We start from the raw sequence: 115,343 nt of genomic DNA, 5'->3' as shown, positions 1-115,343 counted from the left end.
GGTTTGTTAATCAACTCAACCAGATATTACTGCCCGTGTCTCAAGGCTTAGGTTTTGCTGTGCTACCTGAGTTCGCAGTAAAGCACTCACCTTACTATGACAAGGTTACCATTGCTGATTTTAACCAGTTTAACTCAGTTAATGTTACCGAGCCTTTGTTGATGATTAGCAACAACCAAAGGCAGCTGCCGAGCCGTTATAAAGCTGTAATTGACATCATTCGTGCCAACATCTGAAGAAGATTGATTTAGCGGCAAATTTATCAGTGATTAAGAATTTGATTTAGCGCCTGATTAATATCTGAATATTCAAAATGATAACCACTCGCCAAAGCATGGTTTGGCACCACATATTGTCCCTGAGTGAGTAAATCTGACATTTCCCCCATAGCTAGACGCAGTGCAAGAGCTGGGGTTGGAATGAGGGCTGGACGATGCAGTGCTTTGCCAAGAGCTGTGGCAAAGTCTTTTTGACTAATCGGGTTTGGAGATACAGCATTAAATACCCCCTGAGTTTGACTGTTCTCAAGTAAAAACTTTAGCAGCCCAATAAGATCGTCAATATGAATCCAACTAAAGCCTTGTTTGCCATCTCCAATGGGGCCGCCAAGACCGAGCTTAAATGGCAACAACATTTTCTCTAGCGCGCCACCATCGGCGCCAAGTACCAGACCAATGCGGGTGATGCATACTCGTGTTTGCTCAGATTGTGCTTCAAGTGCTAGGCGCTCCCACTCTTTACACACATGGTGGCTAAATTCTTCATGAACTGGGCTATCTTCAGTGACTTGTGTCATACCTTGCCGGCCGTAAAAGCCTATCGCTGACGCGCTAATAAAGGTGTGGGGTGGTTGACTACTTTGATTGAGTAGCTGGGTCAGCGCTGAGGTGATGTTCCAACGGCTGTCGCAAATGACCTGTTTCTGTTTGTCGCTCCAGCGTTTGCCAACGATTGGCTCGCCAGCAAGATTGATAACTGCGTCAATATGGTTCAGATCGTTTAGCTCAATTAATGACGCGACATACTCGTGTTGAGTGCCAAGTGTGGTGGCTGCGCGTCTTGCATCACGAGTGAGGATGACAAGTTGATGGCCAATGAGTGCAGATACAAGTTCTTTGCCAACAAAACCGGTGGCACCAGTAATTAATATCTTCATCAAACTGATACCTCCGCGTTGATGTAAATGAAGTGCGCTATGTAAGTTATTTGTTTAGCTTAGTTCGTACGCAAAAATATACGAAGTCAGCTAACTGTGAGATCAGTCGTTGTGCTTATGGTAGCAGAGCTCCATTGACACCGAGTCGGCAAATCTCAGGGCATGTGGCTTATCAATTTCGACACTGGCGTACTCAACCCAATTGTGCTCACTGGCAATCGCAAGCACTTGACTGGTTAGGTTTTCTAGCAGTGAAAAGCGGTTATTTTCAATTAGCGCAATAACCTTTTTGGTAATGGTACGATAGTTAAGTGCTTCGTTAATATCTTCGCTTTGACGCGCTTGCTCAGCACAGTAATGGATCACGACATTGACTATCACATCTTGCTGGTTGTCGATTTCTTCTTGTTTGATGCCGATATAGGTACGTAGGCGAAGGTTTTTTATGCGGATAATTGCTGTATTTGGGTTGAGCATAGATATTGGTCCTAGTAACTTGTTTTAAAAATATTTATTGTCGGTATCATTAGCAAAGACTGACGCACAGAGCTTTAGTTAAGACAGTAAAGCATTTTCAGTTGCTTTGCACTTTTGCGTTAACTCAAATCAACTAACACCGAAAAGATTCAGGTGTTAGAACTTCAAGCAAATGAAAACAACCAGCACCAACAACTAAGGGTTTATATATGAAGGGACTACAGGATTCATCCATGGCAATAAGAAGCTTTATTGTGATGGCCTGTCTTATCGTGATTATGGCGGGGGTAAAGGCGGCAAGCCCGATTGTAGTACCGTTTGTACTTTCGGCATTTCTTGCGATGATTTGTAACCCAGCTATCGTCACCATGACCCGCTATAAAATCCCTAAAGGTGTGGCGGTGCTCATTTTGATGTTGTTCATCGTGCTTATAGGTTTATGGTTGGCAAGCCTAATTGGATCATCTATCAATGAATTTTCTAAGCAAGTGCCTGTTTATCGCACGCAATTAATCGATCAGTTTTCATGGATATTAGAAAAGCTTAAGAGCTTTAATATTCATATTTCAAAAGACAAGGTACTTGATTACTTTGACCCAAGTGTCGCCTTGAGTATGACTACCAATATGCTCTCAGGCGTAGGCAATGTGATGGCTAACTTGTTCTTAATCATACTGACAATTGTGTTCATGCTATTTGAAGCGCAAACCTTACCGAAGAAGTTTCATTTAGCGCTGGATGACCCTGATATGCGCTTAAAGCAAATCGACAAATTTCTGCAGTCGGTGAATCAATACATGATGATTAAAACCCTGGTTAGCTTAGCTACCGGTGCTGTGGTGGGTATAGGTTTAACTATCATTGGGGTTGATTATGCACTGCTATGGGCAGTGATTGCTTTCCTATTTAACTACATCCCCAATATTGGCTCTATTATCGCGGCGGTTCCTGCTGTGCTACTGGCGTTTATTCAAATGGGGCCGGGAGCAGCGGGTATTACCGCAGCCTTGTATCTAGGTACTAATACGGTGATGGGCAATGTGGTTGAACCTAAGTACATGGGTAAAGGCCTTGGTTTATCGACTCTTGTCGTGTTCCTGTCATTAATTTTCTGGGGCTGGATGTTGGGCTCTGTGGGTATGCTGCTGTCGGTGCCATTGACTATGATTGTTAAAATTGGCTTGGAGTCGAGTCAGTCTGGTAACTGGCTGTCAATTTTGCTTTCTGATGCCAGCGAGCTTGATGCGGAATCTGTCGAAAATACTGCCAGTGTTGACAGTGAGTCAGAGGCGCAGCCAAAGCTGATTGATAGTGCTAACCAGCACAAGCAAGAAAACAGTCAAGATAGCTAAATTCGAATCAAACAGCAGCGTTAAAAGCGTTACACCTTTAAAGCAAGGCAAGAACTTATAGGTTCTTGCCTTTTAATTACTAAGCCAAACTAATATTGAGTATTAGCAAAGCAAGAAGTTAAAGCTAGTAGTTTAAGCTAGTAGTTTAAGCTAGCAGTTTGAGTTACAAGAACTTGAAGCTAGCAGCTTAATTTAAAATTTATAATAAATCAGGCAAAGAGATATGAAAGGTTTGTTGGCTGCAATTAGCCAAGCAAAAATCACAGACAACGCCGAGCGCTTATTTCATGGGCGTGGTGGGTTGTTTTCAGGTGAAGAGCATTTGCTAGCGGATTGGTTTAAGCCAGTGTTGCTCATTACCAGTTTTAAAGAGCTCGATGAAGCAGCTAAGCAGCAACTGCTTGATGCGGTAGCAGAGCAGTGGAAGTTAAGTCATGATGACGTAGCGCTTAATTTGGTGTTTCAGTATCGCGCAGGAGGACAAACTATCACTGAAGTTATTTGCGGTGAAGTGCCCGAGCCTCATGTGATTACAGAGAATGGGGCTCAATTCGAAGTGCATTTACTTCGCGGGCAAAACCACGGTTTGTTTTTGGATATGGTCAATGGCCGAAAGTGGGTTAAGCAGCATAGCCAAGGTGCCAACGTACTTAATTTATTCTCCTATACCTGTGGTTTTAGCGTCATGGCGCTTCAAGGCGGGGCGAAGCAAGTGGTGAATATGGACATGAGTAAAGGTGCTTTATCGATTGGTAAACGTAACCATTTACTTAATGGGCTTGATGCCAACGCGCGCTTTTTTGGCCATGACATTTTTAAGTCATGGGGTAAGCTCACCAAGCTTGGTCCTTACGATTTGATTATTGCTGATCCACCAAGTAATCAAAAGGGTAGCTTTGTGGCAACCAAAGACTATCAAAGGTTGTTAAAGCGTTTACCTAGTTTGTTAGCGCCAAATGGCGAAGTGCTGCTGTGTCTTAACGCGCCAGAGTTAAGCTGTGATTTTTTGATGCAACAGGTAGAGCAAACTGCGCCTGAGTTAAGATTTATAGAGCGCTTAAGTAACGCTGAAATTTTTAAGGACATCGATGAGCAAAAGTCACTTAAAGTTCTGAGGTATAAGCTTTAATTGTTTTAGTCATCGGGGGAATGTTTCAATTGTATATGCTGGTTATAAGGATCATCTTGTAACCGGCAATGACAACCAATCTCCTTTCAAAATCAATATGATATACAGTAAATCTTTCTAAGCAGCCGCTTTTTAATTATTTTTGCTGAATTTCACATTTTTACAACAAAAGTCGTGTTTCCTACCTTATACTGAACATTAGCATGCGTTAATTTTTAAGGGTAAATAGTTCACTTTACCTTATCTTAATCGGTGTATGTGAATGATTTGATTGATATAGGCGGTAAAACAAACGATTGTATGATCTAGATCAAGTTAAGTCAGCTTTACCAATTTGTGAGTATTTAGATCACATTTTGATTGGCGATAAAATTTGCTCGATTCAAATGATAACAGTGAAAACAGCAATTTAATCATTAAAAAAATCGCTCTTGGAGGGTCCATGAGTACCGAAAAAGAAAATGAGAAAAAGCTCGAGTTTCGAATTTTTATCTTCTTAACCGTGTTTTTAGCTCCGATTTTATCAGCCTTACTTGTAAGCGCTTTGGGATTTAGCATTTGGTTTAGTCAAATTCTGACTGGCCCACCAGGTGCGGGATAATCCAACAACAATAACAACGAACAAAACTATTGGATGTAATTTGATGAGCAATGAACTTCACGTAACCAGCCTTATTGTACAAGTACAACCAGACATGATGGCTGAAGTTAGACAGCAAATTATGGCTATCGAGAATGCTGAGTTATCAGCAAATAACGAAGTCAAATTAGTCGTTGTTGTCGAGGGACCAAGCCAAAAATCGCTAATGGATGATATCTCAACAATTAATGCGATTCCTGGCGTGTTGTCGGCCACCATGGTTTATCACCAAAGTGAAGCACTTGAAGAGGGTGAGTTATGAAAATGAATAGACGCGACTTTATGAAAGCCAACGCAGCAATGGCGGCGGCGAGTGTTGCGGGACTGGCATTGCCAGCGCAAGCCAGCAATTTAATCACAAGCTCAGAGCAAACTAAGCTTGAATGGAACAAAGCGCCATGCCGTTTTTGTGGTACAGGCTGTTCAGTTATTGTCGCAACTCGTGACGGCAAGGTTGTCGCGACGCACGGCGACGCGAAGAGTGAAGTAAACAAAGGCCTTAACTGTATTAAAGGCTACTTCCTGTCAAAGATTATGTACGGCCGTGACCGTATCCAAACCCCAATGCTGCGTATGACAAATGGTAAGTACGACAAGCATGGTGAATTTACCCCAATCAGCTGGGATCAAGCGTTTGATACCATGGCTGAGAAGTGGAAAGCCACTATTAAGAAAAAAGGCCCAACAGCGATTGGTATGTTCGGTTCTGGTCAGTGGACTGTATGGGAAGGTTACGCTGCTTCTAAATTAATGAAAGCAGGTTTTGGTTCAAACAACATTGACCCTAATGCGCGTCACTGTATGGCATCAGCTGTGGGTGGCTTTATGCGTACCTTTGGTATTGATGAACCAATGGGCTGTTACGATGACATGGAAGCTGCCGATGCATTCGTGCTTTGGGGCTCAAACATGGCGGAGATGCATCCAATCTTATGGACACGCGTGACTGACCGTCGTTTGTCAGCGCCTCATGTTAAAGTTGCGGTACTGTCGACCTTTGAGCATCGTTCATTCGACCTTGCTGACATTCCAATGGTGTTCACACCGCAAACCGACCTCGCCATCCTTAACTTCATTGCCAATTACATTATTCAAAATGACAAAGTGAACAAAGACTTTGTTGGCAAGCACGTTAATTTCCGTAAAGGTCAAACTGACATTGGTTACGGGTTGCGCCCAACTCACCCACTAGAAAAGAAAGCCAAAAACGTGGCTACAGCGGGTAGTTCAACACCAATTGATTTTGAACAGTTTAAGAAGTTTGTTGCCGATTATGATGTTGAGTCAGTTAGCAAACTGTCAGGTGTTCCTGAAGATAAGCTAATTGCACTTGCAGAGCTTTATGCTGATCCAAATCGTAAGGTAACTTCATTTTGGACCATGGGTTTTAACCAGCACACCCGTGGTGTTTGGTGTAACAACCTGATTTATAACATTCACTTGTTAACCGGTAAGATTTCTACTCCTGGTAACAGTCCATTCTCGTTAACTGGTCAGCCGTCAGCTTGTGGTACTGCACGTGAAGTAGGTACTTTCTCGCATCGTCTACCGGCCGATATGGTGGTTGCTAATCCTAAGCACCGTGCGAAAGCAGAGAAAATCTGGAAAATTCCAGCCGGTATTATTCCACCAAAACCTGGTTATCATGCTGTTGAGCAAAACCGTCGCTTAAAAGACGGGGATTTGAACTGTTACTGGGTTCAAGTGAACAACAATATGCAAGCTGCGCCTAACATGAATGAAGAAGGTTTACCGGGCTACCGTAACCCTGAAAACTTCATTGTGGTATCCGATGCTTACCCAACGGTTACGACTCAGGCGGCTGATTTGATTTTACCTGCTGCAATGTGGGTTGAGAAAGAAGGTGCATATGGTAACGCTGAGCGCCGTACTCAATTCTGGCATCAGCTAGTTAAAGCGCCAGGTGAATCTCGCTCAGATCTTTGGCAGCTAATGGAGTTCTCTAAGCGTTTCACCACAGATGAAGTTTGGCCGAAAGAGGTGTTAGCCGCTAACCCTCAATATAAAGGCAAAACCTTATTTGAGGTCCTTTATGAGAATGGTCAGGTTAACCAATTCCCGCTTTCTGATGCAGATCCTAAGTATCTTAATGATGAAAGTAACGACTATGGTTTTTACGTGCAGAAAGGTTTGTTTGAAGAATATGCAACCTTTGGTCGTGGTAAGGCTCACGATTTAGCACCATTTGATGTTTACCATAAAGAGCACGGTCTACGTTGGCCAGTTGTTGACGGTCAAGAAACTCGTTGGCGCTTCCGTGAGGGGGCTGACCCTTATGTAGGTAAAGGTAAAGGCTTTGAGTTCTACGGTAAGCCTGATGGACGTGCAGTTATCTTTGCATTGCCATATGAGCCAGCGGCAGAAGAGCCAGACAATGAGTACGATTTATGGCTATCTACCGGACGTGTACTTGAGCATTGGCATTCAGGTTCAATGACTCAGCGAGTACCTGAGCTATATCGCGCCTTCCCTGATGCCGTGTGCTTTATGCATCCAGATGACGCTAAGAAGCGTGGCCTACGCAGAGGTGATGAAGTTCGCGTAGTATCTCGCCGCGGTGAAATCAACACCCGTATTGAAACCCGTGGTCGTAATAAGCCGCCTAAAGGTTTGGTATTTGTACCTTGGTTTGATGCGAGTCAGTTAATTAACAAGGTGACCTTGGATGCAACGGATCCATTGTCGAAAGAGACTGACTTCAAGAAGTGTGCGATTAAAGTGCTGAAAGCCTAAGGAGAGATATCATGAAACTAGCTAAATATTTATCTGTTATCGCTCTTGCAGGCTTGTCGCTAACGGTTGTGGCGCAAAGCGTACCGGACGAAAAAGTGGCGACACTGCGTCAAGTCGCGCTAGATAAAGAAGTCACACCGCCAGCGATGCAAAAGGTGATTAATACCGATGAGAAACAAGTGCGTAATTACCCGATGCAGCCACCAGTGATCCCGCACAAGATCGATGGTTACCAGATTGACCTAAAAGTGAATAAGTGTATGCAGTGTCATGCGCGCACCAGCACAGGTCACTCACAAGCGCCTATGGTCAGTGTGACTCACTATATGGATCGCGATAATAACTTCCTCGCGACGTTATCACCGCGCCGTTACTATTGTACCCAGTGTCACGTACCTCAGTTAGATGCTAAGTTGTTGGTTGAAAATGACTTTGTAGATGTACATGAGCTAATGAAGCAAAAGCAGTAGGGGTCACTATGATTTCGAATTTAATTGCTAAGATAAAGCTGATTTGGAGCGTACTAAACCGCCCAAGTGTGCACTACAGTTTAGGTTTTTTAACTTTAGGTGGTTTCGTGGCAGGTATTATCTTCTGGGGTGGTTTTAACACCGCCTTAGAAGTGACTAACGAGGAGCAATTCTGTATCGGCTGTCATGAAATGGAAAACAACGTTTATGAAGAACTCAAAACGACTATCCATTTTACTAACCGAAGCGGTGTGCGCGCGACATGTCCTGATTGTCACGTGCCACATAACTGGACAGATAAAATCGCTCGAAAAATGAAGGCTTCAAAAGAAGTTTGGGGCAAAATTTTCGGTACGATTAACACTCGTGAAAAGTTTGAAGCCAAACGCCGTGAGTTAGCCGAACATGAGTGGGAAAGGTTAAAAGCCAATGACTCGCTAGAGTGCCGTAACTGTCATAACTTCGATTACATGGACTTTACTCGCCAGTCTAAGCGCGCAGCTGCTATGCACTCAACTTCGCTAGCAAGCGGTGAGAAAACCTGTATTGATTGCCATAAAGGTATTGCTCATCAATTACCTGACATGGCAGGTGTAGAAGGTTTCTAACCAAACGCCAGTTACTACCGGTACCGGTACTTGTTAAATATACGATGAAGCCTGCTGATGCAGGCTTCTTTTTTGTTCGGGCGCATCACCCTTTAGCTTAACTATTCTAATTCCTGTATCGGTCTAAGGCTGCAACCTACGCCAAATTTACCTACCAAATGAACGTTATTTGCTAAAAATGATTTGTATTTTCTTGCGAAAATAACCCAAAAAAGGCTGCCATCTCATTGTTTTATCAACTAAGATAAATTTAATAATAAGTATCCAAGGACGTGAGTTTGCTGCTGAGTGCGCACAAAAAGAAAGTAGTTTTTGCTTTGTTGGAGTATATAACTAAAAAATACTCTCAAGGTGGCGTTTTTTGCTGTGCGTTGATGCTATGCCTATTGCAGTGTTTTGTTTCAATTGCCGCACAAGCAGCGAGTGAAAAAGCAGACTTCTGGATTGATAATGAATTTACCCCTTCTACGCTTACAAAAGCAGAGCAGCGCCAAGAGCTAGCTTGGTTTACCGAGCAGGCAAAGCCGTACCAGGGTATGACTATTCGCGTTGTGTCTGAGAAAATCAATACCCATCAATACGAATCGAAAGTGCTCGCTAAAGCCTTTTATGAATTGACAGGCATTCATGTTATTCACGAGCTAACGGGTGAAGATGATGTCATTAAGAAGTTGTCCGCGCAGATAATTACTAACGAGAATTTGTATGACGCCTACATTAATGACAGTGATTTAATTGGTACTCATTTTCGTAATCAGGCGGTAACTCCTATTTCGCAAATTATGAGCGAGCACGGTAAGCAAGCAACGCTGCCAACACTCGACCTTGATGATTTTATTGGTATTAAGTTTACGACAGGGCCAGATGGCGTACTTTATCAGCTGCCGGACCAACAATTTGCCAACCTATACTGGTATCGCAGTGATTGGTTTGAACGAGCAGATTTTCAATCGCGTTTTCAACAGTTGTATGGCTATCCTCTGGGTGTGCCGCAAAATTGGCAAGCGTATGAGGATATTGCCGAGTTTTTCAGTGACAAGGTACGCACTATAGATGGCCAGAGAGTATATGGCCATATGGATTACGGCAAAACAGATCCATCCCTTGGTTGGCGTATGTCAGATGCCTGGCTATCGATGGCTGGGGTAGGTGATAAAGGTTTACCAAACGGGTTGCCTGTCGATGAATGGGGGATACGCGTAGAAGATTGCAGGCCTGTGGGGGCATCGGTTGAGCGTGGCGGCGCAATTAACTCGCCAGCGGCCATTTACGCCATTGATAAGTATGTTGATTGGCTAACACGATTTGCACCGCCAGAAGCAAAACAACTGACATTTTCACAAGCTGGAGATTGGCCTGCAAAAGGAGTAATTGCTCAGCAAATCTTTTGGTACACCGCCTTTGTTGACGACCTACTGCAACCAGGGCTACCAATTGTTAATGCTGATGGCACACCGAAATGGCGGGTAGCACCTTCGCCACTTGGACGTTACTGGCAGAGGGGAATGAAGTCAGGTTATCAAGATGCCGGGGCATGGACATTTTTAAGTAGTACCCCAAAGCAGCGTCAGGTTGCCGCTTGGCTCTATGCCCAGTTTGTGGTTTCAAAAACCGTCTCACTTAAGAAAACCTTAGTGGGCTACACCCCAATTCGTTTGTCAGATATTGAGTCCGATGCTATGACACAGCGAGCACCATACCTTGGAGGGTTAGTTGAGTTTTATCGTAGCCAGGCGCGTAATGTGTGGACGCCAACCGGCACCAATGTGCCTGACTACCCTGGAATGGCGAGTATGTGGTGGCAAAACATCAGCAGCATAATTGAGGGTGAGTATTCTGTAAAACAGGGAATGGATAAGTTTGCTCAGCAATTGGACGCTCATTTATTGATGCTTGAGCAAAAAGCCAAGCAAGATAGCGGTGCCTTGTGTGCGCCGATACTAAACCCAAAACAAAATCCTTCACATTGGCTCGCTCAGCCTGGCTCACCGAAGGCTGAAATTAAATCAAAATCTAAAGGCAAAACCTTACCTTATGAGGAGGCGATTCGTGTTTGGCAATAAATCGCTTCATCAACTTGTTTTCATCGCTTTATTGACCTTAATTATGGGGAAATCAAGCATTGCAGACACCAGTAAACCTCTCACCGTGGTGACTTTTCAGCAAGCGCCTTTCGCCGTAGAGGGTGATATAAAAGACTCAGGACTCATTGTTGAAGTATTAGACGAGTTATTTCGCCGCGCTGGTATTGAATACCATATGGTGTTTTATCCGCTTAAGCGCGGCATGGCGATGAGTGAGAACCTAGACAATCACTGTGTGTTACCCATTGAACGCAGTCAGGATAGAGAAACCAATTACCGTTGGGTTGGCCCGGTGCTTATTTCTCGCTACGGACTGTTTAGTTCTGATAGTACATCGAAACCCTTGATCACCCTCGATGATGCCAGTAAATATTCTATTGGTAGCTTTTTAGGTAGTGGTGTGGGGGAGTACCTTGAAGGTATGGGGTATAACGTTGAATTCACCAGTAATGCATCATTAAACCTGAAAAAGGTGCAGCGCAATCGTATCGATTTATGGGCGTCTGAGCTTGTTAGTGCCAATTGGATCATGCAACAAAATAAAGTCGACTTAGGTGAGCCTGAGCTAGTCTTTTTTACTTCACTGCGAGCCATGGCATGTAACAAAAACCTTGATAACAGTCGGTATAACGCTATGCAGTCATCATTAGAAGATATGTATAAAGATGGCTTTATGCATAGAGTCGCCACCAAGTACGGTGCTCGTTTGCTTACGGCGCAATACGGAGTAGGTGCTTCCTTCTAATCGCCACACTAAATTAGCGGTTTAACACTTTGCTAACAAACGATATGATGCATGCACAATATTCAAGGTGTATGCATTATGGCAAACAAAATAATAACCATAACTAAATTTGCTCTCTCATCGGTAATTGGACTAGCCCTGCTTGTCATCGTTGCTTTACTCGCCGCGCTTTATCTAAGTTTGCCCAAACTGTCTGACTCCATTAGCGCTGAATCTGTCGCCAACAAGGTAACCATTAATCGAGACAATATCGGTACAGCCATTATTTCTGCTATATCGCGAGCAGATGCAGCGTATGGTTTGGGTTATGCCCACGGGCAAGACCGGTTCTTTCAAATGGATTTACTGCGCCGTAATGCTGCTGGTGAGCTGTCGCAGATCTTTGGTGATAAAGCACTAAAACTGGACAAGAAGCGCCGCTTTCATCAATTTCGCAAACGTGCCCTGGCCATTGTTGAATCCTTACCGGTAGAAGATAAGACGTTATTAGATAGTTATAGCAAGGGGGTTAATGCGGCGCTTGCTAAGCAAAGTGTACATTCATTCGAGTATTTGCTTACCAACACGCGTCCAGCGCCTTGGCAAGCGGAAGATAGCTTGTTGGTTATTTTTAGTATGTACCTTGATTTGCAATCAAACACCGTTACCCGTGATTTAACGCTGACCCAAATTCAGCAGCAGTTTGGCTACGAGATGGTTGAGTTTTTAATCCAGCCCAGTCCTTATCAGGCAGCTTTAGATGGTAGTGAGCTTGCATTAAAGGCACTGCCGATACCTAGTTTAAAACATAATGATATTACTTCGGCACAGGTATCTAAAATAGAATCTGTCGAACTTGTTGGTAGCAATAACTGGGCGGTATCTGGCGCTTTGACTGAATCCGGCCATGGCATGGTTTCAGATGATATGCATTTATCCTTCGCAGTGCCGATTATCTGGTATCGCGCTCAGCTTAACTATGTGGCTGACAGTGATATTTTTAGTGCTGATAAAGCGAACAAGCCGGTTCAAGTGACTGGCGTCAGTTTACCTGGTGCTCCAGCGATTGTTGTTGGCACCAATAACAGTGTCGCCTGGGGCTTTACCAATGCATACATTGATACTGCTGATTGGGTCAAACTTAATGGCGAGCCAACCTATACGGTAGAAGAAATCATCACCAGCAAAGATGGTGAGCATATCTATCAATTAGAAATGTCAGATTATGGGCCCGTAAAGACGATAGGTGATGATAAATACGCACTTAGCTGGGTTGCTCATCAAGCATATGCCGTTGATATGGGGTTGATAGCTTTGGAGCAGGTCAGTGATGTGACCGAGCTTAGTGAGGCCGTAGTTGATTTTGGCATGCCTGTGCAAAACATTGTTGCGGCTGATAAATATGGCTCGATTGCCTGGAAGTTATCTGGCGCGATACCAAGCAGAATGCAACCTGCTGATACTGCAATTAATGCTGACAAGTTTAATGCCGATGCATGGCTGACAGATGAAACCAATATACCAGAGCAAATTAATCCAGCGATTAACCGGATTTGGACGGCAAATTCTCGAGTGGTTAGCGCCACTGAGCATCAAAGAATGGGTGATGGCGGTTATGCGTTAGGGGCGAGAGCGAGCCAAATTCGAGATGGTATGTTTGCTAAAAAGCGTTTTGATGAGCAAGACTTCTATCAATTACAGCTTGATAACCAAGCGCAGTTTTTAACTCCATGGCATAGATATCTAGTCACTCACCTAGAGCAAGACTCACAAACCTTTATTAAAGATCTTAAACAGTTAAGAGAGTGGCAAGGCTGCGCCTGTAAAGAGTCGGTTGGTTACACCCTTGTGAAGTATTTCAGGCAAGAGATGATAGACAGAGTATTTGCTCCGGTGGAAACCAAGTTACAAAAACATGGCTTGAGCCTGTCAGTGGTTAAGCGTTATTTAGAGCCTGCAATTTGGCAACTTATTCGTCAGGAAAGTGATGATTGGTTACCTGCTGGTATGGCAAGTTGGGAGCAATTAACCGTAGAAGCCTATCAAGATGCGCGCAATAAACTACTGGCGAAATACAGTGATGGTCAGCAGCTGACTGACCTTGCCTGGGGTAAGGTTAACGCCCTTAAGGTGCAGCACCCATTTTCTAAGCAAGTACCAATATTGAGTAAGTGGCTTGATATGCCAACCCACGCTGGTTTTGGTGACACCTTTATGCCTTCAGTTCAAGGGGCGAGTTTTGGTGCGTCGCAGCGTTTTATTGTTCAGCCAGGATTTGAGGAAAATGGCATACTCACTGTACCAGGTGGGCAGTCAGGTCACCCTATGTCAGATTATTATCGCAGTGGTTTTAACGATTATGTTAATCAGCGTCACACGCCATTAATGCCGGGTGCGATTGTTCACAGCATTGATATTTCACCAAAACCTTAATTCAACTCTATCAAGCTAGGCGCAACATAGGCAGTTGTGCCTGAGTTGCGCTTGATTCGATAAAGTACCGTTCGATAAAGCCCCCTATGGTGTCATGTGCACCTGTTATCATTGTGTTATTTCAATTGTTCATACCACCTAATAAATGTTGAGTGGATTCCTGTAGGGTTACTTTTTAGCACCATATGTTTTTCTAGTTAATTGGTGGCTGCTTTTTGAGCAGTTATGTTTTCTTCGTTTGTAAATCCAATTTAGCGAAATCCTCTACTCGTCTAGGTTCTAGCTTTGCCTGTAACAATGCTGTTACAACTTTGGCGGTTAAAACTTTAATGGCAAATATTGGCAACCATCTTCTTGCTTGTATCTTGAAAACGTCCCTAATTGATTAGAGCTGTGCGTTATGGACGTTGCCAAAATAATAAAAAGCAAGGAGAACACATGGCGGATCACAAGCAAGCGTCACAATCGATACATTCGCAAGAGCAAACAGCAAAAGGGTTTAATCAGGGGCACGACTGGCATGATGCGACTCAGGCAATTCATGCAGGGCATCAAGCTAATCAGCATGGTGCACTTGTTAGCCCATTACATCAAAGCGCAACGTTTGTATTTGATAACGCCGAGCAGGGTGGCGCTCGCTTTGCAGGTGATGAGCAAGGTTATATTTATACTCGTCTTGGTAACCCGACAACAGCTGAGCTTGAACGTAAACTCGCCAACTTAGAAGGAGCCGATGATGCGGCGGCCACAGCATCAGGTATGGCGGCAGTATCGAGCGCACTGCTTACGCATCTAGGCGCAGGGGATCACCTTGTCGCATCTAACGCGGTTTATGGTTGTAGCTTTGCTTTGATGACTACTCAGCTTAAACGCTTAGGCATTGAATGCAGCGTGGTCGACTTTGATGATTTAGAGGCAATTGAGCGAGCAATTTTACCAAACACTAAGGTGATTTTTTGCGAAACGCCGGTCAATCCGCATCTTAATGTGTTCGATATTAGCGCCATAGTCGATATTGCTAAGCGTCATAATTTAGTGTCAATTGTTGATAACACCTTTATGACGCCGCTACTGCAAAAACCGTTAGTGTTAGGTGTTGATATGGTTATTCATAGTGCGACTAAATACCTTAACGGTCATGGCGATGTCATTGCTGGCATAGTGTGTGGTCAAGCAGAGCACATGCACCGACTAAAATATGAAGTGTTAAAAGACTTTGGTGGTGTGTTGTCGCCGCATGATGCCTGGCTTATTTTACGCGGGATGAAAACCCTTGATGTGCGCTTGCAGCGCCATTGCGATAATGCGCAGGTGTTGGCTGAACACTTACAAAACCATGCAAGAGTAAAGCAGGTTTATTACCCGGGGCTTGCAAGCCATCAAGGTCACAAATACCTAGGCAGTCAGATGCGCCGCGCAGGGGGAGTATTGGCGTTTGAGCTCTTAGGTTCAATGAGTGATGCCATTAAGTTTGTAAATAACTTAAAGCTCATCACCATCGCAGTTAGCCTCGGCGATGCAGAAACCCTTATTCAACACCCTGCCTCGATGACTCATTCGCCGTACACGCCAGAGCAACGTGCAGAGGCGGGCATTAGTGATACCTTGCTGCGGATCTCTGCAGGGCTTGAGGATGTAACTGATGTTATTGCTGATATCGAGCAAGCGCTTTCTACAATCTCGTCTTAATATCTGCATTTAAACCATTACGGACAAGAGTAACGGCGAAGCTGTTCTAGCAAATCTTAGTAACGCCTCGCCAACTAAATTTTACTTAATTAAGCGTTACAGTCGATAAGATGGGCAGTCTAAATGGCCGTAGATGAGCAGCAAATGATGGCATTTTTTATTTTGAAACCATTAATAATGACTCGGTGATTGGTATGAGGAACAATTACTTGCGTTTTTTAGCATGCTGTAAAACACTATTATAAACAGCCTGCATTATCAAAGAGCACAGTGACATTGAGACTTTTATCCCTTGGCCTAAAACGTTGTCTCGCATTTAGTTCGAGTCTGGGACAGTATTTGAGCATAACTAAATCAGGCTACCCTTCATCTCAACTTTACGGTCTGAAGTTATTGGTATTGTTGTCTGTTGCCATGGTGTTGTCAGGCTGCCAAATTCAAAAGCTTAAGTCTGATCTTGAGGTTGCCAAACAAGAGTACGGCGTACTCACCATCGAAACACTACCAACCACTATTCTTACAGATAACAAAAAGCGTGTTTATGTTGCTGTATACCGAGGTAACGGTGATAGCAGAGAGATGGTGAACTTTCGCACCACAGCTGCCGGGCAAAGGCAGTATATGATAATGCCAATGGGACAGTACGAGTTGCTGGCATTTGTCGATAGTAATGACGACTTAATTTATCAGCCGGGAGAACCAATATTTTGGCAAAAGACTATTGCTCCAATTGCGCTTTCCTCATTAGACGAACAAGACTCTAGCTTGCAAGAATTGGATGCGCTTAAGCTGCAACTTGAGCCAAACCTGACTTTTAAGCAAAACCTTGACGTCAGTATGTTTGGGCTTAAACGGCAACTTGCTCAAGCAAAGGATAAGTTCTTACATCAAGTTGATTGGCAGGATCCGAGGTTTTCACAGCAAGTTGCACAACTTGGCATGTGGCAACCGGTTGCGTTTAGTGAGCAATTCGGTTTTGGGCTTTATACGCTAGATAAATTTGAGCCAAATAAACCAAGCGTGGTATTTGTGCACGGTATTAGTGGCTCACCCGCCCAATTTGAGCAGATTGCAGAGCACTTGGCTAAAGATGTGCAAGTGCTACTGTTTCAGTATCCAAGTGCTTATCCGCTGGATTATAGCGCGTATATTTTGCAAGTTGCTTTGGAAGAGGTGGTGAACCTATATCAACCATCGTCACTAGCTGTTGTTGCTCATAGTATGGGCGGGCTAGTGGCTAGAGGTGCATTAGTGGCAAGTGATAACCTTAACAGCCATTCAATAAAGTTTATCACTATGGCGACGCCATGGAGCGGACATTTTGCCGCAAGCTACGGTGTCGCTTACTCACCTGTTGTCGCGCCAGTTTGGCGCAGCATGGTGCCGGAGAGTCAGTATCTTAAGCAGATTTTTGCGACTGAATTATCTACTTATCATCAGCACTATCTGTTATTCGCCTATGCCAAAAGTCGCGGCGGTGAGGGTAGTGCCAATGATGGCTCAGTGTCACTGAAGTCACAACTTAATGAGCAAGCACAGCGAGAGGCGCGAAAAGTGATAGGGGTTAGTGACGATCACACTGGCGTCCTTACCAACTCGCTGGTTTATCAATATATCAATCAGTGGTTATTTGACTAGGGCCTGTTGATCTTTGCTGATTAGAATTCGTTCGAATTAAAAGCACTTTAATCGAGGCGTGAGCGATGACGTCTAGTCACCTACACAAATTCGCTCACAACAAACTTAACTCTTTGCTAAGAGCGTAAGTGCTTTTAAACGAACCTTTCAGGCAGCGCTTGTTGTCATTTCTACTGCGTTAACGACTTATCATGTGGAACAACCACACATCAAAGTCGTTGTCTTGTATAAATTTCCAACAGGCAGCTGCAAAAATAATCTTGAAAGATCAACAGGCCCTATTAATCCAAATAACTAGGTAAAATGTACGCGTTTACGTGAATAATTTGCAGGAAAGTGCCAACAAAATAAGTATTTTCATCATCTTGTGCTAAGCTCCCAGAAACAGTTGATTTGCAAACGAATAAGGATAATCAATGAAAGTCGTCATCCCTGTCGCTGGACTCGGCACACGTATGCTGCCAGCAACCAAGGCTATTCCAAAAGAGATGTTGCCGTTAGTTGATAAGCCGCTAATTCAATATATTGTAGATGAGTGTGTGAGTGCAGGGTGTATGGAAATTGTACTGGTTACCCACGCCAGTAAAAATGCCATTGAAAACCACTTTGATAAATCCTATGAGTTAGAGTCAACCCTTGAACAGCGTGTAAAACGTCAGTTGTTACATGAGGTGCAGTCTATTTGCCCTCGTAATGTAACCATCATGCATGTGCGCCAAGGTGAGGCTAAAGGGTTAGGGCATGCAGTTTTGTGTGCTAAACCTTGTATTGGTAATGAGCCATTTGCGGTGGTGCTGCCTGATGTGATCCTTGATAGTTATAGTGCCGATCAGCGCACTGAAAACCTTGCTTCTATGATCAGTCGATATAAAGAATCGAATGCGAGCCAGATAATGGTATCGCCAGTGGATGACAACGAAGTCGACAAATATGGTATCGCAGATTGCTTCGGTGAGCAGTTGCTGCCAGGTCATTCAACCAAGATTGCTAAGATGGTAGAAAAGCCAGCTGTGGGCTCTGCGCCTTCAAATCTCGCAGTGGTTGGGCGTTACGTACTGTCTGAAAAAATATGGGACTTACTTGCTAAAACGCCACCGGGCGCGGGGAATGAAGTGCAGCTTACCGATGCCATTGATATGTTGATTGAGTCTGAAGAAGTTGAAGCATTCAATATGACGGGCAAATCCCATGATTGTGGTGACAAACTAGGTTACATGAAGGCTTTTGTTGAATACGGATTACATGACCCGAAAATGGGTGACGCATTCAAAAAAGAGCTTAAGAAACTATTAGCCCAAAACTAGAACTAGCGCAAAACTGGAACTAGCGCAAAACTGGAACTAGCGCAAAACTAGAACTCGTTAATCAGCACTCATATACAGATGAAAACCGCGAGAGTTAAGCTCACGCGGTTTTTCGTTTTTCGACGAGCTATTGATGTTAGATAGCTTTACCTTTTAATAGCTTGCGCATCCACATTCTATTAGGGTTTAGCAAAGTTTGTGTGGTTAGGTTTAAAGGAGCAGTTTCGCCAGTAAGGTTAGCGGCTAGGGTTTCTGCAACCAATGGCGCGGTGCTGATCCCACGAGAGCCAAAACCACCAAGAAGGTATAATCCATTTAACAATGGCGCTGGTGTGTTTCGCCAATATTCTGGTGTTTGTTGCCATTGCTTCAATTGCATTTGAGCTTGATAGCGCGATTTAATTTCCTCGAAATCCGCAGCGCAACCCATCACCGGGAAGTGATCTCGACTTACCATACGCACGCCAACGCGTGCTTGGTTATCACTGGTATCAATGTCTTTTGTCCAATTACAGCTCGGATAGCTCTGGCGCATCTTCTCCTGATTTTGCAGCTGCTCTGTTATGGAAAATTTACAGTTTTCGGGGTTTTTAATATAACTTGCACCGACACAATGTTTGCCATTGTTAGCTGGTGTGAGGTAACCATTGGCGCAGATAACGCTTGATAATTTGCTGAGTTCTCCTTTTGAAGCAACATGGCTAACTTGACCACGAAATGGCGTAAGCGCAACTTCGGATGATTGTGAAAACTGTGTCAGCTTCGCGCCAGTAGCGATGACTATGTGATCGTGCAAGTAGCTTTCACTCGTAGAAGCGGAAGTTAACAGCCAGCTTTCAGTAGCAGTGTTTGGCTTTTCAATAGTGCTAATTTCAGTATTTAAAACCAAATCTACTTCAGCGTGTTTCTGCGCTTCTCTAATCGCAGCTTCAGCTAACTCATAAGGACACACCCATCCGCCCAAAGGATAATAAAAGCCGCTTTTATCGAGTTCTACTCCTGCGATTTCACTTGCTTTTTCAGCGCTTACTGCTTGAGCAATTTGTTCAGGCCAAGCTTGTCCATCAATAATTTTCTGTAATCGACTAATTGATTTGTCGTCATAGCCTGTATGGATAACGCCGCAAAACTCGTGGCTAATATTATGCCCATTACTCACAAGGTGTTTGATTTGCTGACAGCTATACAGGTATGCCTGCTGAAAAAACTGGCTTAGTGGACCATTATCTGGGGTGAGCAGGGGGTAGATTGCGCCTTGCTTGTTGCCAGATGCGCCTTGTGCAATAGCCTCGTCTTTACAATAGATGGTGGAGCTAATGCCTCTTTTGGCCAGAGATAGCGCTAGAAAGGCACTGGCGAGCCCGCCACCTATAATTGCGATTGCTCTGCTTGTGTTTGCGCTATAGGTAATCGCTTTGGGCAAGGGGTTATAGGCAAACTGATTGCTTTGCTGGCTACGCAGTACTTGTCGCTGCTCGAGTTCGAACTGTCGATTGAGCCTCGATGCTGAAGTTGTTTGTGTGTCATCGGTTAAGGTGTTGACTAACTGGAAACCTGTCGAGCGACAAATGCTAGCAAGGTGCGCTATTTGAGTCGTGATGTCACTGTTACTTAATTCATTTGTACCGAATTTTTCCTTTCCTAGCCCACTCTTTCCTAGCCCACTCTTTCCTAGCCCACTCTTTCCTAGCTCATTCTTTCCTAGCTCATTCTTTTCTAGCTCATTATTTCCTAGCTCATTTTTTCCAAGCAGGGCTACTTGAGCTTCATCGCGGCTTAACCGCCCCAATTGCCAAAAATTTGCTGGGTTGAAATAGTGATCCCAATTGTCATTAAATAACGTATCAGCACAGGCAATCACCAAATCAAAGGCTTGCTCAGTGTTAGCTTGAAGTTTGAGGTAGTTAGTCAATTCGGGTTGAGGTTCAAGCTGTTGATGTACATCAATGGTTAATTTGTAATCGCTGGTTTCAATTCGTTGGCAGCCATTAATATTGGTTACATCTAACTGCTGTAAGCTCTCGCTTAGCTGCAAGTTATCGCTGGTGAGGCTATATATGCTGATATGCACGCGCTTGTTATGCTGTTGATTACTAAGCGGCTGGTTGTTGTGTGACTGTTTACCCATTGCTGTAGGTAACAGCTTGAGTAGCAGTGCTAAAGCATCGCCAGGGAAATGAGTGATAACAGCCAGATTAACTTGAGTTGAGCAATCGCTTACCAGCAGGCGCGAGATGCACTGCTGCACAGAATGATAAACACTTGAAATAGGTGGAACTTGGGGCAAAATATTTTACTCACTGCACATTAGTTGGCATTATTTTACCCGTGTTTATGGAAAGCTGACCACTTAATTGCATTAAAGCAGATATGATTGCCGCAATTAAGTACCAATACGTACCAAATGGATAGATAAAAATGAAAAGAGTCGTGATCACCGGTTTAGGTGTGGTTTCAAGCATCGGCAATAACAAAAATGAAGTGATTGAGTCACTCAAGGCCGGTAAAAGTGGTATTACCCGTTCTGAACAGTTTGAAGAAATGAAACTGCGCAGCCACGTTTGGGGTGATATTAAGATTGATCCAGCTGAGCACATTGACCGCAAAGCACTGCGCTTTATGGGTGATGCAGCAGCATACGCTCACATCGCAATGCAACAAGCGATTGAAGATGCCAACCTGACTGAAGAGCAATACTCACACCACCGTGTAGGTTTGATTGTTGGCTCAGGCGGTGCATCATCATCTAATCAGGTTCAAGCGGCTGACACATTACGCTCACGCGGTGTTAAGCGCGTAGGTCCATACATTGTCCCTCGCATCATGGCTTCAACCACAAGCGCATGTTTGGCGACACCATTTAAAATCAAAGGTATGAACTACTCAATTAGTTCTGCATGTGCAACGTCTGCGCATTGTATTGGTCATGCAGTTGAGCTTATTCAAATGGGTAAGCAAGACATGGTGTTTGCTGGTGGCGCAGAAGAGCTAGATTGGACCCTAACCATGGGCTTCGATGCGATGGGCGCACTATCAACCAAATACAATGACACGCCAGAAAAAGCCTCTCGTACTTATGATGCTGACCGTGACGGTTTCGTTATCTCTGGTGGTGGCGGTATTCTAGTGGTTGAAGAACTAGAACACGCACTAGCTCGTGGCGCGAAAATCTACGCTGAAATCGTAGGTTACGGTGCATCATCAGACGGTTACGACATGGTCGCACCATCAGGTGAAGGTGCTGTACGTTGTATGCAAATGGCACTTGAAGGTGTTGATACGCCAATTGACTATATCAATACCCATGGTACTTCAACGCCTGTAGGCGACGTACGTGAGCTAGAAGCATTAACTGAAGTGTTTAAAGACAAGGTTCCAGCAGTAGGTTCAACTAAGTCTATGACTGGTCACGCGCTAGGTGCTGCTGGCGTACATGAAGCGATTTACAGCTTACTTATGCTAGAAAACAGCTTTATTGCACCAAGCATTAACGTTGACACCCTTGATGAGAAAGCTGAAGGTATTCCAGTTGTAACTGAAATGCGTGAAGCTGAGCTAAATACCGTTATGAGTAACAGCTTTGGCTTTGGTGGCACTAACGCTACCCTAGTAATGCGCAAATACAAGTAACGCGTAAACACAAATAAAGCTCAAATAGCCTTATTGACTAATCGATATTTTAAACCGAGTGTTCGTTGTGGACACTCGGTTTTTTTATTACCTGAAATCTACAGGTCTATCACTACTGAATTTCCCCGCTGTTGTCGGTAGAATATGCCAATAATGTCAATCTAATCACTAAACCCAAACCTCGCCCTATGAAAATCATTGCTGATGAGAACATGCCCTATGTTGTTGAACTATTTAACGAGTTCGGTGACATCGAATTTGTTGACGGTCGCCATTTAACCCCAGAGCAAGCACAAGATGCTGATGTACTGCTGGTTCGCTCCATCACTAAGGTCAATGCTGCGCTGCTTGAGCAAAACCAGCAGCTCAAGTTTGTTGGCAGTGCCACTATCGGTACTGACCATGTCGATATTGATTATTTAGACTCAAGAAATATCCCGTTTTCGAATGCGCCAGGCTGTAATGCCACCGCCGTAGGCGAATATGCTTTTATCGCTATGTTAGAGCTAGCGACAAGATGTGGTGAAAGCTTAAAAGATAAAGTGGTTGGTATTGTTGGTGCAGGTAACACAGGTAGCGCTACAGCAAAGTGCCTTGAAGCTTATGGCGTCAAGGTCATGTTGTGCGACCCAATTAAACAACAAGAGGGTGATGAGCGCGCGTTTTACTCATTGGAGCAGGTGCTGGCTGAAGCTGATGTGATAAGCCTGCATGTGCCAATAACGAAAGATGGTGAGCATAAAACCTGGTTTTTATTTGATGAAGCAAGGCTGGCAGCATTAAAGCCTAACACCTGGCTGCTCAATTGCTGCCGCGGTGAGGTAATTGATAATAACGCATTGATTAAGGTTGGGCAGCAACGAAGCGATTTAAAATTAGTACTTGATGTCTGGCAAGGTGAGCCAAACCCTATCACTGAGCTGGTGCCTTTGGTGGATATTGCCACGCCGCACATTGCTGGTTATAGCCTGGAAGGTAAGGCAAAGGGCACCTTTATGTTGTATGAAAAGCTGTGCCAGTTAACCAATACCAAGGTGACAAAAACCGTTAGTGATTTATTGCCACCATTTCATATCAGTGAATTTAGTTTATCAGTCAACGCTGATTTGCTTGATGGTGCTAACCAAGCAAAACTTCTGGGGCTTGCGCGCATGGCTTATGATGTGCGCGATGATGACGTCAAATTCCGTCAACGGTTTGCGCAGCTAAATGGTTTCGATCAAATGCGTAAGCAGCATAAGCATCGCCGTGAATTTAGTGCATTGACGCTTAACTTTGTTCAAGCACAATTATCTAATGAGCCTATGCTGGCTGCTGAACAACTCGGGTTTAAGGTGACATAAGTGCTATTTTTAAGCGCTTGAGAAAAAATCACTTTCCAAATGGTGTTTTTAGCCGATTAACGCTAGCTAAGGCGCGCTATTCTGGGTTAGATTGGTTTACTAGTTTGCTGTAAGGAGTCGAAGTCGAAAATGTCGCAAGAATTTAATGTTGTTGTCCTAGGGGCAACAGGCGCTGTGGGCCAAACCATGATCGAAATATTGGAAGAGCGTGATTTTCCAATTGCCAACCTTTATCCGTTAGCAAGTAGCCGCAGTGCCGGTAAAACCGTTAACTTTAAGGGTACCGAAGTTGAAATTCTTGACGTAGAGACCTTTGACTGGACACAGGCGCAAATAGGCTTCTTCTCAGCTGGTGGCGATGTATCGGCTAAATGGGCGCCAATTGCCGGCGAGGCGGGCTGTGTGGTGATTGATAACACCTCACACTTCCGTTACGACATTGACGTGCCATTAGTGGTGCCAGAAGTGAACCCAGAAGCGATTGCTGATTTCCGTAACCGCAATATTATCGCCAATCCTAACTGCTCAACCATTCAAATGTTGGTTGCGTTAAAGCCAATTTACGATGCTTTTGGTATCGCACGTATTAACGTATCAACCTATCAATCGGTTTCTGGTTCTGGTCAACAAGCGATTGAAGAGCTGGCGACGCAAACCACCAAGCTGCTGCAAGGTTTGCCTGCTGAGCCATCTGTTTATCCTAAGCAAATTGCTTTTAACGTGTTGCCACAAATCGATAAGTTTATGGATAACGGCTACACCAAAGAAGAAATGAAAATGGTGTGGGAAACGCAAAAAATCTTTGCTGACGACAGCATCATGGTAAACCCAACAGCAGTGCGCGTTCCTGCATTTTATGGCCACTCAGAAGCAGTACACATTGAGATGCATCAACCGGCAGAAGCTGATGATGTAAAAGCGGTACTGAGTCAGGCTGAAGGTGTTGTGTTGTTTGAGTCTGATGAAGAATACCCAACCGTTGTGACTGATGCTGCAGGGCAAGATCCTGTGTATGTGGGTCGCGTGCGCAAAGATATTTCGCACCCACACGGTATAAATTTATGGGTAACGGCCGATAACATTCGTAAGGGTGCAGCTTTAAACAGTGTCCAAATCGCTGAAATCTTAATTAGAGACTATTACTAAACCGAACTCGATGCCTTATATCTCGTTGTTAGTAATGTGATTTTAGTGCGATTTAGTTTAAAAAGCCTGCAGACTGCAGGCTTTTTTGATTTTAGCTTTTGTCATTGCTAGCGAGCCATTGTAATCTGGTTTATAGTCGTAAAGTTAATGTTTTAGGCACATTAACGATAACTAATTATAAAAATGAAAACGCTAAGTTAAGACAGGCGTTACTTAGGGAAGAATTGGATGACTTTTCGTACTTCAAACGTTGCTAAGCTTTTAGCGATTGCGAGTTTAGGTTTATCGGCAACCACTATAGCCTTGCCCACGCATGCTGATTCACTCAAAATCACCGGCCCTAATGGTGAAGTGAAGCAAGCTGAGGTACGTCAATACGGCCCAACCACTTCATCAGATACCTTCTGGAGTATCGCGCAAAAAGTTCGTCCTAATCCAAATATCAGTGTTTATCAGGTTATGTCAGCCCTGTTTGACGCTAACCCGCACGCATTTAGTGGCAACAACTACAATACCCTCGAAAAAGACATGGTATTGATGATCCCGTCAGCCGATGTGATGGCGGCAATTCCAAAAGCTCAAGCTAAACGCCGAGCGGAATTAGAAGATCAACGCGCTGCGCAAATTCGTCAAACATCACAAGCTCAAACCACAGCAAACCAAGCGACGGCAAGCCAGACTAGTGTAAACCAAACTAATGTTAACCAACCTAGTGCTCAGCAAAATGCCTCCTCTCAAGCTAGCCAGTCCCAGCCAAATAAACCTAGATCGAGTGCCAAACCATTACAGATCGTCAATCAACCTGCAGAAGCCGCGCCAGTTGTTGAGTCTCAAGTTGCTGCGAATGACGAGCTAGCAAGAGTTAACAGCGAGCTAGATGCTGAGCACAGCAAGAACTTGATGCTGACTGATGAGTTAGCGCGAGCGCAAGACCAATTAATGGTGGCGCAAAACGATAATCTGGCATTAAAGAACCGCATTGACGAAATGTCGTCATCAATTGGCGCTCTAGAAGAGCAGCTACAAATTCTGCGTGAGAAGCATCAAGCGCTAACCGTTGAGCATGATGCGTTACTTGAGTCCACAAAAGAGCCTGAAGTAGTACAAGAGCCGCCTAGTACCTGGCGCAAACTAATGGACAATATGTGGCTGCTTGTTTTACTCGCTGCACTGCCACTTGTACTTATCTTTGGTCTGGTTTTCTGGTTGCTTAACCGTAAGAAAAAACAGCAAGAACAAGCTGAGCAAGCTCAAGAAACTGAGCATGTCGACACAGTAGCTGACGAAACAACTTTGGCTGAAGTTTCACCAGAAGAAGATGATTTATCTGAGCTAGCGATTCACCTTGATGACGATGAAGAAGAAAGCATCGATGATTTGCTTGATCTAGACAATGTTGAAATGCAGCCCGAGGCTGACCTTGGTGCAGAAGCAGACATTGTTTTAGAAGAGCAATCCGAGGTAGAGCAAGTAGACGAAGATGATACCACCTCGCTTGATGATCTGTGGGCGGAAGCCATGGAAGAGCAAGATCAAGAGTTAGGCCCACTAGAAGATGATGAAGCATCAGCAGATGATGTCGACAATCTCGATAATCTGCTCGATGGTTTAGAAGATACTCAAGAAAGTGAGTTGCCTCCAGAGTCTGAAGAAGACATGGAAGATTTACTCGCTGAATTTGACCTACCCGAACAAGAGTTAGAAGCAGAACCAGTAAAGGGCGATGACAGTGCTAATGTTGACAACGAAACAGCGCAAGATGACATCGACAGCCTGTTAGCTGATCTCGACGTTCCTGAAACCGACGAAGCTCCTGAACAAACAAGTGCTGAAGCAACAAGCGCTGAAGCTGAAGAGCCAGAAGATTTAAACGTTGAAGACGTTGATGCTTTGCTTGCTGAATTAGATATGCCTGCAGAGCCAGAGCCAGAGCCAGAGCCAGAGCCAGAGCCAGAGCCAGAGCCAGAGCCAGAGCCAGTAGATGATATTGATCAATTGTTGGAGTCGGTTGAACAAGAAGCTGAACAACAAGACGTGCAACAAGATGAAGCACCTGTAGCCGATGATGACGTCGACTCGTTACTTGCAAGCTTGCAAGATGATGTTCAAGAGCCTTTAGCTGATCAAGAGCCTGCTGCGGGAGAGGAGCCTTCAGCCGAGCAACAGCCTTCAGCTGAACAAGACCTTGAAGAAGAGTTGCCATCAACTGAAGAAATTGACACTGATGAGTTGCTCGAATCCAATGAGGCTGACCTAGGCGAGGAGCTTGAGCAAGAGCTAGAACAAGCAGCAGAGTTAGAGACTGAACTTGACAGCATTGGTGCAGATCAAGAGCAAATTGAAGATGTCGATGCGCTATTAGCTGAGCTTGAAGCTCCTGTAGCACCTGAAACCAGCGACACGCCAGTGTTAGATGAAGCCATTGCCAAAGAGCTAGACGCTGAGCTTGAAGAGCTGAATGAGCAAGAAAATGTTGCCGATGATGATATCGATGCACTGCTCGCCAACCTTGATGCTGACTCTACTGAGAGCACAAATTCAGCAAGTGATGCAGATGAGTTAGCCGCAGAACTTGGACTCGATGAAGAGCTGCATGACGATAGCGAACATCAAGAAGCCACCGACGAAGAGCTTGATGCCATGCTTGCCGATCTTGCTGGTACGGGAGCTGATGCAGCTATTGACCAGGCCGATGCAGTAAGTGGAGAGCCAAGCCAACTTGCATCTAATGATGACCTGTTAGCACCACAGTCGGCAGAAAACGAGCAAGAGCTTGACCATACTAGTGACGAGCTAGATGAGATGCTGGCTTCACTTGCCGAGCAAGAAGCTCAAACTGACGAAGTACAAGATGAAGCGCAGCAAGATTTAGATTCATTACTGGGCAGCTTATCAAACGAAGCCGATGCGGCTGAGCAAACCAGTGCATTGAATGATCAAGATGATGCCCGAGCGCAGGAGCTTGATAATCTGCTAGCTGGCTTTGACACTGACCAGTTAGATAGCGAACAGCCTGATTCTGATGCTGTTGAGGCTGATGCTGTTGAGACTAAAAGTGATGAACTGTCACTCACCTTAGGTGAGTCAACTCAAAACCTGCCAGAAATTGAATCTGAGCCAGAAGCGAGCGCAGATCTACCTGTTAATGATGATGCCGCCGCGCAAGAGTTAGAAGCGCTGCTTGCCAATATGGGCAATGATGAAGTTGAAGATGTTGCAGATGCTGCTGCCGAAAGGCCAGTACAGAAAGACTCTGGCTTCTTCGATGACCTAAAAGCTGGCGATAAAGCTGATGCTAATGCCATTGATTGGGAAACCGATTTGTTCAATCAGGCGCAAATGGACTCATTAACGAGTGAGGCTGCTGACAAAGCGCCATTAGATGAGAAACCGTTAGATAAAAAGCCAGATCCTGCTGATGAGCAAAGCCTTGATTACACAGACGATGACTTGCTAGCAGCATTTTCTGAGTCATTGTCTGATGACGAGCGAGACACATTAAGCTCAGAAGATGAGTTCTTTATTCAAGACGACAAGCTAACTGTTGATGAAGCGTTGGCAGCATTGGATGAACCTAAAGCATCTGACGCTATCGCAAACGACGACCTGACTAGTTTTGAGCGCGAAAATGACTTTATCGATATTGATAAATTATTAAGTGATGCGGATGAAGAAACAGAGCAAGTTGACCAATACAAAGACGTTGATGTGGATGTGGGTGAGGTTGATTCACTCATTGGCAATGCCGAAATGGTCGATGTCGATGATGAAGAAAACTCGGTAAACGCCAAGTTAGATCTCGCTAGAGCCTACATTGAGATTGAAGATAAAGACAGTGCTATTGCGCTGCTTAAAGAAGTGCAAATTGATGGCAATCAACGTCAGCAAGATGAAGCGACTAACTTAATCTCAACGATTGAATAAAAGTTACCCAGCTAAAGATACGATAAACGGCGCAATACAAAGCGCCGTTTTTTTTGTGTTAAACTAGCGCCCATTCTCGGCTTTAAGGTAATTCATTAATGCGCATTGCATTAGGCGTCGAATATGACGGCAGTAAATATTTTGGCTGGCAACGCCAGGCAGACGTAGATTCAGTTCAAGCACAATTAGAAAAAGCACTCAGCTATGTAGCTAACGAGCCTATTGAGATATTTTGTGCGGGCCGCACCGATTCTGGCGTTCATGGTACTGGTCAGGTGGTACATTTCGACACCACAGCAGTGCGCCCGATAAAAGGTTGGACTCGCGGTATTAACACTCAGTTGCCCGATGATATTGCGGTGCGCTGGGCGAAAGAAGTACCAGATGATTTTCATGCTCGCTTTAGTGCAACGGCTAGACGCTATCGTTACATCATCTACAACCACAGCTTACGCCCTGGCATTATGCGCCAAGGGGTGAGTCATTATCATGGCGATATTGATGAGAGCTTAATGCACCAAGCTGCTCAATACTTACTAGGTGAGCAGGACTTTACGAGTTTCCGCGCGATTGGTTGTCAGTCAAACACGCCATTTCGTAATGTTCATCATGTCAAAGTCACCCGTCAGGGCATGTATATCATGGTCGATATTCAGGCGAATGCCTTTTTGCATCACATGGTGCGCAACATTGTTGGGTCATTGCTCGAGGTAGGTCTTAAAAACCAAAAGCCTGAGTGGATAGCACACTTGCTTGCGGTTAAAGATCGTAATCTTGCCGCCGCAACAGCCAAACCTAATGGTTTGTATTTGGTTGATGTGACTTATCCGCAAGAGTTTGACTTACCCAAGCTGGCATTAGGTCCGCTATTCATGCTCGACTAATATCCTGTCATGCTTGTGATCATTTATGAGCCAAAAAGCCTATAACCGCTAGTAACAATAACAACCATATTCGGGATCGCACACTTGAGTACATCAGCTAAGCAAACTATAGACTTAACAAGCGCTAGCTTAAACGATTGGCTTGAGCACTTGCTTGCCATACACCCAGCAGAAATTGATATGGGGTTAGGGCGCGTGTCGCAAGTCGCTAGCAAGCTTGGCATCGACAAACTGCCAAATTCACAAGTGATTACCGTGGCAGGCACTAATGGTAAGGGGACAACCTGCGCCATGCTTGAGTCGATTTTACGTCAAGCGGGTAAAAGTGTTGGCGTATATAGCTCGCCACATATTAACCACTTTAACGAGCGTATTCGCGTTAATCAGCAAGATGTGAGTGATGAACTTATCATTGAGGCGTTTCAAGCGATTGAGCAAGCACGCGGCGATATCACTATCACCTACTTTGAGTTTGCAACCTTGGCTGGACTTTATGTCTTTGGCAAAACTCAGCCAAATGTCGTGTTACTTGAAGTCGGCCTCGGCGGTCGCCTCGATGCCACTAACCTGATTGATTCTGATGCGACCATCATTACTGCGATTGACCTTGACCATCAAGAATACCTAGGTGACACCCGAGAAGATGTTGGCCGTGAAAAAGCCGGTGTAATGCGCGCTAATTGCTTGAGCATTATTGGTGAGCCAGATTTGCCAGAGTCAGTTATGGCTGTTGCTAAAGATATTGGCAGCCTTGTACGCCGAGTAGGGCATGATTTTAGCTACCAGTTAAATGAAGTTAACCCTGGTGAAACACTCCCTTATGATGAACGCCGGCTCAATGATGGACACAGCTGGCGTTTTAGCTCGGCAAGCGCCGAGTATCACCAGTTGCCTGTACCAAGTCTACCGCTGCCTAATGCTGCCAGTGCACTAGCGTTAATTAGTGAGTTTTGGCCTGAAATTACATTTGAACAAATCACCCAAGGTTTTGCGAAAGCAACGCTTTCAGGGCGAATAGAGCAGGTGAGTGAGCAGCCAGTTATTCTGTTAGATGTTGCTCACAATCCTCATGCGGCAAGGTATTTAGCTGCGCAATTACAAAGATATCAAGCGCAAGGCATGAATATTCGCGCTATTTGCGGCATGTTAAAAGACAAAGACATTGCCAGCGTTCTAGCTTGTTTTGATGGCGTGATATCTCACTGGGACATGGTGAGCCTAGACAACCCTCGCGGTGCAACGGCAAATGAACTCACAGCTGCACTGCAATCATGTGATTTGAAACAACAAGTTTCACTAAATCAATTTGATAGCATGGAACTTGCGTGGCAAAGTATGGTGACTTCGGTATCATCATCCGATAGCCAAGCAAATGAACTTATTATTGTATTTGGCTCATTTTTTACGGTTGCCGCGTTCCAAGCTTGTTTTCAATCAATGCCTTAAGCTGCCAACGACAACGAATTAATAGGATTTTATTGTGGATCGTCAATTTCAAAACCGCCTTGTCGGCACCATAGTATTGGTGGCGCTTGGGGTGATTTTCTTACCTGATTTATTAGATGGCAAAAAAGCCCAAGTTGTTGAAGAGTTTACTGAAATTCCGCTGCGCCCAATGAATCAAGGTAATGTTAACGAGCCGCATTATAGCGATGATGACTTTCAGGTTATCGACATTCCACAAGGGCAAGACTTAGGTGAGCTTGATGCGCAGTCAGCAGACCAAAGCGCTGACCAACCCATAGCGGCGACAACACCTGAAGCTAACACTTCAAAAGCTGCTGGCTCTAGCAATGAGTCAAAAAGTAAGCCGAGTACAGAGTCCAAACAACAATCAAGCTCTCAAGAAAAAGCCCAGCCAAAAGCTGAAAAACAAGTTGCTGCAAAACCTAAACCTGTCGCAGGGCAAATTAAGCCTGTTGCTGGTGAGATAAAACCTGTGAGTGCGGGTTACACCTTACAACTTGGCGGCTTTAATAATGCCAAGAATGTGTCAGCATTGATTGCGCAGCTTAGGCTGTCTGGCTACACCGCATATACGGTTCCTGCTAAACCAGTAGATGGCAAGTTAACCCGTGTATTTGTTGGGCCTGAAACCAATAAAGCCAAGCTTGAAAAGGCGCGCGATCCTATTCGCAAGCTCACGGGATTAGAAGGCAAAATTGTGCCGTTTAGCCCAACAAACTAAACAACCAAGTCGCCCAATATCAGTCGATATTGGGCGTAACTTTAACCGCGCGCTTGTACAGGTTTTTATTTGAGTTGAACTCAAAATCATTGTTCTCATTTTCGCATGAATAATTCGTACAACTAAAGGTGAGAAACTTGGTTTACTTTGCTAGAATCGCGCCCGTCTTAACCCTGATACCGGATCCTTATCTCCATGGTGTGGATTGATTACGCAATTCTAATTGTTATTGGCATGTCGACCTTGATCAGCTTGGTCCGTGGTTTTGCCAAAGAAGCGATGTCGCTTGTTGTCTGGTTTGCCGCCTTTTTTATCGCAAGCCAATTTTATCCCCAGCTAGCTGGCCACCTTACTCAAATTAGTGATGAATACATCAAAAACGGTGTGGCAATTGCCATTTTGTTTGTGGCGACCTTAATCCTAGGTGCACTCGTTAATTACTTATTAGGTCAGCTTGTTTCTAAAACCGGTTTATCAGGAACCGACCGCGTATTAGGCCTGTGTTTTGGTGCTATTCGCGGCGCGCTTATTGTCAGCGCAATCCTATTTTTCATGGACGCATTTACTCAGCTCAACCAACAAGATTGGTGGGCTGACTCAGTACTTGTGCCCGAATTTGGTGTGGTGATTCAGTGGTTCTTTGACTATATGGAAAACACATCAAGCTTTGTACCCAAGCAATAATTTTAAAAAACACTTCTAATGAGGAACCTTACCCATGTGTGGTATCGTCGGAATAGTAGGCAAATCGTCAGTTAATCAAACCATTTATGATGCGCTGACTGTGCTCCAACATCGCGGCCAAGACGCCGCGGGTATTGTCACCATTGATGGCAATGCATTTCGCCTACGTAAAGCTAATGGCTTAGTGAAAGATGTATTTGAAGCTAAGCACATGCAACGCTTACAAGGTCATTCAGGTATTGGCCATGTTCGCTACCCAACTGCGGGTAGTTCAAGTGCATCGGAAGCGCAGCCGTTTTACGTTAACTCACCGTTTGGTATCTCATTAGCTCACAACGGTAACCTAACTAACACAGTTGAGCTAACTCAAAGTCTGGTTGAAAAACGTCGTCACGTTAACACCACATCAGACTCTGAAATTCTGCTTAACCTACTAGCAGATGAGTTGCAGAAAACCACAAGCTTAACGCTTGAGGCAGACGAAGTATTTGATGCTGTTGCAGCTGTGCATAAGCAAACGAGTGGTGCATACGCCGTTGCGTCAATGATCATCGGTCAAGGTCTGGTTGCTTTCCGTGACCCTTACGGTATTCGTCCACTGGTTTTAGGTAAACATGAAACCGAAACTGGCACTGAGTACATGGTTGCATCAGAAAGTGTGGCACTTGATGCGGTTGGCTTTGAAGTAATGCGTGATGTTGCCCCTGGTGAAGCGGTTTACATTACTTTAGATGGTCAGCTATTCACGCGCCAATGTGCTGAGAATCCAAGCTACGCGCCATGTATCTTTGAATTCGTATACTTCGCGCGCCCTGACTCAACTATCGACAAAGCTTCTGTTTACGGCAGCCGCGTGAACATGGGTACTAAGCTTGGCGAGAAAATCAAAGCTGAGTGGGACGATTTAGATATCGACGTGGTTATCCCAATTCCAGAAACTTCATGTGATATCGCATTAGAAATTGCTCGTCACATGGACTTACCTTACCGCCAAGGTTTTGTGAAGAACCGTTACATCGGTCGTACCTTCATCATGCCTGGTCAGCAAGAGCGTAAGAAGTCAGTGCGCCGCAAGCTAAATGCGATTAACGCTGAATTTAAAGGCAAGAACGTACTGCTAGTAGATGACTCAATCGTACGTGGTACCACGTCAGAGCAGATCATTGAGATGGCTCGTGAAGCCGGAGCTAAGAAAGTGTACTTTGCCTCTGCTGCGCCAGAAATTCGCTTCCCGAACGTGTATGGTATCGATATGCCAACATCGAACGAGCTAATTGCTCACGGCCGCGATGCTGACGAAATTGCGAACATCATTGGTGCAGACGGTATCATCTTCCAAAACATCTCAGATTTAGTTGATGCAGTAGCGATGGAAAACCCTGAAATCAAGCGCTTTGAAACTTCAGTGTTTGACGGCAACTACATCACAGGTGACGTTGACCAAGCTTATCTTGATCACATCAACCAACTACGTAATGACGATGCTAAAGCAAACCGCATGAAAGACATAGGGACTAACCTAGAGCTGCATAACGTTTGCCATCCATAAGCATTGATGCTTGTTAATCGATAAAAAACCAGCGCACGCTGGTTTTTTTGTATCTGGCCTAAAGCATTTGCTTCAATGGATGGTTATCATTCAATCAGCTTACGTTGTGATGACATTTAAAGCACGCCGTGAACACATCCGTGTGGGCTCTGTGAAAACATCCATGTTTTCAAAGGCTTTAAATGCCATCGCAACTATATGCTTTAACTTTAGTTGGTTAAGCTATGCTGCCTTCTAGGCAGCTAACATATAGCCACCTTCTTCAGAAGGTGGATTCTTTACATCTGGCTATAGTGTCCGTTTTAATACAAAGTCAAAGTCCACTAATAAGCGGCTAATAAATAAGGATGTGTTTATGAATCTAAATCAGGTGACGATTCCAGTGACGGATATGGCGGCTGCTTGTGTGTTTTATCGCAAACTAGGTATGACGCAAATTGTTGATACCGCCCACTATGCTCGCTTTCGCTGCCCACAAGGTGAATCAACGTTTTCATTAGCACTCACCTCAGAGCGTATTGAAAACCCAAGTGTCATTTATTTTGAGCACGAGCAGCTGGATGATTGGGTAGCGAGCTTAATTTCCAAGGGAATTGAAATCGCGCAGATGCCAACCGAGCAAAGCTACTTGTGGAAAGAGGCGGTGGTTATCGACCCAAGCGGTAACAAGGTTAAGCTGTACTGGGCGGGAGATAATCGACTAAGCCCACCATGGCAAGTTGAACTTGGCCCGTTATAAAATGCCCGCTGATAAAGTGGTTTATAGAGCACTTGTTTCTAGCGCTCTTGTATACAGGGAACTAGTTTATAGCTCATTGATTGATGAATCGGTGTTTAGCGAAAATGACTGCCGCACGCTACTGACAAAAGCTACTTACAAAAAAGAGCCCGCTATTTTCATAAAAATAGCGGGCTCTGACGTTAATTCTAATTAGGCTCAAGTACTAACTAATCTATTTCTTACCTAATCTACTTCTTACCTAATCTACTTCTTACCTAATCTACTTCTTACCTAGTCGATTGTGCAATGCCGCTTTATAGGCCTCAATTGCTGGGAAAATTGCGGTAACACAGCTTGCTACTAATACCATGATCATTAAGCTAACAAGGCTTGGGCTGAGTAGGTTACTGGTAATAAACAGCCCATACTCGGTAGCAAAGAAGTCTTTCAGGGCAGTCAATGCAAAGGTCAATAAGGCGTAGCTAGTGGCAATCGCGCTTAAAGTGAGTAGCATTGCCTCTAAGAATATCAGTAGCATGATTTTCCATGGGCCTGCGCCTAATACCCTAAATACCGCAATTTCTGCCTGACGCTCATTCATTGATGCCAGCAGCATGCTAGATAAACCAAATAGGGTGGTTAACATCACCAAACCCGCGATTACTCGTAGTAGGTTTTCAACTGAGCCAACCAATTGCCAAAGCTCAGTCATTGCCACGCCCGGCAGAATTGCCATTAAGCGATCGCTTTTGTCATTGTTAAGCTCGCGCTGCATGGTAAAGGTGGCAAATTTGCTGTTTAACCCCACAAGCACCGCAGTAATACTCTCTGTAGGCAGTTTGGCATCCTGTGGGTTGGCAATCACTTGCGCGAGCCTTGATGGTGGCAAGTGAATCGCTTCAATTGCTGGCAGGCTAACATGCACGGTTTTATCCACTGGTGTGCCAGTTTTATCGAGCACGCCGCTAATTACAAATGGCGATTGGTCATGCTTGGTAAAGCTGGTGCTACCAATACCATGGGCGACTACAATTCTGTCACCCACCTTGTAGTTAAGCTTTTCTGCGACATCAGCGCCTACAACAGTTTCAAATAAACCATTAAAGCGCTCACCTTGAGAGAAAGTTAACTTACGTTTATCGCCATAGGCGAAGTGCTCAAAGTAGCTATCGTTGGTGCCAAGAACTCGAAAGCCCTTGTGCGAGTCGCCTAATGAGATAGGAATGGCCCATTTCACTTGCTCGTTATCAACGAGTTTTTGATAGCTGTCATATTTAATATTGTTGGTGGGACTGCCAAGCCTAAACACCGAATACAGCAACAGGTTTAACTGCCCACTTGGTGCGCCCACAATTAAGTCTGTGCCTGAAATGGTGCGGGTAAAGCTGGTTTTAGCCTGAGTACGCAAGTGTTCAACGCTGAGGAGTACCATTAAGCTGATGGTCAGAGACAGGAAGGTCAGCAATACGGTTTTCTTTCTGCTAAGCAGACTTTTTCTCGCTAAGGTAAGTAACATTAGGCATTTACCTCCTTGCTGATCAACGACTTAATATCCGTCTTTACATCAAAGTAGTCTTGCAGCGCACTGTCGTGGCTGACAAATATCAAGCAGGTATTGCTGCTTTTAGTCATCTCAACCAGCAAGGTTAAAAATGCATCTCTTGCAGAAGCATCAAGCGCTGACGTTGGCTCATCCACAAGCAGCACATCAGGTGAATTAATCAGAGCTCGCACAATGGCAACACGTTGCTGCTGACCAATACTTAACTGACTTACGGGCGTAGTTAATACGCCTGCAGGCAGTTTTAGCGCTTCGACCAGCTCGCTTGCTTTAGCGCTAATGTCGCCTTTGTTATCAGCAAAATAGTGGGCGAGTTTAATGTTTTCTAACACGGTAAGGTAAGGAATGAGGTTAAAGGTTTGGAATACCACACCAATATGGTTAGCTCTAAACTTATCGCGCTGGCTCGCTTTCATCGTGGTGAGCGCTTGGCCCATGATTTCAATACTGCCGCTCTGCGGGGTTAACACGCCTGAAAGTAAATTAAGCAGGGTTGATTTTCCTGTGCCAGAGTCACCATGTAAAAACACGCTTTGGCCCTGGGGAACTTGCCACTGAGGAATATGAAATTGGGGGCTGTTAGCTTGTTTGTAACGATAACTAAGGTCTTGAATATTAATGGCTAGGGAAGACAAAAAATCAGCCTCGTCAAATTGTAATGAGAGTTTGCAGCATCATACCATTTAATAGGAGTTATGTTATATTGTCCGCCCTAATTGGTTAAAGTTTGTGGCGAACAATGAAGAATATAATAATCGCTTTAGTCGTATTAGCGGCAGCTGCTGCAGGGGGCTATTTTTACTACGATAAGCCTGCTGAGAAGCCGGTCGTCGTTGACAAAAACTATCAAGAGTTGGTGTGGGATGCGTTAATGCCTGCAGATGAGCTAGAAATCATCTTAAACCCGCCCGAAGAAATCTATAACATTGAAGATGGCGCAAGCAATGATAATATTGATTCATTACAAGAGCTTGCTAAAAATGGTGGTGAGATAGGTCGCTATTACCAAGCCCTGACATCTGCCCGTGTAGTTGATTCTTTCAATAATGCAGATATCAAAATTCCCGGCTTTATTGTACCTTTAGTGTACAACGAGCAAGATAAGCTAACCGAGTTCTTTATCGTGCCATATTATGGCGCTTGTCTGCACATGCCGCCGCCACCGCCAAACCAAATGCTTTACTCGAAAGTAGAAGAGGGCATCGACATTATGGCGTCAACTTACTCGCCATATTGGTTTGAAGGCACAATGGCTATCGCCATGACGGAAAGAGACATAGGAAGTGCAGCATATCAACTTGATGTTGATACTATCGTTCCTTATGTGGAACCGGAGGTCCAACAATGAAAACTGTAAAATCACTGCTGGCTGTAGGCGTTGCCCTTGGGCTTTTTAGTGCGCAAGGAGTGCAGCAAGCTCAAGCTTGCCAGTATCATTCAGGCCCAATGTTTGGTGCAATTGGTGCGCAGCATGGTCCAGGCCCTGGCAACTTTAGACCTGTACCAAGGTTCAAGCTAAAGCACGAAGATGTTGTCACTGTGTCTGCCGGTGAGCATGGCGAAATCCCAATTCAATACCGTGTGCCGCGTTTTTATAAAGACATGGCGTTAGAGATTAAATCAGGTGCTCAATTGGTGATTGAGTCAGAGCCTACAGTGTCGCTTGAAGGCGCTGAGGGCGAATTGATTTTATCATTTCTCGCTGAGGCTAAAGGTGCGCACAATATTGAAATGCTGGCTACAGGGATGCGCGATGGTCGTCCCTATAGCCTGATCAAGGTTATCCGCGTTAACGCTATTTAAAGCTAATCGAACTTGCCTGAGGAGTTAATGGTTTCGCTCCTTGGGCACTTCCCACAATCCACTGCGCTTCTAGCAGAGTTAATGTTGGCAATGACTTAAACAAGTTAAATTCTGCTGACGTAACTGACTTATCACACTCAAATACATAGCTAAACTCTGCATCGGCATGATTATGTTCGTCATGCTTATCGTGGTCATGATGCTCGTGTTTGTCATGATCATGCTTATCGTGGTCATGATGCTCGTGCTTGTCATGATCATGCTTATCGTGGTCATGGTGCTCGTGTTTGTCATGGTCATGCTTATCGTGATCATGCTTATCGTGATCATGGTGCTCGTGTTTGTCATGGTCATGCTTATCGTGGTCATGATGCTCGTGCTTGTCATCATGTTTATCGTGAGCATGTGCAGCTAAAGCAAATTGTTTTTCCACATTATCTGTCGCTGACACGAGCTTGCAGCTAGCATTTAGGCTGACCACATCATTTGCGGTTTGAACCAGTTTGGCAAACTTAGTCACAGCTGCTTGTTGCTGTTTATCTTCAGCGCGGTGCTCGAAACCAAATGCGTTAATGGCAGGAATATTAAACTGCACATTCCACTGCTTGCCTTCATTGATGATAAAAACTTCACCTTGGTCGTGTACGTGCTTATCAGCAGCAAATGCAGTAGGTGCGCAAATCATTGCAGCAACAAGTGTAGGGACTTTAAAATTCATAAGCACTCTCTTTAAGGTCAATCTTTATTATTCGGCGATATCGTTGTTATTGCTAATACACGACAGTAATGTTTGTGCCCAAATGATGTCAATCGACACCGTGAGTCACGAACGATTAGTGTGAACTGTCAGTATTTATATACGCTTAATTTATCTCAATTATTTTCAGCTTAGCGGTTTATGCATCCTGATCCGCTTGAGGTTAAAATGATATGTTGTATCATATCTATATTAATCTGTAATAAACCGCTATTCACTAGTCGGTAATCGTTATTGTGAACCTAGTGCGGCAAATACTCAATAAGATCTACTCGAGTTTGCAATTAGGTTTACAACACACCTCATCAATAAAGAGTGCAAACCATGACAGCCACATTGATCACCTCCACACTGATTAAAAGTGCCAGTATCGTTAACGAAGGCAGCATTACTCAGCAAGATGTATATATAAAAGCAGGTAAAATCGCCGAAATTGCACCAAATATTGACGCAAAGCCTGGCGATACACTCATTGATGCGTCTGGCAAATATTTATTGCCGGGTATGATTGATGATCAAGTGCATTTTCGTGAGCCAGGCCTAACTCATAAAGGCAGTATTGCCACAGAGTCTCGTGCAGCGGTGGCTGGCGGAATTACTAGCTATATGGAAATGCCAAATGTTAGCCCATCAACCACCACCATCGATGCGCTTGAAAGCAAGTTTGACATCGCTGCTGCAAACTCTGCTGCCAACTACTCGTTTTATCTTGGTGCTACCGAAGACAACCTTGAGCAAATTAAACAACTTAACCCTAAGCGTCACTGCGGCGTAAAGGTATTTATGGGGGCATCAACTGGCGATTTACTGGTTGAGCATCCACAAGCGCTTGAGGCGATTTTTGAGCATTCACCTGTATTGATTGTGACCCACTGTGAAAATGGCGCTGTTATTGCCGAAAACCAGCAAAAGCTTAAGCAAGACCAGTCACCGCTGACGATAGAAGATCACCCAAAACTGCGTGACGATGAATCTTGTTATGCATCGTCTAGCTATGCGGTAAACCTAGCTAAAAAACACAACAGTCAATTGCATGTGCTGCACATCACCACAGCCAAAGAACTAGACCTATTTGAAGCAGGCCCTGTTTCGGGTAAGTCAATTACTGCCGAAGCTTGTGTGCACCATTTATGGTTTAGCGCTGACGATTACGCCCAGCTAGGAAACCGCATTAAATGTAACCCTGCAATTAAATACCAAAGCGACCGTGACGCGCTGCGTAAAGCATTGCACACAGGGCAAATTGATGTTGTCGCCACCGATCATGCGCCGCATACACTTGAAGAAAAGAACGTGCCTTATGAGCAAGCGCCAGCCGGATTACCCTTGGTTCAGCACGCACTGCTTACCATGCTTGATCATGTTCAGCATCAGCGTTTAACCCTAGAGCAAGTCGTTGAAAAAACGGCGCACAATGTCGCGATTCGTTATGCCATTGACGGTCGTGGCTATATCCGCGAAGGCTACTATGCCGACTTAGTGTTAGTTGATTTAGCGCAAACCACGCCAGTGACTGATGAAAACTGCTTATATCACTGCAACTGGACCCCATTTGCTGGCCATGAATTCACATCACGCATTGCAGGCACCTGGGTAAATGGTCAGCAGGTATTTGATGGCGACAAGCTTATTGAAGCGCCAAATGCTGCAATGGCATTAGCGTTTGAGCGGTGATTTGTCATACCAATTGGGGTTAGCGCTTCTGAATAAATAAAACGAATAAAACAACATTAACGAGAATTGTCATGCTAAGAAAAAATCCAACTGGGCACATGCCTGTAGTTGCAGAAACCGCGTTTATTGATCCTACCGCCATTATTTGCGGCAAAGTCATCATTGAAGAAAACGTATTTGTTGGCCCTTATGCGGTTATCCGCGCTGATGAAGTGAACGCACAAGGCGACATGGAGCCAATTATTATCAAGCGCGACACCAATATCCAAGACGGTGTGGTTATTCACTCAAAAGCCGGCGCGGCGGTAACCATTGGCGAGCGAAGCTCTATTGCCCATCGTTCAATTATCCATGGCCCATGTGAAGTGTGCGACGATGTATTCATTGGTTTTAACTCCGTAGTGTTCTCTACCAAAATTGGTAAAGGCTGCGTTATTCGCCATAACAGTGTGGTTGATGGCTTAGACTTACCAGAGCAGTTCCACGTGCCGCCAATGACTAACATCGGCCCAGATTTTGACTTAAACACCATCTCTAAAGTACCACCAGAGTATTCAGCATTTTCTGAGTCTGTCGTTTCTGCAAACCATACCCTGGTTGAAGGTTACCGGAGAATTGCTAATGAGCTCTAACCCTATCTCTCAGGTACCTACCAACATCATTACCGGCTCTCTTGGTGTGGGTAAAACCTCAACCATTATGAGCCTAATGAAGCACAAGCCAGAGCATGAACGCTGGGCAGTGTTGGTGAATGAGTTTGGCGAAATCGGTGTAGATGGCAGCTTGTTTCAAGGCCAGCATGCTGAGCAGCAAGTCTTTATCCGAGAAGTACCCGGCGGTTGTATGTGCTGCGCCGCAGGTTTGCCGATGGAGATCGCGTTAAATCAACTGCTCAGCACTGCTAAGCCAGACAGATTATTGATTGAGCCAACAGGCTTAGGTCACCCTAAAGAAGTGCTTGAGGTGTTGTCATCTGAGCATTACCGCCAGGTATTGTCGCTGCAACAAACCATCACTTTAGTTGATGCCCGTAAACTAGCTGAGCCTAAATACACTGAGCACGATACGTTTAATCAGCAAATCGCTATTGCTGATGTGATTGTTGGTAACAAGCAAGATCTGTATCGCGCTGATGAAGCCGAGCAACTCATTGCTTATGTCAATCAGGCTAACCCTGATACGAAAGTGATTTTTGCCGAGCATGGTAAATTGCCGCTAAGTGCGCTTGAGGGTAAAACTCAAGGCTTATCCAACAGTTCACATCATCATCATCACCATCATCACGGCAAACCTAAACCACTCGCGTGTGATCTGCCTATGCCAGAGAGCGGCGTGATTAAAGCAAGCAATCAAGGCGAAGGCTACAACAGTGTCGGCTGGCGTTTTGCGCCAGATAAAGTGTTCTCGCGTCAGTCATTGGTGCGCTTATTAGTTGATTTAGTGGTAGAGCGTATGAAGGCCGTATTTATCACCGACATGGGAGTATTTGGCTACAACTTAACGCCAGACGGTATTACCGAAATTGAGCTTGATGAATGCTTCGAGAGCCGTATTGAGTTGATTTCGCAAGCTAATGCAGCCGGCAAAAGTACCATTGACGATGGCATGGAATCTCAGTTGCTGGCATGTTTGGTTGATTAGCAAGCTAAAGCATTTGTAAGCCTTTTTCGGCGTGAGCGCAAAGCACCTAGATTTAATCAAATCAGCTGTTGTTGATTGTTGCTATTGCGCTTTACCGCTTCGCTGGGTAAAGTACTGTCAATTCATACAGTGCTTTGTCCAGTTTTCTATGCGTCTATATATTGCCGAAAAACCAAGTCTTGGTCGCGCTATTGCCGATGTGCTACCTAAGCCACTTAAAAAAGCTGAGGGGTTTATTACCGCGGCTAACGGCGATTGCGTGTCATGGTGTATCGGTCACTTGCTTGAGCAAGCCGAGCCAGATGCCTATGACGACAAATACAAATCCTGGCGTATTGAAGATCTCCCCATAGTGCCTGAAAAATGGCAGCTCAAACCTAAGCCGAAAACCCGTAGCCAATTAACCGTACTGCGTAAGTTAGTCAAACAAGCCAATGAGCTGGTTAACGCTGGCGACCCAGATAGAGAAGGGCAGTTGCTGGTCGATGAGGTCATCTCCCATTTAGGCGTTAAGGGCGACAAGCTTGCCAAGGTGCAGCGCCTATTGGTGAGTGACTTAAACCCAAGCGCGGTAAAAAGGGCACTTGGGCAACTGCGCAGTAACCGTGAGTTTGTTCCACTATCAACATCAGCATTGGCTCGTAGCCGTGCCGACTGGCTATATGGTATGAACATGACCCGCGCCTATACCATTCAAGGTAAAAAGGTTGGCTATCAAGGCGTGTTGTCAGTTGGGCGTGTACAAACGCCAGTACTTGGCTTAATTGTCCGCCGCGATGAAGAAATCACAAACTTTCAACCTAAGCCGTTCTATGAGGTGTTAGCGCATTTATCTGACGTAAATGAGTCAGAACCTAGCTTTAGCGCCAAGTGGCAACCTAGCAAAGCTTGTGAACCCTACATGGACGAAGATGGCCGTGTGCTTGCTAAAGGGTTAGCGCACAACGTGGCAGGCAGAATTACCGGTCAACAAGCCAAAATCACTAAGCTTGAATGCAAAACCAAAAAGCAAAATCCACCGCTGCTTTACAGTTTATCGTCACTGCAAATCGACGCCGCTAAACGCTTTGGTTTAAGCGCCAAAGCTGTGCTTGATACCTGCCAAAGCCTGTATGAAAAACATAAACTTATCACGTACCCGCGCTCAGATAGTCGTCACTTACCTAAAGAGCAGTTAGCACTTGCTCCTGCTGTTACCCAGGCTATATGCGCCAATGCGCCGCAACTCACTCAAGGAATCGACAGTCCAGATTTATCTTTAGTCTCTAAAGCCTGGAACGACTCAAAAGTCGATGCGCACCACGCCATCGTCCCAACCGAGAAAAAGGCAAATTTAGCCTCGCTTACTCGCGATGAAGCGAACCTTTACCAACATATCGCTCGCCAGTATTTGGCGCAGTTTTATCCGGCTTACGTATATGACGAAACTCAAGTCGAAATAGCGATTCAAGGCGGCAGATTCACCACCAAAGCTAAAGTCGACAAATCACTCGGTTGGAAACAGCTATTCCCCGCAAGCAGCAGTGCAGTGAAAAACGGCACTAAGGATGATGCTGCCAGTGGGGATGGTGAAGAACTGGCCAAGCTGCCTAAACTCACTCGAGGTCAGGTGCTGTTTTGTCATCAAGGTGAAGTGGTAGAAAAAGTGACTCAGCCACCTAAGCACTTTACTGATGCAACCTTGCTTAGCGCAATGACCGGCATTAGCCGTTATGTCAGCGACGCAGAGATTAAAAAGACTTTAAAAGAAACCGATGGTTTGGGCACTGAAGCAACTCGGGCAGGAATTATCGAGCTGCTGTTTAAACGTGGCTTTGTTGTGCGCTCAGGCAAAGCGATTATAGCGACCGAGGTAGGCAAAGGTTTAGTTCACAGCTTGCCTGAGTCGGCTACCTTGCCTGATATGACAGCGCTGTGGGAGCAAAGCCTAGATGCCATAAGCCAAAAACAGTTACGCTACGACAGCTTTATGCAGCCATTGGTTAATCAAGTATCTCATCTTGTCTCTCAAGCAGCAGCCCATATTCCTACGGCATTACAAGGCGTTAAAGCGCCAGCTAAAAAATCTTGGGCAAGGGCGCAAAAACAGCAAGAAAAGGTCGCAAAAGCTACAGTAAATCTAGTGCTTCAAATGCTAAAGCTGCATCAAAAACAACAACGACAAAAAAGCCTGCTTCAAAGCGAGCAACTGCGCGTCAATAGCTAGCCTAATGCAAGGAGCTTTAACGCGCTCTTTATTAATAAGAGATAGACAAAAATAGCCGTTAGAAACCGGTTTATTATCCCGAGTTGAGGTTATGTAACCTTAGCTCGGGATAAGGAAGTGCAAATAAACCTTTAGCAAAGTGCTTTACGATATTTCATGTTTCTAGCGAGATAGTTTTGTTTAGTTCAAGGCGAAGCTGCGCGTCAATAGCTAGCCTATTGCAAGTAGCTTTAACGAAGAAATAGACAAAAATAGCCGTTAGAAACCGATTTATTATCCCGAGTTGAGGTTATTTAGATAAAGATCAAATACCCCTAGGCTTTTTTCAGCAATAATTGCAAAATAGCGTTAGGTAAAACCTGACTCGTTTTCAGCGCATTAAAGCCGTTTATTTAGAGGGAAGTTTCATGAAGTATCAAATCATACCGGTAACACCGTTTCAGCAAAATTGCAGTGTGATTTGGTGTAAAGACACCCTACAAGCGGCAATCGTCGACCCTGGTGGCGATATCGATCGCATTACCACAGAGGTTGAAAAGTTAGGCCTAACGCTAGTCAAAATTTTGCTTACTCATGGTCATATTGACCATGTTGGTGGTGCGCAAGCGCTTGCCGAGCAGCAAAATATCCCTATTGTAGGGCCGCATATCGACGACAGCTTTTGGCTAGAGAATTTGCCAGGCCAAAGTAAAAATTTTGGCTTCCCAGAAGTTGGCGCTTTTACTCCAAACCAATACTTGAATGACGGCGACACTGTTGAGTTAGGCAATCAAAAGCTGCAAGTGGTGCATTGCCCTGGCCACACGCCAGGTCACGTAGTGTTTTACTCAGCATCATCAAAAACTGCCTGGGTAGGCGATGTACTGTTTAGAAGCTCTATTGGGCGCACCGACTTCCCACAGTCGAATCATCAAGATTTAATTAATTCAATCACTAAAAAACTATGGCCATTGGGCAATGAAACCCAATTTATTCCTGGCCACGGCCCAATGTCGACATTCTCGGAAGAACGTCAACACAACCCGTTTGTGGCAGATCAGTTACTGGGCTAACGGTCGAAGTCAGTATTAAGCGTGAGACAAGTAAGACATAGGCAACCAAGCGGTTGCCTATTTTTTTAGGTGTGTGGGATTGCAGGTGTTCAAGCAACCGGCTGATTTAGCTTGGCTAAAATTCGCGTACAAGGAGGCTGCAAGTGTCATTTTTTTCAAATGTGATGATTTTTTGATTGAGTAATTACTCATTTTTATTTAGCGTAGAAATGTAAAATTTTTGATCAAGGAGGGGATTGTGAGATTTTTAGTGCTTTTAGTATTGCTCTTACTGTCGTTCTCAGGCGTCTGTGCTGATGAACGTTACGTGAGTAATATCCAGCCACAGTATTTTGATGAAGATATCAATCGCCTAAAAGCGGCTGATGCCAGTATCGATTACAACGCCGAAAAAGATGAGTTTACTATCTATTTCTATGAGGGTATTTATGTCGTTGGTGTGAGGTTGTCTCGCGATGCGGCAGACTCGCTAATGTCAGCGATTTATAAGTATGAATCATGGAATAAGAAAGCCATTGCTAAAGCCGTCACCCTTGATAAAGAGATCACCAAAGTCAAAACTGGTTATACCTTTTGGCGTTTAGGTAATAGCCCATGGCGAGTAGGACGCTCAGTCGATCTTAGCCTGCACTTTTACTCACAATCACCAAAGCATCACCAACTGGTGTTTGTCATCCCTAAAATGCAAAGCATCAATAACCAATACATCTCCTACCATCCAAAAGAGCCACATTTTGACCTAGAGCAAGCAGTAAACCTGCGTCAGCACTTTGAGCGAGACAATGTGCTTGCCTTTGTACAGAAAGTCCAAGAGCAACAGAGCCTAGAGGCCGAGTTTAATTAGGTTAATTCGTGGCCTTAACCGAATTACAAAGATAAAAGCTCAAGCAACTGCTTGAGCTTTTTGGTGTTAGCAGGGCGTATCTTCTGATCTCATCAACGTACTTTTCGGCCTTGTGATTTTGACTCAATATTCACAAAAGAGTGAGCTCAATAATCGTGCTTTAGTATTTTGTGATGTTCAATAATTATGGGTGGCCATGTCAATATTCTCATTGAACCACGAACATAGACTGAAGACAGGTGTCACGACGCCCAATGTTTGTAAATTGGTAGTAAGGTAGGCGCTGCTTATCGAAAGATAAGTAATCCACGAATACCAGCATGTAAACCGACGAATATACTTGCTTCACTTATTGCATTAACTCAACTCTAAGTTGAAGAAAAAAGCTTAAAGTATTTTTAGGCTGAAACTGTTGCGCTTGTTAGCTGGATAATGCGCCTGACCAAACCCATTTTTTTCTTCGTTTTCCGCTGAGCTAAACTCTGGGTAGTAAAAGCCACCACCTTTTTCAGCAGAACCCCAAAATACAATTTTATCTGCGAAAAGATCCGTTAAAAAGTCGATGACTTCGGATGCTGCTGAGTCAGCTTGTTGTTGCTTACTCAATGAAGTGTCATTACAGCTAAAATGGACGTGAGTAAAGTTACCAATAAAAATAATGAATTCATCACAATCATCTTGAATTTCTATAGCACCAAAACCTTTAGCTTTTGGAGGGACTGAAATTGAAAAGTCATGAGGTTTAACTACGAATCTTTTATTGGGAAACTCACGCTCTATTTGTTTGACTAGTGCATCAAAGTACACGATATATCCTTATACAGCTAACGCTCGCATTTGCGGCTGGTTTGGAGCGAAGCGGAAAACCAGTCCGACAAGATGCGCTTGTTATATTTCATATGCCCCCAGTATACTTCCGTCTGCGGAGTACAATAAAACCCTTCAAATGGTTCTAGTGATAGTATTTTTTCAATATTCTCTTTTGAGGAACATAGAAACGAGCAATGACTATCCCAGTGTGTTGTTACGAGCAAACTATGATCGTGAGTAAAAACACAACCATGGGATGGGATCTCATCTTTTTCCACAAGGTCATCAATCCAGTGAAGCTTCCTTTCTATGCCGAATTCATCACCTACCCAAAGCCAATCATGACCAAGATTTTTGATTGTTTTTAAAAGACGGTTTTCAAGTAATGGAGCTATATCACCTTCCTGTGGATGAATAATATTTTGCTCTTCTAGTTCAGCTAGTTTTTCTGAAAACTGTTCGTTTGATAACTCTTCTTTTAACCCACCAATGCTAGTTCTCAAACCTATATCGATATCAGACAAGCTATCTAGCCCTGACATTTTCAGGATTTCTTGCCAGCTAATTGATTCACAGCCGTTAATGATTTCGTGCTTCTCTGGCCACTCCGCTGGACAGAACCGTTCAATACCAATAGCGGTAGGTTTAAAAAATGGATGTAATAGAACATAAACGCAATCAAACTGCCCCTCATAGAAAGGAAGAATCTTCTCATCGTATGGACAAGATGCGAACTTCTCTGGTGTTGGTAATACTCTATCTGCCATCGCGTGATGTATCTAAAAAATATAACGCCGCCAGCAGGGGCCGAAAAAACAGAGCGAAGCGGCGGTTTTTTGGTCCCTCTGGCTGGCCTTGTTAACTGCTTTACTGCACGCCATAGTGATTCTTCCATCGTGTGCGTGGCTTGCACTGAATTTCTGCCATAAAGTCATTTAAGTTCTTTGACTTCTTTCCGGTGCGCTCAACTATCTTTTTCCGCCTAACGCGAGAATCAATGGTTTTGTAGCATTCGGCGTAGAATTTTTTTACAACATCAGGCCACTCGTCTCTGTAGCCTTTATCTATTTCAAGAAACCTGCGTAAACATAGTGCAACTAAATCTGATATTTGAATCATCGGATTTTTTCTTGAGTCTACGGGGTAGCTGAACTCAACAATCCATTTGACCCTGTGGGCTGCAGCACCCTCAAACCTTCGGCTATGAACTATCCGCTCTATATCCGCATGAAGATTATCTTTTTCATCCAGAACAATTAGCCCCCTAGCGGTATGCCCTAAGTTTTTCTTCACATGCCAATTTATGTATGTGACAAGATAATCAAAGGAGCATAGATAAGGGGTTTTATAGTCAAACTGGAAATCGAAGTCACACTCTCGGCCATTCAAAACCTCTTTTTCAATTGCGCAAAAGAATGCATCATGACCAAGCTCATCTAGCAGCCCCAAGACATCCCTTACAAGTTGAAGTCGCTTTTCTATGTCGTGACCAGCAAATGGCCCCTCACCCTTGGGGCTAAGCAACTCAAGAGAATGAAGTTCGAAGTCTTCTGGAATGTTGCCATCGAAATAACTACTTATGATCTTTGAATAGGCTGTCTGGGTGTTATTCCACTTTTGATCAGCAACAGAAATACCCCCAAGAACAAAAATAGGTTGATTGGCATCTTCAAGATTGGCTCCAGTGCAGCCACTTTCATCCATGTAGAAAAAGTGCACAAATCTCTCCTATGCAGTTAACATTTATATAGTGCGCATGCGCACATATTGGGATTAACGCGCATGCTCGTTTTGCCAATTATATAAATCGTGAGAATGCAGCTAACCAACTGTATTGATTATAAATACCAGATTATCCATATTTACGCCATACCGTAAAAGCGCGCATGCGCACATAATGGGATTAATGCGCAAATTAACCTGCTCATGGTCACTCGTGTTAGGGATTCATCTGATCATTGCGATTGTTGAGAATTGACTTGATAACCTAGTAGTCAGGTGTTTTTGCTTGCACCCAAACCCGCCGATAAACCCTGAAACATTTTCCTACTTTCCATGTTTAATCTGCTCTGTTAGCTTAGGTTTTGTGTCTTTACAATGTAGAGTTAAGCCTTACAAACCTTATGGTTTTATTTGTCCGTAGGCTTACATAGGGGCTAATGATTAGCGCTTTACATTTGCTCAACTCTTTTGCTTTTTAAACCTGCTCACTTTTTTGATCTGCACATTGTGAGCATCTTCGACCGATTTATTCATGGACAGAATATGGCGCAGCAACTTAGCGAAATTCTAGAAGCCTGGTTACCTAGCTATCAGCAAGATTGGGTGGCAGCGGTTATCACGCATGTGTCTGGCTCATCCTATCGTAAGCCAGGTGCAATCATGTTGTTTGATGGCCTTGGCAAAAGCCTAGGTATGCTCAGTGGTGGCTGTTTAGAGGCTGATTTGCGCCGTCATGCCCAAAGGGTGATGCAAACGGGGCAAACCTTAACGCTAACCTATGATGCCAGCGATGAGTCTGATCAAAGTTATCAACTTGGCTGCGGCGGCATTGTCACTATTATGTTGGTGTCGCTGACCAAGGCGAACGACTACCTTGGGTTGCTAAAACTCTATGATGCGCTTAATCATGGCCAAAGTTGTCGCTATCAATTAAGTATTCCATCTCAGCCTATTGCGTGTGACGAACTCAGTGCGCAAGTTGAAGTGCTGCATAGTAACACTCAAGCTTTACCTTTTACTGAAAAAACCGAGCTGCTCAACCTTGAGACTGGTGAGAATACTCCTAAGCAAATTTTATCTGTGCCCGTACGCGCGCCAATTCATTTAGGTATTTTCGGCGGTGGTTTAGATGCCAAGCCAGTGTGTGAAATGGCGCAGTTACTGGGTTGGCGGGTGTCGGTATTTGATAGTCGCAGTGCCTATGCTCGCAATTATGATTTTGCTGGCGCGAAGATTTACAAACATAAAGCCAATGAGCTGCCAAGTGATGTGCTTAGCTCGCTCAACTGCGCGTTTGTGTTGCATCACAATCTTGAGTTAGATGCTGATGCACTGCGGGTTTTGGCACAGTACCCGCTGCAGTATGTGGCGCTGTTGGGTCCAGGGCATCGCCGCGATAAGGTGCTAACTAAAGCAGAGCTAACGGTGGATGACTTTTCCGGCGTGTTCTCGGCGCCTGCTGGGCTTGCCTTGGGCGGCGAGCTGCCAAGCTCTATTGCGTTAAGTATGTTGTCTCAATGCCATAGTGTGCTCTATCAAAGCAAGATGACCACCTTAGATAAGGTGATGAGCTAATGTCTGAGTTAGCCTCTGGTTTTGAATCAGGCACAGCGCCTGAACGAGCGAATGAGCTTGCATGCGTGATGTTAGCCGCCGGTGGTAGTCGCCGTTTTGGTGACTGTAAACTTGCGCAGCCCTTACAGCCCGGATGCAGCGTGCTACAAACTAGCTTGTTAGAGCTAGTTTGTTTTAGCTCTAACAACGGCTTAAACGCACCTAAAGTGGTGTTAGGTGCTTACCAAGCAAAGCTTGCTGATTTACTACTAAGTTTTGAACCAAAGGTAAAAATGGTATGTAACCCAGACTGGCAGCAGGGCATTTCAACGTCCATTATCGCGGGTCTACAAGCTGCTGTTTATCAAGGCAATAGCATTGATCACCAAGGTTACGACAGCGATGACAGTAAACCTTGCGAGCACAAGCAAGCTCAGCAACTCCCCAGTCAACAATCTAAGCAACAAGCCAAGCAACAAGCCAAGCAACTGAGCGCCAACCAGATAAAAGCCGTGTTGATAACACTTGGCGATCAGGTCGCCATTCGCTCAGATGATTATCAGCGCTTATTCGATGCTTATAAACAAAGCGGGCAGATTTGTGCCAGTCGTTATCGCGACCAACTTGGCGTGCCCGCAATATTCCCGTATTCAGCATTTTCAAAACTTATGCAGCTTGAGGGTGATAAAGGCGCGAAAGCCATCATTAAGCAAGCTCAGTTGCACGGCAAGGTAACTGAAGTACCTATTGCCAATGCCCAATTTGATATTGATACTCCAACCGATTTGCAGTTGTGGTTGGCCAGCAAGGAGAGATAAATGGAAAACCCAACCCAAAACTTAACCATTAACGGGCGCAACTTTACCGTTAATGCCGAACCCAACATGCCAGTGCTGTGGGTGCTAAGAGACATTCTTGGCCTTACCGGGACTAAATATGGTTGCGGCTCTGGCTTATGCGGTGCTTGTACTATTCATGTAGACGGCAAGCCAATGCGTGGCTGCTTAACCAGTGTTAAGCAGGTGAGCGGCAAAAACATTACCACCATTGAAGGGCTAGAGGCTGAAAAGCTCAAACAAGCGTGGGAGAAGCACAATGTGCCTCAGTGCGGTTATTGTCAGGCTGGGCAGCTAATGTCTGCGGCGGCGCTACTGAAAACTACCCCTAAGCCAACAGATGCACAAATTAACGATGCCATGTCGGGCAATATTTGTCGCTGTGGTACTTATCCGCGTATTAAAGCGGCGATTATTGATGCAGCGGAGGCCTAATTATGAGCACATTTACTGCAGTTGAGAATATTAGCCGCCGTGACGTATTAAAGCTATTTGGCGCAGCGGGTGGTGGTTTAGCCCTTGGCGCAACAGGTATGGCGTGGAGCCCGATGGCGATTGCGCAAGACCGCCAGGCAAGCCTAAATTTATTTGTGGCGATTGGTGAGGACAACAAGGTTTACTTAACCTGTCATCGCTCAGAAATGGGCCAGGGCATTCGTACTGGTATCCCGCAAGTGTTAGCTGATGAGCTAGAGGCCGAGTGGGACAACGTAGTGGTGGTGCAAGGGCTTGCCGATGAGCGCTATGGCAGCCAAAACACCGATGGCAGTCGCAGCATTCGCAAACACTACACCACCATGAGACAAATGGGCGCAACTGCGCGAACCATGCTGGAGTCAGCAGCGGCTAATGAGTGGCGAGTCGACCCAAGTGAGGTATACGCCAAAGCGGGGCGCATTCATCACAAAGGCTCAAATAAGTCTTTAAGCTTTGGTGAGCTAGCGATGAAGGCAAGCGCGCTACCTACGCCAGAGGCGAGTGAAGTTACGCTAAAATCGGCAGACAAATTTAACTTTATTGGTAAGTCGCCACGCAGCGTTGATATTGATGCCATTATTGATGGCAGTGCTGAGTATGGTTACGACATTAAAGTACCAAACATGTTGTATACCAGTATTTCGCGCCCGCCTGTACTTGGCAGCGATGTAGAGTCATTTGATGAAATCGCCGCGCGTAAAGTGGCTGGCGTATTAGATATTGTAAAACTGCCCGTACCTCAAGGTGCGCCGCTGTTTCAAGCGCTCGGCGGCGTCGCTGTGATTGCCTCAAACAGTTGGAGCGCCGTTGAGGGGCGTAAAGCACTCAATATTAAATGGACTAAAGCCGATAACGATAGTCACGACAGCAAAGCTTATCTAGCCGAGCTAGTGACAAAAGTGCAGGGCAATAGTGGTCAGCCTGGCAAGGTTGTGCGCAAATATGGCAACGCACCGACTAACTGGCAAGGCGATGATGTTGTTAATGCAACCTACACAGTGCCGTATCTCGCCCATGCGATGATGGAGCCGCCTGCTGCAGTAGCAAATGTAACCAAAGATAGCTGTGAAGTGTGGGCATGTACCCAAACGCCACAAAGTACCCAGGCCAATGTCGCAGGCGTGTTGGGGCTTAAAAAAGAGCAAGTGAAAGTGAATGTGACTATGCTTGGCGGCGGCTTTGGTCGTAAGTCAAAGCCTGACTTTAGTGTTGAAGCCGCGTTGTTGTCGAAACAGCTTGAACGTCCAGTAAAAGTCAGCTGGAGTCGTGAAGATGATATTCAAAATGGTTACTACCACGCGATTAGCGCCCAGCATTATCAGGCTAAGTTCGCTGATGACAAGGTTACCAATCTACTTGCGCGCACAGGCTTTCCATCAATTAGCTCAACCTTTGCTGAAGGTGTCGATGAGCCATCTGGCGGCGAGCTGGACTTGGGCTTTGTCGATGTGCCGTTAGCACTAGAGTCAATGCAGCTTGAAGTGGTTAAAGCTAAAGCTCATAGCCGAATTGGCTGGATGCGCTCTGTATGTAATATTCAACATGGGTTTGGTATTGGTAGCTTTGTCGATGAGTTAGCGGTAAAAGCGAATAAGCCATGTTTGCAAATGTGGCGTGAAATGCTAGGTAAGGCTCGCCAAGAGACCTTTAGCGATCAAGGTTTTGAATACGGCAACTATGGTGAGACCTTAGCTGATCATCCAGTGGATGTGGGGCGTTACCACGGCGTTATCGACAAGCTAGAGCAGCTCGTTAACGAGCAAGGTAAGCCAGGTAAAAATCAGGGCTGGGGTTTCGCGATTCACCGTAGCTTCACTGCGTATGTGGGCATTGCGACATTAGTTGAAGTGAACGATAACTCGCTAAATGTGATTAAGAGCATCGGCGTGATTGATGCTGGCCTTGTGGTGAACCCAGATAGAGTACACTCGCAAACCGAAGGTTCGATTATCTTTGGTTTGTCGCTCGCAATGATGGGCGAGATCACCTACAAAGACGGTAAGGTTGAGCAGTCAAATTATCATAATTATCCTGTGTTACGTATGCCGCAAAGCCCTGAGATCATTACCCATATTATTGAGTCTGATGCTAACCCTGCTGGTGTAGGTGAGCCGGGTGTACCGCCTGTAGCGCCTAGCTTAACTAACGCGATTTTTGCTGCAACCGGCAAACGTTATCGCGATTTACCGTTAAGCCATCACCTTAATGTATAGTGACTAGCTAACCAATCACTAAAAGTTTCAAAAACTAGACCTAAGCCCAGATTTTTATCTGGGCTTTTTGTTTATATGGCCGATAAATAACTATACTAAAATCCCAGTTAGCGTTTGCTGGCACTTTGTCACTACTCTACCGCCTGTCACGCTTCACTTTATGCTTAGGAATAGCAATCTATGAAAGCTATCGAGTTTCGCAAAATCGACGCCCTGTTAATTAAACTTAGCCTTAACGGAAAATTCTTTGTTATTTGTGCTCTGGTATCTGTGATCACCTTAGCCGTTGCCATTACTAACCAACAGCAAATGCAGCAAGTTGCTCAGCAGGCATCGATTGCCCATGTACAGGGGCAGGCTGAAATGATTGCCAAAATTGCAAGGCAACAAAACTTAAGTGCGCAAGAACAAGCAAGCTTTGTTCGCGCTCAAGGGGCAAATTTAGCAAGCTCAGAGCAGACGAGTCGCCGCGGTGATTCTGTGACGGCTTCAGCGCCGCTTGGCGCTCAATATGTGGTATTGCAGCAGCCTGTGGCGCAGTTAGAAGCGAGCTTAACCGAAGATAAAAGCTGGTTGTTTTGGCTAGCATTGGTGGGGTTATTGCCGCTATTTCAGCTGTGCTACTGGACATCGACTTCACTCGGCGGCGGTTTGTGGGACATGTATGCGGCAATTAAGCGTTTGGCCGATGGTGACTTAACCGTAAGGCTTAACTTTTTTGGCACCGATGATTTTAGTTTAATCGCCAAAGAGATTGATCGCAGCGCAGATAATATGAGCGAAATGGTTGCGGCAATTCGTGATAATGCCAACACCTTAAATCAGGCCGCTGAGAAGTTTGAGCAGCAGGCAACAGTCAGTGGCGGCGTGATTAACAACCAATATGCGTTTTTAGACTCTGTATCTACGGCGATGGAGCAAATGACTGCAGCCATTGGCGAAGTGTCGCATCATGCGGTTGATACATCTAACTACAGCCAAAGTAACGCTGAGCAAATTGCTAATAGTCAGGGGAATTTGCAGCAAGCTGTGCAGCACATTAATCAATTATCTGACAAGATTTCTGAAACCTTCCATTCGGTTGAAGAGTTATCCAATGAAGTGGCGCAAATCAACGATGTGGTGACCACGATTAATGCCATTTCTGAGCAGACTAATTTGCTCGCGCTAAACGCTGCAATTGAAGCGGCGAGGGCGGGTGAGCAAGGTCGAGGATTTGCGGTAGTGGCTGATGAAGTCAGAACCCTTGCTAGTCGCACACAGCAGGCCACAGTTGAAATTCAAAACATGATTGAAAGCTTACAGAAGAATTCGAGCAGCTTAACCGCTATGACCACCATTATTGTTGAGCAGGCGGCAGAAGGTAGCGCCAATATTCGTGAAGTGGGCGAGGATATTACTCAGGTGTCAGACTCTACCCAAAGAGTATTTGATATGAGCAGCCAAATTGCCACATCTGCCGAGGAGCAAAGTGCTACCGCGGTCGATATTGCCAGTCAGCTTAATGATATTCGCCAGCAGTCGGAGCAAATTAAGCAGCATGCGCAAGAAGCAGAGACTGTGTCACATGGCCTCACTGAGTCGTCTCATAATTTAACGCATATTCTTAGTCAGTATAAAACGGCGTAAATCGCGCCTCGTGTAGAGTTTAAGAGCTGAAGATAAAGGAACAGGTGAGCCCCATTGTGGCTCACCTGTTTCGTATTCTATTCAATAGCTTACCAAGGCCACTAAAAATCATACCCATGAGTTTTGTTGTGCCAAGCATAATGCCACCAATAATGAAATAAGCGATAAACATTTGCCAAGATTCAGCTTGCCAGAAAATATAGCCTAAGATGGCCAACGGGATCAGAAGTAAAAGTGCGATTTTGAAATAGTCTTTACTGTCCATATTGTTTTTATTATGTGTGCTGTATGGTGAATTAGGGGGGCTAGGTTAACGTTAAAATCTTAAGCTGCGATTAAGCTGTACAGTTTTTATATCGAACAGCTTACGTTTAAATTCAATTGGTTAGCACTATAAATAATAAAAAGCCCTGTTAGATGACAATATCTATCAGGGCTTTTTCTATTTCAGCTGGCTAGCGCTCGTAGAGAGGTACTAGCTACTAGCTAAAAGTCGTCCAAATCGGCGCATGATCTGATGGTTTTTCAATGCCGCGTAGCTCGTAATCTACGTCTGACTCTAGGGCGCGCTCAGCCAATGATTTAGTCACTAAAATCACGTCGATGCGCAGGCCGCGATTGTCATCAAAGCCTTTGCTGCGGTAGTCAAACCACGAATAACGCTCTGTGCGCTCTGGATGTAGCTCACGGAATGAATCGACAAAGCCCCAATCAAGTAGTTTGGCCAGCCATTCACGCTCTTCTGGTTGGAAGCTACATTTACCGGTTTTTAACCAACGTTTACGGTTTGGCTCGCCGATACCGATATCAAGATCGGTTGGTGAGATATTAATATCTCCGATCACCGCAATATCTTCATCAGCGTTGTGGTTAGCATCTAAATGCAGCATTAAGTCTTTATAGAACTTACGCTTAGCTGGGAATTTGGTTTCATGGCCAATGTTTTCACCTTGCGGGAAATAACCATTTATCACGGTTAAGATGCGACCATTGTCTTGCTTAAACTTACCAATAATGAGTCGGCGTTGTGCATCTTCTTCATCGCTGGCGTAGCCCTTGATGATTTCAACTGGCTCTTGTTTTGACAGCATAGCCACACCATAGTGGGCTTTACCGCCATGATAGTGAACCTTGTAGCCCATAGCTTCTACGTCAGCGACGGGAAAAGCTTCATCATGAACCTTAGTTTCTTGCAGGCCGATAATGTCAGGCGCTTGCGTGTCAATTAGGGCTTGCAGCTGATGCAGACGGGCGCGAATACCATTAATGTTGAACGAAACAATTTTCATTATGGTAGCACTCGCTTAAATGGCTTAACGATAACGTTTTGGTATACGCCAGCACCTATGTATGGGTCAGCGTCGGCCCAAGTTTGAGCTTCTTCAAGTGATGCAAACTCGGCAACCACCAATGAACCTGTAAAGCCGGCTTCACCCGGGTTTTCGTTATCAATTGCAGGGTGTGGACCTGCGGTAAGTAAGCGACCTTCGTCAGCAAGCGCTTGTAGTCTTGCTAGGTGGTCAGCACGCACTGTCATGCGCTTTTCTAGACTGTTTTCAACATCAGTTGATGAAATCATGTACCACATTTTACGGCTCCATTTGTAAATTGTTGAAATAGCGAAACAAGCAGTTATTTGTCTTGTTTATCTTGATTTTGCATCTGTTCAATTGACTCTTTTGGCATGTGCTTAAACAGGTAAACCACAGTGCCTACGGTGTTAATCAGGGTTAGCGCAGTAAGGCCAAACACCTTGAAGTTAACCCAGGTTTCTAGCGGTAGGCTGAATGCCACGTAAATATTGACTAGACCACACACTACAAAAAAACTTACCCAGTACCAGGTTACTTTAGCCCAAACTGCATCTGGCACGGTCATCTCTTGCCCTAGCATACTCTTAAGTACCGATTTACCCATTAAGTGACTAACCGCTAAACCGCCAGCGAACATGGCATAAACGATGGTGACTTTCCATTTGATAAAGGCATCGTCTTTAAAAAATAGGGTTAGTGCGCCAAAGAAGGTCACCATAGAAAAGGTGATCAGGTGCATTTTCTCAACTTTTTTATATAGCGCGTAAGACACGGCAATTTGAATTGCAGTTGCTACGATGAGCGCGCCTGTTGCCGCATAAATATCGACAAACTTATAAACGGCAAAAAAGATGATGAGGGGCAGGAAATCCAGCAGTTGTTTCATGTTGTGGGTTGCTCTTTAAAACGGCAAGTATTGCTTAAAATAGTGAACGGCAGTGTAGCACGCAGCCCAATTAGCTTGAAGAGCTTGAAGGTGCGATTTGGCCACAGTTTGATTAACCATGGTTAATTTTCTATATCTTTAGGTTGTGTTAAACCCAAATGGTCGGTTTAGCGCTGACTCGCTTAATTGCCTGCTTATTTGATAAGCCATCTAACGAGATGACTCTGTTTCAGAGCTGGTGTCGCTATTCACACTAGTATCAGTGAGCCACAATTGGGTTTCATTGAGTAGTGCCGCGCTTGTAGGCGATAGTAATGGATTGGCGATTTCGAATTCGGTGCGTTCATCAATGCGAGCCTTTTTAAGCATGTCTTGAGTGATCGGATGCTGGTAAAACAAATTGTCGAAACTACCATCGCTAATGGCTTTCATTAAGCCGCGCTCAATTCGCTGCGCTAGTGCAAGGTTGTCTTTAGATACAAAGAAGTAAATGGGCGAAGCATATTTAATCAGTATGTTCTGCTCAAGGGCGATATCGTCACGCCTTGGCAATTCATCCCAAGGTTCATGCACTGCTCGTGGGAAGAAGTCGAAGCGATTAAAGGGCAACATATTGAGCAGTTGATTTGCTGATCCAGGTACTGGCAATACGTTAAACCCACTGTGCTTTAGTATTTGCGTATCAGGCCAATCACTGCCCTGTGCCATGCGCACTTGTTTTAGCCGCTTGAGATTATCAATACCGTCAAATTTAGCCTGCTCACCTTTACGAATTATACCAATGCGATAGCCCATCATACCTTTGAGTAGCGGTACATAGACCGCCTGCATTTCTGATTCACGTTCAATGGATGTCATGGTCCAAATGATATCGAGCTTGCTTTGTTCCACCATCTTGACCGTGCGACCCTGGGGCATAGCTAAACTCACGGCATGGAGCTGATAGGGCCCTTCATTGATGGTTTTTTCCAGCGCTAGCGCGAGTAGGTCGATATAGTAGCTTTGTTTGCTGTCGTTAAACTCTGCAGACAGATTATATTTGATGATAATCGGTTTACTCTTGCTTGAGGTTGTTGGACCTAATGCCAAAATATTGGTTTGCAAGCCCGTGTGACTTGCTTGGGTGATAGAGTGACTGGTTTCAGCGAAAGCGTAATTGACACTCAATAGCGACAAAAATAGCGCGGCGCTTAGCATGATGTGCGCTATGAATGTTGCACAAAAAGATGCTCTGAATGGGTTAACTTGATTGAAGAACGTATCCATGTAATTCATTATTTCTAGTTATTTTTTTGACTGACTTTTGCGTATAAGAAATGTTTATCACTCTCAGTATAGTCATTGAAATGAATTGCGAAAAAACAATTCATCTTTTGGAGAAGTTAGCTTTGCGATATCTCCCGAGAAGGGAGCATAGCCTAATCTGCGAAAGTTAAAGCATGTAGTTGCAATGATATTTAAAGCCGTTGAAAACATGGATGTTTTCGTCGAGTCCACACGGAAGTGTTCACGACGAGCTTTAAATTTCATTGCAACGTGAGCTAATTACTAAAAGTCTATTGAATGATAACGGCCTATTGAAGTAGGTGGTGTAGGGACGGGAAATAAAAAACGGCGTATTTGCTAGCAAATACGCCGTTTGTTCAATTTACGTTATTCAGCTTTAGCTGCTTAACTGAGCTATCGTAGATCTGCTAGCTTCGAGCGGTTGCCGCTTTCATATTGCGAGTAAACTCGCCAAGCTCAGCAAGTAGCTTGGTTTCATCATCTTGATTGCGCTCGATGATTTTTACCACAGCAGAACCCGAAATTGCACCCGCTGCACCAGCTGCAATAGCATCACGAACCTGACTTGGCTCAGCAATACCGAAACCAAGTAGCGGCGGCGGTGCGTTGTACTGAGCAAGTTTAGCCAGCACTTTATCTACTGGCTGACCTGCTTTAGATTCAGTACCAGTAACACCAGCGCGTGATAGTAGGTAAGTGTAACCTCGGCACAAGGTGCTCACTTGTTTCAAGGTGGCTTCATCAGCATTTGGCGGAGCAATAAAAATCGGCTCAATGCCATATTTAGTGGCAGATTCAACGAACTCTGCAGACTCTTCCATTGGCACATCGGCAATCAATACTGAATCTACGCCTGCAGCTTGCGCTTTAGCGTAAAACGCGTCTACACCGTTGGCATAAACTAAGTTGGCATACAGCAATAGACCGATAGGTAAATCAGGGTGTTGCTCCCGAACCTGCTTGATTATGTCAAAACAAATCCCTGGTGTTGTACCCGCATCAAGGGCGCGAATGTTAGCGCCTTGAATGACTGGGCCGTCAGCGAGCGGATCTGAAAACGGGAAGCCAAGCTCTAGCGCATCGGCGCCGTTTTCAATCAAGGTGTTGACAATTTTCAGTGACAGCTCAACACCTGGGTCGCCCAAGGTCACGAAAGGCACAAACGCGCCCTGGTTGTTGTCAGCCAGCTTTGCGAAAGCGCGTTGGTATCTTTGGCTAGATATATTGGTTTGCTCAGTCATTACGCGCCTCCTTAGTCTTTTTTATTCACAGATTGGTTTTGGGCTTCTTGGTTCTCAAGGATGTCCGACACGGTGAAGATATCTTTGTCACCTCGCCCTGATAGGTTTACCACCAAAATGGTTTCCTCGGTTGCCTGTTTGGCAAGTTTAACTGCGTAGGCTAGCGCGTGTGACGACTCTAGTGCAGGGATAATGCCTTCACTGCGGGCAAGTAGCTGGAATGCTTCTAGTGCTTCATCATCGGTAGCTGACTCATAAGTCGCGCGACCTGTGGCATTTAGGTGCGCATGCTGTGGGCCAACTGATGGGAAATCTAGACCCGCTGATACGGAGTATGATTCTTCAATTTGGCCTACGCTGTCTTGCATAAGCGGCGCTTTCATACCAAAGAAAATACCGGTTTTACCGTGTTTAAGCGGCGCGCCATGCATTGTGGTATCAATGCCTTTACCAGCAGGCTCAACACCAATGAGCTTGACGTCTTTTTCATCGATAAAGTCTGCAAACATACCAATGGCGTTTGAACCACCGCCAACACACGCAATAACGGCATCTGGCAGACGGCCTTCTTTTTCAAGAATTTGCGCCTTAGTTTCTTCACCGATCATGCGTTGGAATTCACGTACTATGGTCGGGAATGGGTGAGGGCCTGCCGCTGTGCCAAGGAGATAATGGGCTTTGTCATAACTAGCTGACCAGTCGCGCATTGCCTCGTTACACGCATCTTTTAGGGTGGCTGAGCCTGAAGTAACAGGGATAACTTCTGCGCCCATTAGCTTCATACGGAATACGTTTGGCGACTGACGCTCTACGTCTTTAGCGCCCATATAAACCTTACATTTTAAGCCTAGTAGTGCACAGGCGAGGGCGGTAGCTACGCCGTGTTGGCCTGCGCCGGTTTCAGCGATAATCTCTTTTTTACCCATGCGTTTTGCAAGTAAGGCTTGGCCTAAAACCTGGTTGGTTTTGTGGGCGCCGCCGTGAAGTAAGTCTTCACGCTTTAGGTAGATTTTTACCAGCGGGTTCGGGCTTAAATTGCGTGTGAGTGTTAGCGCTGTTGGGCGGCCGGCGTAGTTTTTAAGTAGGTCGGTAAACTCGGCTTTAAAGCTGTCATCGTTTTGCGCCTCAACAAATGCTGCCTCAAGCTGTTTGAGTGCTGGCATGAGAATTTGCGGTACATACATGCCGCCATATTCACCGAAATAAGGGTCTAGTTTTAGGGTTGTCATCTTGTATCCCTTTAGTTTTGGGCATCTTTGATGCCCTGATATTTTAAAATCTGTTTTTGGCTTTGAGCTAGTTGCTAAGCTTTAGTTCTTACGCCCTAGTTTTTACGTAGAAGCTCAAAAGCGGTATTAATCTTGGCGACATCTTTAATGCCTGGGCTAACTTCTAGGCCTGAGTTCATATCTAATCCTGCAAAACCTTGTTGGCGGGCACTGTCGATATTGTCTAGGTTTAATCCGCCTGCAAGCATAGCCTGTGCTTTGTTTTTAATTGACCTTTGCCAATCAAAGGTTTGACCGCTGCCACCAAATTGACCTTGATGCTTGCTGTCATAGAGGTATTTATCTGCTCCTGCGACTAGCTCTATTTCAGCGTCTGTATCACTGGTGTTGATCGCAATCGCCTTCCAAACTTCAACGACTAAACCATTATCACTGAGTGCTTGTTTTAGCTCAGCAACATACTCAGTGCTTTCATTGCCGTGTAGCTGCAGCGCAAACAAACTTAGCGCTTTTGCATGTTCTACTAGCTCAATAATTGGTTGATTAACAAATACGCCAACCAGGTTTAGCTCAAGTTGCTGCTCGCGCATTTTATCGCGCAGGCTTTTAGCTGTATCGAGGTCAATCGCTCGTGGTGAGGGCGGATAGAAAATCATACCGCCAAAGCTTGCACCCGCGTGTGCGACTGCTTCAATATCTTCAATGCGAGTTAACCCACATACCTTGTTTGGGCCAAATACGAGCTGACGACAAGCAAGATCTAGGTTGTCTTGTGCCATCAATGAACTGCCAACTAAGTAACCATCCACCAGAGGGTTAAGGCGTTTAACTTGCTCATGGGTGTAAATGCCTGACTCGCTAATCACCACGCGATCAGATGGAATTTGCGGCGCGAGCTCTTCAGTGGTGGCGAGGTCTGTGCTTAAGTCACGTAGGTTACGGTTATTGATACCAATAATAGGCGCGTTTAGATCGATTGCGCGTTGCAACTCTTCCTGATTACTGACTTCGGTCAGGGTATCTAAATTGTATTTAGCCGCATGCTCTGCAAGCTCGAGGTACTGAGCATCATCTAACACTGACAGCATTAGCAAGATAGCGTCTGCACCTTGGTGTGCAGCAAGTTTGACCTGATAAGGGTCAACAAAGAAGTCTTTACACAAAATAGGCTGAGTAACCTTGGCTTTAACTAACGGAATAAAGTCAAAGTCGCCTTGGAAGAACTGCTCGTCAGTTAATACTGAAATCGCCGCCGCGTAGCGAGTATAGGTACTGGCAATGGCTTCTACATTAAAGTTATCGCGGATCAAACCTTTCGATGGACTCGCCTTTTTACACTCAAAAATATACTGTGCATTAGGCGCTTTAAGGGCATCGAACATGCTGCGAGTCGAGACCTGTGGCGTGAGTGCGTCTGCTTCGCCAAAGCGTTGTTTTAGCTGAGCAATGTGCTCAGCTTTGGTATCAACAATGCGTGTCAGGACGTTTGACTCTGCAGCCGTAGCAATTGGCGCTGTGGTTTCAAGTTCTGCGAGCTTGTTGTCTTTGCTTGCTGTCATGGTGTGTTCCTGTCTGGTTTTAATCGCTGGTTTATGACTGCGCCTGCTGACTTGCAGCTGCCAATTGATTCAATCGATTTAACGCTTCGCCCGAGGCGAGTGTTTTAAGGGCTAATTCTGTACCCGCTTTAGCATTAGGTGCAAGGCCTGCAACGTAAAGCGCACAACCTGCGTTAACCGCAACTGCGTCACGCTGAGCATCAGTGCCTTTGCCTGCCAGAATCGCTTTAGTGATTTCCGCGTTTTCACTTGGCTCACCACCTTTGAGCGCTTCAATGCTGGCAGTTTTGACACCTAGCTCAGCAGGAGTGATGTTGTAAAAACGGATTTGACCATCTTTTAGCTCTGCAACTTGGGTTTCGCCATGCAGGGCGACTTCATCGAGTCCGCTACCGTGAACCACCATCGCGTGCTTAACGTTTAGCGCTTGTAGCACATTAACAATAGGAGCCAGCAGCTTGGGTGAGTACACGCCAAGTAGCATGTATTCAGGTTTTGCAGGGTTAACTAAAGGCCCAAGTATATTAAAAATAGTACGAGTTTTTAGTGCCTGACGCACAGGTACTGCGTGTTTCATTCCTTGATGATAGTGAGGTGCGAATAAAAAGCTCACGCCAATATTATCAACACAATCACTTGCTTGCTCTGGCGACATGGTCAAACCGATCCCACAGTGAGATAGCACATCTGATGCGCCAGATTTACTCGAAACGCCGCGGCTGCCATGCTTTGCGACTTTTGCGCCTGCCGCTGCTGCAACAAAGGTGGCAGTAGTAGAAATATTGATGGTATTAAAGCCATCACCGCCAGTACCCACAATATCAACCACGCCTGTCGATAGTGATGCTTCACTGCGCGGGAACGGCTTAGCTGCGCTGCGCATCGCATTCGCCGCACCTGTAATTTCAGCTACAGTTTCGCCGCGCATTTTTAGCGCAGTTAGCATACCTGCCATGGCGATAGGCTCCATTTCGCCTGCAATAATGGCACTAAACAGTTGCTGGCTTTGCTCAGCGGTGAGCGCGTTACCCTTGTATAAGGTGTCTAGTAAAGGTTGTAGCTCGGCCATTATTGTACGTCTCCTTGACTTGCTGAAGCTGCTTGCGCATCAGCAGTTAAATAGTTGAGTGTTTGGGTAAGTAGTTGACTACCTAAAGTGGTTAAAATTGATTCGGGGTGGAACTGGAAACCAACGGCTTTGTCGTGCTCGTGTAAGATTGCCATCGGCATATCATCTGTGGTGGCAATCACATCAAGGCAATCTGGCACCTTGGTCGCAACTAGGCTGTGGTAGCGAGCGACCGGCAGTGGAGACGGTAAGTCAGCAAATACGCCTTTGCCATTATGTATGGTAGGGCTGGCTTTGCCGTGTACCACAAATGGTGCGCGCTCAACCTTGCCGCCATAATATTCCACCATGGCTTGATGGCCTAAACAGATCCCCAGCATTGGCACCTTGCCAGCGACCTTGTCGATTAGCTGCATCATGCTGCCTGCTTCATGTGGTGCACCTGGCCCTGGCGATAGCACTAGCGCGCTTTTACCTGATTCGTTAAGTAGCTTTTCTGCTAGGTAATCAGCACTCACATCGTTACGGTAAACTACCACTTCAAAACCTAGGCTGCGGAATTGATCAACCAGGTTATAGGTGAACGAGTCGAAGTTATCGAGTAGGTAGAGTTTGACCGCTTGTTTCGCTTGCATGCTCATTAAAGGCCGCCTCCCATTTTGATTGCTGAAATCACCGCTTGGGCTTTTTGTCTGGTTTCATCGGCTTCGGCTTGTGGGTCTGAATCAAACACCACGCCAGCGCCGGCTTGAATGTGGGCAACATTGTCTTTAACAAAGGCTGAGCGGATCACAATGCAGGTATCCATATCGCCTAAGCCATTTAAGTAACCCACTGCGCCGCCGTAGCTGCCGCGGCGCGCTTGCTCTGCTTCTCGCACCAGTTGTGATGCGCGTACTTTTGGCGCGCCAACCAGGGTGCCCATATTCATGCAGGCTTGATAAGCGTGCAGCGCGTCTAAATCTTCACGAAGTTGACCTGTTACGCGGCTAACCAAGTGCATCACGTGTGAGTAGCGGTCGACTTTGAGTAATTCTGCCACTTTGCGGCTGCCGCTTTGGCTAATACGGGCGATGTCGTTTCGAGCCAAATCTACTAGCATTAAATGCTCTGACAGTTCTTTTTTATCTAAGCGCAGCTCTAATTCAATGCGGCTATCTAGGTCGGCATCGATTGCGCCATTGGCATCTTTACCGCGCTTGCGAGTACCAGCAATGGGATAAACCTCAACTTGATTCGATTGCGACTCGTATTTCAGTGCGCTTTCTGGCGATGCGCCAAATAAGGTGAAATCTGGGCCTCTAAAATAGAACATGTACGGGCTTGGGTTGGTCAGTCTAAGGGCGCGGTATGCACCTAGTGTATTAGGGCATGGTAGGCTAAAACTGCGTGATGGCACCACTTGGAAGATATTACCCGCAACAATATGCTCTTTTAGTTCAACTACAGTTTGTTTGAACTTGTCATCTGAGATATTGACTTCAGTTTCGGCTTCAACGCTGATTAACTCAGCAACACTGCTTAATGTTTGTGTGTCTGCAGCGATTTGCTGCGCGCGCTGTTTAAGTGTTTGCGCCGTCTTTTTCGAAATTGATTGATCGCTATCAAACTGGTGAGTGATGATTTCAGCGGTTTCAGTTTGGTGGTCAACAAGGACAAGGGTTTCAGCAAGGTAGAATAGGTAGTCAGGGCAAGTGTTAGCGGCATTTTTAACTTGTGGTAGAGGCTCTACCGTATCGATTAGGTCATATGCTAATACGCCGCCTAAAAATAGATCTTCAAAGGCCAATTCACCATCGGCTTTGCTGATGTGTTTTACCAGTAAACGCAGGCCATCAAGCGGAGAGGTTGACTTTAATCTGGCGTCTTCATCCTGACAGGCATCAGATTTACTCAAGTTAACAATAAGGCTGTTAGGCTCTTGGAATATTTCAGTTTTGCCAAAGGCTGCTTCATTGTTAAAGAAGTCTGCAATCGCGCCGAGTAAGCTAGCGCCATTGTCCGTTAGCGCGTTAAAGGTGATTTGGTAACTGTCACAACGCACCATTAATGCTGCATGGGTTAACACTATGCTTTTAAGGTGATCTTTGCTGTCAATTTCAGCTGACTCAAGCAGCATGGTATGGGGCTGATTATTGGTCACATGCTGATATAGATTCAGCGGATCAGCATGGTAGGTCATTGCCTGCTTATTGGTGCTGACCTGTGCTAATGGGCGGTTATGGGTCATTATCCGTTTGCCTCTATGTTGCTGCCATGAGTTGGCCTAAAAAACTATAAATAGTTAACTTGTTCAATCTGTTGCTGTTTTATGTAGGCCAGATAGCAAAAAAGCCCACATTTCTGCGGGCTTTTTCGTAAATTCTTGTTGCTAAATTTAAGCGCAACGCATCACACCACCCGTCTAATTTGGGAAGTGCCACCACCAAGCGATGTTTTTTGCGTTGAATAAAGTCATTGTGCTCTTTGCTCTTCAAGCTAGTTCTTCAAATCTAGCTCTTAAAAATAAGCTCGTAAAATTTAGCTTTTTCGTCTGTGCCTATAGGAAAACCCAGCAGCGATTTAAAGTCAATTGAATATTCTACATTTTGAGTATTTTTTTACTAATCACTCAAAAGTTGACCATTTGCGGCAATTTTACAGTGGTGACATTCATTAAAACTCGCTAAATGGGTTAAAAATACAGCAAGGGTTGTTCGCATTTGAAAATAATTAAGCTTCTAGCCCCTATTAGCTGTGAATGTGCAGTACAATAAGCCTATGACAACTCAGAGTATCTTGGCTGATCTACATAGCCACACCACAGCATCAGACGGCGTTCTTTCTCCGTCACAATTAGTCGAGCGCGCGCTGGAAAAAGGCGTAGAAATGCTGGCAATTACTGATCATGACACAGTGGCTGGCCTTGCTGAAGCCCATCAATTTAATCAGGCGCAACCAAATAGTTTGAAATTGATTAATGGTGTCGAGATTTCAACTCGTTGGCATAACTTTGATATCCACATTGTTGGGCTCAATTTAGATATTGATAACTCTGAGCTGCAACAGTTTTTAACTAAACAAGTTAGCCTGCGTGATGAACGCGCCAAAGAGATTGGTGAGCGCTTAGCCAAAGCGGGAATTGAAGGCGCCTATGAAGGTGCTAAGAAGTTTGCTGACGGCGCTGCGATTAGCCGTGGTCATTACGCTCGCTGGTTAGCTGAAAACGGCTATGCCAAAGATACTGCCAGTGTATTTAAACGCTATTTAGCCCGTGGCAAAACCGGCTATGTACCTAATAATTGGCAAGATATGGCGAATGCTTGCGAGATAATTCATCAGGCTGGTGGAATCGCGGTATTAGCTCACCCAAGTGGTTATAAATTATCTGCTAAGTGGTTAAAAAAATTAGTTAAAGAGTTTGCTCAAGCGGGCGGCGATGCAATGGAAGTGGTGTTAGGCCAACAAACGATTGATGATCGTAATTTGCTGATTTCCCTTAGCTTGCAGCATAACTTACTTGGCTCGGTAGGTAGTGATTTTCACTTCCCGAGCAATTGGATTGAACTAGGAAAAAATTTATTCCAGCCACCGGGCGTCACCTGGGTCTGGGAGTCGGAATCTTGGATGGAACGCTAATGAGTCAATTCTTTTATATTCACGATGAAAACCCGCAAGCTCGATTAATTAATCAAGCAGTGGCGATTCTAAAACAGGGCGGGGTAATCGTGTACCCAACCGATTCTGGTTATGCCCTAGGCTGTATGATTGGCGACAAAAATGCAATGGAGCGCATGGTGCGTATTCGCCGCATTGAAAACGATCATAACTTCTCGTTGATGTGCCGTGATTTATCTGAGCTTGCTAACTTTGCACGTGTTGATAATCAGGCTTATCGCTTGCTAAAAAGCTGCACACCTGGCCCGTACACCTTTATTTTTAAGGCAAGCAAAGAAGTGCCAAGACGTTTGCAAAACGACAAAAAGCGCACCATAGGTATTCGCGTACCAGACAATGTGATTGCACTGGCACTGCTTGAAGCCTTAGATGAGCCGTTAATGTCGACCTCATTGGTGATGCCAGATGAAGAGTTTGCTGAATCAGATCCTGAGCATATTCGCGATATTTTAGAGCATCAAGTCGATGCGATTATTCATGGTGGCTACCTTGCTGAAAAGCAAACCACTGTGATTGATATGTCAGATGGTGACATTGAAGTCTTGCGCCACGGCGCAGGCGATGCGAGTGCATTTGAATAAGGCGTTTATGTTTATAACGCAAGTCGTCTTGGAAGATCCGATAGCAAGATGCTGATTATAAAGGGGTATTAGTGATTATTCACTTGCCCCTTTTTTGTTGAGCGCGTAAAGTATCAAAATTGTCGTCATTGTGTGTTTAAACCTTAGGCATTTGTGCGTATAATCGCGCGTTTGGTCAAGCCTAGCGGGCGTCGCACTCGATGCGGTCAGTAAAAACCGATAGATTTTTGCTCACTTACATCTAAGCAGTTAGATGTGCCAATTAGCCCTAAGGATACAATGCAAGCGACACAACAAAGCTTACCTTTAGCCATTGTTCGCGGCAAAGCGTTAGACACGCTGCCGAAAGACTTGTTTATTCCGCCAGAAGCGTTGGAAGTATTCCTTGAAGCGTTTGAAGGGCCTCTCGATTTACTTTTGTATTTGATCCGCAAGCAAAAAATGGATGTGGTCGATTTGCCTATTCAGCAAATCACCAGTCAATACTTAAGTTACATTGAAATCTTGACCGAAGCACGCATTGAGCTCGCCGCCGACTATTTGGTGATGGCTGCAACGCTCGCTGAAATTAAATCGCGCTTATTGCTGCCACGCATGGTGGTTGAAGATGAGCACGAAGAAGACCCGCGTGAGCGCTTAATTAAGCAGTTAAAAGCTTATGAAGTGATTAAGCAAGCCGCTGAAGATTTAGATAATTTGCCGCGCCTGGGCCGAGATGTATTTCAAGCCAAGGCTGTTGCCCATAAAGATATTAAGCCTGTGGTTGTGGCGCCAGATGTGTCCCTTGCTGAGTTAGCCAGAGCATTTGGTCAAGTGCTATCGCGCATTGAAGCCAATGAAGATCATCATGTGCAGCAGGAGCAGTTATCAACCCGCGAGCGCATGAGTCAAATCTTAGCGCGTTTGCGTGAAGGTGAGTTTGTCGAGTTCAGCACCTTGTTTGATGTCCGCGAAGGGCGAGCTGGTGTAGTGGTGACCTTTTTAGCCTTGATGGAGCTGATAAAAAACATGCTGGTGGATGTCAATCAAAACCAGCCGTTTGATGCTATTTATGTTAAGGCAAGTGGATAGTCATGGCTGACAATAATAAAATTAGTGATACGCAGCTAAAGCAATTAATCGAGGCCAGCCTATTTGTGCTTGGCAAACCGCTGACCATTAAGTTCATGCGTGAAACTGTACTTGCAGGTTTTAGTGTATCGCGCGCACGCATTCAGGCTGTAGTTAATGAGTTACAGCAAGATTATCAAGAGCGCGGCGTACAGTTGGTGAAGGTCGCATCTGGCTATCGTTTTCAAACATTGGAAATGCTTAATCCACTGTTGCAGCCACTGTGGCAAGAAAAAGCACCTAAGTATTCTCGAGCAGTAATGGAAACTCTTGCCGTTATTGCTTATCGCCAGCCAGTAACACGCGGCGATATTGAACAAATAAGAGGGGTGGCGATCAGCAGTCACATCATAAAAACCTTAGCTGATAGACATTGGGTAAAAGTAGTTGGTCATAAAGACGTGCCAGGGCGACCCGCCTTGTATGCCACCACCAATACATTTTTATCTTACTTTGGCTTAAACCGATTAGTAGATTTACCTCCGCTTTCGGACATTGAGTCACTACAGGCGATGTTTGAGCGTGCTCAACAAGCACCAGAGCCTGCAAATGATGCAGAGTCAGAGGCAGCGCCAACTACAATAGAAGAGTCAACTAATGAGTGAAAAATTGCAGAAAGTCTTGGCCCGTGCAGGCCATGGCTCCCGTCGTGAGATGGAGGCATGGATTGCTGCAGGTCGAATTAGTATTGACGGTGAAATCGCTAAACTTGGCGATCGTATCGAATCAGATGCAAAAGTAAGAATTGATGGCCGCGCGGTATCAATCAAATCAGCTGATGACGTTGTTTGTCGCGTACTGGCTTACCATAAACCTGAAGGTGAAATTTGTTCTCGTAAGGACCCGGAAGGTCGCCCTACGGTATTTGACCGACTACCTAAAGTGCGTGATTCACGCTGGGTAGCGGTAGGACGTTTGGATATTAACACCTCAGGTTTGCTGCTGTTTACCTCAGATGGTGAGTTAGCGAACCGCTTAATGCACCCGTCGAATGAAGTAGAGCGTGAATACGCTGTACGTACATTTGGCGAAGTGCCAGAGGCTGCAGTGCAGCGCCTACGCCAAGGCGTCATGCTAGAAGATGGCCCTGCTAACTTCGACAGTGTTAAAGCTGCGGGTGGTGAAGGTATTAATCAGTGGTGGCATGTTACTCTGCATGAAGGTCGTAACCGTGAGGTTCGTCGTTTGTGGGAGTCGCAAGAAGTGCAAGTTAGCCGCCTAATTCGTGTGCGTTATGGCATGATTGAATTACCTAAATCACTGCCTCGTGGTGGCTGGACTGAGTTAACCATGGAGCAGGTCAACTACCTACGTCAGGTTGCAGGTTTAGAGCCTGAAACTCGCTCATTCCTTGGTACTGACAAGCACTCAGTTTCACGTGCTAAAGTGAAAAGCGCTAAAATTCGCCGCGCAGTACGCAAGCACAAGGTGACTGGTGGCAAAAAGCCAACTCGTCAGCGTAGTTAATACGCAACTGTGTTCATAGGGTTATGAATAGCCATAAATATAAAAAGTCGCTTTGTGCGACTTTTTTTGTGCTTTGTTGTTATACCTAGCGCAATAAATTAGTGATCAGAGATGGCGCAGGATAATCGCTTGTTATAAGACAGAGTTTGTAGCTACCTATATGTAATATAACTATAATTTCCAAATAAGTGATAGGCCAATTTAGCAGTTAAGTGTGTTCACATACTTGCGCTGATTAATAATAAACATTTGCGAAATCAAAGTGCTGAACTAGGGTTAATGAAGTTACTTTTTCTGGCGTAAATAAGGGACTTCACATGAAAAAATACTTTGCAATGGTATTAGGGTTGATTTTAATTGGCTGTGCATCTAGTCCAACCTGGGAGGGTATGTCTGAAGGACAGATCTCAGCTTGGAAATCTGCAGGTTTTGACGCTGCAGGTGCGCAAACATGGAGTAAAAATGGCTTTGCTGCTGATGAAGCAAAAGCTTGGGTTGACGCGAAGTTTAGCGTTGATGCTGCAAAAGAGTGGGCCAAAGCAAAATTTAGTGTAGAAGAAGCGACAAATTGGGTTAAAAGTGGCTTTGAGTTGGATGAAGCTGTCGATGAACGCGAAAAAGGTTTAACGCCAGTGAAGCCGTAAACGCTAATTTTATCGGTTGCTTTAGGCGATACTATGCTGAGCTGACGCGTTAAAGCTCTGGATATCGCTGTTTTTTGCTGCAATTAAGCTTAAATCTTCACTATTTAGTTGATTGCGGTAAAAAAATCAGTAAAGTATGCACTCGTTCACAGCGACACACGTTCATGTGAGTTGTAAGTGAAGCAAACATTTCAAAGTACTGACTTTCTGTTATTACTTTAACAGTTTGCCCGAGTGGTGGAATCGGTAGACACAAGGGATTTAAAATCCCTCGCTGAATAAGCGTGCCAGTTCAAGTCTGGCCTCGGGTACCATTATATGGTGCATAAAGCCTCTGCAATGCAGAGGCTTTTTTGCGTTTATTGCAATAGTAAAATTTTGAGACTTAAAATCCCTCGCGCTCTTGTTGAAAACAAGGCGTGCCACTTTGGTTTATAAAGAGCAGTTTGGTCTCGGGTACCATTCTATGGGGCATTTGTGTCTCTGAAGCCATCACTATCGTATCATTGACAACGATTTCCAGTTTTTCCAGGCTAATGAAGTTTGAGTAAATTAATGTCATCAACACGGTCAATTTATGAAGCTAAGTGATTTATTTAACCCTCACCCAGAGCAATGGGGATTAAGAGGTGACCCTTACTTGTGGCAAGCTATGCAGGTACATTTTGATATCTGTAGATATGCCACAAGATATTGAGCAACTGCAGCATTTAATCGAGTCGGCATTTTTAGAGCTGACTGGTCGCCCTATGTCTTTGGATGAAACTATACATGTCGAAGACTTTGTCCATGGCGGTATGTCGAGTGGTGCAATATGTACGGACTTCTGGCGCGAGCGGGCATTACCGCTGTTATTCAAGCGTTTTGAACAAAGCCGTTAACATTGACTAATGTTTAATTAAATTTCCCGCACTCGCTTTTAAGGACACTATGACACCTGCAATTAATCGAGCAAAAAAGGCTAAAATATCCCATAAAGTGCATGAGTATCAGCATGATGCTAGCAGTGAGTCTTATGGTCTAGAAGCTTCTGAAAAGTTGGGTATTGCGCCAGAGAAGGTGTTCAAAACTCTGGTAGTTAGTCTTGATAGCAAGGAGCTAGTTGTCGGTATTGTTCCTGTCAATGCCAAGCTCTGCATGAAACTCATTGCCAAAGCTGTTGGTGCGAAAAAGGCAAACATGGCTGAGCCAAGCGAAGTGCAACGCTCAACTGGCTATGTGTTGGGTGGCGTGAGTCCTCTTGGGCAAAAGAAGCGTTTAAAAACTGTCATCGATGCGTCGGCGCAGCAACAGAACACAATCTATGTTAGTGCAGGGCGCAGAGGTTTAGAAATTGAAATAAGCCCAGATGATTTAGCCAAACTCACAAGTGCTAGATTTTTTGAATTAACGCAATAAGCCAGTTTAGTTTTTAATTTTAAAACAATGATGTAGCATGGTGAAATAAACTACAGTTTACAAGGATTTGTACGTGAAACTGATTGCCACGGCGTTACTGGTTTTATCCAGTTCTATTTCAACTGTTAGCTTTGCTAATACGTTCGAGCAAGACTTTGTGGCTGCCGCAATTGAGCGCACTAATCACAGTGTGACTTATGATGGCGCATATATCGCAATTGATTATCCCAACGGCGATGTCCCTGCCAATATCGGGGTGTGTACTGATGTAGTGATCAGAAGTTACCGCGCTATAGGGGTTGATCTTCAAGTGTTAGTACATGAGGACATGAAGCAACACTTTTCAGCTTATCCTTCAAAACGGATTTGGGGTTTACACTCTACCGACCGTAATATCGATCATCGCCGTGTGCCCAATTTGCAGACTTTCTTTAGTCGCCATGGGCAATCTCTTGTGGTTTCAGACAATCATTTGGATTATAAAGCTGGGCAGCTCGTTACCTGGATGCTGCCAGGTAATTTACCCCATATTGGAATAGTTACCGACAAGCTGAGTCCAACAACGGGCAATCCACTCATCTCCCATAACATAGGTTCAGGCCCCGTGTTGGAGGATATGCTGTTTGATTATCCAATAACTGGTCATTACAAATTTGTCCCCGACACTTATTCCAGTGAAGGTGTTGCTGGTACGCAAGCGAAAACTAACCCTACAGCAGATCCTATGACAGAGAACGAGTAGCCAGCAGATGCTGTTTATTGTCGCGATTGGAATACTTACCGTATGTTTAAGTTGCATAATGATTGTGAGGCCAAATGCTTGGTCAGCCGGCATAATCACATTTAGCCAAAAATCTTATTTTCATTGGTTTGAAGTATGCTCAAGGGCAATTGCAGGGGTTGGGTTTGTTGTCACTCGCAACGTTACCTTGTATCCCACTTTTGTTTTGTACATGGGTGTACTGCTAATTAGTGTCAGTATTGGTTTGCTATTAATCGGAGAGGCTCGTCATCGACAGTTTGCTATTTGGTCTGCTGACCTGTTTAAATCGGTGTTTCGACCTTGTGGTGTTGCCTCACTCGTGTTCGGTTTATGGCTGATTTACATCGTGGTTGCTCCACATGCCAACTAGCAGCAACTGACTAGTCTTCTAACCTTGCTAGTAAGTCAGCTATCAAACCATCCCTGTCAGTCGACGCTCTTTCAAGTAATTGCGTGGGCAAATTCGTTTCTTGGGCATGCTTACTGCTCCAAATAATCATTTCCAACAAAATCGGTAGTAGCGATTTACCTTGCTCGGTAAGCTTATAAATCTTCTTGCGTCTGTCATTTGGGTCAGTTTGTTTTTGGATTAAATCATCCTGTTCCAGCTTTTCTAGTCGGCTAGATAAAATGTTTGTCGCCATCCGTTCATCTGAGTTTTGCAGCTCTGAAAACGAGCTTTTACCAAAGAACATCAAGTCACGCACAATCAATAAACTCCACTTGTCACCAACAAAGTCGAGCAGGGTAGAGATAGGGCAGTCGGAGCGTTGTGTCATTCGTTCGCCTCATTAAGCACAGATACAAGAGATAAGTTTGTTTCGAACGTCATAATAATTAACTTGCAAAATAAAAGCTAATAATTTAACTTGCATTTTGAAAGTTAAATTTAAAAAGTTAACGATAGTGTTGTTATTTACTCTAGGAGAGTGACATGAGTGCCCCGCAAATTAATGCAGAAGATTTTGAACAAGCGCATTGGAGTGACAAGGACAAAGCCAATGCCAACGCTGTAATCGGATTTATTCAACAGCTGATGAATGAGCATGACTTTGATAGCTTAGCTGCGCGCTATGCAGATAAGCCTTACAAGCAGCATAATCGCACTATGGCAGATGGCATTGATGGCGTGCTCAGTACCTTGCGCGACTTCATCAAGATTGCCCCTGAATTTAGTTATGACGTAAAGCGCGTGCTGGTGGATGGTGATTATGTGTCAGTTCATTCCCATGCGACGCTCAAAGCTAAGCATCGCGGTGACGATAGCCAAGGGCTGAATATTATTGATACCTGGAAGGTTGAAAACGGCTATTTGATTGAGCATTGGGACGCGGTGCAAAGCATGAGTTTATCGATGCGTATGTATGCACTATTCACAGGTGGCAAAGTGCGCAACCAAAACGGTGTTTATTGATACCAATCAGCACAAGTATGTGCTCACTCTTACTGGCTAAAAGCGCTTATAACTTCGTTAGAAATTTTGTAGGTAGAATAACTAGCTAGCTGCAATTTCCGCCTTGTTCTAAGCGGTTTTTCCTGCGTAATCTCTGATCACTTCATTATCCCAGTTGGTATAGCCCACGTTCGATAGTAGATTACAGCAAGTTCGAAGACTGGCTTGTTATCAAACAGTTGCTGGCGCGTGGTGATTTACCTTGATGATGCGCTAATCGGCATAAGCCGCTGTAAAGCACGGCGGCGCTCATGTATAATCGCGGGCAATTTTTTGTATAGCTGAAAATATCCGCAATTGAGCAGGCATTTTTGTGTGATTAGCTATGCTTGTAGCTAGGGTCTGTTAATCTTTCAAGATTATTTTTGCAGCTGCTTGCTGGAAATTAATACAAGGCAACGAGTTTGATGTGTGGTTATTCCACATGATAAGTCGTTAACGCAGTAGAAATGACAACAAGCGCTGCCTGAAAGGTTCGTTTAAAAGCACTTTACTCTTTGTTGCGAGCGAATTTGTTTAGGTGACTAGACGTCATCGCTCGCGTCGCGATTAAAGTGCTTTTAATTCGAACAAATTCTAATCCGCAAGGATCAACAGGCCCTAGTATTCGTTAATGCACTCAGTGCGCATAAAGGAACCTCTGTGATTTATAGTAACAACATCACCATGCAGTTCGGCTCAAAGCCGTTGTTTGAAAACATTTCGGTCAAATTTGGCGGTGGTAACCGCTACGGTCTGATCGGTGCAAACGGCTGTGGTAAATCAACCTTCATGAAGATTTTATCTGGTGAGCTTGAGCCTACTAGCGGTAACGTGTCTATTGATCCGGGTGAGCGCATTGGTAAGTTGAATCAGGATCAGTTTGCTTATGAGGAATACTCAGTTGTAGACACAGTGATCATGGGGCACAAAGAGCTGTGGGAAGTTAAGCAAGAGCGTGACCGCATTTATGCTTTGCCAGAAATGACCGAAGAAGAAGGTATCCGCGTGGCTGAGCTTGAAATGGAATATGCCGAAATGGACGGTTATTCTGCAGAAGCGCGCGCTGGCGATTTATTGATGGGCGTGGGTATTGGTGTTGACCAGCATTTTGGTCTGATGAGCGAAATCGCGCCAGGCTTCAAGCTACGTGTGCTGCTGGCTCAGGCACTATTCTCAGATCCAGACATTCTGCTACTTGACGAACCTACCAACAACTTGGACATCGACACCATTCGTTGGTTACAAGAAACGCTGAACACCCGAAACAGCACCATGATCATCATCTCGCATGACCGTTACTTCCTGAACTCAGTGTGTACTCACATGGCTGACATCGATTACGGTGAGCTGCGTGTTTACCCAGGTAATTACGATGAATACATGATGGCTGCGCAGCAAGCGCGTGAGCGTCTATTGTCTGATAATGCTAAGAAGAAAGCACAAATTGCTGAACTACAAACGTTCGTATCGCGCTTCTCTGCGAACGCTTCTAAAGCAAAGCAGGCAACTTCACGTGCGAAGCAAATCGATAAGATTAAGCTTGAAGAAGTGAAAGCCTCTAGCCGCGTGAATCCGTTCATTCGTTTCGAGCAAGAGAAAAAACTATTCCGTAATGCGCTAGTAGTTGAAAACCTAGCTAAAGGCTTCGATGAAACGCTATTTAAGAATTTAGACATCATCACCGAAGTGGGCGAGCGCGTTGCTATTTTGGGTGAAAACGGTGTGGGTAAAACCACATTACTGCGTACTTTAGTACACGATATTCCGCAAGATGAAGGCACGATCCAATGGTCTGAAAACCACAATATTGGTTACTATGCTCAGGATCATGAAGCTGACTTTGCCAACGACATGAACCTGTTTGACTGGATGAGTCAGTGGCGCAAACCTGAAGATGATGACCAAGCTGTGCGCGGCATTTTAGGTCGTATGCTATTTAGCGCAGACGACATTAAAAAGTCAGTTACTGTGCTATCTGGTGGTGAAAAAGGTCGTATGTACTTTGGTAAGCTAATCATGCAAAAGCCAAACATCTTGCTACTTGACGAACCAACCAACCACATGGACATGGAATCAATCGAGTCGTTAAACAATGCCCTTGAGCTATACGAAGGCACGCTATTCTTCGTATCCCATGACCGAGCGTTCGTATCGTCACTTGCCACGCGTATTATTGAAATCACTCCGCAAGGTGTGACTGACTTTAAAGGCACTTATGATGAGTTTCTGGCAAGTAAAGGTATCGAAGGCTAGCTCATCACTTAGAGTACCAATTAGCCCGTAATTAATCACAGCGATTAAGCTTTTACCAAAACGCCCCTGGTTGCTCCAAGGGCGTTTTTTATTATCTGAGCCAACAGATTGATACCGCTTGATAAAAATATGATGTATTTATTACTTTAGCTCTTTGCTAGGTTGCCGTTACATTTACATGTACGTGTAACATTTTTCCATTTTTTGTGCTCGCCAATGGGCAAATCAGATAGAATTCAGGTGATGGGAGATATGCCCATCGACAGATAGTCTACGCTTAATAAAGGTCAGTTAACGTTTTACCACTAAAGGAGTAATAAATGGGATTGCAATGGATTGGCAATATCAAAATGTCCAATAAGCTTGCCTTGATGATCTTACCACCGCTACTGGCTTTCGTTTTTTATGGTGGCACCTTCGTTGTTAATAAATACCAAAGTCAAAGCCAATTAAGTACAGTACTTGAGCTTAGTGAGTTAGCCGTGGTTAATGGTGCACTGGTGCATGAACTGCAAAAAGAGCGTGGTATGAGCGCAGGCTTTATTGGCTCAAAAGGTCAGTCTTTTGCTGCGAGTTTACCTAAGCAGCGACAATTAACAGATGAGCAAGTCCGCCGTTATCAACAATTTATCGCCAGTCACGAACTGCCAAGTGAGTTTGGTAACAAGCTCAGTAATGTCGATGCCTCGCTAGGCCGCCTTGCTAGTGTGCGCCAACAGGTAGATAACCTGACTATTTCTCTAGCCGAAGAAGTGGCGTACTACACTGGAATGAATGGCGTGTTGCTGTCGTTGGTAGATGACGCCGCAAGTCAAAGCCAAATCAGTGAACTGAGCATTAAAATCAAGGCATTTGGTGCATTTCTACAGCTTAAAGAACGAGCGGGTATTGAGCGTGCTGTACTGAGTAGCACCTTCGGTAATGCAGGCTTTAAACCTGGTGCGTACAAAAAATTTGTTACCTTAGTGTCTGAGCAAAATACTTACGCTGAGCGTTTTAATGCTGCAGCAACCTCTACCACAGCCAATGAGTTTGCGATACGCATGTCGGGCGATGCTGAACAAGCTGTGCAGCGCTTTCGCGATATTGCTTTTAGTCAAGACGTGGCGCAAATTCAGTCGCAAAACCCAGAGCAATGGTTTGACACATCAACCCGCCGCATTGGTGTACTGACTGAGTTTGAAAAAGTGCTCGCAACTGATCTTATTGATATCACTAAATCTGAGTTATCCAGTGCCCAAACTCACATGTATATTGCCACCTTCAATTTGGTGCTGCTAACCGCATTTGTGTTGTTCATGTCGGTCAATATTTCCAACTATATTCACCGTAACTTAAAGCACATGCAAAAGCAGGTTACATCAGCTGGTGAGAATGCCGACATGGCGGTAAGGCTGGACATTCAAAGTCAGGATGAGTTTGGTCAGGTCGCTAAAGCCTTTAACGTTATGATGGATGATTTTGAAGGGATTGTGGCTCAGGTTAAATCAACGACCGGAGCGTTAGTTTCTGTGGTTGAACAAATTAATCAGTTCACCTATTCGCTTCGTCAAGACGTTGATGCAGGCTATAGCGAAGTCGAGCAAGTTGCTTCAGCCATGACTGAAATGACCGCAACCGTGAATGAGATTGCCCAACATGCTGAAAGCACCTCTGAAGCGTCAGCTAAAGCGAATAAGGAAGCACAAACAGGTAACTCGGATGTGAGCAAAACTAGTCAGGCAATTAGCCAATTAGCAAATGAGATCAACGAAGCTGGTGAGTCTATTCAGCAGCTAGATAACGATATTCAAGGTATCGTGGCGATATTGGATGTCATTAGCAGCATTGCTGAGCAAACCAACTTACTGGCGTTGAATGCTGCTATTGAGGCTGCTCGAGCTGGCGAGCAAGGTCGTGGCTTTGCAGTTGTAGCTGATGAAGTGCGCACTCTTGCGCAAAGGGCGCAAAACTCTACCGATGATATTAAGAATATGACCGAGCGTTTAAAATCGGGCGCCGCAATTGCTGTTAAGGCCATGGAGCGTGGTCGCACACAAGCTGAAGCAAGTGTGGCGGAGGCTGAGCATGCAGGCGAAGAGCTATCAATTATTGTATCTTTGGTGAGTGAAATCGACAGCATGAACGAGCAGGTCGCGGCTGCAACCCATGAGCAAACTGCTGTATCGGAAGAAGTGAACCGTAATGCCATGAAGATAAGCGAGCTGTATGTGAACACTCAAGAGATCGCCAGTAAGATTGCCGAATTGAATGCAGGGCTACTTGATGATGCTAGCGTGCTAAATGCGCAGGTGAGCAAGTTCCATGTGTCTGAAAGTTAGGGGTAAAGACGACAATGCACACTTTCATCGCCTTTGGCACGCAAACAAAACATTGATAAAGATATGAGCCACAATACACAAGCGACGCCACTACAAAGCCAGTATTTGCATGTGAACCAGCATTCATGGGATAGCAAGGTTGCGGTGCATCTCGACTCAAAGTTTTATGACGTAAATAGTTTTAAAGCAGGTAACACGAGCCTTAATCAAATTGAACTAGGTGCGCTTGGCAGTGTTGCAGGTAAAAAACTGCTGCACCTTCAATGTCACTTTGGTTTAGATACCTTATCTTGGGCAAGGCTTGGCGCAAAGGTGACAGGGCTTGATTTATCAAGTAAAGCCATCGAAGCGGCAACTACACTGGCGAGTGAGTGTGGAATAGATGCCGAGTTTATTTGCTCTGATGTATATGAAAGTGAGCAAACTGCCAAAGCCAATTTTGATCTGGTGTTCACCTCTTATGGCGTTTTGTGTTGGCTGCCAGATATTGACCGCTGGGCGCGCACAGTCGCAAGTCATTTAAAAGTGGGTGGCGAGCTGTTTATTGCCGAGTTTCACCCGATACACGACGTGTTTGATGGCTATCGTTATTTCCATGATGAACAAGCCGATATCGAAGTCAATCAAACCTACACCGAGAATAATCGAGATACCCAAACAACCGAGATAACTTGGTCGCACCCGGTTAGCGATGTGATTAATGCGCTTATCAAAGCTGGGATTCACATTGTTGAGTTCAATGAGTTTGATTACAGCCCATACAATTGTTTTGACAACTTAACGTCAAAGCGAAATGAGCTGCTTAATAAAGAAGTGTTCCAGTATTTGCATCAGGGTAACCCAGTGCCGCTGGTTTACAGCATAAAAGGCGTCAAAACCGCTTAAAGATAGGCCCTAGTCGCTTTTACATTTTTCCAGCAGCTTGACGAAAAACTCGCTGCCTTTGCGCTCTGCAAAGGTAATGTTGCGCTCTGGGATCGTTTCAGGCTCGTTATAATCTGCCAGAGCTTGCTCCATACTCGCTTCACGAATGATGTGAATAGTTGGGTAAGGTGAGCGGTTGGTATAGTTGCTAGCACTATCAAACGGCTCCCCGTCAAAACAATAATCAGGGTGAAAACTGGCTAGCTGATATACGCCTTCATAACCTTGCTCGTACAGTAGGTCAGTGGCTAAATCGACTAAATCCAAGTACTGATAAAAACCTTCAAAACCTCTAGGTAAAATCACTAGCGTGGTTTCAACTTGTGGGTTGTCATCTAAAAACAAACATTCCTGAATGAAGTCTTGCAGTACAAGCTTAAGCTGAGTCTGTTCTATTGCATGGTAGCGAATGGTTTTGCGCTCAACCTCGCGCCTGGCAAAGGGGCAAATGTTGTACTTCATGATGACTGATTTGACCCAGTTTTCAGTTTCAACAACACAAGGCAGTGGGGCAGACATATACAACTCTCTACAAATTTGCAGCAATAAGCTTTGGGTTAATTGGCGGGTAACACCATAGGGATAATCGAGGCAACTAACAAGAGCGCCATGGAAATATTAAATATCCGCTGGTGGCGAGGCTCGGTTAACAAACGCTTGAGTGCAACCCCAAAGCCAAGCCAAACAACAGCGCAAGGCAGGGCAACGCTAAAAAACACACTGGCGATAAGCACCACTTGCGGTTGCAGAGCTTGTTCGATATTGGTAAAGGTTGCTATAGCGCCGACCGCCATAATCCAACCTTTAGGGTTTACCCACTGAAACGCCGCTGCTTGAACAAAACTAAAGGGTTTGGCTGTTTGCTTGCCTTCCATTTTGCTACTGCTGTTGGCGATAAGCCATGCAAGGTAGAGCAAGTAAGCAATACCGACAACTTTAATGATTGAGTGAATGATAGGGTAGCTAGCAAATACTGCGCTTAAGCCTAAACCCACTGCTAATACCATAGCTGGAAAACCAAGGCAGATCCCTAGCATATGCGGCATGCTGCGCTTAATGCCAAAATTGAGCCCTGAGGTCATTAGCATAATGTTATTGGGACCTGGTGTAATACCTGAAGAAAATGCAAACAGCGCAATGGCTGCGATCAGTTCCATTGATAGAGTCTCACCCGTTTATTATAAGTTTGTTGATAGCGAGTCATTGTAAACGTCATTGGTTTGATAAAACAGAGTGGCATGGCTAAGGTGAGTGAGTTTCACTAAAACGGAGCTGAGTTAAATCGTACGCTAACTTTATAATCATATTAATGTTTATCAATTTGCTATTGGTTCAGCTTCAGCGTACTTTGTAAAAAGTATCTATTTGTTTCTATACCTAACGAGTGTGAAGGGAGTGTTGGTCGATGCAAAACCGCTTTGATAAATGTGTGGCTAAAGCTAAGACAACAGCAATAACGATAGCCTTGGCGTTAACATTAGGGGCTTGTACTAGCCAGCCGGAAATTGTTGATAATTCTCCAACAAGCCGTGTAACAGTTGTTGTTTCTGGTGATCAGGATTTTATTCAGCAGCACGGTCAAAACCTTGCTTGGCATCCAGATGTAAACAGAATCCATACCCATAACCCGCAAGAAGTGGGCGAATTACAAAGACATATGCGTCGCTCTTTTAAGGCGGAGTTAGAGGAAAAAGGGTATCGTTTTGCAGCTGGCGAGGGGCAAGTCAGCAATCCAGCGAGTTTGTATGTTGGCTTTGCTATCGCACTTGAATCTGAAATGTCTGACGCTGAAATTCTAAAACGTGCTGGATTAGTCGCAGGATTAAATACTCAGGGAATCGATAAGAAGTTTGAAAAAGGCTCAGTGTTTGTGGCATTTTTTCACCCACAAACCAATGAAGTTGTTTGGCGAGTTCTTGCCCAAGGCTTTACCCAGCCAGGAACTGAGATTGAAAAGCGAGAGCAGCGTTTCGATGAACTAGCACGAATGATGCTCAACTCACTGCCAAAGAGTGAAGTTTAGCTTGAGTTTGGGATAAGCAAGTATTCAATCAAAAAAGACGCCAATAGGCGTCTTTTTTAATTTATTCATGCGATAAAGCGCTTCGCAAAATCACGGATTAACTTCAACCTCGTATGAGCCGAACTTACGGATGTTAATTACGCCAGTATCAAAGATAAGGTACTGACCTTTAATACCTTTTAATATCCCCGTAACTTCTGGTACTTTATCAAAATTGTGAGATTTCACCTTGGTTGGGAACTCGCTGATAGGGTAAGCAATGGCTTGAATGTTCTCATCTAAACGTTCAATTTGCATATCGCCATGTTCCGCGGCTAGTGCTTGCAGTTTATCTTCAATTAACGGAATTAACTCCGTAGCTTTTGCGACCAAATCAACATCATCATTATGGCCTTTAAGCATGGCTTGCCAGTGGGTTTTATCATTGATGAACTTGGCGAGTTCAATCTCGATAAGACCAGATAATTTACGGGTTGAGACCTTAAAAATCGGTAGACCTTGTGTTGCGCCTTGGTCAATCCAGCGGGTTGGGATTTGGCTATGGCGGGTAATACCGACTTTGATGCCTGAGGTGTTTGACAGATACACATAGTGTGGCACAAAACAGTGGTCTTGCGCCCACTCAGGCTCGCGGCAGGTACCTTGATCATAATGGCAAGTTTCAGGCTTCATTATGCACATATCGCAGCTGGCGAGTTTTTGCATGCATACATAACAGTGGCCCTGGGAGTAACTTTTCTTGGTTTTCTTGCCGCAGCTACAACAATAAATATTGCCCGTGTGTTTTAAGGTAAGGCTTTTGCCAATATACGGGTTAAGTGCAAGTAGCTCATCACCAACAGGCAGTTGATATTGCACTTCATTTTGCTCATCTAAGCTGGTTTTTAGTTTGGATAGTGTGCCTAACATTTTGCGTTCCAGTTTTTATATTTTGCCAGAATGATAGCACTGATAGACAAGGAACAGCATTAGTAATTCAGATAGAGGTAATCTGCTAATAAACTTGATTGTTCGTATTTTAATCGCCGGAGGCGATTGAGAGCGTAAAAACGAAAAATCGACTGCAAGGGCAGTCGATTCTATAAATAGCAAAATGTGCGCAATGAGAGTAAAGCGCCTTAACTCAATTTATCCAGCAGCACATCATCACCTAGAGTATATAAGGCCTGCTCGATTTGTTCTTCATCAAGCGCTTTGGCGCTACTAATACCAAAGCTTGCCTTAAATAGGGGAATACCTGTGTGACTTGCCGACTCAAATTGACTGCTGAACTTTTCGATATTAATCCCTATGCTATTGAGCTGATTAGAGATTTGCAGCACGATGCCCGGGCGGTCATTAGCCACAAGTTGATAGCGTAAAGTGTGATCTGGCTCGCTTACTTTCTGTGCTTTTGCGTGGGTAAACGACAAACCTTCTATACATTCTAGGCCTTCAATGAGGTCGTCAATATGCTCCGCTGGCACTTCGATTTGTAATATTGCTGCAAAGAAGCCTTCAATGTGACGCATTTCTGAGTCTAGCCAGTTGCCGTTATGGCGACTAATTAAATTGGCAATCTGTTCAACTAATCCTTTTCTATCAGGGGCTTGCAGTGTGATTAGGTATCGCATCATATTCTATTCATCCTTTGCCAATATTTCATTGTTTGTAACAATACTGTCATCTTTGCGTCATATAATTCTCGCCACTTAAAATCGTGTCTACCGATAACGCGATAACTCATTGTCATAAATAGTTATTGGTAACACAGTAAAGTTAAGTTTCAAAGCGCTTAGTTCACACGAATAGCGACAGTGCAAACGAATATTAATTAGAGGTTCTTAATGGAAAGTCAGGTAACACAGCCTGGTTCGGCGAAAAACAATCTATTGATAGATGGTTATTCAAGTCGCAGAGCAATTAAGGATAAAGCAGCACAAATTGGAGTAACAATCGGCGGCACAATGGTATTTGTGGCGCTTTTATTGATCTTCTTCTACCTGCTTTATGTGATTAAGCCCATCTTCGATGGCGCCAGTGTTACACCCGTAACTCAGATTGAATTGAGCAAGGATGAGTCTACAGCGTTAATGGTTGGTAGCGATGAGCAAAATGAAGTGCTTTATCGTGTTTCAACTAGCGGTGTTGTTAATTTTTACTCAGCTACTACCAAACAGCTAATTAGCTCACACGAGCCAGAGTTAGCGCCAGGTGTAACTGTAACCAGCAGCGCAGCTTCTGAGCCAGCTGAACAACGTTTTGCACTGGGTTTAAGCAACGGTGAAGTGCAAGTCATAGGGATTGAGTTTGGCGTAACCTACCCGGACAACCAACGTGTTATCACTCCTAAGATACGTCAGCTACTAGGCAGCGAGCCATTTGTGGTTAACCCTGATGGTGGTATCCACAATCTGATTTTCGATTACAGCGACGACATGATGAGCTTTGCTTATCAAGATGATTCAGGCCAATGGCGTTTGAACCGTCAAGAAGGCGAAGAGAACATGATGACTGAAGAAGTCGAGTGGGTTGCCGTTGAAGCTGTAATTGCTGATGCGCCTGAATCAGTTAGTCAGGTAACCATGACGCCAGATCATCGTCAGCTAATGATGTCGACCAATAATAAAATCTTTATTTACGACATTCGTTACGCCGATGAAATCGAACTTCTGCAAGTATTGGACGTGAAAGAAGGCAACGCCAAGGTGAGCGGCCTTGATTTACTGCCTGGTGCAAGCTCAATCCTCGTGAGTTATGACAGTGGCTACATCAGTCAATACTTCCAGGTAAATAGTGAAAAAGGTCGTCTTTACCAAAAAATCCGCGACTTTGAAGGTGTTAAGCCAGTTAGCGTGATGACGACTGAGTTTTACCGTAAGAGCTTTGCTGTGCTAAGTGATGAAGGCGACTTAACCCTGCTTTACACCACCAGTGAGCGTAATTTACTTGAAGAGCGCTTTAACATTGCCGGTGCTAAAGCAATGGGCTTTAGCCCTCGCTCAAATGGTTTAGTGGTTGATGCTGGTAACAAGCTGCATTTATTTGCGGTGGATAACACCCACCCTGAAGTATCTTGGAGCGCATTGTGGCAAAAAGTGTGGTACGAAGGTTACCCAGAGCCGCAATATGTATGGCAGTCAACTTCTGGCTCTGACGACTTTGAAGCTAAACTCAGCTTAATGCCACTGGCGTTCGGTACCATGAAGGCAGCGATGTACGCCATGCTATTTGCTGTGCCACTAGCCATTGCTGGTGCAATTTACACGGCTTACTTTATGAGCCCAGCAGTACGTAATGTAGTTAAACCAACGATTGAAATCATGGAAGCACTGCCAACGGTAATTCTAGGTTTCTTAGCAGGTCTTTGGTTAGCACCGTTAATTGAAGATCACCTACCGGGTATTGCTATCTTGCTGGTGATGCTGCCGTTCTCAATTCTACTTACGGCATTTGCCTGGTATAGCATGCCGGACTCTTGGAAGCAGCGTTTACCTGAAACGTATCAAGAGCTAATGCTAGTTCCTGTAATCGCATTCATCGGTTGGTTCTCATTTACCATTAGCCCAAGCGTTGAGCTATGGCTATTTGATGGTGATACCCGTCAGTTCATCACCAACGATTTAGGTATTACCTTTGACCAACGTAACGCGTTAGTTGTGGGTATTGCGATGGGCTTTGCGGTTATTCCAACGATTTTCTCGATTGCTGAAGATGCGATTTTCTCGGTACCACGCCATTTATCAAATGGTAGCTTGGCACTTGGCGCAACTAACTGGCAAACCCTAACACGTGTGGTACTGCTAACAGCAAGCCCAGGTATCTTCTCGGCAGTGATGATGGGACTTGGCCGCGCAGTAGGTGAAACCATGATTGTACTGATGGCAACCGGTAACACCGCCATCCTTGAGTGGAGTGTGTTTGAAGGTATGCGTACGTTGGCTGCAAACATTGCTGTTGAAATGCCTGAATCGGCTATTGGTAGCTCGCACTACCGCGTGCTGTTCCTCGCGGCATTCGTGCTGTTCGTATTTACTTTCTTCTTCAACACCATTGCTGAGGTTGTACGTCAGCGTCTACGTGACCGTTACAGCTCACTTTAGGATAAGAAAATGAGATTACACATTAACATTTCGCCATTGGTCTTGAGAGGTTTATACAATGGGTAAGTGGTTTAAATCAGGATCCCCATGGATTTGGATGACTGGTGGTGCGGTTAGTATCAGTTTGATTGCCGTCATTGGCTTATTACTGCTAATTGCATCACGTGGTTTAAGTTACTTCTGGCCGGCTGATGTATACCAGTGGGAATTAGAAGATAGCAATGGCGTAAAAAGCACCCTAATCGGTGAAGTTTATGACCGTGAGCAAGTACCAACTGAGCGCTTAATTGCAGCTGGTCACAAGTTTAACGAGCATCCGGGTGAGTTTGTTAACCGTTACCTAGTAAAAACAGGTAACCGTGAGTTTGTTGGCCTAGATTTCCGTTGGATTTTAGAAACAGACATCGTTAGCCGTGCTAAGCCTGAAGGCATCGCCAAGGTAGAGCGTACTAAAAACGGTAACTTTTACGGTTATCCAGTTGCGCTAATTGAAGATGGCAAACGTTTAGACCTTAACGAGTCGAATATTGAGCAGCCGCTGCATGATCACATCGAGCGCGCGGTTGATTTATCTGACCAGGCTCTAACGCTGCAAAAGAGTGACATTGGCTCAATTAACTATGACTTAGAGCGTCTGCGTCTTAAAGAGCGTAAGTTCGAACTAGACGGTAAGTTAACTGATGCTGCTAAAGCAGACTTTGCAGCACAAGCGAAAAAGCTTAACGATGATTATCTGGTACTAGAAAAGCAACTGTTTGATCTGCGCGACCAAGCTGCGCGTGACGCAGTGGTTATCCGCGACATGCGCGGTGAAGAAGTCACCATCAAGCTAGATTCTGTACTTGAAGTTAGCTACGTCAACCGTATGGGCTTTATAAGTAAAGTCGGTCACTGGTTTGTCGGCTTAGGCCGCTTTATTAACGATGACCCGCGTGAAGCAAACACTGAGGGCGGGGTATTCCCAGCTATCTTTGGTACCGTATTCATGGTGATGCTAATGGCGGTAATCGTTACCCCATTTGGTGTTATCGCGGCAATCTACCTACACGAATACGCTAAGAAAGGCCCAATCACTAAGATGATCCGTATCGCGGTAATTAACTTAGCGGGTGTACCATCAATCGTTTACGGTGTATTTGGTCTTGGTTTCTTCGTCTACATGCTTGGTGGCTCAATTGACCAATTGTTCTACCCAGAAGCACTGCCGGCGCCAACCTTTGGCTCACCGGGTGTGATTTGGTCTGCACTGACTCTAGCCATTTTGACATTGCCAGTTGTGATTGTATCAACCGAGGAAGGCCTAAGCCGTATTCCTAGTGCAGTGCGTCAAGGCAGCTTGGCACTAGGTGCTACAAAAGCTGAAACCCTATGGCGCATTGTTATCCCAATGGCGAGTCCTGCGATTATGACAGGTTTGATTCTGGCTGTAGCGCGTGCAGCAGGTGAGGTTGCGCCTCTCATGCTAGTGGGTGTAGTAAAGCTTGCACCAACTTTGCCAATTGATATGAACTTCCCGTTTGTTCACTTAGAGCGTAAGTTCATGCACCTTGGTTTCCATATTTATGACGTAGGCTTCCAAAGCCCGAACGTTGAAGCAGCAAGACCGCTAGTTTATGCGACATCATTCTTGCTTGTTTCGGTTATTGTTGCGCTGAACTTAACCGCAATTAGCGTGCGCAACCATTTACGTGAAAAATTCCGTTCGCTAGAACACTAATTAGCGATATCCTGAGGATAAATTAAATGATTTCGATAGATAGAACTGCAATGCAAACTGAAACAGTTGATCTGGCTAACCTGCCAGCACAGGATACCGCATTAGAGATCCGCAACCTTAACCTACGTTATGGTGAAAAACAGGCACTGTTTGACGTGTCGATGAAGATCCCTAAAAAGCAAGTAACTGCGTTCATTGGTCCATCTGGTTGTGGTAAATCAACGCTACTACGTTGTATCAACCGCATGAACGACCTAGTTGATAGCTGTAAGATTGATGGTGAAATCTTGCTTCACGGTCAAAACATTAACGACAAGAACATCAATGTGGCTAACCTACGTCGTAACGTAGGTATGGTGTTTCAGCGTCCAAACCCTTTCCCTAAATCAATTTATGAGAATGTGGTTTATGGTTTGCGCCTGCAAGGTGTGAACAACCGTCGTGAGTTAGATGAAGCAGCAGAGCGTTCACTGCGCGGCGCTGCAATTTGGGATGAAGTAAAAGACCGTCTACACGACAACGCATTTGGTTTGTCGGGTGGTCAGCAGCAACGTCTCGTGATTGCACGTGCCATTGCCATTGAGCCAGAAGTACTATTGCTCGATGAACCAACATCAGCACTTGACCCAATCTCGACGCTGACGATTGAAGAGCTAATCTCTGATCTTAAAGAGAAATACACGGTTGTTATCGTAACTCACAACATGCAACAGGCAGCGCGTGTATCGGATCAAACCGCGTTTATGTACATGGGTGAGTTGGTTGAATATGCTGACACCAACACCATCTTTACCACGCCTCAAAAGCGTAAAACTGAAGATTACATTACAGGTCGTTACGGTTAATTGCGTTAGATACTCACTCCATTGAAGACACTTCACTGGAGTTTAGAGCTGCAGGATATTAACCAGATTAACGATTGAGCACAGTTTTAAGGTACAAATTTTATGGAAAATTTAAATACAAATAAGCATATCTCTGGACAGTTCAATACTGAGCTTGAAGATATTCGTAACCGCGTGTTGGCCATGGGGGGCCTAGTTGAGCGTCAACTTGAACAAGCACTTGATGCATTAGCCGGTTTAGATGCTGAGCTTGCAAAAGCAGTTATCGAGGGCGACCACAAGGTTAACGGTATGGAAGTGGCAATTGACGAAGAATGTACTCGTATTATTGCTAAGCGTCAGCCAGCAGCAAGCGACTTACGTTTAATCATTACCATCTCTAAAACCATTACCGACTTAGAGCGTATTGGTGATGCGTGTGTGCGTATTGCAAAAGCGGCTGTTGAGAAACGCTCAAAAAGCCAAGAGCCACTGCTGGTTAGCATTGAAAGCATGGGCCGTCATGCAACACGTGGCCTTCATGCAACCCTAGATGCGCTGGCGCGTATGGACGCAGAAAAAGCACTAGAGCTGCATAAAGAAGATGCCAAGCTAGATAAAGAATACGAAGGTATTATCCGTCAGCTAATGACTTACATGATGGAAGACCCTCGCTCAATTCCCGGTGTACTTGACGTATTATGGGCAGCGCGCGCAGTTGAGCGTGTAGGTGACCGTTGTAAAAACATCTGTGAGTACATTATTTATTACGTCAAAGGTAAAGACGTTCGTCATACCTCATACGAAGAAATGGAGCGCGGTGTAGCCGAGTAGCTTGCCCGTTAACCTCGCTTTATTACCAAACTAATACAACTAAATAGCCTCAATTTTGAGGCTATTTTTGTTTATATCGATTGGGATTACTCGGTTTGTTTTCGACCGCATCTGCCTCATCGTTATAACTCTCGCTACTCTAAGCTTTAGTATCTTTCCTACCAGCTCATTTTTACCCTATGGGTTACTTTGTCCTAAATTTAGCGCTCACTAATGGTCAAACTGTCCCGCAGTCCCCAGGGTTGTTAATGAAAGTGGACAACTTTGACCAGGTAATCGCCTAATAACCATAAAAAATGTGAGGAAGATCTAGATTGCTAAATTGGCACTCAAATTGCCTCTACCACTAAAGAGTGATAACTAAGTTTGGTCAAAATTTGTGGTAAACGAGCGTACATCGGTGGCTAAGAGTGCTTCTACTCGGCAACCAAGCCCATTTCAATCATTTAATAAGCTGTCTGGCGAGCTAGGCGGGGCTTTTGCTGATCTTGGGACTTTTTTACCACTGATATTAGGCTTGATCGCGCTTAACGAGTTTTCTGCTCAAGGCATCTTTTTCGGCTTCGGTTGCTTTGCTCTTTTTAGTGCGTTTTTTTACAAAAGACCGGTACCAACGCAGCCAATGAAGGTGATTTCTGCACTTGTGATTGCTGAAGGTTTTTCTCCAGGCATGTTACAAGCTAGCGCCATGATCATGGGTATCGCCTTGTTAGTGTTGGCGTATAGCGGCGTAATTGAGTGGCTAGCAAAACAAATATCGCCAGCGATCAGTATTGGTATTCAACTGGCTATAGGGCTGCAGCTGATTTGGATTGGCGGCGCGATGATCAGCGAAATGTGGCTAATCGGTGTATCAGCCTTGTGTTTGTTGCTTGCTAGCCGTTTTACGCCGCTGCCATTTTTAATGATGCCTATGGTGATTTTGCTGGGGATCATCTGGCAAATGAACTCGCAAATGCTACCTAATTTTCAATTTGCTGCAGAGCAAAGCTGGCAGTTAAGCTGGCCAGAACAATCTGATTGGAGCAGGGCGGCGCTGCTGCTTGCATTGCCACAATTAGCACTTACCTTAACCAACGCGGTAATTGCGATTTCAGCGTTATCAAAAGCTAAATTCCCTGAAGACAACCCTGACAAACTCAGCGCTAAACGCTTTGCATTAAGTTCTGGCTGGGCAAACTTGTTGCTGGCACCATTTGGCGCTGTAGCCATGTGTCATGGGGCAGGTGGCTTGGCGGTGCAACATCACTTTGGCGCGCGCACCTATCTTGCGCCCGCTATTTTCGGTGTAACCTGTTTAGCGATAGCCGCATTTTGGGGGAAACCATTGCCACTGCACTATCGCTTATTCCTATGGCAGTGCTAGGTGCATTACTTGCTGTCGCAGGCGTTCAGCTTGCCTGGTCGCGTCGCTTTATCGATGGTAAGCCTTATTGTATTGCCGTTATCTTCACCACAGCCATGGCGTGTTTGCTGTTTAATACCGCAGTTGGGCTGATGGTGGGTTTAGTGATGGAGCGTTTTCGTCGCCACTGGTATCTGGTTAAGTTTCTTTAACGCTTTTATTGCTAACGCTTTTATTGCCAACCATCTTCCTTTATCAAGTTTATCAACTTAAGCTATTTTGAATTAACATCTATGATGCTTGTGCTAGTAACAAGTGCGTAGCCGCTGTGCTTTGCACTCTACCAACTGTTCCCCAACAAGGATAACTATGAAAAAGACACTAACCCGCGGCCTGATGAATTTACTGCCTATGGTGTTGTCGATTTGGCTGTTTTGGTCGTTGTTTATCTCACTTGATGAGCTTGGGCGTTTTTTACTTGAAAGTCTGAGTGTCACGCCACCGTTTGTTGGCGCAGGTTTTACGCTTGTCGCCTTGATTGTGTTTATCGCTGGCTTACTTTTTTCGGTTAGTCCCATTGTTTGGCTATATGGGTGGATAGAACGTCAGTTAATGAAGTTTCCGCTGTTCAAATCTGTTTATGGCAGTATTCGCGACATTGCCGCATTGATGAATAAGGATAATAAGCCTAAAAATCAGCAAACTGTGCTGGTTAAGCAAGCTAATGGCGGTTACGTAGTGGGCTTTATTATGGGTGATGAAACACCAAAACCATTAACTGATGCGCTGCCTGAAGGCGATTGGGTGCCAGTATTATTTCAGCTTAGTTATCAAATGGCTGGAGTGACTAGCTTGGTGCGTAAGCAAGACTTAATTGAGGTGGATTGGTCGTTTGAAGAGGCAATGCGCTTTAATCTTACTGCAGGTATTTCGACGACTAAGCCGTAGCCATTCCCCAGCCTTTTAAACAGGCATTTAATCCGGTATTTTTAGTGGTAAAAAAAGTGTTGAACAGCGCGTATTGATTGCACAAAACAATACGCGCACAGACAAAGTTTAACGGGAGCAACCGCATATCATTGCAGCTGTTTTAACGCGCTGTTTTTCTAGGCGAATACAAAAAACAAGCCCAAGAGCTAGGGTGCAAACCTTAACTTGTAAATGCTAGGCGCCAAAATCTAACGTTAGCAATAGCCTTGGTTCGCCAGCATTTACCGCTGGTGAGCGATGCACTAATCCCGCCCCTTCATTGTCTAACCACTCTTCACCTTTGATTAGCGCCACATCACCGCAACTAAGTTGATTAATACACTCAGCTGATTGATAAAGCCCTGATAATGCGTCACTTTGCCCGCCAGCGAGTCGACCTAACTTGTTGCGATTAACCTGATTGTGAGGCAACCATTCAGTGCAGCTGCCCGTATACGTGGTGACTAATCGACAAGGTACGCGATCAACATGAAACCTTGGGCACATGGCTTTATTGAGTACAGTTAGTCTAAGCCCAGTTTTTTCAAGCTCGAACAAGCAGCAAAACATCTCAACTAACTCAGCGATATTATCAACCAGAGCTTTGGGCGCTGAGCCTATTGTTAATGTATCGAGCTTATCAACTACATCATCTGGCGACACACTGACAGACTTTTCAAAATTAGGATTCGCAGCGACAAATTCTGCGACTGCTGTGTCGACATCCTGGCTAAGCGAGCGCTGCCACAGGGCAATGTTAGTATCTTCGCGGTAAATATCGGTTAGCACATTAGGAATATCTGCAATCGCAGCCTGACGAGTTTTGGCTTGAGGTTCAATTGCTGCGCTGTCTTTGGTTTCGCCCTTAGTTTCGCCATTGATTTCACCACAGGTTTCGTCATTGACGTTTGTGCTTGTGCCTAGATTTTGTTGATCAGCTTGTGGCTCTGTGATTGTGAGATCCATACAAGATTTTCCTTATGACTGACGCCTGACATTGTTAATCAAAGAATGTTAACCCAGAGATTGTTAACCCTGGCTTTGTTAACCCCAGCATTGTTAAGAGAGTGATTCTCGCTCTGACTTGTGAACGGGTGTTGCTACGATATAACGTATCTTTAAATTGTAAATTAGTCGTCAATTAAATCAACTCTGTGCGGTGTTCACAGTTTGAAGGGTGGGTGAGTTTTAAGCAGGTTGCTAGAAAATATAAACGTGGAAGGTTTGCTGTAAGGCTAAAGATAGTAAAGCGCCCACCAATGCAAAAGCATGAGTGGGCGCTAATACCTTTTTTAAACAGAAGGTTATCGGCTAGCTGCGGGTTAGCTGGTACTGCTCAACAACGGTATCGTTATTAACATAGCTGGTAATGGCGATTTTGTTTGGATTGCTCAAATCCATAATCAGTTTAAATGCAGTTCGCTCATCGCTTTGATCACTAGCGACTTTTTCAAAGGTTAGCGTTTTGGTTTCGTTGTCCCACTTACCGCCGCTAAGTCTTTGTTGGTTGTCATCAACATTAACGAGAATGTCAGCACCATTTTGCGCTGAATTACCAATCAATATGTTGCCAGATAACGAGTCCGCGCCTAGAGATAGCTGTTTAAAGCGCAGCTCAATGCTATCTGCAACACTTATATTGCCGCTTAGCTCACCATCAAGAGCCAGTGTATTGCTAGCTTCGTCTTGTACCCAACCAGACAATTGCCATTGACCTACAAGGCGCATTAACGCGCGATTCGCGTGCTCTGCATCAGTATTTTGGGTAGTTGTGTCTTTTTGGCTATTAATCGCGGCGACGACTTTGTCGGTGCGGTTGTCTTCTTCATCTTGCTTCCAACCTTCATGACCACCCGAAATAGCACCAACGCCAGCACCAACAGCTAGGCCTGCACCAGGCTCACCGCGCGCCGCACCAATTAGTAAACCTAAACCTGCACCAATTAGTGCGCCAGTTTGCGCACCTTGTGTTTGTTTAGATGTTTGTCCTTCAGTGCTTGCGCAGCCTGATAAACCGATAACGGTTGCCAAAATAATTGATATTGATGTCTTTTTCATGTCGCCCTCTCAATGCGTGATATATATCTGAGGGCTATTATCTATATGCTTTAAGATAAAATTAAGTTAGGTAGTATTAGCTTTGTATATACATGGAGTGACAAAGGTTGAGCTTAGGTGGTACTTATACAGATAAGTGTTAATGAGGCAGCGTATTAAAAGTTAATCTTGATGTATCGAATTTGATTTAGTTAGCAATAGTACGCCTCGAAAAGTGAGTTTCAGGTAAGAGGAGTAACTAAGCTCTCAGTACAGCATTAATTTTATTAAAATTGTCAAAAAACGTTTATGCTCATATAGGTGCAAATTTGCGTAAAATCAGTGGGTAATAATCATGGCAGTAAATGCAATAACACTTATTTTGAATGGTAAAAAAGCTGGGCTACCACAGATCCGCGAGGCTGTTTACGCATACAGAGATCAGGGAATCGATGTGTCTGTTCGCGTCACTTGGGAATCGCAAGACATGCCTAGGTTAATTGATGAGGCAATAGAGCAGGGCGCAAAGAGGCTTGTTATTGGTGGTGGAGATGGCTCGGTGAATGAAGCGGTGACAGCGCTGCTTAACTCAAACTACGCATCGCATCTTGAGTCGCTTCCTGAAGTGGCTATTTTACCTCTAGGTACAGCAAATGACTTTGCGACTGCATGTGAAATACCATCAACACCAACGCAAGCGCTTGAATTAGCTATCAATGGCACTGCTACCTTAGTTGACGTGATTAAGGCAAACGAACGCTATTGCGTCAATATTGCTGCCGCGGGTTTTGGTGCTCAAGTGACAGCAGAAACCCCAGTAGAGTTAAAGAACTTCTTGGGAGGTGGGGCATATACACTTACTGGTTTAGCAAAGGCACTTGGCTTCAAACCATACCCAGGCAAGATAAATTCAGAATTTGGCCAACATAGCGGTGAGATAATCGTGGGGGCCATGTGTAACGGGCGTCAAGCTGGCGGCGGACAAGTACTTGCACCCAACGCTTATATAAATGACGGTTTGATGGATGTGACACTGCTTCGGGGTTTTTCTCCCGTTGAATTGCCGCAAGTGGTTGAAGAAATAAAGTCAATGAAGCGAGAGGCAAATTTTTGTCACCACTTTCAAACATCATGGCTTGAGTTTGATTTTGATGTGCCGTTGCCCCTCAATTTAGATGGCGAGCCCTATCCAAATAAAAAGGTCCGGTTTGAGTTAATCCCCCAGGTGCTTAAGCTTGTCGTACCTCAAAGATGCCCGTGCATCAAAACGCAAGTGGTTTAGTGGTTTGATGTCAATTGGGTTAACACATCTCCTTTTTAAAGACTCGAACTGCAATGACTGGCTATCTATTAAATGAGTCTTTGAGGCCTGTGGTTAGTTGGCCGACAGTTAACTGATGGAGTATTTTTTGAAAGTGTGATCCACGTTCGCATAGAGATAACTTGTTAGCTATGCTTCGCCTAAATATGCTAGCCTTAATGGTTAATTTCGTGTTTTGACGCCTGTCTTTAACAGGCTAGTGCTCAAGTATTCTCAAGATAAACGATGGATACGCACTGATGATTAGCATCTGCTAAGGTGCTGAATTCCTGCACGGTCTCCAACTAAGGAGTGTTATTTTGCCAAAGGCTAGTATTAACCCGCCTGTATTTTTTTCTTCAGTATTCATAATTGCAATGATGGTGCTAGTCAGCACTGTTTGGCCACAAGAGGCTGGCACAGCATTTAAGTCAGTCCAATCTTGGTTTGAGCATAAAGCCGGCTGGTTTTATATCTTAAGTGTCGCGATTTTTATCCTGTTTATTATTTTCGTTATGGTTAGCCGTTTTGGCGATATCAAACTCGGCCCTGATCATGCTGTGCCTGACTACAGTTATAAAAGCTGGATTGCCATGCTGTTTTCTGCCGGTATGGGCATTGGTTTGATGTTCTTCGGTGTTGCCGAGCCTGTGATGCACTACTTAGCGCCGCCGGATGCCACGCCTGAGTCAATAGCCGCAGCTAAAGATGCCATGAAAATCACCTTCTTCCACTGGGGGATGCATGCTTGGGCAATTTATGCTGTTGTCGCATTGAGCCTTGCCTATTTTAGTTATCGCCATAAGCTGCCATTGTTGCCTCGCTCAGCATTTTACCCACTCATTGGTGATAAAATTTATGGTCCAATAGGCCATGCTGTAGATACTTTTGCAGTTATCGGCACCATGTTTGGTGTGGCAACGTCACTTGGTTTTGGTGTATTCCAAATCAACTCAGGTTTGAGTTATCTATTTAGCAGCATACCTAACAATGTCACTGTACAAGTGATACTGATTGTCGTGATCACAGCTATTGCTACTTTGTCGGTTTTTTCAGGTTTAGATAAAGGTGTTAAACGCTTAAGCGAGTTGAACCTAGGTTTAGCGATTTTATTGCTTGTCGCGGTTCTTTTACTTGGTCCTACCGTATCGTTACTGCAGTCGTTTGTGCAAAACACAGGGGGCTATTTGAGCGACCTTGTGAGCAAGACATTTAACCTGTACGCGTACGATCAAAAAGAAGATTGGATTGGTGGCTGGACGCTACTCTATTGGGGCTGGTGGGTGTCATGGTCGCCATTTGTTGGTACCTTTATCGCCCGTGTTAGTCGTGGGCGTACTATCCGCGAATTCTTAGTGGGTATATTGTTTGTACCATCATCAATCACATTCTTGTGGATGACGGTATTTGGTAACACAGCCATTGACGCCATCATGAATCATGGCGCGACTTACTTAGCTGATGCGGTCTCGACCGACGTTTCCGTTGCTTTGTTTAAGTTCTTTGAACACTTGCCTATGTCGAACCTATTGTCTGTGATCGCCCTGTGCCTGGTGGTTACCTTCTTTGTGACGTCATCAGATTCTGGCTCGCTAGTCATTGATAACTTGTCATCAGGCGGTGATGAAAGTGCGCCAGTTTGGCAACGTATTTTCTGGGCAGTGCTACAAGGTGTAGTAGCGTCAATTTTGCTTATAGCGGGTGGCTTACAAGCGTTACAAACAGCTGCTATTGCCAGCGCATTACCGTTTTTGATTGTCATGCTACTGATGTGCTTAGGCTTGTACCGGGCACTGCAAGATGACTGGCTTAAGCTCAATAGTGTGCAATTACATAACACCAGTGTGCAGTTTGCTAAGACCAATATGAGTGCCAAAGATCGTATTGAGGTGTTAGTCAGTCAGCCTACACACGCACAAGCGCAAGAGTTTCTCGACGACATAGCAAGACCGGCGTTAAGCAAGGTTTGTAATATGTTCAAAGAAATGAGTGTGCAAGCTGAAATCGTACAGGTGGATGAACGTGTGCGCCTAGTGTTAGGTAATGATGATACTTCACGTTTTGTGTACGGATTGCGTATTCGTGCATTCAATATGAATGGTGTGGACATGGAAGTGTTCGACTCTGAGCAAGACTATTACCGCGTTGAAGTATTCCTTGAACACGGTGGCCAGCAATATGACGTGATGGGTTATACCGAAGAGCAGATTATTGCTGACATTGTGAATCAGTATGAGCGCTACTTGCATTATCTACACCTGTCGAACTCTGAGTTAGTGACAGAGTAGGTCTAATCGAGTGTTTTGCGTAATTGAGCGTGAGACTCGTTAGGCAAAATCACCATTGGCGCACAAGCTACACTCAACAACTACTTGCCCCAAGGATACGCACTGTTATCCTTGGGGTAATTTTTTAGATTGGAATAAAAACTATGGCTGCGAATCAAAGCAAACTCGACAAAGTATTGGCAGAAGCTGCTGAGTACAAAGCAAAACGCGAGAAAGGTTACCGTGAGCAAGCACTTAAGCTATACCCGTGGATTTGTGGTCGCTGCACCCGAGAGTTCACCCACAAGAATTTAAGTGAACTAACGGTTCACCATGTAGATCATAACCACGACAATAACCCATCAGACGGCAGTAACTGGGAGTTGTTGTGCTTATATTGCCATGACAATGAACATTCAAAATACGAAGAGTTGATCCGCTATGGCAGCACTACTGAGGTGAAGCAAGAAGCGGCAACTTACAATCCGTTCGCTGATCTTAAAGCCATGATGAATAAGAAGTAGCATTCGGGCTTCATTGCTTGGAGTTTCATTTGCTTCGCAAGAGCAAGAGTGCTGGTAGCTCGCAGTAGCTAATGGTTATCTGGCTGCCAGTCGATAACCGTGTTGTAGCTGTGTTTTTGTACAGGTTTAATTTTGAGACGAGAATCAGCGCTAATTGCTTCTCGTTATGTAAGTGACAAAATTCTCGGTTTACAAAATGAAACACTGTTAGGTTGCTCATTGTTATAGTGTTACTCAGTTATCACTATTTACATAACGAGATCAGGTAATTCTCGGTTAAGTAAATTCTCGGTTTCTCCAGCGCTAGATGCTATTGCTGTTTCTAGATTTGGTTGATAAGTTATTGGAAATATTAATTAAAAAGCGTGAAGCAGTTTGAGTTCTGGCGAAATGTTAATGGATTAAATCGTAATTCCCGCTAATACGCTGTTAAGTATTCCTCAAAATTTGTATGAAATCTTATATTGGTGGTAAATACATTCCATTAAAGCTAGTTCTATTTCCAGCACTAGCAATGTTTGGTGTTCTACTTTTCCCAATTATGCCAATAACTTTGTATTTGAAAGACGTGCCTTTTCAAAATTGGCCCTCTGCGTTTCTGATGCTTTCATTAATTGGTGTCGCAATGACAAGTATCTTTAGCTTTATGGCTTGGATTTTTTGCGAACTATGTGCTTCTAAATTATCTCGCATAACATCCGCTATTTGTTTTGGAATAATTAGCCCTCTAGTTTTAATAGGTACTTTAACGTTGGTAGCAATGGTAAAAGGTAACAATTTTCTGGAGGATATAAATACCCCACAAGGTTTAGAAAACGTATTAATTCTAAGTGTAAGTTCGTTTATCATTTCAGTTGTTATCTTTTGGCAAAGTACAAAGAATACCTAACAAGTTACTCAAAAGGACGCAAAACGCTTGGCTTGTGCTCCTTCGTCGCTAATTTTAGCCAAGCATTTATGCGCCCATTAGTAAGGCGTTAACCCCTAAAGGAGAGAGACGTGATCGTAGTGGGAGAGACTGACTCCTTTGAAAGAAAGTATATGGAGAAATTCAGAGCATTTGCTTCTGAGTACGGAGAGTTCATCAATTATGAACATGATCGAGGTGCTAGAGATATTGGAATGCACCTTACACGTAAACTTTCTTCGGGGAAAGAACAACTGACTAGTGCTCTCGTGTGGTTTCAAATGAAAGGTAAAATGGCAAAAACCATTTCATTAGAAGACTATGAGAAAAGCGAGGAAGTAAAAATATCATTATCGGTTAACCACCTTCGCTATTGGTTTTTACAACCAATGCCGACTTATCTTGTTCTTTTTATTGAATCAGCGGGAGAATTCTTAATTCTTAATATATCTGAGTACGTAAAAAACACTTGGGGCAGAGAAATTCTTACGCTAAACCAAGAGACTGCAACAATTAACGTCCCCACGAACAGCAAGCTAGATTCACAGGCATTTCGTCTTATTTTGCAAGAAAACGACATCAAAGAATGGAAGAAAGCTCTTGGGGACGAAAATGAACATGTGGATGTCTGCTATCGAGACTACGACTTAATTTGGCACTTAGCAACAGCTGAGAGCAGAGCGGTATGTCATAAGTTAGAGTTTTGGGATTGGCAAAGCAAGACTAGAAGCCAACTCTATATTTATGAAGAAAGTGAAACTGAAAAGGTGGTCCTCAGGGAACATTGGCAGTACATGATGAGTATTGATCAATTAGAGGATGCATATCCTTATATAGAGTTTTTTGTAGTTCAAGACGCTCAAGACTGGTGGGATGATGAAGATGATAACGAAGTTCCCGATGTTGTGTTATCAAATGGAGATGTCATGTCTGGTGTTAATGCCGCTTACGAGTATTTTGCATACGAGTGTGGTATTCGGTTGAATGACATAGGCCTGCAAATGTTCGAGTGGATTGAGTTTATGTCGGAGATTGGCTTGATTGAAATAAAGCCAGGCAAAAGTGAATTTGTAAGTTTTGCTCCTTGGCATAGTCGATCTGTGTAAGGGTTAACAAATTGCTGTACTCGGACCCAACTACGCGCCGCAAGCTTGTGGTTTGCTGCGCAAACTTTACCACGAAACAACATGGCCACCCATAATTATTTTCCCCTCGGGACTCATAAACTGGTAGTACACATAACTATCGCCTCAGTGCTATCTTTAAATTAAGTTTGAATAGCGATTTATAGAGGAAATTATGACTAAATCTGGTGGGTGTCAATGTGGTAAAGTTCGCTACGAAGTAACTGGCGAGCCAATGAATCAAATGTTCTGTTATTGCACAGATTGCCAACAACGCACCGGTGGTGATAAGTGGTTTGGTGTCTGGTATTCACACGATAATTTTAAATTTACAGGTGCAGAAACCAAAGTTTTCACGCGTAAAGGTAGCTCTGGAGCAGATGTTCACAATCATTATTGCCCAGACTGTGGTGTAACTGTGTGTGCTGATATAACGATTGGTAAGTTTTTCACAATCAACGGCCCATCATTTGATACCGACGAACATTTGTCACCTAAAATGGCAATTTTTACAGCATCAGCACCCAAGTGGGCTGTGTTACCAACGGGTATTCCAGTGTTTGATACATTCCCATCAAGCTAGTGGACAGCATCTAACAATTTGCTTAACAAGGTGTCTGAAGCTTGGCCATTTTCATACAAATAGGGCTCTGGCATTTAGAGGAAGATTTTAAGTATGGTGGTGTTGTTCAACGCTAGCAGGTGTTGTATTTCAAAGGAGGGCAGTGAGTGTTTAGAACTATTTTACTAACGTTTATACTTAGCCTAAGCCCTTTGACTGCATTAGGATGCAGTTGTATTAGCGAAGCTAAAACTTATGAGGAAACCTTCAAAAAGTACGATGCGATTTTCACAGGTATAGCGTTGAATACCGAAACAACACCTGGAGACTGGAGCTCATCATTTTATAAAACTGAAATGCAAGTCCAAAAAGTCTGGAAAAATCGAGATGTAATGAGGTCAGTTTTTATAAAAACATATACAGAAAGAAATTCTTGTGGTGGTCCAGTACCGACAATAGGGAATAGGTTTCTTGTTTTTGCACACTCCACCCCTGATGGTTTATACGTAACTGGCGGTTGCTCTATGTTTATGGATTTAGATCAAACAGAAAAAGAAGTGGGTTCTTTAAGTTCAGAAGCAAAATTAGAGTGGGAAGCAATTAAGGCAGGAATATGGTCTGCTTTGGGAAAACCATTCATTGTTTTTTAGAGATTGAAATGTAACAAGTACATCGATTGCTAAAGCTTAGCTAGGTACAACTTCGCAACAAAAGTATAGCCAAGCTTAACCCGCCTCAGTACTGTGTTGGTAGCCTAGGAAACTTTGATGCAATTTAACGACCTAAAGTCAGTACTCGATACCGATAATGAAAATGGGTTAACTTTCTTATCGCCAAATTGGAGGATATCGCAATTTCCAATTATTGGAGGTGACCAGTGGATTTCGGAAGAGCAGTTTCATGAAGTCTTTTCAGTTATTGGTGAGTATCAAACTGATGAAAAGGTGTTTATTTTTGAGACGTTCGAGCGAGTTTATAAAGCTACAGGTGTAACTAAAAGGCTTAATTCAGAGTTAAATCTAAACTGGGCTAGCTTTAAGCATTTTCAGCAGTCTACGGACATCCTCTGTTTCTATTTGGTACCCGAAAACTTAAGTTGGGTGTTTTACGGTAATAGAGAGTGTTGCTTATTTGCTAAAAGCTACTAATAAGTAAGTTCCTAAGGACGCAAAACGCTTGGCATTTGCTGATAATTTGCAAATTATGGTTAAGCAATATAAGCCGTTAAAACGGGGCACTGGTGAGCATGATGAAATACTTCTTAAATTCTAAATCCCTGTCTCTGTTTATAGCTCTTAGTCTTGCAATGTGGGGATATTTTGTACTGTTAGGTTATATCGGCGATCCGCGTTTAGCTGATTCGAGTCTAGATGGTGATGAGATGCACATGTTGGAAATGCTGCTTCTCACGCTATCGCTATTTTCCCTATTTTATCTTTGGGTATGCTCGATAGTTCATTGTTTTAAAAACAAGAGCAAACTTATTGCCCTAATAATAGCCTTTATTTAGCCCCTGAGTTACTTGTACAGTTTATATGTCTTACTGGAAAATTTCGGGAAGAGTGGTATTCGCTAACAACCATTTGAAGCGGGACAGCCAAAGCTAGGCTCATCTCACTTCGTCCTCTATTTTAGCCAAGCTATAAACTCCTGTTACCTTGGCGTTAACTTTCATGGATAGGAATAAATGACTGAGATTACAGAGAATATTTTTCTAGATAAAGTTGTATCGTTTTCTTCAAACGAAGAAACACTTGCTATGAAAAATGTCACTTTTAAAACCATTCAAAATCGGTTGTTTGTTGTTGGCAACATACCACTTAGTGCCACTATCGAAGATCTAGCGCATAACAAGGCTTGTGCTATCGCTTGGGATTCTGTTCATGATTTTATTATTTTTGACTCGGAGCATGAATACTCTCAATGGATAGAAGCATCTGAAACCTAGCTAACTAATAAAGCGCTGGACAACCAAACCTTAGCTCAGTTCTGCGCAATCCCTAGTTTGGGGCATTAGCCAGCACCAATAATCATCCCTAAACCAACTTCCTTTATAGAGCTGCTACCACAAGACCAACACCACTACGTTATTACTAAGAACCATAGGGAAGTCTTGAAATAGCTATCGCGCTACCTTGCCCACAGTGCGCAATTGACTGTGGTAAAGGTGAGCATGAGTGATATCGATTCTAAGGTTTTTTTGAATGAATTCTTTGGCCTGCCTGAGCGTGGTCCTTATTTATTGCGGCAATGTGGTTTTGATGAGTTCATCAAACAATTCTTTAAGTCAGTTGATGAGCCTATTCCTGTCACTAATAAGGCTATTAATGCTGAAGTTAGTGTTGAAGTAATAGACCCACAATGCTGCGCGCTGCAATATCATCATTCATCAAGCGAAACCCTTATTGGCATCCGCAGAAATAGAGCAACAATTTATTGCGTGCTTGAAGGCAAGTTATTGCCAAAAGTGATTGATAGTGCGCTTAAAATTTACGATATATCTAGTCGTAAGCAGGTGTTCTCGAAAGCGTTTAAATTACCAAAGCTTGCAAAGCAAGCACATACAAATATCCATTCCGTTACAGGCAATACGGTTGTGCGACTGCGGCCGCAATTGCAGCCATTAGCCACAACTGATGTTGCGTTACATAGTACTGCCTACCACATGCAGTGTAGCCAGCTAGAAAGTGTGGCAAGTGCGGGTTTTGATGCACAGCATAATGTAGATAATCGAGCTGGAGTGAAGCAATACTTTAGCTTAATTGACCAGGCCATACGTGAGTTTAATGAGGTGTGCCGCGCTGATGCAGATGAATCAGCTTTGATGCTGATGTTTGGTTTAGACGATGACATTAAAGGCCACATTATGGCGTTTAGCGCCGAAGCTGAAAATGCGCAAAAGACACTAGCTGATGCCATTGCCGACTATTGGGAAGATATTTTATCTGACGCGCAGCTCAATTGATAAGCGCTCTTGCTCACAGCAAGTACTGGCTTGCTAGCCTTGCTGAAACTGAGTTATGTGCGGCAGTTTTAAAAATTAGGGCTAGTACAACCATATCTAGCCCTTGGCTTGCATTAGGTTACTACGCTAAGGCTAGTTCAACAATTGCTTTAATTTCTGCTTTTGCTCATCTGAAAGCTCTACAGTTTCTATCAGTCGCTGAATTTGCTCAGCTGCGTCACCATCTTCTCCGTTGATGATAAATACGCGCTCGTCATCCAGGTTCGAGGTGAATACATGCGGCTTGTCGCTGATGACATGTAACCCTTTAGTTTCTAGCTCGACAATTTGTTCAACGATGTCATCTAAGCCATCAGTAAGTTGGTCTACTTCAATCTCGATTTCGGCGACTTGATGGTCAGCAAGCGATTCAAACTCAAGGCCAAGTTTTTCCATCTCTTTGGCTAACGCTTCCATTTTGGATTGCTTACCTTCTAGTTTGGAGGTGTCGATTTCAATCAGTTTGACCTTTTTTTCAATCTGCGCAGTCTTTGCTTCAAGCTGTTGCTTTAAGCCCTCAAGCTTTTTCTTCTCTTTTTCAGATAGTTGAACCTTTTTAATAAAGGCGACTTTATGACCTTTATCAATGCCACTTAGCGCAGACATGAGCGTCTTTTGCGCTTTAGTTGGAAGTTCAGATAGCTTTGCTTTAAGTGCCTGTTTGTCTTTGATTTCATCAGCCGTGAAATCGTATTGGTAGTTTTCACCATCAACCGTAACGTCAGCGTGAACTATCTCGTTGCTGTCTTGATTAATGCTTATGCTGATACTCGAGCGCTCGCTATCATCAACAGTATGACTGGCGGCATGTTCAATTGCAGCCTCGCTGACTTTAGCGTTGGCAAGATTACTGCTGCTAAATGCCGCCACTCCCATAAATAGCGCACCTGCAGCACAGGCGAGTAGAGTTGGGCGAAATGTTTTATTAGTCGTGTTTTGCATAATGATTCCCTTTAATTAATCAAATTCAACTGTCGATAGCGATGAGTTTGCTCGCAAATGTTCAAGCATTGCTAAAGACGTTTGCTTTAGCGGCTTCTGGTCACAGCTCAGTGTTTACACATTTCAGCTGATTATCAGATGTTGTAAGAGGTATAGCGAAGGGCGTGCCAAGACGTTAATATCCATATTAATTAATGGGTTAACTTAAAGTGTGAGCTTCAACCCCTTGGTCGGGTTAAACTAAATTTCCCCATATGGGGAAGTCGTTTGCGCATATAGGAAAATACTTGAGCCAAGGGTTTGTCTAACCTAGGCGAGATTTAAACTCAATTGCTTGGTATGTTACTTATCTACCATTAGCTAGCTAAAGATTAGTTATTGGTTTTTATTGGAATTTTCCAGTACTCGATATGGATTTTGTATTGATGAATAGCGTGACGAGTCAGGTACTCGCATAGGCAAGCCACACTGGTATGAAACTTGTTATCGCTGTACATAGAACAATAGCTCTAAGTAAGCACTGGCTTTGATGGAAAGCGTAAGCGTTCACTGAGTCTTTCGGGTGTTATCTCGACTGCAGTGTACAGATCTAGTGTTGAATCATGGGTAACTAATCGAGCTATGACTTAATAGCCCTGTTTTGGAGAAAGTATGTCTATCCGTTTGTTCTTATTTGCCGTGTTTGCAGGCCTTATTATCATCCTTGGGGTGAGCCAGGTAGGGTTGATGCATTATTTAAAGGCCGAGTTACAAACTGAGTTACAGCAAAGCTCTAAAAGCTTGTCGCAAGATATTGTCAGTGTCGCGTTTAAGCAGATTAATCGCGAGCATGAGCAGTTAAAACAAACTGCTGATGAATTGCAACAGCTCGCCCCAAAACAGCCGCACCCGCCAAAGTCTATAAATACTGAGCAGCAACCCGTCATCATTGAGAGTAAAACGCAGCAGCAAGCGGTTAATGCCGAAGCCAAAGCCAAAGCACAGCGTCATGCCGAGCAGCAGCTTGAGCAGGCTATTGCCTTGGTCGAGCAGCGGTTAGGTGATGGCTTTTTAGAAGGTGATATTCTTGACGGTGACGTACTCAAAGGGCTAACGCCGGAGCAAATTGCCGATCTCGACATTGAACTACTGCATGTTGATGACGAGCAAGTTAAGCGAGTTTTTTATGATAAACACACAGGTGATATTAACGTGCTGGTGGATGATATTTCCCAGCAAGTTGAAATGCAGATTGAAGAATTGACCGAGCAGTTTATTGCCGTCGCCACTGAAGAAAACGATCTATCTGAACATGAAAAACAACAGCAAATGGCCAAACTTAATGCGCAAATTAATCAGCAGGTAAAGCAGCTTTTAGAGCATGAAAAAGTCACGCTTATTAGGGAAAAACAAGCTTTGATTGAAGAGCAAAAAACGGCGGCTAAAGCTTATCAACAGCAGGTTGAGCAAGTCGTTGCCAGTTTAACCTTAGATACAGATAACTGGCTTGATGATGGCGTAGTGATAGTGAAAGAGTTAGACGATGGCAATCAAGTCCATAGCCAAACTTTTAATGTGCAAAGTCAGGGCGCGAATAACGCGCTGCAAAAATTCAATGACTCGCTAATGCTGTTGATTATTGCGTCAAGTGTATTGACGTTGGCGCTGGCGTACTGGATTGCGTATGTGGTGACTAAGCCGCTGAGTCATCTGCATCAAGGGTTTGCCAAAGTCGGTAAGGGCGAATTTGGTGCGCAGATTAAACCAAGTGGGGTAAGTGAGCTTAAACGTATTCTGCAAGGCTTTAATAATATGAGTGTGAAGCTCAAGGACTGGCAAAGCCAAATGCAGTCGGTCACCGAGCGCCAACACCTTGCAGATATCGGTCAGGTGGCAAAAGGTATTGCCCACAGTTTGCGAAATCCGCTGCATACCATAGGCTTGCTGGCTGAGCAGTCGGCATTTGCAGATGATGTTGATGAGCGGCAACGCAATGCACAGCTCGTTAGGCAAAAAATGCAGGTGATGGATAAGAATATTCAGTCGTTGTTAATGCTTGCCAACACTCAGGTTGACCGCTCTGTCATCATTGATTTGAATTTAGTGCTGCAAGATATTTTGCTGGAGTTAACCATGACAGCGGCTGATGTAAAAATTGCGCTAGCTAATAGCTCACAGCCAATGTTGATACAAGGTGCTGAAACTGAAGTGCGCGCCATATTGCATGCAGTGATCGTCAATGCGCTCGAAGCGCTGCAATCTCAAACTATGCAACCTCAAGCGCAGCAATCTCAAACCAAACAAATCAACATCACCTCAAATCAGCAAGCTAACGCCTGGTGTATTCAAGTGGTAGATAATGGCCCAGGCATAGATGCCAGTATCAGCGATAAATTGTTTGAGCCACATGTAAGCAGTAAAGCGGAAGGTTCTGGTATGGGGCTTTATATGGCTAAACGCTTGATAGTTAGTCATTATCAAGGTGATATTGAAATTCATAATCGTGACCTTGGTGGCTGTGAGGCCAAGCTTTGTTTTGCTATCAATGACGTTAGCAATGACGTTCGCGACGACACGCACCAAGCTGAGCAACAAGGAGAATCATAATGGCGAATGAGAAGTTAAAGCTGTTGGTGGTTGAGGACGATCCCGCTCAGCGCGAATTGATCCTAAAGGTATTACAAGATCAAGATTATCTGCTAAGCAGTGCAGATTGTGTTGAAGCGGCGATAGTACAAATAAAGCAAAGTGAGCCTGATATTATTTTTTCAGACTGGAAGCTCGGTGAGCTAAGTGGCATGGACTTGCTTAACTATGTGCGCCGTAACCACAGCGACTGCGGATTTATTATTGCCACTGCCTACGGCACCATTACCCATGCAGTTGATGCCATGCAAGCTGGGGCTGATGATTATCTCACTAAACCGTACCAACGGCAGGCACTTTTGATGTCGCTAGATAAAGTCGCCAAGGCGTGTCAGCTTAAAAAGCGTAACCGCAATTTAGAAGCTGCGTTATCGGAGCAGCAAGCGCTGGTGGGGCTTGTGGGTAAAGCGCCTTGCATGCAGCAGGTGTATCAGCGCCTAAAGCGCGTTGGGGCGACCGATGCCACAGTACTGATTGGCGGTGAAAGCGGCACAGGTAAAGAATTAGCTGCGCGGGCGCTGCATCAGCTTTCTAGCCGTCAACATCAACCCTTTATTGCGATTAACTGTGGGGCAATTCCTGAAACGCTGGCTGAAGCTGAATTATTTGGCGCAGAAAAAGGTGCGTTTACTGGCGCGACTACTACTAAGGTTGGCAAGCTAGAGGCCGCAGAGCAGGGCACGGTGTTTCTCGATGAAATAGCAGAGTTGCCATTGCTGCAGCAATCTAAGCTACTGCGATTTTTACAAGAAGGCGTGATTTGCCGTTTGGGCAGCCATCAAGACATTAAGCTTGATGTGCGCGTAATTGCTGCGACTCACAGAGATTTAAAGCAAGAAGTAGCACAGGGGCGCTTTCGTGAGGACTTATTTTATCGTTTGAACGTGGTGCCAATTACCATGCCGCCTTTAAGGGAGCGTCAGGAAGATATTGGCAGACTTATTGAGCACTTTATGCGTTTGCATCAAAAGCACTATCAAGTGGAGTGTGAGCCGTTATCGCCTGCAACCCTTAAAGCGCTGCTTGATTACTCATGGCCAGGTAATGTACGTGAGCTTGCCAATCGATTAGAGCGTTATACCTTACTGGGTGATGAGCAAGAGTTAGTCGGCGAGTTAACTGAATCGCCTACATTTAGTAGTCAGGCAGATGACCCGAGTGCATTTTGCTTGCCAGATAATGGTCTAGATTGGGAAGCGTTTGAGAAAAACTGTTTGGCTCAGGCGCTCGATAAGTTTGGCGGTAATCGCACTCAGGCTGCAAAATTCCTCAACATGGGTTACAAAGCGTTTTTGTATCGCATCGATAAGCACCAAATTGGTTAAGTGTTGCTTGGTGTCATCTAGGCTGCGTCAAACTAGCCGTAATGAGTTAGCTAGTTATTTTTGCCTCGGCAGCTAACCATTTATCTCGAGTTAAGGTGCCCGTGTTTGCTTCGCCTTCAAATTGCTGCTTTCGCGCGGCTAAGTTATCAATTACTTGTTGCTTGTAGTCATCGTTAGCTTTTGACCAGGCAACAATTTCATCTATGTGGCGGTAACAACCCATACAATAATCGTCGTCATTCAGGCCGCAGCGGGCAACGCAGGGTGATTGCATCTTGTTCTATCCTTGACTGTAAAACTGATCATTAGCATTAATGAGTCAGTATTGACCATCACTTACCAAGCCAAAATATAGTGATTACGCTTAATATATTGCTAGACAATATACAGCGGAGTGCTTAGGGTGATTTAATTATTATTTGTTTAAATTCAGCTTGTTACCACGTCACTGTGAAATGCTATCTGTTTGAGTGAAATGCTGCAAACAAGTTGATAAGTTGCTTTGTTATACTTACTAGTATGTTGCAAGTTCGGGGGAGAGTATCATGAATGCTAGACCGTTTTCAGCTTTGGTACTGATAAAAGATCGCTGCATGAGTTTGTGGTTGGCTTTGGCGCTGCTGGTTAGCGTATCGGGCTGTTCGCTGTTAGAGGTGAAATTGGAAAGTGGAGTAGAGCCGCTGACCCAGGAGCAACTCAACATGCGCCTGTTCTCCCGTGAGTTTAGCTACCGTTTTTATACTCAAGTTGAAACAACGGCAGACATGATTGCTGCTAACACTGATGACAAACAAGTTATCGCCAACACGCTTATGTGGAAGATCAACGCTGAGCAGAATGTGCAGCGGGCGATTTTTCAGGCTGCGCCCGTTGCAGCAATGGTCGATACTTGGGTGTTTACCGAACAAATGCACCAGTTTTTCGCAACCGGCAACGGCAGTCAGGCTTTTGGTGAGCAGCAGCAATTTGCTATCGATGCCAGCCGTGCACTTGCCGATCAATTCGCCAAGACCATCAAAGGCTTTATTAATAATTCTCGCTTTGAACGTAACTATGAATTTGTAAAGCAATACGTTGCAGCCAACCCCATCAATGACTTTAGCTTTAGCCGGGTATCAGCCTTTGATGAATGGTTAAGTTACAGCAATATCAATGAATTTGAAGCAGTCACCACCTTTGGCACCATGCCAGAAGTAATGAGTGATATGTCTGATCGTATGGCGATGACCACAGAACAAATGCCAAAGATTTTGGGCTGGAAGGCTGAGCTGTATGCGCTGTATGCAGAAGTTGGCCCAGAAGATATTGAAATCGCGCTTAATAATATGAGCGAAACGGCAAAGCGTTTTCAAACCCTAATGGAAAACTCACCTGAAATGATGCATCAGCTTGCCGCTGATTTGCGCGTTGAGTTAACGCCCTTAGTCAATGAGTTAAGCCTAGTGGCAGATGATAAACTGGCGCAACTTAGTAAAGAGCGTGAAGCCGTGAGTTTAATGATCGTGACTGAGCGTCAAGCGATTGCAGAAATTATTGCCTCAGAGCGCGCTGCAGCGATGCAGGAGCTTGATGTGCTGTCAGCCAAAACGGTTGATTTGGTATTTGAAAAAGTCATTGTCACCATTAAAAGTGTGATTTTGTATGTCATCTTGTTCTTATTAGTGGTATTTTTCGCGCCTTTAGGGTTAGGTGTTTGGTTAGGCAAGCGTATGGGTTACAAATCTGCGCTTGAAACCGTCAAGGCTGCTGCTAGCACGTCGGCAGACACTAACTTCACAAAGCAATCTAATTCAGATTAATTTTGAGTATTTCATAAATGACGGCAAGCCATTTTCAACAGTCTTTAACCGAGTTAAATGAGGTGTTGGCAAGGTTTGCTTATCTGTGGCAAGTACAAGCTTTTTCAGCCAAGCAGTTGCCATGGCAAAGTGAGTTCCCTACGTTAGCTAAACAGGTTTGGCAGCTTGCTGATGATGACATTGATGAGCTAGATGTAGACCAAGCAGCCTTGGTTGAGTACTTTCTACCTGCATTAGCTCAAGATGTCGCGCTAACAAATGCTGAGCAATTAGCACTGAGTAAGCTGCTTGTGCAAGGCGCTGCAGCTAATGGTGACGATAACAGCTTGTACGCGTTTGCTGATAGTGCACCTGTTGATAGCGTGCCGTCCGCGAATGAGGGCGATCTTGCTATTAACGAAAGTGAGCTAAGTCATTTTAGTGCTGGGATAAAAGGGCGTAAGTGGCAGCAAATTACTCGCTTTGCAAGTGAGGTAACCGCTAGCCGCTATTATCTACAAACCAAGCAAAAAGCCCATCCACAAACAAATCAAATAAGCAGTCGACAAGTCGGTCAGCAAGCGAATCTGCAAGCGAGTCAACAGCCCAGCTCAAGCGCACAAGTTGAAAGTATGTTCGAATGGTGCGCAGGTAAAGGGCACCTCGGACGTTTGCTCGCTAAGGTAACCGACAAACCAGTTCATAGTCTTGAGTGGCAAGCGCAGCTTTGCGAGCAAGGTCAGGCCTTTGCTGATAAATGGCAATTATCGCAAACGTTTAGCTGCGCCGATGTGTTCGCTCTTGATGCTAACCCGCTTAAAGCCAAGCAGCATGCGGTAGCTCTGCATGCCTGTGGTGACTTACACGTTGAGCTGCTGCATCACGCCGTTGATGCCAACACCCAGGCTGTGTCTATCTCGCCCTGTTGTTATCATTTGATCCGCAATGCCAATTATCAGCCTTTGTCTGCTATTGCTAAGCAAGCAAAGTTTATTTTGTCAAAACATGACTTACAGCTGCCGCTGCAACAAAGCGTGATTGCTAACCCTAAGCAGCAACAGTTACGTCATCAAGAGATTGCCTGGCGTTTGGCCTTTGATAGCTTGCAGCGCGACGCAAGAGACTGCGATGACTACCTTCCTATTCCCAGTGTTAAGCGCAGTCAGTTAAGTGGCGAGTTTAGTGACTTTTGTCAGTGGGCGGCAAAGGTAAAGTCTGTTGCCTTACCTGAGCGTGTTGATTGGCAGCATTATCTTAAACTTGGTCTGCAGCGACAGCGATTAACGCGCCGTATCGATTTGATCGCTCATTTATTTAGAAAGGCATTAGAGCAGTATTTGGTGTTAGACCGTTGCTGCTACATGGAAGAGCATGGTTATCAGGTAACTGTGTCGCTTTTTTGTTCAGAGCAGATCACACCCCGAAATACGCTTATTCAAGCGCAAAAAATGAGTCGTTAAGACTACTAGGCGTATCTTTCACCTTAAGCTGCTGTTTCTGTTGCTTTATTCTTATCAACTCTTGTTGACTCGAGGGGGCGTAGCCGCTGTTTGAGTAAGCAAAAATGAAAAAATATACCAAATAACACAGTGTTTATACCGTTTTTGATTGAATATTGTGGTTAATCTTGTTCAAATGGCCGGTTATTGAAATAACACTAATAAAAGCCGCTGTTAAAGCGGTCAAAAGTTAAGCGAAAATTACGGTTTAATGAAATACTCCCGCGTTTTTATCAACAGCCTAGCGTATGAGCTAGCGCCGCAAGTGGTATCAAGTCTTGATCTTGAAAACCGTCTTGCTCCACTTTATCAGAAGTTTCGCATTCCTATGGGGCAGCTTGCTGCGCTAACGGGTATCAAAGAGCGCCGCTGGTGGCCAAAAGGGCATCGTCTATCTGACGGTGCTATTGCTGCTGCTCGTAAGGCCGTGAATGAAACTGGGATTAATGTTAGCGACCTAGGCGCGGTAGTTTATACCGGCGTTTGTCGTGATCAGCATGAGCCTGCTACCGCTTGCCGCGTTGCTGCTGAGCTTGGCGTGTCAAAAGACACGGCAATTTATGATATCAGTAATGCTTGTTTAGGCGTGTTATCTGGCATTTTGGACATTGCTAACCGTATCGAGCTTGGACAGATTAAAGCTGGCATGGTGGTGTCGTGTGAATCAGCACGAGATATCGTTGATGCCACAATCGATCGCATGCTTGAAGATCCAACCATGCAAAACTTTGCTCAGTCACTAGCAACCTTAACGGGTGGCTCTGGCGCTGTTGCCGTGGTGCTAACCGACGGTTCATTGCCGCTGAAAACTGAGCGTCAGCATCAGCTACTGGGTGCAAGTCACTTATCTGCACCAGAGCATCACGAGTTATGCCAATGGGGCCTGCAAGAAGCGGGTCACAACCTTTACCGTGAGTTTATGCGCACCGATGCAGTGAATTTACTGAAAGAGGGCGTTGAGCTTGCCAAGCACACTTGGGATCACTTCTTAGCGCAGCGTGATTGGGTTGTGGAGCAGGTGGATAAGGTTATTTGTCATCAGGTTGGTGCGTCTAACCGTAAGCAAGTGTTGAACGCGCTTAATATTCCTCACAGTAAAGAGTATCCGACTTATGAATCGCTGGGCAATATGGGCACAGTGTCACTACCGGTTACTGCTGCTTTAGCCCACGACAATGGATTTATTCAGCGTGGCGATCAAGTGAGCTTCCTTGGCATCGGCAGTGGTCTGAACTGCATGATGTTAGGCATTAAGTGGTAAGTAAGCCACTTCAATAGAAATAACAATAAAGATTTAGGGAAGTCATGTTACAAGACCTGATGCCATTTAAGCAGAATTACCTCGACTTAAATGGCAATAAAATGCATTACCTTAACGAAGGTGAGGGCGAGCCTGTCGTCATGGTTCACGGCAACCCAAGCTGGAGCTTTTATTACCGCAATTTAGTGAGTGCGTTATCTGAAAATCATCAGTGCATTGTGCCAGACCACATTGGTTGTGGTATGTCTGACAAACCAGATGATGCCAATTATGACTATACGTTAAAGCAGCGCATCGACGATTTAGAAACCCTGCTAGATAGCCTAGGTGTTAAAGAGAACATCACATTGGTTGTGCATGATTGGGGCGGAATGATCGGTACCGGTTTTGCTGCTCGTTACCCAGAGCGTATCAAGCGTCTAGTCTATCTCAATACCGCAGCGTTCCATCTACCTAAATCAAAGCCTTTTCCTTGGGCGTTATGGATTTGTCGTGATACCTTGCTAGGTACAGCGTTAGTACGCGGTTTCAATGCGTTTTCATCGATTGCATCTTACGTTGGTGTAAAACGTAAACCTATGGATAAAGCGACTCGCAAAGCTTATGTCGCGCCATTTAATAACTGGAAAAACCGCATTTCGACGTTGCGCTTTGTGCAAGATATTCCGCTAAAGCCTGAACATCGCAACTATGATTTGGTTACCGAGATTGGCGATAGTTTAAAGCAGTTCCAGCAAACGCCAACATTGGTATGCTTTGGTTTACGTGACTTTGTATTTGATGCGCATTTCTATGCCGAGTGGCAAGAGCGCATGCCTTACGCCGAGTTCCATGAATTTGCTGATTGCGGTCACTATATTCTTGAAGATGCCAGTGAAGAAGTGATTGGCTTGATCAAAGGTTTTATTGAAAAGCATCCTTGATACTGTGCTGCTAAGGCTTGATTCAGAATAGGCTTGTAGAGTTTAGAATAAGCTCAAGAATGAATAATAAGCCAAAAAGTGACAGCGCAAATCAAATACAAAATAAGGGCTCTTCGGAGCCTTTTTATTTAAACCCTCAACCTAATGCCACGTTTATGACTTCTACATCAACATCTGCCAACATCTGCCGTCACCTTGCTCACGCTGCCGAGCACACGCCTAATGCACTGGCTGTAGCGGTACAAAAGGCGCAATCAAATGGTGATTATCGCTATCAAGAGCTTGATTTCGCCAAGTTGCATCGCGAGTCAGACACTATTGCACTTGGGCTTGAGCAATATGGCATTGTCAAAGGCATGAAAGCTGTGCTGATGGTGACGCCAAGTATTGAGTTTTTCAGTTTGACCTTTGCATTATTTAAAGCTGGCATTATCCCAATTTTGGTTGACCCTGGCATGGGGATTAAAAACCTAAAGCAGTGCTTTGCTGAGTCTAAGCCTGATGCCTTTATTGGTATTACTAAAGCGAATATCGCAAGAAGGGTACTGAAATGGGGCAAGTCGAGCGTCACTAAGGTGGTGAATGTTGGCGGCAATGGTCTGACTAAATTGTTGACGGGCGGTATTGAGCTGCACGAGCTTGCAAAGCTTGGCGAGCAAGCAAATGCCAAGCGCGCTGAGGCATACCAAATGCAGTATTTAGCGCCTGATGAGTTGGCGGCAATCTTGTTTACCAGTGGTAGCACAGGTATCCCTAAAGGTGTTGAATACAGTCACAGTATGTTTGAAGGGCAAATTGATACCCTAAAGCTTGATTATGGCATTAAACCGGGTGAGCGTGATCTGGCCACCTTCCCATTGTTTTCATTATTTGGCCCGGCATTGGGCATGGCGTCAATTGTGCCAGATATGGATGCATCCAAACCTATTACTGCTAACCCAGCGCACCTATTTGCCGCAATCGACAAATACCAATGTAGCAATATGTTTGTCAATCCAGCGCTGCTTGAGCGTTTAGGTCAGGCTGGG

101 protein-coding genes, 1 tRNA gene, 1 pseudogene and 1 other annotated feature (2 of these 104 cut by a window edge) are annotated in these 115,343 nt (G+C 44.6%); of the genes and pseudogenes, 75 read left to right on the top strand and 28 right to left on the bottom strand.

Annotated elements, in window-relative coordinates:
- A protein-coding gene (locus EXU30_RS02730) for a LysR family transcriptional regulator (protein WP_130597700.1) crosses the window boundary here: on the top strand, positions 1–236 show its 3' end. It extends 655 nt beyond the left edge of the window; the window shows 236 of its 891 coding nt (coding positions 656–891); the start codon falls outside the window, past its left edge; it ends in the stop codon at positions 234–236.
- A gap of 26 nt (positions 237–262) precedes the next feature.
- Here EXU30_RS02730 and EXU30_RS02725 read toward each other — a convergent pair whose 3' ends face one another.
- The gene (locus EXU30_RS02725) at positions 263–1,156 is read right to left on the bottom strand and encodes a TIGR01777 family oxidoreductase (RefSeq protein WP_130597699.1); all 894 of its coding nucleotides are present in this window, start codon (positions 1,154–1,156) and stop codon (positions 263–265) included.
- A gap of 102 nt (positions 1,157–1,258) precedes the next feature.
- On the bottom strand, positions 1,259–1,633 hold the full coding sequence (gene folX, locus EXU30_RS02720) for a dihydroneopterin triphosphate 2'-epimerase (RefSeq protein ID WP_130597698.1): 375 nt from the start codon (positions 1,631–1,633) through the stop codon (positions 1,259–1,261).
- Between the two features lie 209 nt (positions 1,634–1,842).
- On the opposite strand from folX, the gene EXU30_RS02715 reads away from it, so the two are divergent.
- From EXU30_RS02715 to galU, 13 genes are all read left to right on the top strand, one after another.
- Positions 1,843–2,985: an AI-2E family transporter gene (locus EXU30_RS02715; RefSeq protein ID WP_130597697.1), complete on the top strand. Its 1,143-nt coding sequence runs from the start codon at positions 1,843–1,845 to the stop codon at positions 2,983–2,985.
- A 223-nt stretch (positions 2,986–3,208) separates the two neighbouring features.
- On the top strand, positions 3,209–4,114 hold the full coding sequence (locus EXU30_RS02710) for a class I SAM-dependent methyltransferase (protein ID WP_130597696.1): 906 nt from the start codon (positions 3,209–3,211) through the stop codon (positions 4,112–4,114).
- 442 nt (positions 4,115–4,556) lie between these two features.
- Positions 4,557–4,715: a periplasmic nitrate reductase, NapE protein gene (locus EXU30_RS02705; RefSeq protein WP_130597695.1), complete on the top strand. Its 159-nt coding sequence runs from the start codon at positions 4,557–4,559 to the stop codon at positions 4,713–4,715.
- A gap of 43 nt (positions 4,716–4,758) precedes the next feature.
- Entirely contained in the window at positions 4,759–5,016 is a 258-nt protein-coding gene (locus EXU30_RS02700; RefSeq protein WP_130597694.1) for a chaperone NapD, read from the top strand.
- 2 nt (positions 5,017–5,018) lie between these two features.
- The gene (gene napA / locus EXU30_RS02695; RefSeq protein WP_130603201.1) at positions 5,019–7,508 is read left to right on the top strand and encodes a nitrate reductase catalytic subunit NapA; all 2,490 of its coding nucleotides are present in this window, start codon (positions 5,019–5,021) and stop codon (positions 7,506–7,508) included.
- An 11-nt stretch (positions 7,509–7,519) separates the two neighbouring features.
- Positions 7,520–7,978: a nitrate reductase cytochrome c-type subunit gene (locus EXU30_RS02690; protein ID WP_130597693.1), complete on the top strand. Its 459-nt coding sequence runs from the start codon at positions 7,520–7,522 to the stop codon at positions 7,976–7,978.
- An 8-nt stretch (positions 7,979–7,986) separates the two neighbouring features.
- The gene (locus tag EXU30_RS02685; RefSeq protein WP_130597692.1) at positions 7,987–8,586 is read left to right on the top strand and encodes a cytochrome c3 family protein; all 600 of its coding nucleotides are present in this window, start codon (positions 7,987–7,989) and stop codon (positions 8,584–8,586) included.
- Positions 8,587–8,960: 374 nt separating this feature from the next.
- Positions 8,961–10,649: an ABC transporter substrate-binding protein gene (locus EXU30_RS02680; protein WP_130603199.1), complete on the top strand. Its 1,689-nt coding sequence runs from the start codon at positions 8,961–8,963 to the stop codon at positions 10,647–10,649.
- Positions 10,636–11,415, top strand: a complete 780-nt coding sequence (locus EXU30_RS02675) for a substrate-binding periplasmic protein (protein WP_165398951.1) — start codon at positions 10,636–10,638, stop codon at positions 11,413–11,415. The genes EXU30_RS02680 and EXU30_RS02675 overlap by 14 nt, the downstream gene beginning before the upstream one ends.
- A gap of 78 nt (positions 11,416–11,493) precedes the next feature.
- Complete coding sequence (locus tag EXU30_RS02670) at positions 11,494–13,827, top strand: penicillin acylase family protein (RefSeq protein WP_242620299.1); 2,334 nt, start codon at positions 11,494–11,496, stop codon at positions 13,825–13,827.
- Positions 13,828–14,265: 438 nt separating this feature from the next.
- On the top strand, positions 14,266–15,516 hold the full coding sequence (megL, locus tag EXU30_RS02665; RefSeq protein WP_130597690.1) for a methionine gamma-lyase: 1,251 nt from the start codon (positions 14,266–14,268) through the stop codon (positions 15,514–15,516).
- 339 nt (positions 15,517–15,855) lie between these two features.
- Positions 15,856–17,154 carry a lipase family alpha/beta hydrolase gene (locus EXU30_RS02660; RefSeq protein ID WP_130597689.1) on the top strand — a complete coding sequence of 433 codons (1,299 nt, stop codon included), beginning with the start codon at positions 15,856–15,858 and terminating at the stop codon, positions 17,152–17,154.
- 416 nt (positions 17,155–17,570) lie between these two features.
- The gene (gene galU, locus EXU30_RS02655; protein WP_130597688.1) at positions 17,571–18,458 is read left to right on the top strand and encodes a UTP--glucose-1-phosphate uridylyltransferase GalU; all 888 of its coding nucleotides are present in this window, start codon (positions 17,571–17,573) and stop codon (positions 18,456–18,458) included.
- Positions 18,459–18,594: 136 nt separating this feature from the next.
- On the opposite strand, the gene mnmC1 is transcribed toward galU, so the two are convergent.
- Positions 18,595–20,745, bottom strand: coding sequence for an FAD-dependent 5-carboxymethylaminomethyl-2-thiouridine(34) oxidoreductase MnmC1 (mnmC1, locus tag EXU30_RS02650; protein ID WP_130597687.1), 2,151 nt, complete (start codon positions 20,743–20,745; stop codon positions 18,595–18,597).
- 131 nt (positions 20,746–20,876) lie between these two features.
- On the opposite strand from mnmC1, the gene fabB reads away from it, so the two are divergent.
- The 10 genes from fabB to EXU30_RS02600 all read left to right on the top strand — a co-directional run bounded on the left by fabB (position 20,877) and on the right by EXU30_RS02600 (position 34,545).
- Complete coding sequence (gene fabB, locus EXU30_RS02645) at positions 20,877–22,088, top strand: beta-ketoacyl-ACP synthase I (RefSeq protein ID WP_130597686.1); 1,212 nt, start codon at positions 20,877–20,879, stop codon at positions 22,086–22,088.
- 188 nt (positions 22,089–22,276) lie between these two features.
- Positions 22,277–23,431, top strand: coding sequence for a 4-phosphoerythronate dehydrogenase (locus tag EXU30_RS02640; protein WP_130597685.1), 1,155 nt, complete (start codon positions 22,277–22,279; stop codon positions 23,429–23,431).
- A 129-nt stretch (positions 23,432–23,560) separates the two neighbouring features.
- The gene (locus EXU30_RS02635; RefSeq protein ID WP_130597684.1) at positions 23,561–24,577 is read left to right on the top strand and encodes an aspartate-semialdehyde dehydrogenase; all 1,017 of its coding nucleotides are present in this window, start codon (positions 23,561–23,563) and stop codon (positions 24,575–24,577) included.
- Between the two features lie 228 nt (positions 24,578–24,805).
- On the top strand, positions 24,806–28,501 hold the full coding sequence (locus EXU30_RS02630) for a FimV/HubP family polar landmark protein (protein ID WP_130597683.1): 3,696 nt from the start codon (positions 24,806–24,808) through the stop codon (positions 28,499–28,501).
- A 98-nt stretch (positions 28,502–28,599) separates the two neighbouring features.
- Complete coding sequence (gene truA, locus EXU30_RS02625; RefSeq protein ID WP_130597682.1) at positions 28,600–29,385, top strand: tRNA pseudouridine(38-40) synthase TruA; 786 nt, start codon at positions 28,600–28,602, stop codon at positions 29,383–29,385.
- Between the two features lie 84 nt (positions 29,386–29,469).
- Positions 29,470–30,831, top strand: a complete 1,362-nt coding sequence (gene folC, locus EXU30_RS02620; protein ID WP_242620298.1) for a bifunctional tetrahydrofolate synthase/dihydrofolate synthase — start codon at positions 29,470–29,472, stop codon at positions 30,829–30,831.
- A gap of 34 nt (positions 30,832–30,865) precedes the next feature.
- Positions 30,866–31,573, top strand: a complete 708-nt coding sequence (gene dedD, locus EXU30_RS02615; RefSeq protein WP_130597681.1) for a cell division protein DedD — start codon at positions 30,866–30,868, stop codon at positions 31,571–31,573.
- Positions 31,574–31,768: 195 nt separating this feature from the next.
- Positions 31,769–32,257: a CvpA family protein gene (locus EXU30_RS02610; RefSeq protein WP_130597680.1), complete on the top strand. Its 489-nt coding sequence runs from the start codon at positions 31,769–31,771 to the stop codon at positions 32,255–32,257.
- A gap of 34 nt (positions 32,258–32,291) precedes the next feature.
- Positions 32,292–33,806, top strand: a complete 1,515-nt coding sequence (purF, locus tag EXU30_RS02605) for an amidophosphoribosyltransferase (RefSeq protein WP_130597679.1) — start codon at positions 32,292–32,294, stop codon at positions 33,804–33,806.
- 355 nt (positions 33,807–34,161) lie between these two features.
- The gene (locus EXU30_RS02600; protein ID WP_130597678.1) at positions 34,162–34,545 is read left to right on the top strand and encodes a VOC family protein; all 384 of its coding nucleotides are present in this window, start codon (positions 34,162–34,164) and stop codon (positions 34,543–34,545) included.
- A 262-nt stretch (positions 34,546–34,807) separates the two neighbouring features.
- Here the strand turns inward: EXU30_RS02600 and EXU30_RS02595 are convergent, their stop codons facing one another.
- Positions 34,808–36,043: an ABC transporter permease gene (locus EXU30_RS02595; RefSeq protein ID WP_130597677.1), complete on the bottom strand. Its 1,236-nt coding sequence runs from the start codon at positions 36,041–36,043 to the stop codon at positions 34,808–34,810.
- Entirely contained in the window at positions 36,043–36,723 is a 681-nt protein-coding gene (locus EXU30_RS02590) for an ABC transporter ATP-binding protein (RefSeq protein ID WP_130597676.1), read from the bottom strand. Before EXU30_RS02590 ends, EXU30_RS02595 begins: the two co-directional genes overlap by 1 nt.
- 104 nt (positions 36,724–36,827) lie before the next feature.
- On the opposite strand from EXU30_RS02590, the gene EXU30_RS02585 reads away from it, so the two are divergent.
- Entirely contained in the window at positions 36,828–37,436 is a 609-nt protein-coding gene (locus EXU30_RS02585) for a DUF3299 domain-containing protein (protein WP_130597675.1), read from the top strand.
- Positions 37,433–37,891 carry a hypothetical protein gene (locus EXU30_RS02580; protein ID WP_130597674.1) on the top strand — a complete coding sequence of 153 codons (459 nt, stop codon included), beginning with the start codon at positions 37,433–37,435 and terminating at the stop codon, positions 37,889–37,891. The genes EXU30_RS02585 and EXU30_RS02580 overlap by 4 nt, the downstream gene beginning before the upstream one ends.
- Here EXU30_RS02580 and EXU30_RS02575 read toward each other — a convergent pair.
- Positions 37,884–38,609, bottom strand: a complete 726-nt coding sequence (locus EXU30_RS02575) for a ZrgA family zinc uptake protein (protein ID WP_130597673.1) — start codon at positions 38,607–38,609, stop codon at positions 37,884–37,886. The two genes, EXU30_RS02580 and EXU30_RS02575, sit on opposite strands and share 8 nt — an antisense overlap.
- Before the next feature lie 378 nt (positions 38,610–38,987).
- Here EXU30_RS02575 and EXU30_RS02570 point away from each other — a divergent pair, with 378 nt between their 5' ends.
- The 6 genes from EXU30_RS02570 (at position 38,988) to EXU30_RS02545 (ending at position 46,065) form a co-directional block, all read left to right on the top strand.
- A complete protein-coding gene (locus EXU30_RS02570) occupies positions 38,988–40,322 on the top strand; it encodes a dihydroorotase (RefSeq protein ID WP_130603193.1) in 1,335 nt (444 codons plus the stop codon).
- Between the two features lie 71 nt (positions 40,323–40,393).
- Complete coding sequence (locus EXU30_RS02565; protein WP_130597672.1) at positions 40,394–40,954, top strand: DapH/DapD/GlmU-related protein; 561 nt, start codon at positions 40,394–40,396, stop codon at positions 40,952–40,954.
- Positions 40,944–41,963, top strand: coding sequence for a CobW family GTP-binding protein (locus EXU30_RS02560; protein ID WP_130597671.1), 1,020 nt, complete (start codon positions 40,944–40,946; stop codon positions 41,961–41,963). Before EXU30_RS02565 ends, EXU30_RS02560 begins: the two co-directional genes overlap by 11 nt.
- A 148-nt stretch (positions 41,964–42,111) precedes the next feature.
- Complete coding sequence (locus tag EXU30_RS02555) at positions 42,112–44,169, top strand: DNA topoisomerase III (RefSeq protein WP_165398950.1); 2,058 nt, start codon at positions 42,112–42,114, stop codon at positions 44,167–44,169.
- Between the two features lie 407 nt (positions 44,170–44,576).
- Positions 44,577–45,221 (top strand): MBL fold metallo-hydrolase, encoded by a 645-nt coding sequence (locus EXU30_RS02550; protein WP_130597670.1) that lies wholly within the window; start codon positions 44,577–44,579, stop codon positions 45,219–45,221.
- Positions 45,222–45,459: 238 nt separating this feature from the next.
- Complete coding sequence (locus EXU30_RS02545; protein ID WP_130597669.1) at positions 45,460–46,065, top strand: hypothetical protein; 606 nt, start codon at positions 45,460–45,462, stop codon at positions 46,063–46,065.
- A gap of 387 nt (positions 46,066–46,452) precedes the next feature.
- On the opposite strand, the gene EXU30_RS02540 is transcribed toward EXU30_RS02545, so the two are convergent.
- The 3 genes from EXU30_RS02540 to EXU30_RS02530 all read right to left on the bottom strand — a co-directional run bounded on the left by EXU30_RS02540 (position 46,453) and on the right by EXU30_RS02530 (position 48,594).
- Positions 46,453–46,872 (bottom strand): hypothetical protein, encoded by a 420-nt coding sequence (locus tag EXU30_RS02540; protein WP_130597668.1) that lies wholly within the window; start codon positions 46,870–46,872, stop codon positions 46,453–46,455.
- A 17-nt stretch (positions 46,873–46,889) separates the two neighbouring features.
- The gene (locus EXU30_RS02535) at positions 46,890–47,642 is read right to left on the bottom strand and encodes a DUF2711 family protein (RefSeq protein WP_130597667.1); all 753 of its coding nucleotides are present in this window, start codon (positions 47,640–47,642) and stop codon (positions 46,890–46,892) included.
- Positions 47,643–47,742: 100 nt separating this feature from the next.
- Entirely contained in the window at positions 47,743–48,594 is an 852-nt protein-coding gene (locus EXU30_RS02530) for a DUF3800 domain-containing protein (protein WP_207234094.1), read from the bottom strand.
- Between the two features lie 546 nt (positions 48,595–49,140).
- Between EXU30_RS02530 and EXU30_RS02525 the strand changes: the two genes are divergently transcribed.
- The 5 genes from EXU30_RS02525 to EXU30_RS02505 all read left to right on the top strand — a co-directional run bounded on the left by EXU30_RS02525 (position 49,141) and on the right by EXU30_RS02505 (position 55,306).
- A complete protein-coding gene (locus EXU30_RS02525) occupies positions 49,141–50,172 on the top strand; it encodes an XdhC family protein (protein ID WP_130597666.1) in 1,032 nt (343 codons plus the stop codon).
- On the top strand, positions 50,172–50,969 hold the full coding sequence (locus tag EXU30_RS02520; RefSeq protein WP_130597665.1) for a nucleotidyltransferase family protein: 798 nt from the start codon (positions 50,172–50,174) through the stop codon (positions 50,967–50,969). The genes EXU30_RS02525 and EXU30_RS02520 overlap by 1 nt, the downstream gene beginning before the upstream one ends.
- Positions 50,970–51,422, top strand: a complete 453-nt coding sequence (locus tag EXU30_RS02515; RefSeq protein ID WP_130597664.1) for a (2Fe-2S)-binding protein — start codon at positions 50,970–50,972, stop codon at positions 51,420–51,422.
- 2 nt (positions 51,423–51,424) lie between these two features.
- Positions 51,425–53,677, top strand: a complete 2,253-nt coding sequence (locus tag EXU30_RS02510) for a xanthine dehydrogenase family protein molybdopterin-binding subunit (protein ID WP_130597663.1) — start codon at positions 51,425–51,427, stop codon at positions 53,675–53,677.
- Between the two features lie 180 nt (positions 53,678–53,857).
- The gene (locus EXU30_RS02505; RefSeq protein WP_130597662.1) at positions 53,858–55,306 is read left to right on the top strand and encodes a methyl-accepting chemotaxis protein; all 1,449 of its coding nucleotides are present in this window, start codon (positions 53,858–53,860) and stop codon (positions 55,304–55,306) included.
- 482 nt (positions 55,307–55,788) lie between these two features.
- Here EXU30_RS02505 and xthA read toward each other — a convergent pair whose 3' ends face one another.
- The 10 genes from xthA to EXU30_RS02455 form a co-directional block, all read right to left on the bottom strand.
- Positions 55,789–56,595 (bottom strand): exodeoxyribonuclease III, encoded by an 807-nt coding sequence (gene xthA / locus EXU30_RS02500; protein WP_130597661.1) that lies wholly within the window; start codon positions 56,593–56,595, stop codon positions 55,789–55,791.
- Positions 56,595–56,894, bottom strand: coding sequence for a YciI family protein (locus EXU30_RS02495; RefSeq protein ID WP_130597660.1), 300 nt, complete (start codon positions 56,892–56,894; stop codon positions 56,595–56,597). The genes xthA and EXU30_RS02495 overlap by 1 nt, the downstream gene beginning before the upstream one ends.
- A gap of 44 nt (positions 56,895–56,938) precedes the next feature.
- Complete coding sequence (locus tag EXU30_RS02490) at positions 56,939–57,505, bottom strand: septation protein A (protein WP_130597659.1); 567 nt, start codon at positions 57,503–57,505, stop codon at positions 56,939–56,941.
- Between the two features lie 210 nt (positions 57,506–57,715).
- Positions 57,716–58,771, bottom strand: a complete 1,056-nt coding sequence (locus EXU30_RS02485; protein ID WP_130597658.1) for a hypothetical protein — start codon at positions 58,769–58,771, stop codon at positions 57,716–57,718.
- Between the two features lie 428 nt (positions 58,772–59,199).
- Positions 59,200–60,033 carry a tryptophan synthase subunit alpha gene (gene trpA, locus EXU30_RS02480; protein WP_130597657.1) on the bottom strand — a complete coding sequence of 278 codons (834 nt, stop codon included), beginning with the start codon at positions 60,031–60,033 and terminating at the stop codon, positions 59,200–59,202.
- 11 nt (positions 60,034–60,044) lie between these two features.
- Positions 60,045–61,262 carry a tryptophan synthase subunit beta gene (trpB, locus tag EXU30_RS02475; protein WP_130597656.1) on the bottom strand — a complete coding sequence of 406 codons (1,218 nt, stop codon included), beginning with the start codon at positions 61,260–61,262 and terminating at the stop codon, positions 60,045–60,047.
- Between the two features lie 95 nt (positions 61,263–61,357).
- Positions 61,358–62,821: a bifunctional indole-3-glycerol-phosphate synthase TrpC/phosphoribosylanthranilate isomerase TrpF gene (gene trpCF, locus EXU30_RS02470; protein ID WP_130597655.1), complete on the bottom strand. Its 1,464-nt coding sequence runs from the start codon at positions 62,819–62,821 to the stop codon at positions 61,358–61,360.
- 31 nt (positions 62,822–62,852) lie between these two features.
- A complete protein-coding gene (gene trpD / locus EXU30_RS02465) occupies positions 62,853–63,890 on the bottom strand; it encodes an anthranilate phosphoribosyltransferase (protein WP_130597654.1) in 1,038 nt (345 codons plus the stop codon).
- Complete coding sequence (locus EXU30_RS02460; protein WP_130603189.1) at positions 63,890–64,525, bottom strand: aminodeoxychorismate/anthranilate synthase component II; 636 nt, start codon at positions 64,523–64,525, stop codon at positions 63,890–63,892. The genes trpD and EXU30_RS02460 overlap by 1 nt, the downstream gene beginning before the upstream one ends.
- Before the next feature lie 5 nt (positions 64,526–64,530).
- Positions 64,531–66,120 (bottom strand): anthranilate synthase component 1, encoded by a 1,590-nt coding sequence (locus EXU30_RS02455; RefSeq protein WP_130597653.1) that lies wholly within the window; start codon positions 66,118–66,120, stop codon positions 64,531–64,533.
- Positions 66,121–66,215: 95 nt separating this feature from the next.
- Positions 66,216–66,324 (bottom strand) — a sequence feature (Trp leader region).
- A gap of 326 nt (positions 66,325–66,650) precedes the next feature.
- On the opposite strand from EXU30_RS02455, the gene rnm reads away from it, so the two are divergent.
- The 10 genes from rnm to EXU30_RS02405 all read left to right on the top strand — a co-directional run bounded on the left by rnm (position 66,651) and on the right by EXU30_RS02405 (position 73,489).
- On the top strand, positions 66,651–67,508 hold the full coding sequence (gene rnm, locus EXU30_RS02450; RefSeq protein WP_130603187.1) for an RNase RNM: 858 nt from the start codon (positions 66,651–66,653) through the stop codon (positions 67,506–67,508).
- A complete protein-coding gene (locus EXU30_RS02445) occupies positions 67,508–68,128 on the top strand; it encodes an L-threonylcarbamoyladenylate synthase (protein ID WP_130597652.1) in 621 nt (206 codons plus the stop codon). The genes rnm and EXU30_RS02445 overlap by 1 nt, the downstream gene beginning before the upstream one ends.
- A 279-nt stretch (positions 68,129–68,407) precedes the next feature.
- Positions 68,408–69,199 (top strand): segregation and condensation protein A, encoded by a 792-nt coding sequence (locus EXU30_RS02440; RefSeq protein ID WP_130597651.1) that lies wholly within the window; start codon positions 68,408–68,410, stop codon positions 69,197–69,199.
- Positions 69,200–69,201: 2 nt separating this feature from the next.
- Positions 69,202–69,843 (top strand): SMC-Scp complex subunit ScpB, encoded by a 642-nt coding sequence (scpB, locus tag EXU30_RS02435; protein ID WP_130597650.1) that lies wholly within the window; start codon positions 69,202–69,204, stop codon positions 69,841–69,843.
- Positions 69,836–70,705: a 23S rRNA pseudouridine(2605) synthase RluB gene (gene rluB, locus EXU30_RS02430; protein ID WP_130597649.1), complete on the top strand. Its 870-nt coding sequence runs from the start codon at positions 69,836–69,838 to the stop codon at positions 70,703–70,705. The genes scpB and rluB overlap by 8 nt, the downstream gene beginning before the upstream one ends.
- Before the next feature lie 317 nt (positions 70,706–71,022).
- Positions 71,023–71,349, top strand: coding sequence for a hypothetical protein (locus EXU30_RS02425; RefSeq protein WP_130597648.1), 327 nt, complete (start codon positions 71,023–71,025; stop codon positions 71,347–71,349).
- A gap of 228 nt (positions 71,350–71,577) precedes the next feature.
- Positions 71,578–71,663, top strand: a tRNA-Leu gene (locus tag EXU30_RS02420).
- 351 nt (positions 71,664–72,014) lie between these two features.
- A complete protein-coding gene (locus EXU30_RS02415; RefSeq protein ID WP_207234093.1) occupies positions 72,015–72,230 on the top strand; it encodes a hypothetical protein in 216 nt (71 codons plus the stop codon).
- A 49-nt stretch (positions 72,231–72,279) separates the two neighbouring features.
- A complete protein-coding gene (gene ybaK, locus EXU30_RS02410; RefSeq protein WP_130597647.1) occupies positions 72,280–72,747 on the top strand; it encodes a Cys-tRNA(Pro) deacylase in 468 nt (155 codons plus the stop codon).
- 82 nt (positions 72,748–72,829) lie between these two features.
- Positions 72,830–73,489, top strand: coding sequence for a DUF1287 domain-containing protein (locus EXU30_RS02405; RefSeq protein ID WP_242620380.1), 660 nt, complete (start codon positions 72,830–72,832; stop codon positions 73,487–73,489).
- 401 nt (positions 73,490–73,890) lie between these two features.
- Here the strand turns inward: EXU30_RS02405 and EXU30_RS02400 are convergent, their stop codons facing one another.
- A complete protein-coding gene (locus tag EXU30_RS02400) occupies positions 73,891–74,289 on the bottom strand; it encodes a winged helix-turn-helix transcriptional regulator (protein WP_130597645.1) in 399 nt (132 codons plus the stop codon).
- A gap of 155 nt (positions 74,290–74,444) precedes the next feature.
- On the opposite strand from EXU30_RS02400, the gene EXU30_RS02395 reads away from it, so the two are divergent.
- From EXU30_RS02395 to EXU30_RS02380, 4 genes are all read left to right on the top strand, one after another.
- Positions 74,445–74,924: a nuclear transport factor 2 family protein gene (locus tag EXU30_RS02395; RefSeq protein ID WP_130597644.1), complete on the top strand. Its 480-nt coding sequence runs from the start codon at positions 74,445–74,447 to the stop codon at positions 74,922–74,924.
- A gap of 681 nt (positions 74,925–75,605) precedes the next feature.
- A complete protein-coding gene (locus tag EXU30_RS02390) occupies positions 75,606–77,198 on the top strand; it encodes an ABC-F family ATPase (protein ID WP_130597643.1) in 1,593 nt (530 codons plus the stop codon).
- 320 nt (positions 77,199–77,518) lie between these two features.
- Positions 77,519–79,519 carry a methyl-accepting chemotaxis protein gene (locus EXU30_RS02385; protein ID WP_130597642.1) on the top strand — a complete coding sequence of 667 codons (2,001 nt, stop codon included), beginning with the start codon at positions 77,519–77,521 and terminating at the stop codon, positions 79,517–79,519.
- 63 nt (positions 79,520–79,582) lie between these two features.
- Positions 79,583–80,404 (top strand): class I SAM-dependent methyltransferase, encoded by an 822-nt coding sequence (locus tag EXU30_RS02380; protein WP_130597641.1) that lies wholly within the window; start codon positions 79,583–79,585, stop codon positions 80,402–80,404.
- Between the two features lie 9 nt (positions 80,405–80,413).
- Here the strand turns inward: EXU30_RS02380 and EXU30_RS02375 are convergent, their stop codons facing one another.
- A complete protein-coding gene (locus EXU30_RS02375) occupies positions 80,414–80,962 on the bottom strand; it encodes a DUF1415 domain-containing protein (protein ID WP_130597640.1) in 549 nt (182 codons plus the stop codon).
- A 38-nt stretch (positions 80,963–81,000) separates the two neighbouring features.
- Positions 81,001–81,600, bottom strand: coding sequence for a LysE family translocator (locus EXU30_RS02370; protein WP_130597639.1), 600 nt, complete (start codon positions 81,598–81,600; stop codon positions 81,001–81,003).
- Between the two features lie 248 nt (positions 81,601–81,848).
- On the opposite strand from EXU30_RS02370, the gene EXU30_RS02365 reads away from it, so the two are divergent.
- Positions 81,849–82,466: a DUF4136 domain-containing protein gene (locus tag EXU30_RS02365; RefSeq protein WP_130597638.1), complete on the top strand. Its 618-nt coding sequence runs from the start codon at positions 81,849–81,851 to the stop codon at positions 82,464–82,466.
- Between the two features lie 90 nt (positions 82,467–82,556).
- Here the strand turns inward: EXU30_RS02365 and EXU30_RS02360 are convergent, their stop codons facing one another.
- Positions 82,557–83,375, bottom strand: coding sequence for a DUF2797 domain-containing protein (locus EXU30_RS02360; RefSeq protein WP_130597637.1), 819 nt, complete (start codon positions 83,373–83,375; stop codon positions 82,557–82,559).
- A gap of 209 nt (positions 83,376–83,584) precedes the next feature.
- Positions 83,585–84,082 carry a glycine cleavage system transcriptional repressor gene (locus EXU30_RS02355; RefSeq protein ID WP_130597636.1) on the bottom strand — a complete coding sequence of 166 codons (498 nt, stop codon included), beginning with the start codon at positions 84,080–84,082 and terminating at the stop codon, positions 83,585–83,587.
- 210 nt (positions 84,083–84,292) lie between these two features.
- On the opposite strand from EXU30_RS02355, the gene EXU30_RS02350 reads away from it, so the two are divergent.
- The 6 genes and pseudogenes from EXU30_RS02350 (at position 84,293) to EXU30_RS02325 (ending at position 92,216) form a co-directional block, all read left to right on the top strand.
- Entirely contained in the window at positions 84,293–86,548 is a 2,256-nt protein-coding gene (locus EXU30_RS02350; protein WP_130597635.1) for an ABC transporter permease subunit, read from the top strand.
- A 58-nt stretch (positions 86,549–86,606) separates the two neighbouring features.
- Positions 86,607–88,265 (top strand): phosphate ABC transporter permease PstA, encoded by a 1,659-nt coding sequence (gene pstA / locus EXU30_RS02345; protein ID WP_130597634.1) that lies wholly within the window; start codon positions 86,607–86,609, stop codon positions 88,263–88,265.
- A gap of 26 nt (positions 88,266–88,291) precedes the next feature.
- Positions 88,292–89,110, top strand: a complete 819-nt coding sequence (pstB, locus tag EXU30_RS02340) for a phosphate ABC transporter ATP-binding protein PstB (protein WP_130597633.1) — start codon at positions 88,292–88,294, stop codon at positions 89,108–89,110.
- 102 nt (positions 89,111–89,212) lie between these two features.
- Positions 89,213–89,923 (top strand): phosphate signaling complex protein PhoU, encoded by a 711-nt coding sequence (phoU, locus tag EXU30_RS02335; protein ID WP_130597632.1) that lies wholly within the window; start codon positions 89,213–89,215, stop codon positions 89,921–89,923.
- 400 nt (positions 89,924–90,323) lie between these two features.
- Positions 90,324–91,480 (top strand): annotated as a pseudogene (locus EXU30_RS02330) (putative sulfate/molybdate transporter).
- A 157-nt stretch (positions 91,481–91,637) separates the two neighbouring features.
- On the top strand, positions 91,638–92,216 hold the full coding sequence (locus tag EXU30_RS02325; protein WP_130597631.1) for a DUF502 domain-containing protein: 579 nt from the start codon (positions 91,638–91,640) through the stop codon (positions 92,214–92,216).
- A 216-nt stretch (positions 92,217–92,432) separates the two neighbouring features.
- Here the strand turns inward: EXU30_RS02325 and EXU30_RS02320 are convergent, their stop codons facing one another.
- The gene (locus EXU30_RS02320; protein WP_130597630.1) at positions 92,433–93,203 is read right to left on the bottom strand and encodes a DUF1826 domain-containing protein; all 771 of its coding nucleotides are present in this window, start codon (positions 93,201–93,203) and stop codon (positions 92,433–92,435) included.
- Between the two features lie 345 nt (positions 93,204–93,548).
- Positions 93,549–94,295 carry a glycine zipper domain-containing protein gene (locus EXU30_RS02315; protein WP_130597629.1) on the bottom strand — a complete coding sequence of 249 codons (747 nt, stop codon included), beginning with the start codon at positions 94,293–94,295 and terminating at the stop codon, positions 93,549–93,551.
- A gap of 334 nt (positions 94,296–94,629) precedes the next feature.
- Between EXU30_RS02315 and yegS the strand changes: the two genes are divergently transcribed.
- From yegS to EXU30_RS02265, 10 genes are all read left to right on the top strand, one after another.
- On the top strand, positions 94,630–95,556 hold the full coding sequence (gene yegS, locus EXU30_RS02310) for a lipid kinase YegS (RefSeq protein ID WP_130597628.1): 927 nt from the start codon (positions 94,630–94,632) through the stop codon (positions 95,554–95,556).
- Between the two features lie 395 nt (positions 95,557–95,951).
- On the top strand, positions 95,952–97,862 hold the full coding sequence (locus EXU30_RS02305; RefSeq protein ID WP_245335303.1) for a BCCT family transporter: 1,911 nt from the start codon (positions 95,952–95,954) through the stop codon (positions 97,860–97,862).
- Positions 97,863–98,005: 143 nt separating this feature from the next.
- Complete coding sequence (locus EXU30_RS02300) at positions 98,006–98,365, top strand: YajD family HNH nuclease (RefSeq protein WP_130597626.1); 360 nt, start codon at positions 98,006–98,008, stop codon at positions 98,363–98,365.
- A 451-nt stretch (positions 98,366–98,816) separates the two neighbouring features.
- Positions 98,817–99,254: a hypothetical protein gene (locus tag EXU30_RS02295; protein WP_130597625.1), complete on the top strand. Its 438-nt coding sequence runs from the start codon at positions 98,817–98,819 to the stop codon at positions 99,252–99,254.
- Positions 99,255–99,406: 152 nt separating this feature from the next.
- Positions 99,407–100,378 (top strand): DUF4365 domain-containing protein, encoded by a 972-nt coding sequence (locus EXU30_RS02290; RefSeq protein WP_130597624.1) that lies wholly within the window; start codon positions 99,407–99,409, stop codon positions 100,376–100,378.
- Positions 100,379–100,571: 193 nt separating this feature from the next.
- Positions 100,572–100,979 (top strand): GFA family protein, encoded by a 408-nt coding sequence (locus tag EXU30_RS02285; protein WP_130597623.1) that lies wholly within the window; start codon positions 100,572–100,574, stop codon positions 100,977–100,979.
- A 146-nt stretch (positions 100,980–101,125) separates the two neighbouring features.
- On the top strand, positions 101,126–101,608 hold the full coding sequence (locus EXU30_RS02280; protein WP_130597622.1) for a hypothetical protein: 483 nt from the start codon (positions 101,126–101,128) through the stop codon (positions 101,606–101,608).
- Between the two features lie 117 nt (positions 101,609–101,725).
- Positions 101,726–102,106, top strand: coding sequence for a hypothetical protein (locus EXU30_RS02275; protein WP_130597621.1), 381 nt, complete (start codon positions 101,726–101,728; stop codon positions 102,104–102,106).
- Positions 102,107–102,645: 539 nt separating this feature from the next.
- Positions 102,646–102,906 carry a hypothetical protein gene (locus EXU30_RS02270; RefSeq protein ID WP_130597620.1) on the top strand — a complete coding sequence of 87 codons (261 nt, stop codon included), beginning with the start codon at positions 102,646–102,648 and terminating at the stop codon, positions 102,904–102,906.
- 225 nt (positions 102,907–103,131) lie between these two features.
- Positions 103,132–103,923, top strand: coding sequence for a hypothetical protein (locus EXU30_RS02265; RefSeq protein WP_130597619.1), 792 nt, complete (start codon positions 103,132–103,134; stop codon positions 103,921–103,923).
- A 132-nt stretch (positions 103,924–104,055) separates the two neighbouring features.
- Here EXU30_RS02265 and EXU30_RS02260 read toward each other — a convergent pair whose 3' ends face one another.
- Positions 104,056–104,904 (bottom strand): hypothetical protein, encoded by an 849-nt coding sequence (locus tag EXU30_RS02260; RefSeq protein WP_130597618.1) that lies wholly within the window; start codon positions 104,902–104,904, stop codon positions 104,056–104,058.
- 651 nt (positions 104,905–105,555) lie between these two features.
- Here EXU30_RS02260 and EXU30_RS02255 point away from each other — a divergent pair.
- Both EXU30_RS02255 and EXU30_RS02250 read left to right on the top strand, forming a co-directional pair.
- Positions 105,556–107,490, top strand: coding sequence for a sensor histidine kinase (locus tag EXU30_RS02255; protein ID WP_130597617.1), 1,935 nt, complete (start codon positions 105,556–105,558; stop codon positions 107,488–107,490).
- Positions 107,490–108,854 carry a sigma-54-dependent transcriptional regulator gene (locus EXU30_RS02250; RefSeq protein ID WP_130597616.1) on the top strand — a complete coding sequence of 455 codons (1,365 nt, stop codon included), beginning with the start codon at positions 107,490–107,492 and terminating at the stop codon, positions 108,852–108,854. The genes EXU30_RS02255 and EXU30_RS02250 overlap by 1 nt, the downstream gene beginning before the upstream one ends.
- Positions 108,855–108,900: 46 nt before the next feature.
- Here EXU30_RS02250 and EXU30_RS02245 read toward each other — a convergent pair whose 3' ends face one another.
- On the bottom strand, positions 108,901–109,128 hold the full coding sequence (locus tag EXU30_RS02245) for a DUF1289 domain-containing protein (protein WP_130597615.1): 228 nt from the start codon (positions 109,126–109,128) through the stop codon (positions 108,901–108,903).
- A gap of 271 nt (positions 109,129–109,399) precedes the next feature.
- On the opposite strand from EXU30_RS02245, the gene EXU30_RS02240 reads away from it, so the two are divergent.
- The 5 genes from EXU30_RS02240 to oleC form a co-directional block, all read left to right on the top strand.
- On the top strand, positions 109,400–110,653 hold the full coding sequence (locus EXU30_RS02240; RefSeq protein ID WP_242620297.1) for a chemotaxis protein: 1,254 nt from the start codon (positions 109,400–109,402) through the stop codon (positions 110,651–110,653).
- 17 nt (positions 110,654–110,670) lie between these two features.
- Positions 110,671–112,092 (top strand): methyltransferase, encoded by a 1,422-nt coding sequence (locus EXU30_RS02235; protein WP_130597614.1) that lies wholly within the window; start codon positions 110,671–110,673, stop codon positions 112,090–112,092.
- 250 nt (positions 112,093–112,342) lie between these two features.
- On the top strand, positions 112,343–113,392 hold the full coding sequence (locus EXU30_RS02230) for a 3-oxoacyl-ACP synthase III (protein WP_130597613.1): 1,050 nt from the start codon (positions 112,343–112,345) through the stop codon (positions 113,390–113,392).
- A 44-nt stretch (positions 113,393–113,436) separates the two neighbouring features.
- Positions 113,437–114,315 (top strand): alpha/beta fold hydrolase, encoded by an 879-nt coding sequence (locus EXU30_RS02225; RefSeq protein WP_130597612.1) that lies wholly within the window; start codon positions 113,437–113,439, stop codon positions 114,313–114,315.
- A gap of 155 nt (positions 114,316–114,470) precedes the next feature.
- On the top strand, positions 114,471–115,343 hold the 5' portion of the coding sequence (gene oleC / locus EXU30_RS02220) for an olefin beta-lactone synthetase (RefSeq protein ID WP_130597611.1). It continues 897 nt past the right edge of the window; the window shows 873 of its 1,770 coding nt (coding positions 1–873); the start codon lies at positions 114,471–114,473; its stop codon lies off the right edge, out of view.

This window comes from Shewanella maritima (assembly GCF_004295345.1).
In the GTDB taxonomy this organism is placed as follows: domain Bacteria; phylum Pseudomonadota; class Gammaproteobacteria; order Enterobacterales; family Shewanellaceae; genus Shewanella; species Shewanella maritima.
This window is presented reverse-complemented; position numbering and strand designations above follow the sequence as displayed.

Coding starts and splice junctions, on each gene's coding strand:
- EXU30_RS02725 (WP_130597699.1), bottom strand. CDS start 1,156: ATGAAGATATTAATTACTGGTGCCACCGGTTTTGTTGGCAAAGAACTT.
- folX (WP_130597698.1), bottom strand. CDS start 1,633: ATGCTCAACCCAAATACAGCAATTATCCGCATAAAAAACCTTCGCCTA.
- EXU30_RS02715 (WP_130597697.1), top strand. CDS start 1,843: ATGAAGGGACTACAGGATTCATCCATGGCAATAAGAAGCTTTATTGTG.
- EXU30_RS02710 (WP_130597696.1), top strand. CDS start 3,209: ATGAAAGGTTTGTTGGCTGCAATTAGCCAAGCAAAAATCACAGACAAC.
- EXU30_RS02705 (WP_130597695.1), top strand. CDS start 4,557: ATGAGTACCGAAAAAGAAAATGAGAAAAAGCTCGAGTTTCGAATTTTT.
- EXU30_RS02700 (WP_130597694.1), top strand. CDS start 4,759: ATGAGCAATGAACTTCACGTAACCAGCCTTATTGTACAAGTACAACCA.
- napA (WP_130603201.1), top strand. CDS start 5,019: ATGAATAGACGCGACTTTATGAAAGCCAACGCAGCAATGGCGGCGGCG.
- EXU30_RS02690 (WP_130597693.1), top strand. CDS start 7,520: ATGAAACTAGCTAAATATTTATCTGTTATCGCTCTTGCAGGCTTGTCG.
- EXU30_RS02685 (WP_130597692.1), top strand. CDS start 7,987: ATGATTTCGAATTTAATTGCTAAGATAAAGCTGATTTGGAGCGTACTA.
- EXU30_RS02680 (WP_130603199.1), top strand. CDS start 8,961: ATGCTATGCCTATTGCAGTGTTTTGTTTCAATTGCCGCACAAGCAGCG.
- EXU30_RS02670 (WP_242620299.1), top strand. CDS start 11,494: ATGGCAAACAAAATAATAACCATAACTAAATTTGCTCTCTCATCGGTA.
- megL (WP_130597690.1), top strand. CDS start 14,266: ATGGCGGATCACAAGCAAGCGTCACAATCGATACATTCGCAAGAGCAA.
- galU (WP_130597688.1), top strand. CDS start 17,571: ATGAAAGTCGTCATCCCTGTCGCTGGACTCGGCACACGTATGCTGCCA.
- fabB (WP_130597686.1), top strand. CDS start 20,877: ATGAAAAGAGTCGTGATCACCGGTTTAGGTGTGGTTTCAAGCATCGGC.
- EXU30_RS02640 (WP_130597685.1), top strand. CDS start 22,277: ATGAAAATCATTGCTGATGAGAACATGCCCTATGTTGTTGAACTATTT.
- EXU30_RS02635 (WP_130597684.1), top strand. CDS start 23,561: ATGTCGCAAGAATTTAATGTTGTTGTCCTAGGGGCAACAGGCGCTGTG.
- EXU30_RS02630 (WP_130597683.1), top strand. CDS start 24,806: ATGACTTTTCGTACTTCAAACGTTGCTAAGCTTTTAGCGATTGCGAGT.
- truA (WP_130597682.1), top strand. CDS start 28,600: ATGCGCATTGCATTAGGCGTCGAATATGACGGCAGTAAATATTTTGGC.
- EXU30_RS02610 (WP_130597680.1), top strand. CDS start 31,769: ATGGTGTGGATTGATTACGCAATTCTAATTGTTATTGGCATGTCGACC.
- purF (WP_130597679.1), top strand. CDS start 32,292: ATGTGTGGTATCGTCGGAATAGTAGGCAAATCGTCAGTTAATCAAACC.
- EXU30_RS02600 (WP_130597678.1), top strand. CDS start 34,162: ATGAATCTAAATCAGGTGACGATTCCAGTGACGGATATGGCGGCTGCT.
- EXU30_RS02595 (WP_130597677.1), bottom strand. CDS start 36,043: ATGTTACTTACCTTAGCGAGAAAAAGTCTGCTTAGCAGAAAGAAAACC.
- EXU30_RS02585 (WP_130597675.1), top strand. CDS start 36,828: ATGAAGAATATAATAATCGCTTTAGTCGTATTAGCGGCAGCTGCTGCA.
- EXU30_RS02580 (WP_130597674.1), top strand. CDS start 37,433: ATGAAAACTGTAAAATCACTGCTGGCTGTAGGCGTTGCCCTTGGGCTT.
- EXU30_RS02575 (WP_130597673.1), bottom strand. CDS start 38,609: ATGAATTTTAAAGTCCCTACACTTGTTGCTGCAATGATTTGCGCACCT.
- EXU30_RS02565 (WP_130597672.1), top strand. CDS start 40,394: ATGCTAAGAAAAAATCCAACTGGGCACATGCCTGTAGTTGCAGAAACC.
- EXU30_RS02560 (WP_130597671.1), top strand. CDS start 40,944: ATGAGCTCTAACCCTATCTCTCAGGTACCTACCAACATCATTACCGGC.
- EXU30_RS02555 (WP_165398950.1), top strand. CDS start 42,112: ATGCGTCTATATATTGCCGAAAAACCAAGTCTTGGTCGCGCTATTGCC.
- EXU30_RS02550 (WP_130597670.1), top strand. CDS start 44,577: ATGAAGTATCAAATCATACCGGTAACACCGTTTCAGCAAAATTGCAGT.
- EXU30_RS02535 (WP_130597667.1), bottom strand. CDS start 47,642: ATGGCAGATAGAGTATTACCAACACCAGAGAAGTTCGCATCTTGTCCA.
- EXU30_RS02525 (WP_130597666.1), top strand. CDS start 49,141: ATGGCGCAGCAACTTAGCGAAATTCTAGAAGCCTGGTTACCTAGCTAT.
- EXU30_RS02520 (WP_130597665.1), top strand. CDS start 50,172: ATGTCTGAGTTAGCCTCTGGTTTTGAATCAGGCACAGCGCCTGAACGA.
- EXU30_RS02515 (WP_130597664.1), top strand. CDS start 50,970: ATGGAAAACCCAACCCAAAACTTAACCATTAACGGGCGCAACTTTACC.
- EXU30_RS02510 (WP_130597663.1), top strand. CDS start 51,425: ATGAGCACATTTACTGCAGTTGAGAATATTAGCCGCCGTGACGTATTA.
- EXU30_RS02505 (WP_130597662.1), top strand. CDS start 53,858: ATGAAAGCTATCGAGTTTCGCAAAATCGACGCCCTGTTAATTAAACTT.
- xthA (WP_130597661.1), bottom strand. CDS start 56,595: ATGAAAATTGTTTCGTTCAACATTAATGGTATTCGCGCCCGTCTGCAT.
- EXU30_RS02495 (WP_130597660.1), bottom strand. CDS start 56,894: ATGTGGTACATGATTTCATCAACTGATGTTGAAAACAGTCTAGAAAAG.
- EXU30_RS02490 (WP_130597659.1), bottom strand. CDS start 57,505: ATGAAACAACTGCTGGATTTCCTGCCCCTCATCATCTTTTTTGCCGTT.
- EXU30_RS02485 (WP_130597658.1), bottom strand. CDS start 58,771: ATGGATACGTTCTTCAATCAAGTTAACCCATTCAGAGCATCTTTTTGT.
- trpA (WP_130597657.1), bottom strand. CDS start 60,033: ATGACTGAGCAAACCAATATATCTAGCCAAAGATACCAACGCGCTTTC.
- trpB (WP_130597656.1), bottom strand. CDS start 61,262: ATGACAACCCTAAAACTAGACCCTTATTTCGGTGAATATGGCGGCATG.
- trpCF (WP_130597655.1), bottom strand. CDS start 62,821: ATGACAGCAAGCAAAGACAACAAGCTCGCAGAACTTGAAACCACAGCG.
- trpD (WP_130597654.1), bottom strand. CDS start 63,890: ATGGCCGAGCTACAACCTTTACTAGACACCTTATACAAGGGTAACGCG.
- EXU30_RS02460 (WP_130603189.1), bottom strand. CDS start 64,525: ATGCAAGCGAAACAAGCGGTCAAACTCTACCTACTCGATAACTTCGAC.
- EXU30_RS02455 (WP_130597653.1), bottom strand. CDS start 66,120: ATGACCCATAACCGCCCATTAGCACAGGTCAGCACCAATAAGCAGGCA.
- rnm (WP_130603187.1), top strand. CDS start 66,651: ATGACAACTCAGAGTATCTTGGCTGATCTACATAGCCACACCACAGCA.
- EXU30_RS02445 (WP_130597652.1), top strand. CDS start 67,508: ATGAGTCAATTCTTTTATATTCACGATGAAAACCCGCAAGCTCGATTA.
- EXU30_RS02440 (WP_130597651.1), top strand. CDS start 68,408: ATGCAAGCGACACAACAAAGCTTACCTTTAGCCATTGTTCGCGGCAAA.
- scpB (WP_130597650.1), top strand. CDS start 69,202: ATGGCTGACAATAATAAAATTAGTGATACGCAGCTAAAGCAATTAATC.
- rluB (WP_130597649.1), top strand. CDS start 69,836: ATGAGTGAAAAATTGCAGAAAGTCTTGGCCCGTGCAGGCCATGGCTCC.
- EXU30_RS02425 (WP_130597648.1), top strand. CDS start 71,023: ATGAAAAAATACTTTGCAATGGTATTAGGGTTGATTTTAATTGGCTGT.
- ybaK (WP_130597647.1), top strand. CDS start 72,280: ATGACACCTGCAATTAATCGAGCAAAAAAGGCTAAAATATCCCATAAA.
- EXU30_RS02400 (WP_130597645.1), bottom strand. CDS start 74,289: ATGACACAACGCTCCGACTGCCCTATCTCTACCCTGCTCGACTTTGTT.
- EXU30_RS02395 (WP_130597644.1), top strand. CDS start 74,445: ATGAGTGCCCCGCAAATTAATGCAGAAGATTTTGAACAAGCGCATTGG.
- EXU30_RS02385 (WP_130597642.1), top strand. CDS start 77,519: ATGGGATTGCAATGGATTGGCAATATCAAAATGTCCAATAAGCTTGCC.
- EXU30_RS02380 (WP_130597641.1), top strand. CDS start 79,583: ATGAGCCACAATACACAAGCGACGCCACTACAAAGCCAGTATTTGCAT.
- EXU30_RS02375 (WP_130597640.1), bottom strand. CDS start 80,962: ATGTCTGCCCCACTGCCTTGTGTTGTTGAAACTGAAAACTGGGTCAAA.
- EXU30_RS02370 (WP_130597639.1), bottom strand. CDS start 81,600: ATGGAACTGATCGCAGCCATTGCGCTGTTTGCATTTTCTTCAGGTATT.
- EXU30_RS02365 (WP_130597638.1), top strand. CDS start 81,849: ATGCAAAACCGCTTTGATAAATGTGTGGCTAAAGCTAAGACAACAGCA.
- EXU30_RS02360 (WP_130597637.1), bottom strand. CDS start 83,375: ATGTTAGGCACACTATCCAAACTAAAAACCAGCTTAGATGAGCAAAAT.
- EXU30_RS02355 (WP_130597636.1), bottom strand. CDS start 84,082: ATGATGCGATACCTAATCACACTGCAAGCCCCTGATAGAAAAGGATTA.
- EXU30_RS02350 (WP_130597635.1), top strand. CDS start 84,293: ATGGAAAGTCAGGTAACACAGCCTGGTTCGGCGAAAAACAATCTATTG.
- pstA (WP_130597634.1), top strand. CDS start 86,607: ATGGGTAAGTGGTTTAAATCAGGATCCCCATGGATTTGGATGACTGGT.
- pstB (WP_130597633.1), top strand. CDS start 88,292: ATGATTTCGATAGATAGAACTGCAATGCAAACTGAAACAGTTGATCTG.
- phoU (WP_130597632.1), top strand. CDS start 89,213: ATGGAAAATTTAAATACAAATAAGCATATCTCTGGACAGTTCAATACT.
- EXU30_RS02325 (WP_130597631.1), top strand. CDS start 91,638: ATGAAAAAGACACTAACCCGCGGCCTGATGAATTTACTGCCTATGGTG.
- EXU30_RS02320 (WP_130597630.1), bottom strand. CDS start 93,203: ATGGATCTCACAATCACAGAGCCACAAGCTGATCAACAAAATCTAGGC.
- EXU30_RS02315 (WP_130597629.1), bottom strand. CDS start 94,295: ATGAAAAAGACATCAATATCAATTATTTTGGCAACCGTTATCGGTTTA.
- yegS (WP_130597628.1), top strand. CDS start 94,630: ATGGCAGTAAATGCAATAACACTTATTTTGAATGGTAAAAAAGCTGGG.
- EXU30_RS02305 (WP_245335303.1), top strand. CDS start 95,952: ATGATGGTGCTAGTCAGCACTGTTTGGCCACAAGAGGCTGGCACAGCA.
- EXU30_RS02300 (WP_130597626.1), top strand. CDS start 98,006: ATGGCTGCGAATCAAAGCAAACTCGACAAAGTATTGGCAGAAGCTGCT.
- EXU30_RS02295 (WP_130597625.1), top strand. CDS start 98,817: ATGAAATCTTATATTGGTGGTAAATACATTCCATTAAAGCTAGTTCTA.
- EXU30_RS02290 (WP_130597624.1), top strand. CDS start 99,407: ATGGAGAAATTCAGAGCATTTGCTTCTGAGTACGGAGAGTTCATCAAT.
- EXU30_RS02285 (WP_130597623.1), top strand. CDS start 100,572: ATGACTAAATCTGGTGGGTGTCAATGTGGTAAAGTTCGCTACGAAGTA.
- EXU30_RS02275 (WP_130597621.1), top strand. CDS start 101,726: ATGCAATTTAACGACCTAAAGTCAGTACTCGATACCGATAATGAAAAT.
- EXU30_RS02270 (WP_130597620.1), top strand. CDS start 102,646: ATGACTGAGATTACAGAGAATATTTTTCTAGATAAAGTTGTATCGTTT.
- EXU30_RS02265 (WP_130597619.1), top strand. CDS start 103,132: ATGAGTGATATCGATTCTAAGGTTTTTTTGAATGAATTCTTTGGCCTG.
- EXU30_RS02260 (WP_130597618.1), bottom strand. CDS start 104,904: ATGCAAAACACGACTAATAAAACATTTCGCCCAACTCTACTCGCCTGT.
- EXU30_RS02255 (WP_130597617.1), top strand. CDS start 105,556: ATGTCTATCCGTTTGTTCTTATTTGCCGTGTTTGCAGGCCTTATTATC.
- EXU30_RS02250 (WP_130597616.1), top strand. CDS start 107,490: ATGGCGAATGAGAAGTTAAAGCTGTTGGTGGTTGAGGACGATCCCGCT.
- EXU30_RS02245 (WP_130597615.1), bottom strand. CDS start 109,128: ATGCAATCACCCTGCGTTGCCCGCTGCGGCCTGAATGACGACGATTAT.
- EXU30_RS02240 (WP_242620297.1), top strand. CDS start 109,400: ATGAATGCTAGACCGTTTTCAGCTTTGGTACTGATAAAAGATCGCTGC.
- EXU30_RS02235 (WP_130597614.1), top strand. CDS start 110,671: ATGACGGCAAGCCATTTTCAACAGTCTTTAACCGAGTTAAATGAGGTG.
- EXU30_RS02230 (WP_130597613.1), top strand. CDS start 112,343: ATGAAATACTCCCGCGTTTTTATCAACAGCCTAGCGTATGAGCTAGCG.
- EXU30_RS02225 (WP_130597612.1), top strand. CDS start 113,437: ATGTTACAAGACCTGATGCCATTTAAGCAGAATTACCTCGACTTAAAT.